At 42.7% G+C, this 115,343-nt stretch carries 107 protein-coding genes and 1 pseudogene (1 of these 108 running past the window's edge); 60 read left to right on the forward strand and 48 right to left on the reverse strand.

Annotation, left to right across the window (positions count from 1 at the left end; all coding sequences use genetic code 11):
- The first annotated feature begins 94 nt into the window (after window positions 1-94).
- Window positions 95-1,150 carry a dipeptidase gene (locus I3254_RS08715; RefSeq protein WP_238052564.1) on the forward strand — a complete coding sequence of 352 codons (1,056 nt, stop codon included), beginning with the start codon at window positions 95-97 and terminating at the stop codon, window positions 1,148-1,150.
- Window positions 1,151-1,282: 132 nt separating this feature from the next.
- Here I3254_RS08715 and I3254_RS08720 read toward each other — a convergent pair whose 3' ends face one another.
- Window positions 1,283-2,197, reverse strand: coding sequence for a LysR family transcriptional regulator (locus tag I3254_RS08720; protein WP_238052565.1), 915 nt, complete (start codon window positions 2,195-2,197; stop codon window positions 1,283-1,285).
- Window positions 2,198-2,359: 162 nt separating this feature from the next.
- On the opposite strand from I3254_RS08720, the gene I3254_RS08725 reads away from it, so the two are divergent.
- The 4 genes from I3254_RS08725 to I3254_RS08740 all read left to right on the forward strand — a co-directional run bounded on the left by I3254_RS08725 (window position 2,360) and on the right by I3254_RS08740 (window position 5,945).
- On the forward strand, window positions 2,360-2,641 hold the full coding sequence (locus I3254_RS08725) for a hypothetical protein (RefSeq protein ID WP_238052567.1): 282 nt from the start codon (window positions 2,360-2,362) through the stop codon (window positions 2,639-2,641).
- A gap of 160 nt (window positions 2,642-2,801) precedes the next feature.
- A complete protein-coding gene (locus I3254_RS08730; protein WP_238052569.1) occupies window positions 2,802-3,941 on the forward strand; it encodes a heparan-alpha-glucosaminide N-acetyltransferase domain-containing protein in 1,140 nt (379 codons plus the stop codon).
- A gap of 541 nt (window positions 3,942-4,482) precedes the next feature.
- Window positions 4,483-5,139: an oxygen-insensitive NAD(P)H nitroreductase gene (nfsB, locus tag I3254_RS08735; RefSeq protein ID WP_238052571.1), complete on the forward strand. Its 657-nt coding sequence runs from the start codon at window positions 4,483-4,485 to the stop codon at window positions 5,137-5,139.
- Between the two features lie 416 nt (window positions 5,140-5,555).
- On the forward strand, window positions 5,556-5,945 hold the full coding sequence (locus I3254_RS08740; protein WP_238052573.1) for an ester cyclase: 390 nt from the start codon (window positions 5,556-5,558) through the stop codon (window positions 5,943-5,945).
- Between the two features lie 181 nt (window positions 5,946-6,126).
- Here I3254_RS08740 and I3254_RS08745 read toward each other — a convergent pair whose 3' ends face one another.
- Together I3254_RS08745 and I3254_RS08750 are read right to left on the reverse strand one after the other, a co-directional pair.
- The gene (locus I3254_RS08745; RefSeq protein ID WP_238052577.1) at window positions 6,127-6,819 is read right to left on the reverse strand and encodes a substrate binding domain-containing protein; all 693 of its coding nucleotides are present in this window, start codon (window positions 6,817-6,819) and stop codon (window positions 6,127-6,129) included.
- 9 nt (window positions 6,820-6,828) lie between these two features.
- Window positions 6,829-7,020 carry a LysR family transcriptional regulator gene (locus tag I3254_RS08750; RefSeq protein WP_238052578.1) on the reverse strand — a complete coding sequence of 64 codons (192 nt, stop codon included), beginning with the start codon at window positions 7,018-7,020 and terminating at the stop codon, window positions 6,829-6,831.
- A gap of 147 nt (window positions 7,021-7,167) precedes the next feature.
- On the opposite strand from I3254_RS08750, the gene I3254_RS08755 reads away from it, so the two are divergent.
- The 3 genes from I3254_RS08755 (at window position 7,168) to I3254_RS08765 (ending at window position 8,790) form a co-directional block, all read left to right on the forward strand.
- Window positions 7,168-7,800: an MBL fold metallo-hydrolase gene (locus I3254_RS08755; RefSeq protein ID WP_238052579.1), complete on the forward strand. Its 633-nt coding sequence runs from the start codon at window positions 7,168-7,170 to the stop codon at window positions 7,798-7,800.
- A 15-nt stretch (window positions 7,801-7,815) separates the two neighbouring features.
- Window positions 7,816-8,043 carry a hypothetical protein gene (locus I3254_RS08760; protein WP_238052580.1) on the forward strand — a complete coding sequence of 76 codons (228 nt, stop codon included), beginning with the start codon at window positions 7,816-7,818 and terminating at the stop codon, window positions 8,041-8,043.
- A 132-nt stretch (window positions 8,044-8,175) separates the two neighbouring features.
- On the forward strand, window positions 8,176-8,790 hold the full coding sequence (locus I3254_RS08765) for a GNAT family N-acetyltransferase (protein ID WP_238052581.1): 615 nt from the start codon (window positions 8,176-8,178) through the stop codon (window positions 8,788-8,790).
- An 88-nt stretch (window positions 8,791-8,878) separates the two neighbouring features.
- Here the strand turns inward: I3254_RS08765 and dddP are convergent, their stop codons facing one another.
- Both dddP and I3254_RS08775 read right to left on the reverse strand, forming a co-directional pair.
- Complete coding sequence (dddP, locus tag I3254_RS08770) at window positions 8,879-10,228, reverse strand: dimethylsulfonioproprionate lyase DddP (RefSeq protein ID WP_238052582.1); 1,350 nt, start codon at window positions 10,226-10,228, stop codon at window positions 8,879-8,881.
- Between the two features lie 198 nt (window positions 10,229-10,426).
- Window positions 10,427-11,296: a DMT family transporter gene (locus I3254_RS08775; RefSeq protein ID WP_238052583.1), complete on the reverse strand. Its 870-nt coding sequence runs from the start codon at window positions 11,294-11,296 to the stop codon at window positions 10,427-10,429.
- Between the two features lie 131 nt (window positions 11,297-11,427).
- Between I3254_RS08775 and I3254_RS08780 the strand changes: the two genes are divergently transcribed.
- Window positions 11,428-12,318, forward strand: a complete 891-nt coding sequence (locus tag I3254_RS08780) for a LysR substrate-binding domain-containing protein (protein WP_238052584.1) — start codon at window positions 11,428-11,430, stop codon at window positions 12,316-12,318.
- A gap of 122 nt (window positions 12,319-12,440) precedes the next feature.
- Window positions 12,441-13,187, forward strand: coding sequence for a carbon-nitrogen hydrolase family protein (locus I3254_RS08785; protein ID WP_238052585.1), 747 nt, complete (start codon window positions 12,441-12,443; stop codon window positions 13,185-13,187).
- Window positions 13,188-13,357: 170 nt separating this feature from the next.
- Here I3254_RS08785 and I3254_RS08790 read toward each other — a convergent pair whose 3' ends face one another.
- A complete protein-coding gene (locus I3254_RS08790; protein ID WP_238052586.1) occupies window positions 13,358-13,945 on the reverse strand; it encodes a 2-hydroxychromene-2-carboxylate isomerase in 588 nt (195 codons plus the stop codon).
- A 64-nt stretch (window positions 13,946-14,009) separates the two neighbouring features.
- Complete coding sequence (locus I3254_RS08795) at window positions 14,010-14,738, reverse strand: SDR family oxidoreductase (RefSeq protein ID WP_238052587.1); 729 nt, start codon at window positions 14,736-14,738, stop codon at window positions 14,010-14,012.
- Between the two features lie 102 nt (window positions 14,739-14,840).
- Here I3254_RS08795 and I3254_RS08800 point away from each other — a divergent pair, with 102 nt between their 5' ends.
- Complete coding sequence (locus I3254_RS08800; protein ID WP_238052588.1) at window positions 14,841-15,314, forward strand: helix-turn-helix domain-containing protein; 474 nt, start codon at window positions 14,841-14,843, stop codon at window positions 15,312-15,314.
- A 413-nt stretch (window positions 15,315-15,727) separates the two neighbouring features.
- Here the strand turns inward: I3254_RS08800 and I3254_RS08805 are convergent, their stop codons facing one another.
- From I3254_RS08805 to I3254_RS08815, 3 genes are all read right to left on the reverse strand, one after another.
- Window positions 15,728-16,033, reverse strand: coding sequence for a putative quinol monooxygenase (locus I3254_RS08805; RefSeq protein ID WP_201569072.1), 306 nt, complete (start codon window positions 16,031-16,033; stop codon window positions 15,728-15,730).
- Between the two features lie 92 nt (window positions 16,034-16,125).
- Complete coding sequence (locus tag I3254_RS08810; protein ID WP_238052663.1) at window positions 16,126-17,175, reverse strand: zinc-binding alcohol dehydrogenase family protein; 1,050 nt, start codon at window positions 17,173-17,175, stop codon at window positions 16,126-16,128.
- 298 nt (window positions 17,176-17,473) lie between these two features.
- The gene (locus I3254_RS08815) at window positions 17,474-18,337 is read right to left on the reverse strand and encodes an SDR family NAD(P)-dependent oxidoreductase (RefSeq protein WP_238052589.1); all 864 of its coding nucleotides are present in this window, start codon (window positions 18,335-18,337) and stop codon (window positions 17,474-17,476) included.
- Window positions 18,338-18,563: 226 nt separating this feature from the next.
- Between I3254_RS08815 and I3254_RS08820 the strand changes: the two genes are divergently transcribed.
- The gene (locus I3254_RS08820; protein WP_238052590.1) at window positions 18,564-18,836 is read left to right on the forward strand and encodes a type II toxin-antitoxin system HicB family antitoxin; all 273 of its coding nucleotides are present in this window, start codon (window positions 18,564-18,566) and stop codon (window positions 18,834-18,836) included.
- Between the two features lie 132 nt (window positions 18,837-18,968).
- Here the strand turns inward: I3254_RS08820 and I3254_RS08825 are convergent, their stop codons facing one another.
- A complete protein-coding gene (locus tag I3254_RS08825) occupies window positions 18,969-20,150 on the reverse strand; it encodes an MFS transporter (RefSeq protein WP_238052591.1) in 1,182 nt (393 codons plus the stop codon).
- Window positions 20,151-20,414: 264 nt separating this feature from the next.
- On the opposite strand from I3254_RS08825, the gene I3254_RS08830 reads away from it, so the two are divergent.
- The 3 genes from I3254_RS08830 (at window position 20,415) to I3254_RS08840 (ending at window position 23,901) form a co-directional block, all read left to right on the forward strand.
- Complete coding sequence (locus I3254_RS08830) at window positions 20,415-21,794, forward strand: PLP-dependent aminotransferase family protein (RefSeq protein WP_238052592.1); 1,380 nt, start codon at window positions 20,415-20,417, stop codon at window positions 21,792-21,794.
- A gap of 150 nt (window positions 21,795-21,944) precedes the next feature.
- Window positions 21,945-22,907 carry an EamA family transporter gene (locus I3254_RS08835; protein WP_238052593.1) on the forward strand — a complete coding sequence of 321 codons (963 nt, stop codon included), beginning with the start codon at window positions 21,945-21,947 and terminating at the stop codon, window positions 22,905-22,907.
- A gap of 346 nt (window positions 22,908-23,253) precedes the next feature.
- The gene (locus I3254_RS08840) at window positions 23,254-23,901 is read left to right on the forward strand and encodes a hypothetical protein (protein ID WP_238052594.1); all 648 of its coding nucleotides are present in this window, start codon (window positions 23,254-23,256) and stop codon (window positions 23,899-23,901) included.
- A 161-nt stretch (window positions 23,902-24,062) separates the two neighbouring features.
- Here I3254_RS08840 and I3254_RS08845 read toward each other — a convergent pair whose 3' ends face one another.
- From I3254_RS08845 to I3254_RS08855, 3 genes are all read right to left on the reverse strand, one after another.
- Complete coding sequence (locus tag I3254_RS08845; protein ID WP_238052595.1) at window positions 24,063-25,190, reverse strand: M14-type cytosolic carboxypeptidase; 1,128 nt, start codon at window positions 25,188-25,190, stop codon at window positions 24,063-24,065.
- Window positions 25,191-25,448: 258 nt separating this feature from the next.
- A complete protein-coding gene (locus I3254_RS08850; protein ID WP_238052596.1) occupies window positions 25,449-26,996 on the reverse strand; it encodes an ATP-binding protein in 1,548 nt (515 codons plus the stop codon).
- A 1-nt stretch (window position 26,997) separates the two neighbouring features.
- Window positions 26,998-27,720: a heavy metal response regulator transcription factor gene (locus tag I3254_RS08855; protein ID WP_238052597.1), complete on the reverse strand. Its 723-nt coding sequence runs from the start codon at window positions 27,718-27,720 to the stop codon at window positions 26,998-27,000.
- Window positions 27,721-27,944: 224 nt separating this feature from the next.
- Between I3254_RS08855 and I3254_RS08860 the strand changes: the two genes are divergently transcribed.
- From I3254_RS08860 to I3254_RS08890, 7 genes are all read left to right on the forward strand, one after another.
- Window positions 27,945-28,229, forward strand: coding sequence for a hypothetical protein (locus I3254_RS08860; protein ID WP_238052598.1), 285 nt, complete (start codon window positions 27,945-27,947; stop codon window positions 28,227-28,229).
- 177 nt (window positions 28,230-28,406) lie between these two features.
- Entirely contained in the window at window positions 28,407-28,703 is a 297-nt protein-coding gene (locus I3254_RS08865; protein WP_238052599.1) for a hypothetical protein, read from the forward strand.
- Window positions 28,704-28,897: 194 nt separating this feature from the next.
- Window positions 28,898-29,491 carry a cytochrome c gene (locus I3254_RS08870; RefSeq protein ID WP_238052600.1) on the forward strand — a complete coding sequence of 198 codons (594 nt, stop codon included), beginning with the start codon at window positions 28,898-28,900 and terminating at the stop codon, window positions 29,489-29,491.
- Between the two features lie 140 nt (window positions 29,492-29,631).
- Complete coding sequence (locus I3254_RS08875) at window positions 29,632-30,282, forward strand: DUF411 domain-containing protein (protein WP_238052601.1); 651 nt, start codon at window positions 29,632-29,634, stop codon at window positions 30,280-30,282.
- A 117-nt stretch (window positions 30,283-30,399) separates the two neighbouring features.
- A complete protein-coding gene (locus I3254_RS08880; RefSeq protein WP_269117530.1) occupies window positions 30,400-32,100 on the forward strand; it encodes a copper resistance system multicopper oxidase in 1,701 nt (566 codons plus the stop codon).
- 25 nt (window positions 32,101-32,125) lie between these two features.
- Complete coding sequence (locus I3254_RS08885) at window positions 32,126-33,025, forward strand: copper resistance protein B (RefSeq protein WP_238052602.1); 900 nt, start codon at window positions 32,126-32,128, stop codon at window positions 33,023-33,025.
- A 43-nt stretch (window positions 33,026-33,068) separates the two neighbouring features.
- Window positions 33,069-33,536 (forward strand): DUF305 domain-containing protein, encoded by a 468-nt coding sequence (locus tag I3254_RS08890; RefSeq protein ID WP_238052603.1) that lies wholly within the window; start codon window positions 33,069-33,071, stop codon window positions 33,534-33,536.
- Window positions 33,537-33,571: 35 nt separating this feature from the next.
- On the opposite strand, the gene I3254_RS08895 is transcribed toward I3254_RS08890, so the two are convergent.
- Both I3254_RS08895 and I3254_RS08900 read right to left on the reverse strand, forming a co-directional pair.
- On the reverse strand, window positions 33,572-33,793 hold the full coding sequence (locus I3254_RS08895) for a hypothetical protein (protein WP_057760053.1): 222 nt from the start codon (window positions 33,791-33,793) through the stop codon (window positions 33,572-33,574).
- A 171-nt stretch (window positions 33,794-33,964) separates the two neighbouring features.
- Window positions 33,965-35,092 (reverse strand): alkene reductase, encoded by a 1,128-nt coding sequence (locus I3254_RS08900; protein WP_238052665.1) that lies wholly within the window; start codon window positions 35,090-35,092, stop codon window positions 33,965-33,967.
- 186 nt (window positions 35,093-35,278) lie between these two features.
- On the opposite strand from I3254_RS08900, the gene I3254_RS08905 reads away from it, so the two are divergent.
- Window positions 35,279-36,163, forward strand: coding sequence for a LysR family transcriptional regulator (locus I3254_RS08905; RefSeq protein WP_238052604.1), 885 nt, complete (start codon window positions 35,279-35,281; stop codon window positions 36,161-36,163).
- 232 nt (window positions 36,164-36,395) lie between these two features.
- On the opposite strand, the gene I3254_RS08910 is transcribed toward I3254_RS08905, so the two are convergent.
- Window positions 36,396-37,223: a class III extradiol ring-cleavage dioxygenase gene (locus I3254_RS08910; RefSeq protein ID WP_238052605.1), complete on the reverse strand. Its 828-nt coding sequence runs from the start codon at window positions 37,221-37,223 to the stop codon at window positions 36,396-36,398.
- A gap of 89 nt (window positions 37,224-37,312) precedes the next feature.
- Complete coding sequence (locus I3254_RS08915) at window positions 37,313-37,759, reverse strand: DoxX family protein (RefSeq protein ID WP_201572330.1); 447 nt, start codon at window positions 37,757-37,759, stop codon at window positions 37,313-37,315.
- 161 nt (window positions 37,760-37,920) lie between these two features.
- On the opposite strand from I3254_RS08915, the gene I3254_RS08920 reads away from it, so the two are divergent.
- Window positions 37,921-38,829 carry a LysR family transcriptional regulator gene (locus tag I3254_RS08920; RefSeq protein WP_238052606.1) on the forward strand — a complete coding sequence of 303 codons (909 nt, stop codon included), beginning with the start codon at window positions 37,921-37,923 and terminating at the stop codon, window positions 38,827-38,829.
- An 87-nt stretch (window positions 38,830-38,916) separates the two neighbouring features.
- Here I3254_RS08920 and I3254_RS08925 read toward each other — a convergent pair whose 3' ends face one another.
- Window positions 38,917-39,630: a hypothetical protein gene (locus I3254_RS08925; RefSeq protein ID WP_238052607.1), complete on the reverse strand. Its 714-nt coding sequence runs from the start codon at window positions 39,628-39,630 to the stop codon at window positions 38,917-38,919.
- Window positions 39,631-40,069: 439 nt separating this feature from the next.
- On the opposite strand from I3254_RS08925, the gene I3254_RS08930 reads away from it, so the two are divergent.
- Entirely contained in the window at window positions 40,070-42,547 is a 2,478-nt protein-coding gene (locus tag I3254_RS08930) for a heavy metal translocating P-type ATPase (RefSeq protein ID WP_238052608.1), read from the forward strand.
- A gap of 97 nt (window positions 42,548-42,644) precedes the next feature.
- The gene (gene cueR / locus I3254_RS08935) at window positions 42,645-43,037 is read left to right on the forward strand and encodes a Cu(I)-responsive transcriptional regulator (protein ID WP_110923448.1); all 393 of its coding nucleotides are present in this window, start codon (window positions 42,645-42,647) and stop codon (window positions 43,035-43,037) included.
- A gap of 159 nt (window positions 43,038-43,196) precedes the next feature.
- On the opposite strand, the gene I3254_RS08940 is transcribed toward cueR, so the two are convergent.
- The 10 genes from I3254_RS08940 to I3254_RS08985 form a co-directional block, all read right to left on the reverse strand.
- Window positions 43,197-44,006 carry a hypothetical protein gene (locus I3254_RS08940; RefSeq protein WP_238052609.1) on the reverse strand — a complete coding sequence of 270 codons (810 nt, stop codon included), beginning with the start codon at window positions 44,004-44,006 and terminating at the stop codon, window positions 43,197-43,199.
- Between the two features lie 126 nt (window positions 44,007-44,132).
- Window positions 44,133-44,615 (reverse strand): hypothetical protein, encoded by a 483-nt coding sequence (locus tag I3254_RS08945; RefSeq protein WP_238052610.1) that lies wholly within the window; start codon window positions 44,613-44,615, stop codon window positions 44,133-44,135.
- A gap of 221 nt (window positions 44,616-44,836) precedes the next feature.
- On the reverse strand, window positions 44,837-45,259 hold the full coding sequence (locus I3254_RS08950) for an acetyl-CoA carboxylase biotin carboxyl carrier protein subunit (protein WP_238052611.1): 423 nt from the start codon (window positions 45,257-45,259) through the stop codon (window positions 44,837-44,839).
- 23 nt (window positions 45,260-45,282) lie between these two features.
- A complete protein-coding gene (locus I3254_RS08955) occupies window positions 45,283-46,470 on the reverse strand; it encodes an NRAMP family divalent metal transporter (protein WP_238052612.1) in 1,188 nt (395 codons plus the stop codon).
- A 226-nt stretch (window positions 46,471-46,696) separates the two neighbouring features.
- Window positions 46,697-47,434, reverse strand: a complete 738-nt coding sequence (pxpA, locus tag I3254_RS08960) for a 5-oxoprolinase subunit PxpA (protein ID WP_238052613.1) — start codon at window positions 47,432-47,434, stop codon at window positions 46,697-46,699.
- The gene (locus tag I3254_RS08965) at window positions 47,424-48,347 is read right to left on the reverse strand and encodes a biotin-dependent carboxyltransferase family protein (protein WP_238052614.1); all 924 of its coding nucleotides are present in this window, start codon (window positions 48,345-48,347) and stop codon (window positions 47,424-47,426) included. The genes pxpA and I3254_RS08965 overlap by 11 nt, the downstream gene beginning before the upstream one ends.
- 52 nt (window positions 48,348-48,399) lie before the next feature.
- Window positions 48,400-49,053, reverse strand: a complete 654-nt coding sequence (gene pxpB / locus I3254_RS08970) for a 5-oxoprolinase subunit PxpB (protein ID WP_238052615.1) — start codon at window positions 49,051-49,053, stop codon at window positions 48,400-48,402.
- A gap of 81 nt (window positions 49,054-49,134) precedes the next feature.
- Window positions 49,135-50,481, reverse strand: coding sequence for an acetyl-CoA carboxylase biotin carboxylase subunit (gene accC, locus I3254_RS08975; RefSeq protein ID WP_201572346.1), 1,347 nt, complete (start codon window positions 50,479-50,481; stop codon window positions 49,135-49,137).
- Window positions 50,482-50,560: 79 nt separating this feature from the next.
- The gene (gene accB / locus I3254_RS08980) at window positions 50,561-51,073 is read right to left on the reverse strand and encodes an acetyl-CoA carboxylase biotin carboxyl carrier protein (protein ID WP_102090636.1); all 513 of its coding nucleotides are present in this window, start codon (window positions 51,071-51,073) and stop codon (window positions 50,561-50,563) included.
- A 182-nt stretch (window positions 51,074-51,255) separates the two neighbouring features.
- Entirely contained in the window at window positions 51,256-52,047 is a 792-nt protein-coding gene (locus I3254_RS08985) for a putative hydro-lyase (RefSeq protein WP_238052616.1), read from the reverse strand.
- Window positions 52,048-52,270: 223 nt separating this feature from the next.
- On the opposite strand from I3254_RS08985, the gene I3254_RS08990 reads away from it, so the two are divergent.
- Window positions 52,271-53,044, forward strand: a complete 774-nt coding sequence (locus I3254_RS08990; protein ID WP_238052617.1) for an IclR family transcriptional regulator — start codon at window positions 52,271-52,273, stop codon at window positions 53,042-53,044.
- 109 nt (window positions 53,045-53,153) lie between these two features.
- Here the strand turns inward: I3254_RS08990 and I3254_RS08995 are convergent, their stop codons facing one another.
- A complete protein-coding gene (locus tag I3254_RS08995; protein WP_238052618.1) occupies window positions 53,154-54,065 on the reverse strand; it encodes a LysR family transcriptional regulator in 912 nt (303 codons plus the stop codon).
- Window positions 54,066-54,529: 464 nt separating this feature from the next.
- On the opposite strand from I3254_RS08995, the gene I3254_RS09000 reads away from it, so the two are divergent.
- The 9 genes from I3254_RS09000 to I3254_RS09035 all read left to right on the forward strand — a co-directional run bounded on the left by I3254_RS09000 (window position 54,530) and on the right by I3254_RS09035 (window position 65,318).
- Window positions 54,530-55,207 carry a glutathione S-transferase family protein gene (locus I3254_RS09000; protein WP_179799421.1) on the forward strand — a complete coding sequence of 226 codons (678 nt, stop codon included), beginning with the start codon at window positions 54,530-54,532 and terminating at the stop codon, window positions 55,205-55,207.
- 127 nt (window positions 55,208-55,334) lie between these two features.
- Window positions 55,335-56,462: a zinc-binding dehydrogenase gene (locus tag I3254_RS09005; RefSeq protein ID WP_238052619.1), complete on the forward strand. Its 1,128-nt coding sequence runs from the start codon at window positions 55,335-55,337 to the stop codon at window positions 56,460-56,462.
- A gap of 422 nt (window positions 56,463-56,884) precedes the next feature.
- Entirely contained in the window at window positions 56,885-57,811 is a 927-nt protein-coding gene (locus I3254_RS09010; protein WP_238052666.1) for a homocysteine S-methyltransferase family protein, read from the forward strand.
- A gap of 10 nt (window positions 57,812-57,821) precedes the next feature.
- On the forward strand, window positions 57,822-59,156 hold the full coding sequence (locus I3254_RS09015; protein ID WP_102090631.1) for a basic amino acid/polyamine antiporter: 1,335 nt from the start codon (window positions 57,822-57,824) through the stop codon (window positions 59,154-59,156).
- A gap of 957 nt (window positions 59,157-60,113) precedes the next feature.
- Window positions 60,114-60,794, forward strand: coding sequence for a glycosyltransferase (locus I3254_RS14375; RefSeq protein WP_346015382.1), 681 nt, complete (start codon window positions 60,114-60,116; stop codon window positions 60,792-60,794).
- A complete protein-coding gene (locus I3254_RS14380; RefSeq protein WP_346015383.1) occupies window positions 60,722-61,624 on the forward strand; it encodes a glycosyltransferase in 903 nt (300 codons plus the stop codon). The genes I3254_RS14375 and I3254_RS14380 overlap by 73 nt, the downstream gene beginning before the upstream one ends.
- 190 nt (window positions 61,625-61,814) lie before the next feature.
- The gene (locus I3254_RS09025) at window positions 61,815-63,128 is read left to right on the forward strand and encodes a glycosyltransferase (protein ID WP_238052620.1); all 1,314 of its coding nucleotides are present in this window, start codon (window positions 61,815-61,817) and stop codon (window positions 63,126-63,128) included.
- Complete coding sequence (locus tag I3254_RS09030) at window positions 63,128-64,429, forward strand: hypothetical protein (protein WP_238052621.1); 1,302 nt, start codon at window positions 63,128-63,130, stop codon at window positions 64,427-64,429. Before I3254_RS09025 ends, I3254_RS09030 begins: the two co-directional genes overlap by 1 nt.
- A gap of 46 nt (window positions 64,430-64,475) precedes the next feature.
- On the forward strand, window positions 64,476-65,318 hold the full coding sequence (locus I3254_RS09035; RefSeq protein ID WP_238052622.1) for a glycosyltransferase family 2 protein: 843 nt from the start codon (window positions 64,476-64,478) through the stop codon (window positions 65,316-65,318).
- Between the two features lie 190 nt (window positions 65,319-65,508).
- Here the strand turns inward: I3254_RS09035 and I3254_RS09040 are convergent, their stop codons facing one another.
- A complete protein-coding gene (locus tag I3254_RS09040) occupies window positions 65,509-66,336 on the reverse strand; it encodes a hypothetical protein (RefSeq protein WP_238052623.1) in 828 nt (275 codons plus the stop codon).
- A gap of 132 nt (window positions 66,337-66,468) precedes the next feature.
- Window positions 66,469-67,386 carry a LysR family transcriptional regulator gene (locus tag I3254_RS09045; RefSeq protein ID WP_101204516.1) on the reverse strand — a complete coding sequence of 306 codons (918 nt, stop codon included), beginning with the start codon at window positions 67,384-67,386 and terminating at the stop codon, window positions 66,469-66,471.
- A gap of 244 nt (window positions 67,387-67,630) precedes the next feature.
- On the opposite strand from I3254_RS09045, the gene I3254_RS09050 reads away from it, so the two are divergent.
- The 13 genes from I3254_RS09050 to I3254_RS09110 all read left to right on the forward strand — a co-directional run bounded on the left by I3254_RS09050 (window position 67,631) and on the right by I3254_RS09110 (window position 80,900).
- Window positions 67,631-68,794 carry a muconate/chloromuconate family cycloisomerase gene (locus tag I3254_RS09050; RefSeq protein WP_238052624.1) on the forward strand — a complete coding sequence of 388 codons (1,164 nt, stop codon included), beginning with the start codon at window positions 67,631-67,633 and terminating at the stop codon, window positions 68,792-68,794.
- Window positions 68,795-68,862: 68 nt separating this feature from the next.
- Window positions 68,863-69,153, forward strand: coding sequence for a muconolactone Delta-isomerase (catC, locus tag I3254_RS09055; RefSeq protein WP_238052625.1), 291 nt, complete (start codon window positions 68,863-68,865; stop codon window positions 69,151-69,153).
- Between the two features lie 112 nt (window positions 69,154-69,265).
- The gene (gene catA / locus I3254_RS09060) at window positions 69,266-70,189 is read left to right on the forward strand and encodes a catechol 1,2-dioxygenase (RefSeq protein WP_238052626.1); all 924 of its coding nucleotides are present in this window, start codon (window positions 69,266-69,268) and stop codon (window positions 70,187-70,189) included.
- 128 nt (window positions 70,190-70,317) lie between these two features.
- A complete protein-coding gene (benA, locus tag I3254_RS09065; protein WP_238052627.1) occupies window positions 70,318-71,694 on the forward strand; it encodes a benzoate 1,2-dioxygenase large subunit in 1,377 nt (458 codons plus the stop codon).
- Between the two features lie 71 nt (window positions 71,695-71,765).
- A complete protein-coding gene (benB, locus tag I3254_RS09070; protein WP_238052628.1) occupies window positions 71,766-72,263 on the forward strand; it encodes a benzoate 1,2-dioxygenase small subunit in 498 nt (165 codons plus the stop codon).
- Window positions 72,264-72,328: 65 nt separating this feature from the next.
- Window positions 72,329-73,345, forward strand: a complete 1,017-nt coding sequence (gene benC, locus I3254_RS09075; protein WP_179799434.1) for a benzoate 1,2-dioxygenase electron transfer component BenC — start codon at window positions 72,329-72,331, stop codon at window positions 73,343-73,345.
- Between the two features lie 59 nt (window positions 73,346-73,404).
- The gene (locus I3254_RS09080) at window positions 73,405-74,184 is read left to right on the forward strand and encodes a 1,6-dihydroxycyclohexa-2,4-diene-1-carboxylate dehydrogenase (RefSeq protein WP_238052629.1); all 780 of its coding nucleotides are present in this window, start codon (window positions 73,405-73,407) and stop codon (window positions 74,182-74,184) included.
- 83 nt (window positions 74,185-74,267) lie between these two features.
- Window positions 74,268-75,497 carry a benzoate/H(+) symporter BenE gene (gene benE, locus I3254_RS09085; protein WP_238052630.1) on the forward strand — a complete coding sequence of 410 codons (1,230 nt, stop codon included), beginning with the start codon at window positions 74,268-74,270 and terminating at the stop codon, window positions 75,495-75,497.
- A 113-nt stretch (window positions 75,498-75,610) separates the two neighbouring features.
- A complete protein-coding gene (locus I3254_RS09090; protein WP_238052631.1) occupies window positions 75,611-76,300 on the forward strand; it encodes a 3-oxoacid CoA-transferase subunit A in 690 nt (229 codons plus the stop codon).
- Window positions 76,301-76,359: 59 nt separating this feature from the next.
- Window positions 76,360-77,025, forward strand: coding sequence for a 3-oxoacid CoA-transferase subunit B (locus tag I3254_RS09095; RefSeq protein WP_101204510.1), 666 nt, complete (start codon window positions 76,360-76,362; stop codon window positions 77,023-77,025).
- Window positions 77,026-77,045: 20 nt separating this feature from the next.
- Window positions 77,046-78,266: a 3-oxoadipyl-CoA thiolase gene (pcaF, locus tag I3254_RS09100; RefSeq protein WP_201579664.1), complete on the forward strand. Its 1,221-nt coding sequence runs from the start codon at window positions 77,046-77,048 to the stop codon at window positions 78,264-78,266.
- Between the two features lie 102 nt (window positions 78,267-78,368).
- On the forward strand, window positions 78,369-79,145 hold the full coding sequence (gene pcaD, locus I3254_RS09105; protein WP_238052632.1) for a 3-oxoadipate enol-lactonase: 777 nt from the start codon (window positions 78,369-78,371) through the stop codon (window positions 79,143-79,145).
- Between the two features lie 393 nt (window positions 79,146-79,538).
- Window positions 79,539-80,900, forward strand: coding sequence for an MFS transporter (locus I3254_RS09110; RefSeq protein ID WP_238052633.1), 1,362 nt, complete (start codon window positions 79,539-79,541; stop codon window positions 80,898-80,900).
- Window positions 80,901-81,160: 260 nt separating this feature from the next.
- Here the strand turns inward: I3254_RS09110 and I3254_RS09115 are convergent, their stop codons facing one another.
- The 6 genes from I3254_RS09115 to I3254_RS09140 all read right to left on the reverse strand — a co-directional run bounded on the left by I3254_RS09115 (window position 81,161) and on the right by I3254_RS09140 (window position 88,614).
- Window positions 81,161-82,156, reverse strand: coding sequence for a hypothetical protein (locus tag I3254_RS09115; protein ID WP_238052634.1), 996 nt, complete (start codon window positions 82,154-82,156; stop codon window positions 81,161-81,163).
- A gap of 204 nt (window positions 82,157-82,360) precedes the next feature.
- On the reverse strand, window positions 82,361-82,840 hold the full coding sequence (locus tag I3254_RS09120; protein ID WP_238052635.1) for a thioesterase family protein: 480 nt from the start codon (window positions 82,838-82,840) through the stop codon (window positions 82,361-82,363).
- Window positions 82,841-83,007: 167 nt separating this feature from the next.
- Complete coding sequence (locus I3254_RS09125; RefSeq protein WP_179799444.1) at window positions 83,008-84,696, reverse strand: fatty acid--CoA ligase; 1,689 nt, start codon at window positions 84,694-84,696, stop codon at window positions 83,008-83,010.
- 169 nt (window positions 84,697-84,865) lie between these two features.
- Window positions 84,866-86,068, reverse strand: a complete 1,203-nt coding sequence (locus I3254_RS09130) for a 3-oxoadipyl-CoA thiolase (protein ID WP_238052636.1) — start codon at window positions 86,066-86,068, stop codon at window positions 84,866-84,868.
- Window positions 86,069-86,140: 72 nt separating this feature from the next.
- A complete protein-coding gene (locus tag I3254_RS09135) occupies window positions 86,141-87,706 on the reverse strand; it encodes a 3-hydroxyacyl-CoA dehydrogenase (protein WP_238052637.1) in 1,566 nt (521 codons plus the stop codon).
- A gap of 131 nt (window positions 87,707-87,837) precedes the next feature.
- Window positions 87,838-88,614 carry an enoyl-CoA hydratase gene (locus I3254_RS09140; RefSeq protein WP_238052638.1) on the reverse strand — a complete coding sequence of 259 codons (777 nt, stop codon included), beginning with the start codon at window positions 88,612-88,614 and terminating at the stop codon, window positions 87,838-87,840.
- Window positions 88,615-88,943: 329 nt separating this feature from the next.
- On the opposite strand from I3254_RS09140, the gene I3254_RS09145 reads away from it, so the two are divergent.
- The 4 genes from I3254_RS09145 to I3254_RS09160 all read left to right on the forward strand — a co-directional run bounded on the left by I3254_RS09145 (window position 88,944) and on the right by I3254_RS09160 (window position 93,786).
- Window positions 88,944-90,098, forward strand: a complete 1,155-nt coding sequence (locus tag I3254_RS09145) for an acyl-CoA dehydrogenase family protein (RefSeq protein WP_238052639.1) — start codon at window positions 88,944-88,946, stop codon at window positions 90,096-90,098.
- A gap of 137 nt (window positions 90,099-90,235) precedes the next feature.
- Window positions 90,236-91,486, forward strand: a complete 1,251-nt coding sequence (locus I3254_RS09150) for an MFS transporter (protein WP_238052667.1) — start codon at window positions 90,236-90,238, stop codon at window positions 91,484-91,486.
- A gap of 226 nt (window positions 91,487-91,712) precedes the next feature.
- The gene (locus I3254_RS09155) at window positions 91,713-92,558 is read left to right on the forward strand and encodes an IclR family transcriptional regulator (RefSeq protein WP_238052640.1); all 846 of its coding nucleotides are present in this window, start codon (window positions 91,713-91,715) and stop codon (window positions 92,556-92,558) included.
- A gap of 133 nt (window positions 92,559-92,691) precedes the next feature.
- Window positions 92,692-93,786, forward strand: a complete 1,095-nt coding sequence (locus I3254_RS09160) for an NADH:flavin oxidoreductase/NADH oxidase (protein ID WP_238052641.1) — start codon at window positions 92,692-92,694, stop codon at window positions 93,784-93,786.
- 255 nt (window positions 93,787-94,041) lie between these two features.
- Here the strand turns inward: I3254_RS09160 and I3254_RS09165 are convergent, their stop codons facing one another.
- Together I3254_RS09165 and I3254_RS09170 are read right to left on the reverse strand one after the other, a co-directional pair.
- Entirely contained in the window at window positions 94,042-95,349 is a 1,308-nt protein-coding gene (locus I3254_RS09165; RefSeq protein ID WP_238052642.1) for a HEPN domain-containing protein, read from the reverse strand.
- Between the two features lie 121 nt (window positions 95,350-95,470).
- Complete coding sequence (locus tag I3254_RS09170) at window positions 95,471-95,938, reverse strand: OsmC family protein (RefSeq protein WP_179799451.1); 468 nt, start codon at window positions 95,936-95,938, stop codon at window positions 95,471-95,473.
- Window positions 95,939-96,172: 234 nt separating this feature from the next.
- Between I3254_RS09170 and I3254_RS09175 the strand changes: the two are divergent.
- Window positions 96,173-96,358: pseudogene (locus I3254_RS09175) on the forward strand (C4-dicarboxylate ABC transporter substrate-binding protein); the annotation flags it as partial.
- 538 nt (window positions 96,359-96,896) lie between these two features.
- Window positions 96,897-97,196: a hypothetical protein gene (locus tag I3254_RS09180; RefSeq protein WP_057759939.1), complete on the forward strand. Its 300-nt coding sequence runs from the start codon at window positions 96,897-96,899 to the stop codon at window positions 97,194-97,196.
- A gap of 47 nt (window positions 97,197-97,243) precedes the next feature.
- On the opposite strand, the gene I3254_RS09185 is transcribed toward I3254_RS09180, so the two are convergent.
- A complete protein-coding gene (locus I3254_RS09185; RefSeq protein ID WP_238052643.1) occupies window positions 97,244-97,891 on the reverse strand; it encodes a glutathione S-transferase in 648 nt (215 codons plus the stop codon).
- Between the two features lie 95 nt (window positions 97,892-97,986).
- A complete protein-coding gene (locus tag I3254_RS09190; RefSeq protein ID WP_238052644.1) occupies window positions 97,987-99,570 on the reverse strand; it encodes a phosphatase PAP2 family protein in 1,584 nt (527 codons plus the stop codon).
- A gap of 174 nt (window positions 99,571-99,744) precedes the next feature.
- Between I3254_RS09190 and I3254_RS09195 the strand changes: the two genes are divergently transcribed.
- Window positions 99,745-100,761, forward strand: coding sequence for a bile acid:sodium symporter family protein (locus I3254_RS09195; protein WP_238052645.1), 1,017 nt, complete (start codon window positions 99,745-99,747; stop codon window positions 100,759-100,761).
- A gap of 199 nt (window positions 100,762-100,960) precedes the next feature.
- On the opposite strand, the gene I3254_RS09200 is transcribed toward I3254_RS09195, so the two are convergent.
- The 4 genes from I3254_RS09200 to I3254_RS09215 form a co-directional block, all read right to left on the reverse strand.
- Window positions 100,961-101,764, reverse strand: a complete 804-nt coding sequence (locus I3254_RS09200) for an SDR family oxidoreductase (protein WP_238052646.1) — start codon at window positions 101,762-101,764, stop codon at window positions 100,961-100,963.
- A 14-nt stretch (window positions 101,765-101,778) separates the two neighbouring features.
- Window positions 101,779-102,699 carry an SDR family oxidoreductase gene (locus tag I3254_RS09205; protein ID WP_238052647.1) on the reverse strand — a complete coding sequence of 307 codons (921 nt, stop codon included), beginning with the start codon at window positions 102,697-102,699 and terminating at the stop codon, window positions 101,779-101,781.
- 78 nt (window positions 102,700-102,777) lie between these two features.
- Entirely contained in the window at window positions 102,778-103,578 is an 801-nt protein-coding gene (locus tag I3254_RS09210) for a bile acid:sodium symporter family protein (protein ID WP_238052648.1), read from the reverse strand.
- Entirely contained in the window at window positions 103,575-104,891 is a 1,317-nt protein-coding gene (locus I3254_RS09215) for an NAD(P)-binding domain-containing protein (RefSeq protein WP_238052649.1), read from the reverse strand. The genes I3254_RS09210 and I3254_RS09215 overlap by 4 nt, the downstream gene beginning before the upstream one ends.
- A gap of 396 nt (window positions 104,892-105,287) precedes the next feature.
- On the opposite strand from I3254_RS09215, the gene I3254_RS09220 reads away from it, so the two are divergent.
- Window positions 105,288-107,591: a TonB-dependent receptor gene (locus I3254_RS09220; protein WP_238052650.1), complete on the forward strand. Its 2,304-nt coding sequence runs from the start codon at window positions 105,288-105,290 to the stop codon at window positions 107,589-107,591.
- A gap of 96 nt (window positions 107,592-107,687) precedes the next feature.
- Window positions 107,688-109,478: a multidrug ABC transporter permease/ATP-binding protein gene (locus tag I3254_RS09225; protein ID WP_269117533.1), complete on the forward strand. Its 1,791-nt coding sequence runs from the start codon at window positions 107,688-107,690 to the stop codon at window positions 109,476-109,478.
- 169 nt (window positions 109,479-109,647) lie between these two features.
- On the opposite strand, the gene I3254_RS09230 is transcribed toward I3254_RS09225, so the two are convergent.
- Complete coding sequence (locus I3254_RS09230) at window positions 109,648-111,153, reverse strand: PepSY domain-containing protein (protein ID WP_238052651.1); 1,506 nt, start codon at window positions 111,151-111,153, stop codon at window positions 109,648-109,650.
- A gap of 433 nt (window positions 111,154-111,586) precedes the next feature.
- On the opposite strand from I3254_RS09230, the gene I3254_RS09235 reads away from it, so the two are divergent.
- Together I3254_RS09235 and I3254_RS09240 are read left to right on the forward strand one after the other, a co-directional pair.
- Window positions 111,587-113,761, forward strand: a complete 2,175-nt coding sequence (locus tag I3254_RS09235; protein ID WP_238052652.1) for a TonB-dependent siderophore receptor — start codon at window positions 111,587-111,589, stop codon at window positions 113,759-113,761.
- An 80-nt stretch (window positions 113,762-113,841) separates the two neighbouring features.
- On the forward strand, window positions 113,842-114,588 hold the full coding sequence (locus I3254_RS09240; RefSeq protein ID WP_238052653.1) for a siderophore-interacting protein: 747 nt from the start codon (window positions 113,842-113,844) through the stop codon (window positions 114,586-114,588).
- Between the two features lie 67 nt (window positions 114,589-114,655).
- Here I3254_RS09240 and I3254_RS09245 read toward each other — a convergent pair whose 3' ends face one another.
- Window positions 114,656-115,343: the 3' portion of a Na+/H+ antiporter NhaC family protein gene (locus I3254_RS09245; protein WP_238052654.1), read on the reverse strand. Its footprint extends 716 nt past the window's final position; 688 of the gene's 1,404 nt are visible here — the last part of the coding sequence; its start codon lies beyond the right edge, outside the window — the gene reads right to left on this strand; it ends in the stop codon at window positions 114,656-114,658.

The following is a 115,343-nucleotide window of genomic DNA, read 5'->3' on the forward strand; positions in this document are numbered from 1 at the left end:
CTACGACAAGGTTGGATGGAGAATAATCTACCTAAACTATTTCATAATATGGGTTGTACTTCTTTTATTTTGGATTGGCTATAACAGGTGAAATATGAATGCTAATACTAAGCCTGTGATATTTGATGGACATAATGATCTGTTGACTCGACTTTGGCTAAGTTCAACTGCCGATCCGGTACATGACTTTATTTATGGCACGCTACCAGGGCATTTGGACTTACAACGTTGCAAAGACGCGAACTGGATGGGCGGATTATTTTCTATATTTTTACCGCCCTATGCTTATGTGAAAAACAACCATCCTGAAAAACTATCTGACCCCTCAAATTCGGATTTTACTCCGCAAGAAATCGTCGATATCTGCTGCACACAATTGAAACTAGCCCAGCAACTAGAGGCAAGATCTGACGGTCAGATTCAGATTTGCACCTCATTAAAACAAATCCAAGCCTGTCAACAGAATAAGCAACTGGCCATTGTATTGCATTTGGAAGGTGCTGAGTTTTTAGCCATACAGCCTGACCTGCTTGATATGTTTTATGAGGCAGGCCTCAGAAGCATTGGCCCACTATGGAATAGAAAGAGTCTCTTCGGTGATGGCTTAAATGCGTCTTTTCCGCATTCTCCCGATACAGGATCTGGTTTGACCGCTCAGGGCAAAGCGCTTATTTTGGCATGTCGTGATAAGCAGATGTTGATCGATGTGTCGCATATGAATGAACGCGCTTTTTGGGATACGCTAGAAATTGCCTGCCAGCCTATTGTTGCTACACATTCCAATTCACACGCTCTCTGTCAGCAAGCACGGAACTTGACTGATCAGCAGCTGGCTGCTATTAAACAAAGCGATGGTTTGGTTGGAGTGAATTTCGATGTGGCGTTTCTTCGTACAGATGGGCAACGTAATACGCAAACCTCGCTTGATGTGATTGTCGATCATCTTGATTATCTGATCGACCATCTAGGCGAAGATCATGTTGGGTTTGGCTCTGATTTCGATGGTTGCCTACTGCCTGATGAGTTATCTGATATCAGTCAAATCTCCATGCTGATTGAGCGAATGCAGCAACGCCATTTCTCTGATCAATTGATTGAAAAGATAACGTCAAAAAACTGGTTTACGGTGCTTGATAAGGTATGGCAATAATTATAATAGCTATCCAGCAATTACTGTCTAGGGATTGCTGGATAGCTCGTCTGATTAAACATACCTCATGTAAAGAATTTAAATGTTAACTATCTTAAAACTGATCAAACAGGGTAATCATTGGTTCTCGTTTTACCTTAATACCTGCTCTACCCGTTCAATCAAGTATTCTTTGACCGCATTAAACAATGGATCGATTAAGCGCCGTTCTGGACAAATCAAATATAGTGGATAGTTGGCCACTTGCCAGCCGTCCAACTCCACTTCAACAAGTCTCCCTGCCTTTAAATCGCCGGCTATATCTAACTGAGACTTTAGTGCAATGCCTTTACTCGCCACTGCCCAGCGGCGTACAACGTCACCGTCTTTACTTCTACGATTACCATCCACTGCCACACGTTTAGTCTTGCCCGCTTTCTCAAAAGTCCACTCGCTCAAATCTTTTTCATCATGACCCAAACGTAAGCAATGATGCTGCGACAAATCTTCCGGCATTTTTGGGATACCGATATCCTTATCAATTTTGCTCAAATATTCCTTTGATGCACACAGTATAGGGCGATTATTCAATACAATAGGTAATGCGACCAGTGACGAATCTTTGGGTGCGCCGTAACGTAGTGCCAAATCAATCTGCTGACCGTACAAGTCCACATAGCTGTCTGACATATGTAGCTGCACCGTCACTTTTGGGTGAATGTCTATAAAATCGTCCAACCACGGCAAAATTAAGTTTCGTCCCAAATCTGATGATGCCGACAGTCGAATGGTACCCGTCAGTTCAGCATCATTGTCATGTAGTCCTGCATAAGCATTGTCTAAAATAGCCACCGCATCTTGGCAATGCTTTAAATATTGCTCACCCTTGCTAGTTAGACGCAGCCTACGAGTAGAGCGAACAAATAATACCGTCTCAATTTCGGCTTCTAATCGCTTGACCGCTGCACTCACAACGGCAGGCGACAGATCTAAGTGCCGAGCACAGGCAGATAGGCTACCCAAGCGAGCGGTCTCAATAAAAATACGTAAATCCTGCAAATTTTTCATCGTCATGCCTTCGTTCAATTAGCCTCTAACTTAGCAACCAGCATCGTTTGCTGCTGCTAGCCTCATCATTATATAAAAATTATTGAAACTGTTTCTCTAAACCTGCTGATTATCAAAATCATTAATTATAGTAGCATGCACCTATAAGGCTTACTCACACGTTTGGAGATACACGATGGATACTATAATACGGCCTATGAGCACACAGGATACTTAGGGCAAACCAAACGTGCCATTTTTAGACCTGGCATGGCGATTATTCATAGAGGCTCGGTGCCGCACGCCGCACATCCAATCACTAGTGGCAAACGTACCAATATGGTGCTTTGGCTATATGGCGATAATATGCAAGTACCACGAGGAGTTGGGCTTAATAGTCATATTGATGCCAATCAACGTTGGACTGATACGCACAGTCAGCCTGATAATTTCGCGCCGTTTTAACAGCGGTACGCTATCGTTAGGTCAGACACAGCATAAAAAGTTAAGACAAGCATAAACATCCAAATCAGTGAGCACCTCTGCGAAAATGCGTACTTAAATCAGTAGTAGCTAATAATTGATACGTTATAATGTTTCGTTTTAACTATACAAAGGCTATTGTATGGCGACACCTTTTCAACGGTTGCAAGCGATCGACGCACTTCGAGGGCTTTTGATGCTCATCATGATGGTGGATCATGTTCGAGAGACCTTTTACTTACACCATCAAGTTCCTGATCCAATGCTGATACCAGGAACGGATGAACCACTATTTTTCAGCCGAATGATTGCCCATTTATGTGCGCCTGTCTTTGTGTTACTGACGGGACTGTCTGCTTATTTGTACCAACACAAACACAATAGTATTCAAATGACCCGCGAATTTTTAATCAAACGCGGGCTTTTTTTGGAGCTGATTGTAATTAACTTTGCTTGGACAACACAATTTCCACCTGATGTAGTTTACCTCCAAGTGATATGGGCGATTGGATTCAGTATGATTGCGCTCTCAGCAGTTATTGGCCTACCTAAGAAGTGGCTGTGGCTACTCAGCTTGGTGATTATATTTGGTCACAATTTATTAGATACCGTCTCCTTTACCGACATTCCTATCGTCCATCAATTGTGGCTGATACTTCATGAGCGCGGTTGGATTGAGTTTGGTGAGGTGATTCGTTTCAGAACCTCTTATCCTGTACTGCCTTGGATTGGCGTTATCATACTGGGCTATTGTATCGGTACATCTGTGTTTGATAACGCTACGTCTGTGCAAAAGAGAAACCGTACGTTACTTACATTTGGTATGGTGAGTATCGCGTTATTTGTGGTACTGCGACTGGCCAATGTATACGGCGATCAAGCATGGCTGATGATGCCGACTCTGAGCGAAACCTTCATGAGCTTTATGAATCTCACTAAATATCCGCCATCGTTACTCTTTATATTGTGGAATGTGGGCATAGGACTGGTTTTATTGGTAATGCTTCAAAAGATTGAAACCAAATCATGGACAAAACCCCTTATTGTCATCGGTTTTGTACCCATGTTTTTCTATATCGTACATCTCTATGTATTGAAGCTGCTGTATGTATTTGCTGTTCAACAGTTCGGTATGACGCATGGGGAATATTTTGGTGTAAATGACGTTAGTACACTTTGGTTCATTGCGATTGCACTGAGCATTTTACTGTATCCCTTAATGCGTGCTTTTGCCAAATTCAAACATAGTAATAAGCACATTACTATCCTCAAATATTTATAGCTATAGCTCCCAACGATATAGCGACTATATAAAAGACCAACAATACTATAAACATGTCTAGGCCTCCTATATTGGGTGTATCACGCCTGTTTATAAGCTGTTTAAATCAATCAGCTATGGTCATATAAATTATAACAATATCAACCATCTGCATTAGATGTTCGTAGGCAAGTAAAATACTTCCAAACAACTCAAAAAACACCTCCTACCCTAGCACAACCTACTTTTCCTAAAATGTATCGAAAACATTCTTCCATTACAAAATGTTTTGGTTAGGCTCAAGCTTATCACCGCTTTGAGTATAGCGATAAACAACCTTTTAATAGATTGAAAGTACGTTATCTTCAAAATAATATTGAAAGTGTTTTCTCTTGTAGCTAGTGGTTCTGATGTATGGACTTTACTATTATGAGTCATCGCTAGGACGGGCTAATCAGTTAGCTTAACTATAAACGATAAGGATTGAGTAGCACCGTTTGTTAAATCCATTTGCATAACCAACTGACTAAAAAACTGAAACTTACTCTATTTAAGGACAATCATGAAAACCATTAATGAAGCACTAAACTGGCGTTACAGCACCAAAGTATTTGATGCCAATAAAAAGATATCTGCTGAAGATTTTGAGCAGATCAAAGACATGCTACAAATGAGTCCATCAAGCACCAGTATTCAACCATGGAGCTTTGTGATTGCAGATGATGACGCAGGCAAAGCACGCATTGCCAAAAGCACGCAAGGTGCCTTTCATTTTAATACACCTAAAGTCCTAGATGCCTCACACGTGGTGGTTTTCTGTACTCGTATTCATGCCGACGATGAATACATGCAGGCGGTGTTAGAAAAAGAAGATCAAGATGGTCGCTATGCTCAGCCAGAATTCAAAGCGCAGATGTATCAAGGTCGCCAACTATTTTTAGACATTCATCGTTACGATGTGAAAGATGAGCCACATTGGCTGGCCAAACAGGTATATCTAAATATGGGCGGGGTACTATTGGGCAGCGCGCTTTTGGGTATTGATACCGTCCCTATGGAAGGCGTTGATTTACAGACGCTTGATACAGAGTTCGACTTACGTAGCAAAGGATATTCTGCTGTGGCAGTGGTATCGTTTGGCTACCGCAGTGATGATGATTTTAATGCCAAAATACCTAAATCACGCTTAAGTGAAGAGACTATTTTTATTAAGGCTTAAGCAATCATTAGGGTCTGTTTAACGTTCAAATGTGGTGCTGGCAGTCACTATTTTTTAGACAATATGCAGTGAAATTTTTGACGCCTAGTCATTCTAGGTTAGACAATTTCGCCATATATTGGCAGAAAATAGTACTGCCCTGAAAGGCTGATGCTAAAATCACCCCAAACGTTGTTGCCATCCTAGTTAAGGTCTCGACATTATCGTCGGCTTGCGCCTAATTTGGTGCAATTTTAGCAATCAGCAGCCCTAATATTTGAATGTTCAACAGACCCTAACCGAAGTCTAAACATTATCAAATGGTCAATAAGCATAATTTTAGCGTTGCTATTGGCCATTTGAGTTTCTGACGTTTTTTAATAATATTTCTTATTAGGATATGTTGAAGTAAATATAAATAATGACTGGAGCCGACGATGAATTTGGCAAACAATAAAAAGAATGCTGTCGCGTTCTATAAGACCGCTTACGAGGGTAATCCACAGAAAGCCGTCGCTGACTATGTGGGTGATGATTATATTCAACACAATCCCGTCGTCGCCAATGGTAAATCAGGATTTATTGAATACTTTGAACGGATGCAAGCACAGTATCCGAATAAGTCAATTGAGTTTGTACGTTGTATCGCTGAAGATGACTTAGTCTCATTGCATACCCATCAAGTCTGGCATAACGAAGATAAAACCATCGATGAGTTCGTGACGATGGATTTCTTTCGATTTGATGATAGTGGGAAAATTGTCGAGCATTGGGATTCTATCCAGCAAATACCTAAGGGTTCTGCTAATGATCAAACCATGTATTAGTTCATATATAGAGAGGTGACAACCCCTTTTATGCGTAATCAGACTGTGCATAATCTACGCCTTTAATCCTCAATCATAGTAGCAATAAATACCTATTGGCTAATGTTAACATTAGAGCCGTCGTAAGATATTTCCTATCTATTTTTCCTATCTATTAATATCCTAGTTTATGAGTTTCTTGCTACCAATAAGGCGAACGCTTTATTTCTTCGGCAAGAAAATCAATAAACTTTCTTTGTAGTGGTGTCACCTGCTTTCGATTGGCATAAACCACATAAACACCCAAAGTTTTGGGTTTCCATTCAGGCAATAACTCAATAAGTTGTCCAGATGCAATCAAAGATTTGACTGCGCCAGATGGTTGTAAGCTGATCCCGTGTCCACGTAGCGTGGCAGAGAGCAAGACTTCAGAGATATTGGCGCTGATGTTGCCAGAGATAGGAACAGACTCTGGACCATTTGGCCCATCAAACACCCATGCAGACCGTCCAAAATACGCAAACGATAGACAGTTGTGATGTACAAGCGACTGTACATCTGTAGGTCTGCCACGCCTTTGTAAATACTCAGGTGCCGCGCATACGATAGAGTGGCACTCACCGATACGTCTGGCAACGACATTTGGCTCCAAGTCATTGGTGATACGAATCGCCAAGTCAATACGGGCATCAACTAAATTGACCGAATCATCAGTGGTAAGAATATCAATCGCTGTTTGCGGCCAGTGAGAAACAAAACGACCAACCACATCCATCAAAAGGCTATTAATCAGCGAAAAGCTGGCCGTGATTCGCAGCTGACCTTTTAGCTCCAAAGTGTTTTGATTGCGTATCTGATCCAACGAGTCAGTCAATTCAAGTAACTGGTACGCCACCTCAAGAGTCTACTCACCAGGTACAGTGAGGCTCAGACTTCGAGTCGTGCGATGCAATAAGCGCATATCCATCCAGCTCTCAAGCTCTGTCAGATAGCGCGTTACCTTAGCTCTAGACATGTCTAGATTGTTCGCAGCACGGCTCAAGCTACCTTGCTCGACGATAGTAACAAACACCTGCAAAGCGGTCAGTCTATCCATTTATCTATCCTTATTTGCGCGAAATACGAAACAGTAATCGTCGAATTATAGGGTATTTAAACGAAATATAATCAAATAGAATAGCTATTAATAAAAAATAACGTAAATAACGTAGTCTATCTACTCAAACGAAAATAAAGGTGCATTATGAAAAAATTAATGACAGCTTCTATGGCGGCCAGTGTGCTACTGCTCGCAACCCAAGTAAACGCAGCCGACCTACAACTACAAGCATATAAACCTGATCAAAATGCTATTTTCCCAGTGGTTTCTGTGCTGGCAAGTGGCGAGAAAGATGCTATCTTGTTCGATGCACAGTTTAGTGTCAAAGATGGTGAAGCTTTGGTTGATATGATCAAAAAAAGCAATAAAGACCTAAAAATGATTTATATCACGGCAGGCGATCCAGATTACTATTTCGGTCTTCAGCCTTTAGTCAAAGCCTTCCCTAATGTGAAGGTTATGTCTAGCCCTTCGATTATTGAACACATTGAGGCGACTAAAGATGCAAAATTAAAGCATTGGGGTCCAATCCTTGGTAAACATGCGCCTACCAAGATCACAGTACCGCAAACACTTGATCAGTCTACACTGACCCTAGAAGGTCACAAAATTGAAATCAAGGAGATGGGAACCCATCAAGCATACATGTGGGTACCAGAGTCAAAAACCGTTTTCGGCGGTGTGTCGGTAACATCAGGTATGCATGTGTGGACTGCTGATACCCAAACTAAAGAAGCTCGTAGCGAGTGGATGCAATCATTGGAACACATGAAGTAATTAAAGCCAAACCTTGTGATACCAGGTCACTATTCAGGCAACCTACTCAAAAAAGACTATGCTGTTGATTTCACTCTCAGTTATCTAAAAACTTTTGAGCAAGCACTGGATGAGGCAAAAAAGCAAGACTCTAAACAGTCAGAAAAAGTGATTTCTACTATGGAAGCAGCTTATCCCGCGTTATCTGGGGATACTAATTTACAAATAGGCAGTAAAGTAAATACAGGTGAAATGAAGTGGTAAATACGGACTATTAGATAGAAATATCATTATTTGATAAGTCTGTTAGCAAAATACAGGTGTCAAAGTGCTGGCGTATGAATGCTTGGTCAATCAGCATACGCCAGTACTTTTAATGATAAATGAGAGCAACTTATGACAATACAGTATCGTCGTGCTACGCCTGAAGACTTTGCAGCCATTGTTGACCTTTTTGTCGTCAATATGAATTTGAGTGTATTTACTACTGCAACAGATAAGCAGGTTCTAAAGCAACTGGCTACCCTATTTCTAGCTAAAGACTGTCATCATGCTACTTTTATACAAGTTGCAGAATATGGTGACATTATTTGCGGTGTGGTGATAGGGATCACTAGACAAGATCCACATAAAGCTTTGTCATTCGATGATAAGCCTATTATTGTTCAGATAGAACAAAAGCTAGGTCTATCTGAACAAGGACAACAGGTATTAATTGATTTACAGAAAAAAGAAACGGCTGGTGCGAAACGAAAGACAGTCGATTTTGATAGCAAGCTACAGTTCTTCTGTGTAGATCCAGACTATCGTCGTCACCGTATTGGAGCGACGTTGATTCAAGCATTTGAGGCTTATCTCGTGGCACAGGGCGTAACCACGTATGCTCTACATACAGACACCCTGTGCACTTATCAATACTACGATAATAATGGCTATCAGCGTGTTGATGAGTATCCCAACCATCTAAACCCGCAGATAATGCACTTCACCTACATCAAACTCTTGTCTTAACACGTTTATAGAGACAATCATCCATGATGACCAAACGAGTATAATCTAAAAGTTCTAAGACAATATTCAGACAACCAATAAACTATCTTTAATTAGCCAATAAAGCAGCTTCGAATGGATAGTTAGTAAGGTTTTCAAACCCAGTGTCTGTAATAATGATTTGATCTTCAAGTTTGACACCATTTTTACCACCAACTCGACCTACATACGCTTCAACGCAGAGTGCCATACCCGGCTCCAGTACGCCACTATAGCCATGGCATTCAAGGTCTTCGGGGTAACGAATAGACGGGTATTCATCACAAAGACCAACGCCATGCATCATCACACCATATCTTTGCGCTCTATATTCTTCAGGAAGTAATAAACCAGATTTTGTCACCTCTTCAAATGTCATTCCTGATTTTAATATAGTCATGTTGTGTTGGATATGTTCATAAGCTACCTGATAGAGATGCTTTTGCTCTGCACTTGGCAAGCACTCCCCAATCATCCAAGTTCGAGACAAGTCTGCACACATTCCATAAGGGCCAATCAGATCTGTATCGAATGCAAGTAACTCACCCTCCTTCACAATTCGAGGGCCGCTTTCTTGAAACCAAGGATTGGTTCTAGGCCCTGAAGAAAGAATTCGACATTCTATCCACTCACCACCTCGACGAATAATTTCCGCATGAAGAATAGACCATATGTCATTCTCAGTGATACCGGGTACTGTTGCTTCTTGCATGCACTTCATCGCAACCTCTGTTGAGGCAATTGAACATCGCATGGCATTAATTTCATCTTCGTTCTTAATAGATCGAGCAAACTCCATCACTTCCTGACCATCAAAAACATCGATTCCTAACTGTTTTATCTTATTGAAACCAGCAATTTCAATTTTATCGATAGCCAATCTTTTATTGTCTCCAGCATGCTCCTGTAAAATAGATTGAATTTCTGAAGCAAACCTAGAGGCATGTTCGTCAGTTCTATCGCCGGTTTCAAAGTAGAAGAAAGAAGCGCCTCCTCTGACTTCTTTGATCAAAGGAAGGTGTGCTGATAAGTGCTCACAATTGTGAAAATCCCATAAAATAAGATGTCCTGATGCAGATACAAAACAGGCTCTAGAGTGATTATGGGTTACCCATACCTGCATATTTGTGGAGTCAGTCGCATAACGAATGTTAAGAGGATCAAACAATAAGATGCCGCCAAGATCTCTTTTCTGTAGTTCTTTTACGATTCTTTGGAGGCGGTATTCACGCATTCGTGTAAGGTTAGGAGGTGTCAACCCTAGCTCAGCCCACTCATTGAAAGCAATATCTGTGGGACCTATCTCGACACGGTCATTATCGTTCAGAGAGCCATCAGCTTTAAACGCGCCACCTCGACGCCGTGGAGGGTCGATTTTTCGATTTGAAGATGTGACTGAGAATGTGGTTATATTGCTCATTATTTGGCCTGCCTATAGTAATAACTTCAACAAACAAGAGCTCTCTTGAAGACTAGAGCCTTGCCTGAATGGTTGTATCTATAGTAATTTGCCACAAAAAATGAGTATAAAAAAAACGATTTAAACACACGAATTCATGACATAAATTCATGCGAATATTATTATAGATTCTTTCTCCGCTCTCTCTATTGTAAAACGCTATAGAGCTGTTCTTTTATATTTGACAGACTCTCGTATGGCTAGCCAAATGAGAGGGATAATAATCAATGCTGAACCTATCAATAAGCTGATATCTGGTATCTCATGGAACCACACGATGCCGATGAACACTGCTCCTAACAGACCCGTATATTCTGCACTAGATATTTTATGTGCTTCAACCGCTCGGTAGACCAGTACGCAGATACCCGCATAGATCAAAATAAACAAATTTGAGCCTGCTGCTATCCATAGTGCGTACCAACTCAAAGGGGCATTTTCCCAAATAGCCAAACCAAGCCCCAACGGTATTCCGACTAAATTGGTCAAAAACAGTGTCTGAGTAACGGTATGATTCGAAGGCAATTTACGAACCAATAGATTGTTTGTCGCCATGGTTAAGGCCACGATCAACGCAAATATAGCACCCATATTAATTTGTGTCGGTTTTACCACGACAAGAATACCTATGAAGCCTAGTATTGCCACAATGATGCTTGGTGCTGTAAGTCTGTCTTTATAAAACAGGAATCCTAACGGCAACATCAGTAAAGGTGCAGTATAAAAAATCGCATTCACCGTTGCCAGCGGTAACGCTTGGATAGACAACACCATGAATACCGCGCCAAACAACCAAATATGCCCACGTACAAAATGCCATTTTACGTTACTAAGTAGCTTGGCTTTTGGGTTGAATAAACAAAACGGTAGCAGCATCAAGACAGCTGTTAGCTGACGCAATAGCACAAACTGATAGACCGCTGCGCCATCTGGCAACTCTTTTATCAGCGCATCTGAAAGGACTGCAATCATGTTTCCTGCAACCAACAGTATCATTGCAAATCCAACACTCATCTTCGGCATTATCATGCTTATACCTATCTCAAAATACATAAAATTTTAAATTAAGCCATTTAATCTAATGGTCAGATAAATAGTATATTCGCGTATACTCATGACGTATAATGATATAAAAACGTTTAGTATTATTTGAACTCATAATGAAACTTCCTCCATTACGTGCCATACAATGCTTTGAATCTGTAGCAAGGCTTAATAGTTTTTCTAAGGCAGCAGAAAGCCTCAACGTGACGCAAAGTGCCGTGAGTCATCAGGTTCGAATGCTTGAAGAGTATCTTGGTGAAGCGCTATTTTATAGGCAGGGCCGAACCCTTTCTTTAACAGACATAGGTGCTCGCTATTTCACAGAAGTAAATCAATCGCTGACTACTCTATCCAATACCAGTCAGGCCATTCGCCATGATAAGCCTGGCCATATTCGCCTAGCGCTGTATAGTTCAGTGGCTGTCAATTGGTTGATTCCTCGGTTAGAAAACTTCCGCGAACAGCACCCAGAGATTGAGCTGACCTTAAATATGGTGACAGACCAAGACGACTATAATGAGCAGTGTTCGGATTGCTTTATTACCGTCAATCCACCGAAACGTAACGTAGTCAGCAAGCTTTTATTCGCTGAGAAGCTATTCCCTGTCTGTGGTCAAAAGCTTTGGGCAGAAATAAAGGATCAGCCATTGCCTGAGGCGTTATGGCAACACCCTATACTGTCCGTAAAGTATTCTGACAAAAGTGAAAGTACGGCTAATGATTGGCTAAAATGGTGTAAAGCAGGCGGGTTTGAGCTGCCAAGCGAGGTAAAGATTAATCAATTTAGCCATGTACTGCTTGCCGCACAGGCTGCACGTTATAACTTAGGTATTACGCTTACCGACAACTATATGATGCTAGAACAAACACATCAGCAAAATCTTGTCAAAATCCCAATGCATGAATTACTCACTGGCGACAGTTTCTATTTCTTTTATAATAACTTAAAGTCAAATCAACCAGACATCATTAAATTGAGTCGTTGGTTAGAGTCACAATGTCTTTAAAAGTGTTTTAAATAGCATTTTAAATAAGTGTTTCTAAAGACCGTCATTAACGAGTATTACCTATAATTGCGACCAATAAGCACTGTGAAAGTATCAACCCCCTACGATAAAGAGCAAGACCTATGCAAATAATCCTCAATCAAATGGATATTACCGATTATCAAGTATCAGTAAATGCTGCTGCGATATTAAAATCAATCCATGATCATCAAGTTTGTGATGGCTTTATGATTTTTCCAGAACTTGCTTTGACTGGCTTTCCGACGCTAGACAATATTGAAGCGTTGTATCATCAATCAACAGAGCACTTCCAAAGTATATTGGAAGCAAGCAAAACTACAGATTCAACCATCATTATTGGACATATTGACAAACAGGATCAACTTTTCTATAACGCATGTTCTTTTATAAAAAACGGCAAAATCATTCATAAACACCGAAAGTCAAAGCTTTGGCTTGATGATGTTGGGGTATTTACCAGCGGAGAAGACCTGTCAGTGGTTAGCATTAATGATGTGGTTTGCGGTGCTCAGATTTGTTTTGAGCTAGAGTTTCCAGAAGGCTCAAGAGCACTGGCAAAAAAAGGCGCACAGATCATATTTATGCCAAACGGCAATATGTCTCCCTATGCAAATACCCACTATGTATTGACTCAAGCTCGGGCTATAGAGAACCAATGTTTTGTGATTACCTGCAATGGTGTCGGCGTCGGTCATGGCGGTCAGTTTGTAGGAGAGAGCCTAATCGTCTCTCCTACAGGAAGCATTATAAAAAAACTTGGTTCGTCGCCAGATATAGTAATAGTAGATATAGATTTAGAGGAACTAGAGCAGTCTAAGCAAAACTATCACTATATAGACTTGTCTTAATGTAACCATAGAGCTTAATCATTAAACTGAGTGGCAAGGTTATTTTCTGGAGAAACCATAGTGAAGAAAAATCACGGTTACGTATCGCGGCTGATGCTGGCAGGTTGAGAACCAATGGGTCATCGTTGAGCTAGTATAGCGCAGTCTATATATCCTATGACTTACTATGCTCAGTCTCTCAAAGCATCTTCAACAAAGCTCAACCGGTCTTGACCAAAAAACATCTCACCATTTACGAAGAAACTTGGTGCCCCAAATACGCCTCGTGCTACTGCTTCTTCGGTACTAGATTTTAAACGCGCCTTGACCTCAGGCTCACTAATACGCGTCATAAAATCAGTCGCCTCAATGCCTGCTTTCGACAGAACTTCAGCCACGACTTCTGGTGATTCCATATTTAACTTTTCAGCCCATAGCCCATTAAAGACAGCGGATAAATAACTCTCAAATTTAGGTGTCCCCAAATAAGCGGTAACACCGCGCATAAGCTGCATCGTATTGACTGGGAAAAATGGATTGAAGCGAAAAGGCACGTCATAGATGGCTGAAAAACGCTTAAGGTCTTTGAGCATATAAGCGCCTTTAGCAGGTACGGCAGCTGGTGAGGTGTTACCAACGGCTTGAAACACTGCGCCAAGTAACATAGGTCGCCAAACAATCTCGGCATTGTGACGCTGCGCGATACTCGCTAACTGTGTCCATGCCAAATAACTGGCTGGGCTACCCACATCAAAGAAAAACTCTACTTGTTTACTCATCTTTGCATTCCTTGCAATATATTAAAAATCCATTAAAATTTTGACGGTTATTAACCAGATAAGATTAAAAATTTTCCATCCATGGGCGTAAATCCAGCTCATGCGTCCAGCTATCTCTTGGCTGACAGTGCAGCTGCCAATACTGCTCAGCGATATGTTCTGGATTTAAAATACCGTCTTGGTCTTTTAGCTCATAGCGCTCAGGAAAGTTGTCACGAATAAAATCAGTATCAATGGCACCGTCAATGATAGGATGTGCGACATGGATGCCTTTAGGTCCCAACTCGCGCGCCATGCTTTGTGCCAATGCCCGCAGAGCAAACTTAGCGCTAGCAAAAGCCGAAAACCCTTTACTACCGCGTAAAGACGCTGTTGCACCCGTAAAAATAATTGTCCCCCTCGCACGTGGAATCATGACTTTTGCCGCTTCTCTACCTGTCAAAAACCCCGCCAAAGCACCCATCTCCCATACTTTTCGATAGACCCTTTCTGTCGTATCTAAGATAGAGAAATGAACGTTTGCCCCGATGTTAAACACTACTACTTCAATCGGCCCAATGTCTTTTTCAATATGGGCAAACAGCTCAACCATTTCTTGTTCTACACGCGCATCACAACCAAATGGCTTGACTACTCCCCCAGCCGCTTCGATATCACTGACTAATGTCTCTAGCTTCTCAACAGTCCTTCTGGTCACGCACAAAGTAAAACCTTCTCGCGCAAAACGTCTGGCAACAGCGCTGCCAGTGGCATCGCCTGCGCCGATTACAACTGCTACGGGTGCTCTGTTCATGTCTATTTCCTTATAGGTTCCTTTTTAGAACTAACAAAAATATAGCTTTATTTTTGTACCCTGTCAAGCTAACCTATATCTTACAGATAAAGGAGATAACCTATGCGCTGGGATGAACTGAACCAACAGTCTTGCTCGGTGGCTCGCACTTTAGCAGTCATTGGTGATCGTTGGACGCTCATGATTTTACGTGATTGTTTTTTGGGAGTCAGACGATTCGACGTATTTGAGCAACGCTTAGGCATTACACGCCATGTCCTGTCCGACCGTCTTCGCAAATTGGTTGAATATAATGTTCTAAGAAAAGTCGCCTATCAGCAGCGGCCGCTACGTGAGGAATATAGACTGACAGAGTGCGGATTAGATTTGCACTCTATCGTACTGGCATTGGTCAGTTGGGGTGATAAATACATGACTGATGAACGCGGGGCACCGCTGTTGCATAGACACAAGGCATGTGGTCACATTATGCATCCGGTGACAGTATGCTCCAAGTGCGCTGAACCCGTTACTGCACGTGATATTGAAGTTGAGATAGGACCCAAATGGATCGGTAATGATGGAGTGAGTATTTAATATAGTAGCGGTTGATGAATAACTGGAGCTAGACATCAGAACACTTTATTTAAAAGACTTAACCTTTTACGGCTGTTCCGTACTACAGCCTGAAGTATTCCAAAACCTCGTTAACTGTATCGAACAACGTAAAATAAATCCAATCGTGGCGTGTACCTTTCCATTAAAACAGATACATATTGCTCAATCGGTTTTCTTAGAAAAGAAACATGTCGGTAAAATCGTTTTGAAAGTTGCTCAAGAATAATCATCGATCAATAGCAAGTAAATAGCGTATAAATGGTTTTGAATATTTTATTCAAAGCCATTTATATCTAAATCAATAAACGCTGTTTTGAAGCATAAAAGTCAACCTTATCAGTCATGACTGTCAACCATTCATTTTATTGTTAGCAGCAGAATATAGATTAAACCTATGAGATAACTGTCATTTCAGTAACGACAAATTCATCGACCATCCCATCTGTTACTTGTACATAGTTTTGGAAATGCGGGCTTTGTACATGTTGCTGAAGACACTCGTTGTTTTCCCAAATCTCATAAACCACGAAACCGTTACTATTTGCATTTTCTTGATGCAAGTCATATTGGATACAACCTTGATCATCTTGTGATGCTGCTGTCAGTTTAAGTAGCTCAGTTTTAACTTGTTCAACGTGCTCAGGTTTGGCTTTGATAGTGGCGACGATGGTAAGTGGTTTGTTTGCTTGCGTGCTCATCTATTTATCCTATGTTTATTATTATCATTGATTTAAATAGGTCCAATATGTTTGCTAAAAGCGTCACATTGGACCTATTAATCTAAATGGCGTTATGCAGACCAGCCTTCTAATACAATCTTGCCATGCGCTTGCTGTTTTTCTAGCATTTGGTGCGCACTACGTAGATGTTCAGCGGTGATAGCCCCAAGATTGTGAGCAACTGTGGTTTTGATCTCGCCTGCATCAATCAATTTTGCCACTGCATTTAATAAATGATGCTGTTCAATCATGTCTGGCGTACTGAACATTGAGCGTGCAAACATAAATTCCCAATGCAGGCTTAAGCTTTTGGTTTTAAGCGGGTTGGCATCTAATGATTTTGGATCATCAATCAGTCCAAGCTTACCCTGCGGCTTTAAGCATTTAATGATTTCTTCATAATGATCTTCAGTATTATTGAGACTCACCACGTAGTCTACTTCAGCAATACCTGTTTTTTGTAGTTCATTAGACAATGGGTTACGATGATTGATAACATGATCAGCACCCAAGTCTTTGAGCCATTGCACGCTCTCATCTCTTGAAGCCGTACCAATAATCGTGGCAGACGTTCTTGTCTTTAACAACTGCGTTAAGATAGATCCAACGCCGCCCGCTGCGCCAATGACCAATACTGAGACGTCATTAGCATTCTCGCTACTACCGCTGTCATTCGCTATGCTATCAGAGACAGGCACTTGCAAACGATCAAATAACATCTCCCAAGCTGTAATCGTTGTGAGTGGTAATGCCGCTGCCTCAGCGAAAGACAAAGAAGCTGGCATATGTCCAACGATACGCTCATCGACCAACTGATATTCAGCATTGCTGCCTGAACGGGTCAAGTCTCCAGCATAATAGACGTTGTCGCCTACTGAGAATAAACTAACGTCTTCACCGACAGACGTCACAGTACCAGCAGCATCCCAACCAATAACAGCATACTCACCCTCTGCGGCAGGTCGCCCTTCACGGATTTTATAATCTACTGGATTGACTGATATGGCTTTCACTTCTACAAGAATATCGCGGCCTGAAGCAATTGGCTTATCAAGGGTGATGTCTTGTAGCGATTGTTCATTATCAATAGGTAGATTGTTTTGATAACCAATGGCTTTGATAGTTTGCATAATATTGTGTCCTGTTTTTAATAAGAAAGTTTTTAATAATAAAATTTGAAAATGTAGTTAGGGCGTGTCTTCAATTCACTCGATAGTTATCTAAATGGGCTAAAAATAGCTAAATTTTGCCAAACATCGTCAAATCGCTGGTTAATATCCCGATATTATCGGCACTATTTTCCTCGTTTGACTGCAATTTATCTCATTTTTATCACCATTTTTGAAATGAAGACACGCCCTAGTAATGGTTCAATTGTTTGAAATTTATTGATGCTGCTAAATGCAAATTTTATGCATCTTATGCAAAAATTGACTGCAATACTGTCTGAGTCTGCTGCTCAAGCTCTGCAATGGCTGCTTGGTTTAAAGCATCAGCATGTGGTCGACCAAACGCCCCTCTTGCATCGCCATGTGCGCCATCTTTTATATCGTTATCAAAGTATTTACCAGTATCATCAGCGAACTCATCCGAGATGGCCAACTCCGTTAGGATATTTGCGCCCTTGTCTGCTGATGACCAATATTGACCATACGCCTCATCGACCATTTTTGTGTTCAGTAGCGAGCCTGGATTGACGGCGATGACATTGATATCGTTGCTAGCGACTGTGTCTGCTAATGCCATACTCCATATCGTGAGTGCTAGCTTACTTTGGGCATAAGCATCCTTATCATCGAGGCGGGTCTGGCCTGCAAATGCTTGATAAGATATTGACGCTTGCGCAGCTGAGCTTAAGTTCACGATACGCGCTTGATTAGACTGCTCTAGCAAAGGTAATAAAGCATTGGTCAGCTCATAAGGCGCTAGGTAATTGACTACGAAACGTACATCCAAACCGTCTTTAGTCATTGCTGATGCCGTGGTATAAATCCCTGCGTTATTTATGAGCACATCAAGCTTTGGCAGTTTTTCATTGACATCTGCTGCCATCTTTAGCACATCCGTTAAATCAGAAAAATCAGCCACAAACCCATCAATATTATCTACTGCTGCGCCTGTCGCGACTGCTTGAACTTCTGCAATGACGCTGGCAAGCTTGTCAGCATCGCGGCCATGTAAATATACTTGGTGCCCAGCTTCTGCCAGTTTTAGCGCTGCCAATTTGCCAATGCCATCTGTGCTGCCAGTGATCAAAATTGTTTTAGTGGTATTCAGAGTCATAAAACGCCCTTATTGTTTGAATTATTTTTCAGTTTTGGATACCTGTTCTATTTTATCCATCGTGATAGCACCCATTGTAATGAAAGTGTTGTGCTTCAAACAGTAGCCATCACCTAAAACACTTTCAATATAATTTTGAAAGTGAGTTATATTTAAGGGGTTATTTAGACTGTTATCTAAGCGGTTGCTAGTTATACTTAGGTTCAAAATTCATGAGGAATGTTAAATGCAGTATCCCATAGCAATTACACCAAGTAATGAAACAACAGCTTATGGCATATTTATCCCAGACATAGTGGGTTGCTATTCAGCCAGCGATGAACGTGCAGATATCTTTAATAATGCTAAAGAAGCAATTATGCTCCATCTAAAAGGATTGATAGAAGACGGTGAAGCCATTCCTCTACCTACCGATAGTACCAAACATAAAGATAATCTAGATTTTGAAGGAATGGATTGGGCAGTAGTAGATATTCAGATACATGAGCTATATGAATGACATCAAAGAACCACTCATGCCTGTCAGATATAATAAATGAACTAAAACAATTCACGTAATAAAATGGACAAGTAACCTAACCATGAAAAATTAAAAAGATAATGAATAGAAAACTGCATTATCAATCTTATTCTAAGTTACGCTATGCAAATTGGCGTTCGAATGACGTCCAGTTCTCAATATAGGCTGGCTAGCAAATAAGACAATCACACCAACTAATGAAAACACACCAAAGGCGTAGAACGCAGTAGCAGCCCCATACCGATCCACAACCAAACCAGTAAAGATGACGGGTACACTAAGCCCTATATATGCCATCAGAAAATAGCCTGCACTTGCACGTGCCTGCTCATTTCCAGCAGATTTTGCGACTCCTAACATACCGCCTAAATAGACAAAACCATAGCAACTAGTACTGGCCAAAAATGCCGCCAAAAGAATCACTGGTAGATTGGCATTCAACGTCCCCCAAGCCAATAAAGCATAAGCTGGTAGTAAAATCAGAAGACCAAGCTTGCTTGAAACCTGAGGATCAAGTTTTCGGGCGATTGGCTGAACGATCAATCCACAACTGATGGCTAACATAGAGGATATCCCTGCATACTTAGCGAGTCCATGCGTGGCCAGTACTGAGGGAATAACTGACAGTACCAAACCTGTCGTCGCCCAACAAATCAAAATACCGCTGCCATACCAGATGACCTCACGGTTAAAATAAGGTAGCCGTAGCATAGAGGTGGGCAAATTAGTGCGTTTAGGTGCTGTCTCTGGTAATTGATATAACAAAAACATAGCGAACAGCCCGCTCGCTAGCAGTAAGAAAAAACTGGCTGGCTGATTGGTTTCATAAAACATCAAAGAAACCGTCGTCAATACAGGGCCAAGACCAAAACCTATCGTTGTACTGGCCGTCACCCACGCTGTCGCACGCATCGTATCTGTTGAGCCGAGCAGCTCAATCATATAGGCCGTCGCCGTAGCAGCCATCAGAGCCGTTCCCACACCAAGTACGAATCGCGCTATTGCTAACGCGCGCGTATATGGATAAAACAACATAAGAGCCGTCGCTGCTACCGATAGGGCTAGAGAGATTAAAATCACCTTGCGCCGTCCGATGCGATCAGATAATCCGCCAAAAGCTAACAATACAGGTATGACACCCAATACATAAAAGGAAAACGCTATCGTAGTTGCTAGTACACCATAGCCATCATTGTGTGCATAGGCGGCATAAAGTGGGCCTTGGATATTGACGCTGGTCGTTATCACACATAAGGCAAAGGCCAGATATTTATTATATTTTTTAGTGGTCATATATCGCTGCTTTTTGAAGAATAATCGTTGAATTGACTGAGGTAAGTGCGTTTCACAATAGAAACACATCTACCTCTACATCGTTTACGTTCAATAATTAAAACAAAAGCACAGTAGGTTATCTATATACAATACAGTACAATTAGACAGAACTGTTTGGTCTATAGAACCCATACAGTTCGAATATCAAATCAATGTAGTTTCTCATCTATAATTTTGAGACGAGACCTCATAGAATCTGACCTACTAAAAACTGTAAAAAATATGAATAAAAAGTTAACACGCATCGAAATTGTCATGGCTGACGTAAAAGAGAAAATAGCGACCGTTATTTACATGCCAGAGTCGCGACTACCCTCCGTCCGTGCCGCTGCCAAAGATTATGGGTTCTCACCATCTACGGTGGTTGAAGCCTACGAGCGCCTGCAAACTGAGGGCTTTATTTACTCTCGGCCTGGTGCAGGGTTCTATGTGGCAGAGACGACAGCGCCGCTATCATTGACAGATATAGCACCAAAAATTGATCGAGTGGTAGATCCATTGTGGGTATCACGGCAGTCGCTGGAGCCATCCGATGGTGCGCTAAAGCCAGGCTGCGGTTGGTTACCAGCGGACTGGCTATTTGAAGCAGGTATGCGCCGTGGTCTGCGAAATGTAGCAAAAGCTGACGCGTCTATTATCAGTGAGTATGCAACGCCGCTAGGGCTGTTAGCATTGCGCCAATTACTCACGCGGCGTATGGCAGGATTGAGTCTCAATGCAGAACCGTCACAGGTGATATTGACGGATTCAGGTACTCAAGCGATAGATTTGATTTTTCGATTTTTACTGACACCAGGTGACACGGTAATCGTCGATGATCCTTGTTATTTTAACTTTCGAGCACAGTTGCTTGCCCATAGAGTCAAAGTGGTTGGTGTGCCTTATACGCCAAATGGGCCAGATATAGATGCCTTTGCAGCGATTTTAGATGAGCATAAGCCGCGCCTGTACATCACCAATGCTGCCATTCATAATCCTACGGGCGCAACGTTATCACCTGCTACGGCATACCGTGTATTACAATTGGCTCAGACTGCTGATTTGTACATTATCGAAGACGATATTTTTGCAGATTTTGAAGTCAAGCCTGCGGCGAGATTGGCGGCTTTGGATGGGTTATCACGAGTATTCTATATCGGCAGTTTTTCTAAAACGTTATCAGCATCCCTACGCTGTGGTTATATTGCAGCGCCTACAGAGTGGGTTGAGAGTTTGGTAGATTTAAAGATAGCGACTGGCTTTGGTGGCAGTCAGTTAGCAGCGGCGGTTGTGTTCTCAGCATTGACTGATAGCGGCTACCGTAAGCATATGAATGATATCCATACTCGGCTGGCAAGCGCGCGTACTCATACGCTACCACGATTGGCCAAATTAGGCATCGTACCGTGGCTGCTCCCACAATCAGGTATGTTCCTATGGTGCCGATTACCTGAGAATAATAATGCGACCGAATTGGCCAATCGCTGTTTATCCAAAGGTGTGGTATTGGCGCCGGGTAATGTTTTTAGTCAGTCGGACAATGCTGAGAACTTTATGCGGTTCAATGTGGCGCAGATGAGTCATTCAAAAATATTCGAGGTATTGGCTCAATCGTTAGACTGAACAATCAGAGACTTGTAATGCTAATACTGTTTTATTATATAGTGACCTTTCGACTATAACTCTAAGCCTAAATATCAGCCAAGTATAAGCCAAACACAATCAAATCTAATCACTTCCGACAACGGATAATAACTCTCTAGGATAGCTCATATGTCCCCTATATATACTGCATTGGCTGTACTGGTTACCTTTATCTGGGGCGTAAATTTTACCTTTATCGCGTGGGGTCTTGAGAGCTTTCCACCATTGATGCTTACCGCCCTGCGTTTTTTCTTTACTGCTGTACCACTGGTATTGTTTCTAAAGCCGCCTAAATTCAACCGTACTTTGTTTATTTATGCCATCGGTACATTTGTCATGCAGTACGCCTTTGTCTTTACAGCGATGCATCTGGGTTCATCCCCGGGGCTGACGGCACTACTGCTACAAGTTCAGATTTTTATCACGGTTTTGCTAGCGTACTTTATATTGGGCGAAGCAGTCAGCCGTATGCAAATCGTCGGTATGTTGGTTGGTGTACTAGGACTCAGCGTGATTGCGTTAAACCTTGGCGGTGATATGCCTTTGGCAGGGTTCATCTGTATTTTGATTGCGGCCATCGGTTGGAGCTTTGGTAACATTGCATCCAAGCAAGCATCAAAACAGGCTTCAGAAAAAGTGTTAGAAAAAGCATCAGAGCAAACGGCTCTAAAAGCGATGCAGCAAGGAACAAGGGTATCTGTTGCTACATCCAGCACTGAAAAAAATAAAGCCTCTGCTCTGTCTGCGCTAGCGCTGGTAGTCTGGGGCGGTCTCATTGCTTGCGTGATGTTGACGATATCTTCTCTTACATTTGAGACTGATGCATGGCAGCTAGCGACGTTTACTGAAGCTTCACTCAAGTCTTGGCTCTCACTTGGGTTTATCGTCTATATCTCAACCTTAATTGGCTTTGGCCTGTGGGCACACTTACTCAGTCAAAATACCGCGTCCAAGGTTATGCCGTTTGCACTATTGGTGCCCGTATTCGGTATGGTGACCTCAGTACTACTCACAGGAGAAGTGGTGACGTGGTGGAAGATGCTGGCCATGGTGTTGATCTTATCAGGGCTGCTATTAGCAAATGTGGTGTAATGGACATTTTTCATGCTGGCGTAAGGTCTAACGCTATATACTGTCTATATTTGCAAGGAATCAAAGCCATGAATCAAAAAACTGCCCTTTTTGTAGTGAAAAACACACCAAGAAGAACGGGATTAAGCTTGGCAAGCAGCAGTATCAATGTCTAGCTTACAAACGGCAGTTTTTAGGTGGCATAAGACTCAATAACCAAACCCTATGGAATGAATATACGCAAGGTAAACAGACCTACCAACAGCTAGCTGATAAGTATCACTGTAGTCTTAAAACCATACAAAGACGCTTAGATAAAGTTAATATTGAGTATCAAGTAAAACATCCTAAAACGGCTAACATCATCATGGACACCACTTACTTCGGTCGCAAGTTTGGTCTAATGGTTTTTATGGATAATACGACTAGAGCCGTTCTTTATTACGCGATAGTCAGCCATGAAACCAATAGTGCCTATAAGCAAGGGATTGATCATCTAGTGTCGTTAGGCGTTGATATACAAAGCATCACCTGCGATGGCAGACGAGGGCTTAGAACGTTATTTACTTGCACCCCTTGCCAGATGTGCCAGTTTCATCAGGTGCAAATAGTGACTCGTTACCTCACTCGTCGCCCTAAAAATATTGCTAGTATCGAGCTTAGACGGCTCACTTTAGACTTAACTAAGCTTGATAAAGCCACGTTCACAAAATGCTTAGATCAATGGTATTTAACCCATGAAGACTATCTGAGTGAGCGTAGCACCAATGAAGATACTGGTAGAACGTGGTATACGCATAAGCGTCTAAGAAGTGCTTATCGTAGTCTTAGAACCAATAGCGATTGGTTGTTTACTTATCAAGAATACCACCACTTAGATATACCAAATACCACCAATTCTCTTGAAGGGTTATTCAGTGAGCTTAAGCGACAATTACATAGTCATCACGGGCTAAATGATGGACGTAAGTTACGGTTTATAAAAGACTTTCTACTATCAAAGTCACTCAAATAGCATGAATTTTGTCCATTAGCGACTACCTTCTACTTTTTAGCATGAATTTTGTCCATTACACCGCAAATGTGAAGATGAAAATAAAAAAAGCTGCTAACGATGACCACTAAGACACTCGGCCATCATTAGCAGCTTTTTATTTTCTGCAGCTTTTTTTATCGTTATCTTAAATCATCCACGACAGCTAGCATTGCTACCAGTGATGCTTCGCCTAATTTGATAGAACGCTCGGGTGACCAACCCATCTCTTCATCGGGTAGATTATCATTGTCTTTAAATGGCATCTCTAACGTATTGGCGAGGCAATCAAAACGCTCTGCTACCCAATTGGTGGCAACGGTCATATTGGCAGCACCTCGTGCATCGATCTCATAGCCAATCTCAGACTGAAAATCAGCACTGGCTAACTTCAATACGTCTGAAAACTTATCACGTAGTCCAGCAAGACGGTCACTGTAGCTTGGCGTCCCTTGTGACCCAGCGAGGAATACATACGGCAATGCTTCATCGCCATGCACATCGTAAAATAGATCCACGCCGGTCGCTTCCATTTTATTAATCACATGAAATACTTCAGGGCTTTTGTCTAAGCTTGGGCTTTGCCATTCACGGTTTAAATTGGTTCCGACAGCGTTAGTACGCAGGTGTCCACGTACACTGCCATCAGGGTTCATATTAGGGACAATATAAAAGTTTGCCTTGTCCAATAACTGTTTGCCAGTCGCATTATCGCTATCTAACAAGCTATACAACAAACCCTCAATGAGCCATTCAGCCATCGTCTCACCTGGATGCTGACGAGCAGTAATCCATATATTGCGCTTGTGAGCAGCACCGTCACCTATTTTAACTAGGGTCAAGTCACGTTTATCAAGCGTTTCGCCTAGATGCTCTAACGTCACTAGCGGATGCACTTGCACAGCGGCCAATAAATCTTGATGACGCTCATAGCTATAAGGCGCAAAATAAGCAATTTGAATGGTTTCGCATTCTAACTCTGCCACGATGGTCAATTTGCCATCTTTGTAAGACGTTGGCAGACGGAACCAATGCTGACGATCATAAGAAGCCACCGCTTGGTAGTTCTCCCAACCTTCCAGATAAGAGGCCCCTCCTGCATTCATAATATTGAGAACATACTGCTCCCCTATTTGACCTGACAGACGAAAGTTAAACCACTGAAAAAACTCACCACCAACATCTGGACGAATCGCTAATTGAATGTCTTTTTTGTCATCTGTATTAATAATGTCAATGTTGCCTGCATCAAAATTAGCCGTGATATGCATAGTCATTCCCTAATTGATTTTTATGATTGTGTTTTAAGTATTATGTTCGTTATCGACTTACTCTTCTACCTATTGCCTTTTAATAATCTCTAGCTTTATATTGGGCACTAGACATACATTTACTTGGTCATTACCAGCTCGTTTTCAAGGCAACCATCTATCAAATTTATCTATTCAGATTGAATATCTATCGTTGACTAGGGCGTGTCCTCAATTCAATCGATAGTCATCTAAATGAGGACACGCCCTACTAAAAGATTAAACGTCCGCCAATAACTCGACACTCACTTGAAAGTAATCATCGTCTTTTATAGTAATAATGACGTTACCGTTATGCGCCCCAACGATAGACTGTACGATGGATAGACCCAAACCTGTTCCTGTATGGCGATCTACTGTTTTGTGATGTCGATAGAAGCGCTCAAACAACTTATCTGCCTCACTTTGTGTCAACGGCTCATCTAATTGGTTGGTGATGGTCATTCGTAGAATATCTTGTTTTGATTGCTGAAAACTGGTTATCGTTGTGCCCACTATCTTATCTGAGTTCATTCTATCTGCCCTAATGGTTATAACGCTATCTTGAGCAGCATAATAAATCGCATTTGATATCAGGTTAGCAAAGAGCCTTTGTAATAAACTTTTATCCCCTAAGACAGCGCTGAAATCACCTTTGGTTTCAATAGCGATACCTCGGTCTTCTGCAATCATTTCGTAGTAATCAACGAGCTTGGTGATTAAACTTTCCGTATCCACGTGACTGATTTGCGAGTCACTCAATCCTTTTTGGGTTTTTGCCAGCAGCAGCATATTATTTATCATGGCCGATAGCTGCTCTAAGGTGTCATGCTGATGGTGTAGCTGCTCAATGTATTCATCACTAGCTCTCGGTTTGTTTAACATGACTTGCGTTTGCGTGCTGAGTGTCGCTATTGGAGTGCGCAGCTCATGGGCGATATTGTCTGAAAACCGTGACAATGATTCAAAATTACTTTCAAGCTTGGCCATCATTGAGTTGTAAGATTCTGCTAGTGGTCGCAGCTCTAACGGCATATCGCTGACCGTGACTCTGTCGTCCAATCTGTCAGGATTCATTCTTTTCATTTTTTGGACGATGGTCGCCAAAGGGGCAAAACCCCAGTACACACCCAATGCCGCTACTGATATGAGCAACAAGGTAATCGCGAACAAAATCATACTAAGCTGACGATTGAACTGTAATAAATACTGATGATGCACATCTATAGGCAATGCGATAAGCGCGAGCATTTTGTCGTCTTCAATGACCATTGCTCGATAGTATCGGCTATTGATATTCATCACAAACTGTTGCTTATCATTATCTTGTTTCAGTGATGACAGATTAAACCCCTCTCCTAGCTCTTGAGCAAAGTTATTGGGGGTACTAGACAGTATCTGCCCTTCTTTATTAGCGATAATGGTTTTTAGATCGTAATCTAGCCAAGAAGAATGCTGATGATCAGCTTCATCTGATATCGCTGCGGTAGAAGTATTTCCATCAGGCATTACGTCAGGTGCCGCTCTTAGCGACTGTTGATTATTCAATAGATTTTGAGAGGTATGTAGGGTTTGGGAAGTTATAGGGCTACTAGGTTCTATCACTCGTTTACGTAGGTTAAAAGCCGCATGGGTCATAATCTCAGCGTCCATTTGCTCAAAATGGCCTTTAACAGAACGTTGTATCCATATATAAATAATAACCTGCGATATAACAACAAATATCGTGAGCAACAACACAGTACGCCATAATAGTGGCAAGCGCCGATTGTCCAACCTGTGTTTCATATTAGATATTGCCAGCTTCGTGAGACGGATTATTATCAAGCACTGTATCGACAGCCTCCAATCGGTACCCCATACCACGCACAGTATGAATCAGCTTTGCCTCATGCTCATCATCTATTTTTATGCGAAGACGCCTTATCGCCACATCAATCACATTGGTATCATTTTCAAAGTTCATATCCCACACTTGAGAGGCGATGACGGAGCGTGGTAGGACTTCACCTCGGCGCTCTAACAGAAATTGTAGTAAGGAAAACTCTTTCGCCGTGAGCTTAATAGGCTTATCTCCTCTATGCACAGTACGCTTTGCAATATCCATTTTGAGGTCTGATATCTGCATAATTGTACTTTGATAATCGGCTTGATTGGCACGTCGCAATAAGCTTTTTATTCTAACTATCAATTCTGCAAATGCAAAAGGTTTGGTCAAATAATCATCGCCACCAATCTCAATCCCTTTTATATTGTCACTTAAATCATCTTTTGCGGTTAGAAATAGCACAGGCGTATGCTTGCCTGCCGCTCGGTAATTACGCACCAGCTCAAAGCCACTAACGTCAGGCAGCATCACATCCATCAATATCACGCTAAATTCTTCCGTCATCAATGCATGATAGCCATCTAATCCTGTTAGCTGATGATCCACGATAAACCCAGCTTCGGTTAAGCCTTTTTTTATATACTCGCCAAGCTTCAATTCATCTTCTACCAGCAGCACTTTCATTGTAATTCCTCAATACGGTCATGATTGTGTAACGTTCTAACCTAACCAGCACAGGTGACAACATTGACTGGTAGCTGACAAAGATGTCATGTGCTCGTAATCAGACTGTCAGTTTTATTTTGCTAACCTACATAAACGATAAATAGCTGCTCGTTTCAATACTTAGCTACGATGAATTATTTTTATCGGTAATCAATGTAAACAACTTACAAAAGAGGTTTTATATGAAAATTCATGGTTCATTCAAAAAAGCAGTATTGCTATCAGTCTCTGCACTTATTGGTACTACCACTGCCAATGCGCATACGACTGATCTAAGCACTTCAATCATCAATAGCTGCGATGCTGTGACTGAGTTTGCAAAAAACTTGGATCATAACGATGCTCAGCTCTCAAATTCACAAATGAAAAGCTATATCGATGCGAGAGTGGCTTGTGAGATTGAACACAAAGATCAACATCTACAGTCTGAAAAATATTTCATCAACAAATATGGTAGCGATAAGTGATATCAGCTCTGATGTCATACTAAAGGATTACTGACAACATTAAAAACCATAAATATTAAGATGACAGAATTGTAATCTTACCGTCATCTCTCTGTCAGAATCACTAAAGTATGCTTTAAAGTAACTTAATATCTTAAAGTCTTTTCGACTACATACCAAATCAAATAAGGATTTACCATGTCACTATTCAAATCAATGCCACTGCTCAAATCAACGCCACTGTCTAAATCAATCATAGCAACTGCTATAGCCTTAGTTGTTTCAACCTCTGCTTTGGCACACGACCCAAAAATGCATGCTGACAAAGATCAAATGAACTGTGAGAAAATGCAAAAGCATATGCAGATGATGCAAAAAATGGATCATAGCAAAATGGATATGAATGATCCTGCTATGAAAGCTATGATGGCTAACATGAGCAAAATGAAAGCGATGTACCAAAAGCACTGTGTGAGCAGCGATAGCGACTCTTAAATATCAATTTATAAGTTCAACACTATAGTCAGTTCAATATAATTTCGATACAAGGAAACCGAGAGCAAGTTATACATTAGTATGCTTAGCGAGGATGACGCTGTAGCGGATTTATATAGACTTGACTATATTGTCAGAGAAGCTGATCAAGCAGTAATGGGATATTAAAGAAAATGGATTTTTAGGACAAACCTATGAAGTTCTTGTTAGGAATACTTTTTACTGTCTTTGTCGCTATTACAGGTATTTTTATTACGGTGACTAGCGGCATGATAAATATCGGTGCTGATCGAGCTCATAGTCCGCTGGTTTACGATTTTTTAGAAACTGCCCGCACACGCTCAATTGAACATGCCAGTAAGAATATTTTAGTTCCCAATTTAAAAAAGGCGGAGATGATCAGCTCGGGCGGCGCAGATTATAAAGATATGTGTGCTGGCTGTCATTTGTCTCCCGGCGTCAACAGCACAGATTTAAATAGCGGTATGTACCCAAAGCCTCCTAACTTTACTGAGGCAAATATCGTTAAGCGCTATCAAAATGAGGCTGGTGCCAGACAAAGCTTTTGGGCGATTAAACATGGCATTATGGCGTCTGGCATGCCCGCTTGGGGCGCTACTCACGATGATGACAGGATGTGGGCGATGGTCGCTTTTATTAGATCGCTACCTGACTTAAATGAAAACCAATATACCATGCTAACGACTCGGCTAGACGATAGTATGTTGGATATGTCGTTTGATGGTGAGATGGATATGTCAGGTGATGGATCCGAAATGCAACATTGATTTTTTGTAAAAAATGCAGTGCTCAATAGTGCTACTTTTTGCGATTTGAGTTTTAAGCTTTGCTAGCACTATTTTGTCCAGTGATGTGGCTCTAATTTTTATAATATTTAATCGTCAGACAGACGCTCGGGAGTAGTTTTATGAGACGCTATACCAATAGATTTATTAATGAACATCATCAGATATCTGGCCGTGTGCTCTCGGCGATCGTGGTATTGCCATTATCGTTAACGATTGCTGCGTGTAGTCAACCTAATTCCGCTGCTGACTCAACACCAGCGACTGAGCCAACTATTGCTACGCAAAACGTGCAAACTACGCAAACGGAGCAACCAACAGCTGAAATAATGCCAGTCAGCGCTCCTTCAGATACCCAATCAACTATCCTAAAAAACATCTCAGCCACCGTTTATAAAGATGCCAATTGTGGCTGCTGCAAAGAATGGGTCGGTTATGCCGAAGGTCATGGTCTAAACGCAACCGCACAGAATGTCGAAGACGTGTCCTTGTTTAAAGAGCGATACAGCGTACCGCAGCAAATGCGCTCTTGCCATACCACCGTCACTACTGATGGCTACGTTTTCGAAGGTCATGTTCCTGCTAAGTATATGGCGCAGTTCCTAAAAAACCCGCCAAGTGATGCGATCGGACTTGCTGTACCGAGCATGCCAGTCGGTAGCCCAGGTATGGAATACCAAGATAAATTTATGCCATATAAAGTGATGCAGCTTAACAAAGATGGCTCAACAGCTATTTATGCAACGATTGACACACCGCAGCAGCAACTCTAGCTTGGTTGTCATTTAGATAGATTATCCCGCTCTATTAATAAGCGGCCAAAGACATAGGCTTAGCTGATAAATATAGACTCAACTCTCACTTTATGGATATAAATCAGGTGAATTATTATGAACAAAACTATGCTTAATCGCAGGCGTTTTTTGACAGGATCTTCTACCTTGTTAGGGGCATCCATGCTGTCCACCCTCCCGTCTATTGCCAATAGTGCGCTCGGTAAAGGCCAGCAGAATGTAGCCGTCAACAGTGATAAAGCCGACCATATCGTACCTATCTTAACTGGGAATGAGTTTGATTTGTATGTCAGCAAGAAGCCTGTCACTGTCAATGGCAAGTCGAGTATGGCGACGCTGATTAATGACTCATTGCCAGCACCAACGCTAAAGATGCGTGAAGGCGATACCGTAACTATCCGTGTTCATAATCAGATGAATGAGTCAACCTCTATTCATTGGCATGGTCTGCTCGTCCCATTTGAGATGGATGGCGTACCAGGTATTAGCTTCGATGGTATTCCTGCGAACAGCACCTTTACCTATAAATTCAAACTTAAACAATCAGGCACCTATTGGTATCACTCACACAGTGGCTTTCAAGAGCAAACCGGTATGCTCGGTGCTATTGTCATTGAACCAAAAGGCCGTGAGCGTCATCCAGTCGCAGAAGACCATGTGATCGTGCTGAGTGATTGGACGCACCGCGATCCGCACAATCTCTTGAAGTTGCTCAAACAGCGCGCTGACTTTGATAATTATCATCTGCCAGATTTCAAAAAACTATTGTCTGATATTGCCGCAACAGATTTAGAAGCCGTTTATGACAAGCGCAAAATGTGGAATCAGATGCGCATGATGCCGACGGATTTTACTGATTTGTCTGGCGAAAAGACCTTTACCTATCTGATGAATGGTAAGACCACAGCAGCCAATTGGATGCAGGTAGTGAAAGCAGGACAGCCCGTTAAATTACGATTTATCAATGCTTCAGCGCAAACCATCTTTGATGTGCGTATACCGGGTCTCAAGATGACTGTAGTAGCAACAGATGGTATTGATGTCGCACCCGTTGCGATTGATGATTTCCGCATTGGCGTGGCTGAGACCTATGATGTCATCGTCACGCCTACTCAAGACGCACATACGATATTTGCCCAAAATATCGATCGTTCAGGCTATGTTGCGACCACGCTTGCGACCAAAAAAGGTGCGCGAGCTGCCATACCGGCTATGGACAAGATCGAATGGTTGACCATGGCCGATATGATGGGTGCGATGGGTGATAAAGGCTACAAAGCAAAGCATGCTAAGACCGAGTATGACTTTAAATCTGATATGCGTGTCGACAGTCCACGTATGAACCTAGATGATCCCGGTATTAACCTGCGTAATATCAATCGTGACGTGCTGAATTATAGTCAGCTGCACTCTGTCGATGAGGCCATATTTGCAGAGCAGCGTAAGCCTACCCGAGAGATCGAGCTACATTTAACGGGTAACATGGAGCGCTATATTTGGGCGTTAGATGGTGTCATGTTTAAGGATGCAACGCCTGTCAATATTAAGCCAAACGAACGCGTACGTATTACCTTAGTCAATGACACCATGATGAACCATCCGATGCACCTGCATGGTATGTGGAGCGACTTGCGCACGCCATCTGGAGACTTTCAGGTACGTAAACATACGATTGTGGTACAGCCTGCGCAAAAGATTAGCTTTGATGTGACAGGAGAGTTTGGACGATGGGCGTGGCATTGCCATCTGCTTTATCACATGGAAGCTGGCATGTTTAGAGAAGTTGCCGTCGTTTAACAAACCTTCGAATATGAGGCTTATTATGAAAATATCTAAGAAAAATCTGTCATTCATTGGTTTGTCATCGCTAGTCTTGCTCACATCATCGTTTGCAACGGCTGCTGATATGTCTGGTATGGATCATAGCGGCATGGATATGTCGGGTGATATGTCTGATATGGACCACAGTGGCATGGATATGTCTGGTATGGATATGTCGGGCATGCAAGGTGGGCAGCCACCAGCTGATGCTCGCAGTCCAGACTATTCAAATGGGGTTTCATACGGGCAGTATGGTAAGCCCATGATGATGGGCAGCATGCCATTATGGGGAGTCTCAGTAGACGATTTGGGTTATCAGTTTGATGAAGATCAAATCAACTTCGAGTCGACGGGTTGGTACGGTACTGATAGCAATCGTATAAGACTACGCACGGAAGGTAGTGCTCAGACTAAAGATGATAAAGAAATCGATAGCTTAAGCTCCCTTGCCTATTGGAAACCACTAAGTATTTTTTGGAATGGTGAAGCTGGTGTCGCTTACGATACTGAAAACGACAACGCTGCCGTAATGGCAGGTATTGTCGGTACCGCGCCTTATTTTATAGAAACGGATGCGAGAGCCTACTTATATACCGATGGTCAACTTCGTCTTGATCTGGGCGCAGAGTACGAATGGCGTTTGGATCAGCATTGGGTAGTCATACCGGAGGTTGGACTGACTGCCTTTAGTAAAGATGACCATGATAATGGTATTACCAAAGGCTTTAATGAGATGGAAACTGAGGTCAGGCTGACTTACGAGACATTCAGTCGCCAGCTAGCTCCTTATGTAGGTGTTAGTTATGAGACAGCGCTTGGCAAGGCTCGTGGCCAACGACGTCAAGAAAATGAATCAGTTGATAGCAATAGTTTGACTGCGGGGGTTAAATTCTGGTTTTAACTGTCTACCCATTTTAATTTAACAAAACAATGGAGGTCATATCATGGAAGCTGCTAAGCAAAAAAATATGAACCCTTATGTAAAATTTACCTTAATGATTCTGACATCGACTGTCATCATGTATATCATGATGTACTTCAATACCTACCAGTGGGATCACATTTACTTTAGTGAAACCCGAGCTTATATGGCGCTATACATGGGTGCCGGTATGGCAGTCGTCATGTTGGCATTTATGACCGATATGTATAAGAAGACCAAGGTCAATTTGATGATCTATGGTCTAAGTGTATTGATGTTTGCAGTTGGTATCTGGGGCGTTAGATCTCAAGCGACTGTCGATCAAGTCGATTGGATGCAGGCGATGATACCGCATCACTCGATTGCCATTCTCACCAGTAGCCGCGCTGATATTGAAGATCCGCGTGTGCAACAGCTTGCTGATGATATTATAAAAGCACAAAAACGTGAAATTGATGAAATGAAGCAGTTGATTGATGAGCTTGAATAAGAGAATGGTGTACCAGTGAACGCTGCGAAAAGCGATTACTTTTTTCTGCTCAGACGCTCAATGACCCAGCCTGCTAGTGGGAAAGACACCAACTGTGTCAGTGGAACAAGTATTATCGTTTCAATTAATACCACCACTGGCAGGCTTAATCCTTGGGTCACAGGCTTCAATAACGTCAATACGATTAGGAGCGTTGGATAAAGTCCGACATATCCTATCAATATGCGTATAAGTCTGTCTTTGGAATTCTGATTCATTGCCTACTACCTATTGATAAAACGATAAAAGAAAAACCTTTAAGCGACAAAAACAATAATTGTCGCTTAAAGATTGACTGTCTGTGAATATCCAACAAGTCACAAATTTATAAATGAAAATAAGGCCATTAGTATTAATGGCCTTATCTCAGTCACTGTTTATGTACTTTGCTATTCTTGATAGTAAGGATAATCACTGTAGCCCACATCAGTACCACCATACATCGTGGTAGGATCTACTTCATTCAATGGCCAGTTATTGGCAATACGCTCTGGCAGATCAGGATTGGCGATAAAAGGACGACCAAACGCGAATAAATCACCGTAGCCTTTTTCTAAAATGTTCACAGCTTTTTGTACCGTGTACTTGCCAGCATAAATAATACGGCCTGAAAACTCTTCTCTGACTGCTTGATAAAAAGTGTCTGGTAAATCAGGCGCATTATCCCAATCAGCTTCTGCAATGGACAAATAAGCAATACCCGCTTGCTCAAGCAATTTGACTGCTTCGACATAGGTATGATGGGGATCTGACTCTACCAAGCCTAAATACACGCGCGTCTCATCCGTACTCGCAAATAATGGCGCAAAGCGTACGCCTAAACGATCAGCACCCACCACATCACTGACAGCAGCGACGATTTCTTTTAAGAAGCGCAAACGATTGGTCAACGACCCACCATATTGATCATCACGGTGATTGGTGTGCTCAGAGATAAACTGATTGACCAAATAACCGTTAGCACAATGCAGCTCTACCCCATCAAAACCCGCCTCCAATGCATTGCGCGCAGCGGCCGCATACATCGTTACCAACTCACCAACTTCATCGGTACTGAGAGCGCGTGGCTCACTTGGATCAGCCAATGCACCTGCACCTGGACCTGTTTCAATAAATACTTTGACGTTATCAGCGGTAATATCAGACGGCCCTACCGGCTGAGCACCATTAGGCTGCAAGCTGGTGTGCGACACACGGCCTACATGCCAAAGCTGAGCAAAAATAATACCGCCTTTGTCATGTACTGCTTGCGTGACTTTTTTCCAACCTTCAACTTGGGCTGATGAATGGATACCTGGCGTCCAAGCATAACCTTGACCTCTTGGCTCAATCTGCGTACCTTCCGTCACCATAAAGCCTGCTGACGCACGCTGTGCATAATAGCTGGCCATTAAGTCATTAGGGATATTGTCAGGTTGCGTGCTACGAGAGCGTGTCAATGGCGGCATTACGATACGGTTGTTGAGCGTATAAGGCCCAAGTTCTACAGAGGAAAATAATGTCTTTGTATCTGGAATAGTTTGTGTCATAAGTATCTCTTTTAAAGCAGCTGATGGCTTATTATTGAATGTATTGAGCCTGTTTTAATGCTTAATAGCTCATTTAGTGGCTACTTAAGCAATGTTGGTCAGCATAGCGTTTTGCAGGTACAATTAGAAACAACCGTTTCTTGTTTAAGATACAATTATTAATGGTATGAAATTATGAATGGTATGAATCGGCTCGATATCAAGCAACTTAGAGTATTGCAGGCGCTACTTGATCTAAAAAACTTGTCGCAAGTCGCACGCAAAATGGGGCTGACCCAACAAGCCATCAGTGAGCAGTTACGCAAGTTACGTGAGGTATTTGATGATCGTTTGTTTATTCGTCAAGGCAATAGCATGGTGGCAACACCAAAAGCGCTATCGATGCAGCAACCTATTGACCATATATTAAAGCAGTTGGAAGATTTGTTAGAGCCAGAGATTTTTATGCCGCACACATACAAAGGCATATTTACGATTAGTGCGACTGACTATGCGACGCAGGCATTATTACCGCAATTGTTTAATATTACGCGACGCGACGCACCTGATCTGAAGCTGATCGTCCGTGATTTTGCCTCGGACAATATCAATCAGCTGATTGCAGCAGGCGAGCTTGATTTGTTGATTACCTTCCCTGAATTTATCCCTGATAACTTATCATATGTGACTTTATTTGAAGAGCAACATTTATGCGTGACGGGTTGTGAAAATACCTTTGCCACAGAGCCATTGACGCTGTCGCAAGTGGCTGCACACGCGCAGCTAGTCGTGTCACCCTCGCGTGCTAATTTACGCGGCTCTCATGATCAATGGTTTGCAGAAAAAGGTCTAAAACGAAATATTGTGATGTCGGTTCCTAGCTTTTCGGCTGTACCAGATATTTTGCACACGACTGACATGATTGCGTTTTATCCTTCGCGATTATTGCCGAGCAGTAAGGTCAAAGAACTTGAGGTGGAAGCATTGCCGCCTACTTTTAAGGTCATCGCAGCATGGCATCCACGTACTGCTGACAGTGGCATACATCGTTGGTTAATCGAGCAATTACGAAATCTATAATAATTGACTTAGCTATAGCCAACCTTGAAACGACATCGAAAGTCTTTAAATTTGAACTTGACGGAAATAATGTAATGGCAAAGTATGAATAATAAGCGACGTTATCTCTTATTTTGATAGGTTGTTAATAACTGCTCTATCAACCTAAAACAACCTTTGATTCTGAGATTCAAAGGTTGTTTTATTTTTGACAATTACGCTGAAACACTGTGATCTATGCTTTTTAGAATACTTACCCAAACTGAAAAGCAGACAACTGCGTTTTTAGCACTTGCTGGGAGTAAACCTTGTGCCCTTTGTCACGTCCTGCTGCACCCACCGCTATCATAAGCGGCAACAAATGCTCCTCTGCCCCTAACGGATGTGAGTCAAGCGCGTGAGGCGCATTTTTCCAATTGGCCAATGCCGCAAGTCGTTTATCCGAATCTGCTAATTCCACAGTATTCGTTAGCCATTCATCAAAACGCTCTGATGGTTCAGTAAAACTAGTATCACCATAACCACGCATATTATGAAAGCTCATGCCGCTACCGACGATTAGCACACCCTCTGTACGCAGTGATGCCAGTGCTTGACCAGCAGCTAAATGCGCCTTCGGGTCTAAATCATGACGCAAAGATAGCTGCACCACTGGAATATCTGCCTCAGGGAACATTAGCTTAAGCGGTATAAATACGCCATGATCAAAACCGCGCTCCGCATCTTGTTTATTACCTACCCTTGCCTTTGTCAGTAGACTACTGACTTGCTCTGCCAATGCTGGCGCGCCTGAGGCTGGATAAGTCAAACTATAAGTATGTTCAGGAAAGCCATAATAATCATAAATGAGATCAGGTTGCTTGCCAGCGGTGATACTAAATTCAGCCGTCTGCCAATGCGCACTAATGATTAAGATAGCCTTTGGTAGCTCAGGTAAACGAGTAGAAATGCCCTTTAAAAACGTTGCCATCTCATACCACGTATCCGCTGGTTGCCAATCCATAAAAAAACAAGGCCCTGCACCATGCGGTATAAACAGTACAGGCTGGCTGACTGGCTCATTAGATAAAAGTGTTGTCATGGCTTTCCCCTTGTTGCTTGTCTTAAATGGCTATTTTCAAATGGCTTTATTCACTAATAATTGAATAATCCCATTTACAATTATAAAACCTAGTCTAATTTTTCTGATAATACTTTATCCATACTGAGGGAGCCGCCACCTTGAATAGCTAGGGCAAGCGTAGCTACCATCAATGTTAGCGCGTATTCATAACCGCCATTATCAGCAAATAGCCCATTGCTAATATGGACAGAAAAAATAGCCACTAACATGGTAAAGGCTGCGGCTAAAGCAGCTGGTCTGGTTAACAAACCTAATACCAGAGCCAGACCACCGAAGAACTCAGCACCACCTGCTAGTATCGCCATTAAGTAGCCAGGTTCCATACCCATACTGCTTAACCATTGAGCCGTACCTGCCAATCCATTGCCACCAAACCAACCAAATAATTTTTGGGCGCCATGGGCTGCTAAAATCAGGCCAACGGGTACACGAAGAACTAAGGCCGCTGCTCCAGCTTTTGATGTCAAAATAGTATCTAATAGTGATGATTTCATTGATGCTTACTCCATAAGGTATGATTAAAATGAATAGTGTCGAAAATGATATAAGCACACTTTACTATCAACGCTATAAAAGAGTAAGCTCAGTTATATTGAATAATTATCAACATACTGTTTATAATGAATTTGATATCGAGAGAATTATAGGGACAGATATGGATAGAATCGATGCCATGCGTGCTTTTGTCGCGGTAGTGACAGAAGGCAGCTTTAGTAAAGCGGCTATTACGATGCAGCTCTCGCCGCAGCTAGTAAGCAAGTATGTAGCAAAGCTAGAGGAGGAACTACATACTCGCCTGCTCAACCGTACTACACGCAAAGTCAGCCTGACAGAAGCTGGCAGTCAATACTTTACGCACGCGCAGCAGATTTTATTGAGTATTGATGAGATGGCATCGCAGTTAGGCGGCTTACAGCAGCATCCCAAAGGCGTCCTGCGCATCAGTGCGCCCGTCTCCTTTGCCCTAAAGCATATGGCAAAACTCATCACTGATTTTCAGGAGCGCTATCCGTCAGTTACCGTTGATCTGCAGTTGAGTGATCGAAAAGTAGATATCGTTGAAGAAGGGTTTGATATTGCCCTGCGTATCGGACAGCTCCAAAGCTCATCGCTTATCGCCAAGCAGATTGCTCCGATTCGCGTGGTATTATGCGCCTCGCCCGAGTACCTCAAAAATCATGGCACCCCTAAGCAACTTGAGGATCTAGAGTCGCATCGCTATTTGCATTATAGCTATATGAATGTAGAAACTAAGGGTCAAATCTACAAATACCTAAAGACCAAACAATTCAAAGAACGTAGCGTTTTCCATAGTAATAATGGTGACGTACTCGTTGAAGCAGCTATTGCAGGCGGAGGATTGATATTACAGCCGACTTTCATTGCTAGCGAAGCATTAAGTACTGGTAAGTTGGTTGTAGTGTTGCCAGAATATGAACCTAGCCCTTTGGGGTTGTATGCAGTCTATGCCCATAGAAAACTACTACCTCACAAAGTCAGATGCTTTATCGACTTTATGACCAACTACTATGGCACGCCGCCGTATTGGGATGAGAATATATAGCTCTAAATATAGAGACATAAAAAAGCTACGACACATCATGTATCGTAGCTTTTAGTTTAAGCAAACTTAAGCGAGCTGATTTGACGATCAGATCCAACCTTCTTCTAACAGGTGCTCAGTATTGCTGATTTTAAAATTATTGCATAAGTCATAGAATGCCATTGGGTCTTCAACATTATCGAGCAACTCTCGTTTATGCAGTGCCACAAACAGCGCCAACGCATACGCTGCACTATGGATAGATTTTTTAGGATTAAAGGTAATATCAGTAAACCCTTGATATTGAATCACTTCTTCATGCAGCTGAGGGTTTTGCTTGAGCGCATTCACGTACAGCCAGTCATAAAATGTCGTTAACGGCTCTACGCCCCATTCCATACCAAAGTAGTTGTAGCCAATGAGCTCGCCCGAGGTCATCAATCGCTCATCTTTTCTGGCTTGTCTTGGCGCTACTGTTAGCAAATCTGTATAAGGACCACCATCTTCAAAAACCATACTGGCTTGAAAAGCATTTTCGACACTATATGGATTGCCATCATGCTCATCAGTAATCTTTAAACTAAACGGGCTTAGCGGAAAACTCAGCTTATTTCCAGACTTACTGGACAGCTCTAATACGTGCTTAAATCCATACTTTTTGCGAATGACTTGTTGTAGGTCATTGATGGATTTTTTCTTTTGTCTGGTCGCAAATCCCACATGCCGCTCAAACATAACCATATCCGTTTTTACCAAATTGTCACTGTTGACTTTGGGCATGAATACGGGTCTTTGTTCTATCGTATTTGGTACTTCTTCCATAGTGATGTGCCTTAATATCAATGGTCTTGTATAAATGTTTTATGTTAACGGTGCTGATATCACCTGCTGTTGACGACGTACTCTGTCATTGATAGCCGCGTTTATTATTATTTGTATTTTCTTCGCTAGCAGCCAAATACAGTGAATTGATCTAGAGCTATCGAGAGTTATCGAACCCTATCAGCGCTCGCTGGGCAGTTTATCTTATTATCAGCCATTTATCCTGCCCTATTTTAGAATTAATACAGCCACACCTTCAACAATAAACCATAATTGAGCTATTTTGTATTCAACGCCAAATATAAGACGCTATTATAAATGAGCTTAAAAGTATTTAAAGAAATACGCTTGGCGTGCTAGCGATGATGTCAACCTATATGCTGTCGCTATAGATTTGAAAATAAGATTAAAAATATAGTTAAAAACGACAGAGGTTGTTATGAAAACAAAAAATAATAAAGCCCCTACTTATCAAGAAGTGCTGAGCATTGAAGGCATGAGTTGCGCCTCGTGTGTCGGGCGTATCGAAAAGCAGTTAAAAAATATTGAGCACGTTGAAAAAGCTGAGGTAAATCTTGCCACTGAACAGGCAACTGTTTATTCATCGCAGCCTTTAGACGTTGCCCAGTTAAACAAAGCAGTAGAGCGCGCAGGCTATAAGGTGACTGAAACCAAGCCTATCGAGCTATCCATTGAAGGCATGAGCTGTGCCTCTTGCGTTGGGCGGGTAGAAAAATCTTTGGCCAAAGTCGCTGGCGTGCAACAAGCCACAGTAAACCTTGCGACTGAACGCGCTTGGATTAAAGGCGATGCGCAAATACAAACGAGTGAATTGATTGAGGCCGTTAAAAAAGCGGGCTACGAGGCCAAACTGGTAGAACAAGATCAAAGTGATCGACAAGATAAAAAAGCCTCAGAGCAAAATCAGCTTAAACGAGATTTAGGGCTTTCTGCGCTGTTGTCACTGCCCGTATTCATTCTAGCAATGGGCTCGCATATGATTCCCGCCTTTCATATGTGGGTGGTGAATAACCTCGGCACCCAGCAAAGTTGGTTGATACAGTTTGTCTTGACCACATTGGTATTACTCTTTCCAGGCCGACGCTTTTATCAAAAAGGCGTGCCAGCCTTATTGCGTTTTGCGCCAGATATGAATTCGCTAGTGGCGATTGGTACTGTCGCAGCGTATGGCTTTTCCCTCATAGCGACCTTTATCCCGCAAGCGTTACCTGAAGGCACGGTGCATGTCTATTACGAAGCCGCTGCCATGATTGTGAGCTTGATATTATTAGGTCGTTATTTTGAAGCAAAAGCCAAAGGTCGTACTTCTGGGGCCATTCAGCATTTAGTAGGCATGCAGGCAAAGACGGCCCGTATACAGCAAGATGGCAAAGTCAGTGAAGTCCCTGTAGAAGACGTCACTGCACAAATGATAGTTGAGATTCGTCCAGGCGAGCGTGTACCTATCGATGGCGAAGTCGTTGACGGCCATAGTTATATTGACGAATCTATGATTACTGGTGAACCTGTCCCTGTGAAAAAACAAGCCGGCGATCAAGTGGTCGGCGGTACTATCAATCAAAACGGTACCGTGAATATTCGAGCAACGGCCATTGGTAAAGATTCTGTATTAGCGCAAATCATTCGTATGGTAGAACAAGCCCAAGGCTCTAAATTACCGATTCAAGCATTGGTGGATAAAGTCACCCTGTGGTTTGTACCAGCGGTGATGTTTTTATCAGCATTAACCTTTATAGTTTGGTTGATTTTTGGCCCTGACCCTGCTTTAACCTTTGGTTTAATCAATGCGGTTGCCGTGCTCATTGTAGCCTGCCCTTGTGCAATGGGATTGGCCACTCCCACCTCTATTATGGTCGGTACGGGTCGTGGTGCAGAATTGGGTGTGCTATTCCGTAAAGGCGAAGCGCTACAAATGCTTCAGGATGTGAGCGTGGTTGCCGTTGATAAAACAGGCACATTGACTGAAGGCAAACCTACCTTAACAGATTTCCAAGTCCAACAAGGGTTTGAGAAAGAACAAGTCTTACGTGTGGTGGCATCGGTTGAAGCAAAGTCTGAGCATCCCATTGCCTTAGCCATTGTACAAGCAGCAGAACAACAGAGTATTCAACTGCTGCCTATCACTGACTTTGAGGCGATGACAGGTTTGGGTATTCAAGCAAACGTGGCAGGCCAAGTGATCCACATTGGCGCAGATCGTTATATGCAACAATTAGGGCTTGATGTTGCGCCTTTTGAACAAGATGCGCTACGTTTGGGGCAAGAAGGTAAAACCCCACTCTATGTATCGATTGACCAGCAGTTGGCCGCTATCATCGCCGTTGCCGATCCTATTAAAGAGACGACTCATGCCGCCATCGCCGCACTACATCAGTTAGGCTTAAAAGTGGCCATGATTACAGGTGATAATCGCCATACCGCCCAAGCGATTGCCGCAAAATTAAATATTGATCAGGTAGTAGCAGAAGTATTACCCGAAGGCAAGGTAGATGCAATACGCCAGTTGCAAGAACAATATGGCCGAGTGGCATTTGTTGGTGACGGTATCAATGATGCCCCTGCATTGGCTCAATCCGATGTTGGATTGGCCATTGGTACAGGCACAGACGTGGCGATTGAGGCGGCTGAAGTGGTGCTAATGTCAGGTAGTCTGCAAGGCGTGCCTACCGCGATTGCCTTGAGTAAAGCCACCATCAGTAATATCAGACAAAATCTGGCTTGGGCATTTATTTATAATGTTGCTTTGATCCCGATTGCTGCAGGTGTCTTGTATCCCGCCTTTGGTATCCTGCTCTCACCAATTTTTGCGGCAGCCGCCATGGCGCTATCTTCTGTTTTTGTCTTAGGTAATACGTTACGTCTCAAGTATTTCAAAGCAACTGTCATTACAGAGTGAATATAGAATCGTAAAGGATATCCATATAGGGTTTAAATACACAGGTTATTTAAACCCTTTTGTTATTTAAGTCCCTTTTTAAGTTAGGAGGATAAATATGAATATTGGTCAAGCATCAAAGCAATCAGGTATCTCTACCAAAATGATTCGCTACTATGAGCAGATTGGCTTGCTAGAAACAGTAAATCGCTCGAACTCAGGTTATCGCTTGTATTCTAAAGATGATATAGACGACTTATGCTTTTTGAGACATTCTCGTGACTTGGGATTCTCATCCAAGCAAATGAAAGAGTTACTGTATCTGCGCAAAAATGCCAATCGTCAGAGCGCGGATGTTAAGCAATTGACACAAGAGCATATCGAAACGCTGAATCAAAAAATTGCCCAATTGCAAGAGATGGTCAATTCGCTACAGAATTCTTTTGATCATTGCGCAGGCGATGATAATGCAGACTGCGCTATCTTAGAGGATCTTGGGCAAGCTAAATAGAGTTCTTAACGAGCATCTCCTAATTTAGAAGGCGTTAAAACGTCAGATCATGCTGTTTTGCACAACTAAAATAAAAGTAAATATTCATGATTTTCAAGTATTGATAGTCAGCTCAGTGCCAGTAGTGGACGGTGGCAACCTTAACCTCTTGTTGTGTAACTACTTCATTATTTCATTTATTTTCAGGTGTTTATTGATGTAGCTCAGAATATCATTAACACTTTGGTCTAAACTTTCACGCGAAGAATTATATTCGTTCCAAATCCAAGTTGGATCAAATTTAACGGTCTGATCGATTGTTGTATATTGAGTTGGCATTTTTTTCGCAGCTTCAGTAAGAACGTCACCTATAAGAGTTAAGTTACTTCTGTTTATCTCTATTATTTTATGGATTTTCTCTACTAGCTCCTTTGGAAGTAAAGGAGACGAAGCTAGATTAGAAAGCTCTTCTATGGCATCGTTATACTTTTTAGTATAATTTACCTCCACTTGCTCATATTCATGCCATTTTGCTAATTTCAAGGCAGGCTCTACTGGATTGCGATCACTTATGGGAGGTACTTCCTCCATTTCCTCACCAACAGATATATGCCTGAAATTTTTTAAAAAGTTCTCTTTACTAATGACTGTTCCATAAACAGCAGTTTCTAGTTCCTTACTAAACTCCTCTGATGGTTGAACTTGATCTTTAAAAAAGCAGTTGATGTAATTCAAGTGCATTTTACAAGCGTTTATATTAAATACTTCTTGAATACCTGTTTCCTTATCAAATTGTTTTTGATTCTTATAATTAAATGCCTCTAGGATTTTCTTAAACTCCTCTACTTGCAACTTGAATATCTCAGTTTTTATTGGAGAAAATAGTGTTTTCCGAGCTTGAAGATAAGACAATATACCAATTGTACCTACAACTAAAAAGAAGCCAATATTGAAAATATTTTTCCAGTCCTCTAATTCCAAATTTTCCATAATCCCTCTTTACCAGTATGAATTATCAATGGCGTATAACACCTTAATAAGTGATGAGTAATTGTTTTCTAAAATTCTTGACGTACGGAAAATAGTAAACTATTTTCTCCTGTATTAAATAGCTTCTTAGATTTTTGGATTAAAGAACGATGCAATATACTCAAAGTCGCCACCATATTTTTGAATACCAACAGGCCCCATTGACTTAATTTTAATGTTGCCATTATCATTTAAATCTACCCAGCTCGTTACAGGGTAAACAACTTGAGAGTATTCGTACAATTTTGGGTTGTCGTAATGATACTCAACAGACTCTGTCAACTTTGCAATCCCTCTAACGGACTCACCTTCACAGCAAATGACATAATCATCTTTAGAAAATTTTGTTAGGTTCAAAATTATTCGACTCGGATCTCGATTGTCTGTCCAGTCGTTATAAACATAACTAACAAAATTGGTAATAATTTCTCTAAATTTTTGCTCATTTTTAACAGGTAATAGAGGGGATAAGTCTCCTATAGCCGACCAACCTTGCCCCAGAACTTTCCTATACTTCAATTCTTCATAAGAAGAATATTCTCGATCGATTGCTAGTAGCCATACTGTCATTATCATTCCTTTAGAGTGTATATTCGAACAAAGCGCTAGATAGCGCGCTTAACATTCTATTAAACCACGATTTCCATAAAAAATTCAGTTTTCACAGAGTTAGCGATAAAACATTGCGCAAACGATGATAATACTCAGCACATAAAAAACCCTTTAAGCGACAGATGACGCTTAAAGGGTTTATATTTTGATTTGATCAAAACTACGTTAACTGTCTTTCTTTAACTACTAGCTAACTCAAAAATAGGCTGTCCGTATTCAACGTTCTGGCCACTTTCAACCAAGACAGCCGTGACCACACCTTCTTTATTACTAATCACGGGCTGCAAACGGGTCAACTCATTAATGAAGCAAACGGTTTGACCTTTTTGAATATGGTCGCCTTCTTTGACTAGATTGTCTGTTGCATCGTCTTCACTTAAGTATACCTGCCCTACATAGGTGGCACCTACTTGCAAGACATCACTACCAGTCTGTTCAGGCTCATGAGTAGACGTGGCCTCTATAGGACTAGCGCTAACATTATTCTGCGTACCTAGATTATTAACCACTCTAATAGATTGCCCGTTGTCTGCAATCGTAACTTCGTGCAGCTGACTGCTTTCAACCAGTTTGACCACACGTGTTATTTGCTCTATATCCATAATACATTCCTTATCTTAATTTTTTAACTCATGCCCAGATATTTAGCAATGGTCATGACACTTAGGATACTCATCACAATGGCGATTAACCAACCAAATGCCGCAATCCAAATCGGATGCTTATAATTGCCAACGATATTTTTTCTGTAGGCGGCAATCAGAATGATGACCATGGCGATAGGTAGCACTAAGCCATTTAACGTACCAACCAATACCAATACTTGAGCCGGTTTACCGATAGTGGCAAACACTAGCGTTGAGATCACGATGAAACCAATAATGAAGTAGCGTTTATAAGTCTCAATGAACGGATGAAAGTTGGTCATAAAAGACACAGAGGTATAAGCAGCACCAATCACCGAGGTCACAGAAGCCGCCCAAATCACCATACCAAAAATAACTTTACCCGCATTTCCTAGAATGTACTGAAACGGCGACATGGCTGGGTTGGCTGGGTCTAGTGCAAAGCCTTGAGATACCACGCCTAATACGGCAAGGAATAAAAATACGCGAATAACAGAGGCAATCAAAATACCTGAGACTGAGCTTCTGGTCACTGATTTTAAATTCTCTTCTCCGCTGACACCTGCTTCCAATAAGCGATGCGCACCTGAGAAAGTAATATAACCGCCAACCGTACCGCCGACTAGCGTCACGATAGCCACTGCATCAATTTTGTCAGGCATGATCGTTTTGCTGACGGCTTCTGCTAATGGTGGATCAGATTTGAAAACCACATAAATGACCAATACAATCAGGATAAAGCCCATTAACTGAGCGAACTTATCCATCATAGGCCCAGTTTCTCGGCCTAAAAATATGGCGACGGCAATCACACCACTGATCAGGGCGCCTGTGATGGGCGACATGTTGAACATGGACTGCATGCCAAGTCCGGCACCGCCAATATTACCAATATTAAAAGCCAGACCACCCGCAATGATTAAGAACGAGAGCAAGTAACCGACACCAGGAAACACCAAGTTGGCGATTTCCTGTGCACGTTTTTTGGAGACCGCGACTACTCGCCAAACGTTAAGCTGGACGCCGATGTCCATAACAATAGAGATTAAGATAACAAAACCAAAACTTGCCATTAGGCTTTCGGTAAATGTGGCCGTTTGGGTCAAAAACCCTGGCCCTACTGCTGATGTGGCCATCAGGAAGGCCGCGCCTAAAATGGCGGTATTATGTTTTTTTATGGTGCTCATAAACATCCTTGTTCTATATGGGATAATTTAATCAAATGATTAGGGCGTGTCCTCATTTTAAAAATGGTGGTAAAAATGAGATAAATTGCAGTCAAACAAGGAAAATAGCGCAGATAATATCGAGATATTAGTCAACTATTTGACGCTGTTTGGCAAGATTTAGCCATTTTTAACCCATTTAGATGACCATCGATTGAATTGAGGACATGCCCTAGCGTGCGGATATTTAGTGGGCAGATATAGTGATACCTTTGAGTTCCAGTTGTTTCTTTATTTCTTGCGCGAATAAAATAGCGTGTTCACCATCACCATGTAGGCAGATACTTTGCGCCTCTACGGGTACGGTCTGACCACAAACACTGGTGACGGTTCCTTCAGTGATCATCTGCAATACATGCTTAATCGCATCATCCGTATCGGTTATTAGCGCATTGTCTTTAGTGCGGGAGACCAATGAGCCGTCTTTTTCATAGTTCCTATCGGCAAACACTTCTGATATCGAGGCTAAACCCTGTTTTTTGGCTGATTTTACCAAATAGCCGCCGGACAAACCCATGACTTTTAGATTTGGATCAAATCGTTTGATTTCACTCGCCAAAATATCTGATAAATTTTCATCGATTGCAGCTTGGTTGTACAACGCACCATGCGGTTTTACATAGTCCAAAGTCACGCCGACCAAGTCACAGAGCGCTTTAGTCGCGCCCAATTGATATACCAATAACGCACGGTAATCGGCTTCACTTAACGGCTGATGAATACGGCCAAAATTCTCTCTATCGTTTAGACCAGGGTGCGCGCCTACGCTCACGTTGTTTGCTTTTGCCAATTGCAAGGTGGCTAGCATCTCGCCATAAGACCCAGCATGAAGACCGCAGCAGACATTCGCTGAGCTAACAATCGTCAATAACTTATCGTCTTGCCCGCAGCCTTCAGCCACATCAGCATTTAAATCAATTTTCATTGGCATACTCCTTTATTTGATCGATGTAATGTTGTCTGTTTTGCTGTTCCTTTAACGCCTGCTCTAACGACACAACGACGAACTGACAGGCTTTGCCAAATCTAATCTGTGCCATCAGACCTATGTCTGCTTGAATCACGGTTGCGATTTTAGGATAGCCACCCGTCGTTTGCCCGTCTGCCATTAGGACAATCGGTTGTCCTTGCGGTGGTACTTGGATCATGCCAATATCAACGCCATGTGAGCTCATTTCTACTGGCTTACTAAATTCAAGTGCTGTAGCTCCTTCTAAGCGGTAACCCATGCGGTTGCTACTGGTTTGTAGTTTCCAAGGTTGATTTTCAAAAGCTTGTTGAGACGACTCAGTGAAGCAGTCATACTCACTGCTTTTTATCACTCGAATAACCTCGGTTGGCGCAAGACGGGCCACCCCAATCACAGGTAGACTTGATTCAGTCTTTACTGCCAAGCTGTCATCGGCTTTTAGATATCTGCCTTCAAATCCGCCAAATCCTGCTTTGAGATTGGTGCTGACTGACTGCAACACTGGCTCGATATCAAAGCCACCGTGCACACATAAATAGGTATACATGCCTTGTAGCGGACGCAAAAGCTTGAGCGTCTGCCCAGCTGTCGCATTGATACGCCAATAACAAGGAATACGCTCGTCGTCCAAATACGCCTCGTATAAAGCCCCTGTTAAGCAAAAACTGACGCTTTCTTCAAACTGTATAGTTAGCTCACCGAGCGCTATTTCAATAGCGGGTTCGTTGGCTTCGTTTTTCATCAAAGCGTTACCAGCTTGTAGCGCCCAGCTGTCCATTACGCCATTTCTACCCACACCCATACTGCGGCAACCCAGTCGTCCCGAATCTTGAATACTTGCAAGGGCACTTGCGGTTAAAATTTTCATTGATACCACCTGTTTATTTGTCTTTTTGATTCATGCATCTTTTATTTATCGCTTATTGATGAATATCAATCGCTTTAAATGTCAAAGTATCACCTGCGTTAAGCAACGTCGGAGAGGTCTTGGTTAAATCAAATAAAGCAGTATCCGTCTGGCCTAGTAACTGCCAGCCGCCTGGAGACTCAAAAGGATAAACCCCTGTCTGCTCGCCGCCGATACCCACTGAGCCTGCCGGCACTTGGGTTCTAGGTACAGCATGCCTTGGGAAGTATAAGGACTCAGACAAGCCGCCAAGATAAGGAAACCCTGGCTGAAAACCGATAAAGTAAACGGTATAAGTGGCTTTGGTATGTAGATCGACAACGGCTTCAACTGAGAGATTTAGGTCATTCGCCATGGCCGCTAGATCGGGGCCATACTTACCGCCGTAATGCACTGGTATCTCGACGTGCTTACCTTGGATGGTTTTTGAAGGGATATCATTGAGCAGGTCTGAAAGCTTATCTTTGAAAGTATTCAGCTCAGCCCAAGTTAATGGCACGATGAATACACTGAGCGTATTCATGCCAATCACCACTTCGATGACTTCTGGCATATTCTGGATGCTGTCTGATAAAGCCCAGCATTTTTGTTGTTTTTCTAAGGTGGTTGGTTTAGGAAAAAACAACGCTAGATTGGTTTCACTGCATAGTTGCCATTGTAGTTCCATCAGCACGCACTCCATTATCTGTTATCTTAATTCTGACACTAATGCCAGATTTGGTTTTCACTTTTGCGGGCAAGAACTGATTTATATATTGTCTTGTATCCACTCTTCTAGATAATGAATGCTCATTTGACCTTCACAAAACACCTCATCTTCAAACAGTCGTTGATGCAGCCCAATATTGGTATCAATGCCCGTAATTTGCGCTTCCGATAAGGCCGCACGCATTTTTTCTATCGCTTTTTCTCTTGAACGGTCTTGTACACATATCTTGGCAATCAAACTGTCATAGGATGGTGGTACGGTGTAGTTCGACTCAGCATGACTATCCACTCTGATACCAAACCCTGCTGGCATGTGGCAGTAGTCTATGCGCCCCGCATTTGGCAAAAATGTCTGCGCGTTTTCGGCATTGATACGGCACTCAAAAGCGTGTCCGGTAATGGCGATATCACTTTGCTTGTATGCCAATGGAAGCCCTGCAGCTACTCTTATTTGCTCTTGTACAATATCGACGCCCGTCACCATCTCAGTGATGGTGTGCTCCACTTGCACACGGGTATTCATCTCGATAAAGAAGAACTCGCCGTTTTCATATAAAAACTCAAACGTGCCTGCGCCTCTATACTGCATTTGCTCACAAGCTGTGACACAGGCTTGACCGATTTTCTGACGCTGCTCTTCGGTGATACCGGGTGCTGGCGCTTCTTCAATGACTTTTTGATGACGACGCTGCATAGAGCAATCACGCTCGCCTAAATATATAGCATTGCCGTGAGTATCAGACATGACTTGCACTTCGATATGACGAGGTGCTTGTAAGTATTTTTCAAGATAAACAATAGCGCTACCAAAATTGGCTTTGGCTTCTGTTTGCGTCATAGAAATCGCAGAGAGTAAGTCAGCTTCTTTTTCGACCACGCGCATCCCACGACCACCACCACCACTTGCCGCCTTGATAATGACTGGATAACCGACCTCACTGGCAATCTTGATAACTTGCTCTGAATCAGCAGGCAATGCGCCATCAGAACCAGGCACACAGGGCACGCCAGCCATTGTCATTTGTTTTTTGGCTTCAACTTTGTCGCCCATGTTTCTGATATTGTCAGCCGTTGGACCAATAAACGTGAGACCTGAATCTTCAATCAAGGCCGCAAAGTCTGCGTTTTCAGACAAAAAGCCATAGCCTGGATGGATGGCTTGCGCGTTGGTAAGCTTTGCAGCAGACACAATCGCTCGTTGGTTAAGATAACTGTGCGTGGCATTGGCAGGCCCGATGCATACTGCTTCATCGGCTAGGCGCACGGGTAACGAGTCTTTGTCTGATTCAGAATGCGCAATGACGGACTTAATACCCAGCTGTTTGCAAGCTCGGATAATACGTAGAGCAATCTCGCCGCGATTGGCAATTAAGATTTTTGTGAACATGTTTATTCCCTTAAAAATATAGTGTCAAATACAGTGTTTGTGCAGCGTCTATACAATATTGAGCGGCTATTGAGTGGCTTTAACTGTTTGGCTCTATAACAAATAAGGGCTGGGCGTACTCTACAACATCACCTTCATCGACCAAAATCTCTTTAAGCGTACACGCAGTTTCTGCTTTGACCTCGTACATCATTTTCATGGCTTCAATGATGCATAGTGTCTGCCCTACTTGCACCTTATCTCCTACCTGAAAAAACACTTCTGCTGTCGGCTCAGAGCGAAGATAAAACGTACCTAGCATAGGCGCTATTACTTGGGATTTCTCCATCTCTGTAGTCACAGTTTCATCACTACGATCACTGCCTACATTGGTATTATTATCCGTACTGTTTTGAGTGGTTTCGGTTTGAGGCTCTGAATGAGAGGCCCTTGGGTTGGGAGTATGAGCGATATGATTGCCGCTACTTTGGTTGTCGTCAGATTGGCAAACGATAGAAATACGTGCATCACCGTCAGTGACTTCTAAAGATTTTATATCGGCGCATTCTGCAAGTTTGATCAGTTTTTCAAGATCCGTGAAATTGATATTCATATGATTGGCTATTCCGTTAGAGTGAAAGTGAATAATTATTTTTTATAAAAAATTCGTACCTAGTGATGTATGTAAAGTGTGATTGTTGAACGATATGTGACAATTTATTGATTGGCTTATTAAAATAATAGTTTGAAATTAATTATCTCTATGCGTATTAAAAGTGCTGTTGTCATCAGAAATTATAGAACTGCCAAGTCTTCATCTCTTGGGTCGCAGATAAACATATGTCCTGGTGAATGCGTTATCATCAGCGCAGGCTTACTAGTCATAGCGATACTTTGCGGCGTCACACCGCAAGCCCAAAATACAGGGACTTCGCCTTCTTTTATGATGGATGCATCACCAAAATCAGGCGCATGAATGTCGGTTATACCGATGACACTAGGGTCTCCGATATGAATAGGCGCGCCGTGGACTTGCGGAAATCGAGAGGTGGCTTGGACGGCTCTGGTGATTAATGGATAAGGTATTGGCCGCATGCTAACCACCATTTTCCCATGAAACTGTCCTGCAGGCTCAGTCTCTATGTTTGTGATATACATTGGCACATTGTGATTGTCTTCGATATGTCTAATAGGAATAGACGCATTTAGCATGGCAGACTCAAAGGAAAAACTGCATCCTAAAAGAAAGCAGACCAAATCCTCTCTCCAGTAGTCTTTTAGATCTGACACCTCAGCCACTAATTCGCCAAATTTGTATATCCGATACTTTGGGACATCAGACCTCAAGTCTGCGCCTTTTGCCATGAGACGTGGCTCTGCGCTACCGACATCTGTTACATCTAAAATAGGACAAGCCTTTGGATTTCTTTGCGCAAACAATAAAAAATCATAGGCCAAATTTTTGGGCACTATGACTAAGTTTGCTTGTATGTGACCTTTACACATGCCGGACGTCGGCTTGTTAAGTTCATTGTTACTGATTAACGCTCTGACTTCAGTCGGCGTCATATTTGCTAAATCTAACATTATTACAACCTCTTACGCTTTATTATTTTTAGCAAATAAAAGTTTATTATTTGTTTTATATTGGCATGGCTATTTATAATTTTATTTCATATATCGAGAACTATGATTATCGTTATGTAACTTATCAGAACACTTTCGATATGACAAGATATGAATACAGAAATATGTGATGAACATGATGAGTGATATTCTTGAACGCACAGTTAAGGATGCAAATTGAACTATGAACAATGTCAAAAAAAAGGGCTCAAGCGTCGAGCGAGTTTTGCAAATCGTAGAAGTATTGGCCAAATCTGCTAAACCTATGGGCGTTATTGATTTAGCAGAAACATTGGACATCCCTGTACCTAGTATGTACCGATTGTTAAATCAGCTACAACCGCTTCAATTTGTCCAATTGGATTTGCATGGAAAAGTAACCTGCGGAAAAAGAATGCATGACCTAGCTTTAGACCTGTGGAAAAACAGTCCTTTTAAAGCGGAAAGGTTGGCGGTATTACAACAGCTTTCTGCCAAAATTGGTGAGTCGGTAGGGATTGCGGTGTTGCAAGACTTAGAAGTGGTGTATATCGATCGTGTGATATCTGACTGGCCTGTCCAAATACAGTTACCTACCGGAACCAATATACCTATCTGGGCCTGTGCCAGTGGTAAATTACTATTGACGCAGTTGGCAGATAATAAGTGCGAGCCTATTGTAGAAAAACTATCGTTACAGGCGCTCACGACCCATACTCAGACTGACAAAAAACAACTCATGACGTCCATTGCTGAAGTACGTAAGACACAGGTAGGGACAGATAATGAAGAGTTTATTCCTGGTATGGTCGCCTGTGCTGTCCCGATTCCGAATGGTGAACAGCCCGCATTTGCTACGGTATTTACTCATAGTCCTACTGTCAGAAAATCTTTGGATGAGCTACTGAGCTATGTGCCTGTCATGCAAGAGGCAGCCAACGAGCTATCTGTTATTTTCAATCAGGAATATAATGAGTAGCCTGTCATAATATGCTATGACGATTGTATTTCAAGCCTCTTAGCTGTTGATACGAATATGAATGTATTGAGGTTATAGATGGGGTTGTAGATAGCACACTTCCCTTACATCAACGCTCATTTCCTACTTTTATCCTCTCAACCAAGAAATCGACGGCGGCTTTTACCTTAGGCACTAGATAGCGCTGCTTTTGATACAGCAGATATACGGCCATATCAGCGTGCTGCGTGATTGCTAATGGATGCTCAAATTTAATCTCTTGCAATGCGCCTGACTCAAGATATGAGGATAGTGCCCAGCGAGTGGACATCAAAATCCCTTCACCATCACAAGCTTTTTTGGCTAGCCATGGTCCATTGTTTGAGATCGCGACTGCTGGCCCTGAGACATCATGCCACTGATCGTCCACATAGCAGAGCCAAGGTGTTGGCCCGTTTGGCGCTTTAAAATACAGGCCTTTATGTTCCTTTAATTCCATCACATGACTAGGTGCGCCATGCATCTCTAAATAACTGAGCGACGCAACCGGTATAAACCCATTGTCCATTAGCCTAATGCCAAGCACTCGCTCATTTGGTGCATAACCCCCGCGAATCGCAATATCGACATCGTCACGTCCTAATGCTGATAGCTCATCACTGAGACTGACATCCAATACAATCTCTGGGTATAACTTACCAAACTCATCCAACAATGGTAGCAGTATTTTTTCACCAAAACCCACCATAGAGCTGATGCGCAACCGCCCCATTGGTGTCGTTTGATAACTGCGTACTGTTTCTTTGCTTTGCTCGAGCTGATCTAGTACTTGCTGCATATCGTCATAATAGACCTGCCCTACTTCGGTCAATTTAACGATTCGGGTCGAACGCTTTAACAGTGTCGCGCCCAAGCTCTTTTCTAAATCAGATACTCGTCTTGATAGTGAGGATGGCGGCACTTTGAATGCATTTGCCGCCTTAGTAAAGCTGCCTGTTTCTACGACTTTACTAAAGTACTTGATGGCACGTAATTGATCCAACTGACCTCTCCATTTAGATGAATATGTGAGCATTTTCGCTTTATTATTGTCTTAAAAGCAATAGTGATTCACGTTATTCCTTATATATAACCACATTGAAACCAGTAATAATGTGTTTAACTTAGGGCGTGCTTGATATTCGACCATGGCACTGACAGAGACTATTTTTTAGACAGTTCGACGTTAAAAATAGTAAGTTTAGTCATTCTAAGCGTCTATGTTTTAACAATGAAGTGGCAAAAAATAGTCCTGTCTCATTCTGTTTATATTGGAGCTGATGCTAAAACTGCCCCATACTGTGTTGTAAATCTAGTTAAGGCACGAGCATTACCGTCGTTTTACGCCTTGTCTGGAACAGTTTTAGCAATCAGCAGTGCCTATTTGTGAATATCAAACACGCCCTAAACGTTGCAATGAAAACACGATTAAAAATAACTTTTACGTCAACAATGGAAGAATGACTTATGATTACTTTGCACGGCTTTGCTGCAAGCAACTATTACAACATAGTAAAACACGCTCTTTTATATAAGGGTATCCCATTCCAAGAGGACCTTTTGTACGCTGGTAGTGATGATCTACTAACCGTTAGTCCAGTGGGTAAAGTACCTGCGATCACCATGCCTGACGGTTTTAATCTGTCGGAATCTAACGTGATTTGTGACTTCCTTGAAGAAACATATCCTGAAAAGCCGCTATATCCTACCGATGCAGCAGAACGCGCGACTGTACGTCAGATTATGAAAATAGCAGAGCTGTATTTTGAGCTACCAAGTCGTCGTCTGATTCCATATGTATTTTCTGGTACTCAAGCACCTAACGCAGTCAAAGAGGAAGTCCGTCAAGTATTGGGCCGCGGTATTATTGCTATGAATCGCTTATGTCAATTTTCGCCTTGGATTGCAGGCGAGCAATTCACCATGGCTGACATCTATGTGCATCACGTCAACACTATTGTCAACGCTTTTGGAGCGACTCAGCTTGAGTGGGATGTACTGGCAGAAGTGGACGGTATGAAAGAATGGAACAAAGCCATGAGTGAAACCGACATTGCAAAAAGCGTTCAGGCAGACAGTCAAGCAAACATGCCTGAGTTTATGCAACACGTTAAAGCTCTAATCCAAGCCGCAAACGCTAAATAACCTGTGGCAATGTGGTCACTAAAAATGAGCCACATTAAGAAAATTACTAAAATTCAATAACCTAAAGAACGACCAATGCCATAAAGGGATTGGTCTAAAAATCCAACTATTTGCAGGAGCAAATCTTATGACCGATAAAAATAAACAACTGGTTTCAACCATCAGTGATGACAACAAATTAACCCTGTCTTTAAAAGATATCGAGATGCCGCAACCCGGTGCTGACGAAGTTGTCGTTCGCATGGAAGCCATGCCATTGAACCCCTCTGATTTTGGTGTGATGTTCAGCGCCGCTGATATGTCAACCGCTGTACAATCAGGCACTGATGATAGCCCGATCATTACTGCTGATGTGCCTGCGAAATTCATGCCATCACTCAAAACGCGGGTAAATAAAGACACGCCAGTCGGTAACGAAGGCGCTGGTACAGTCGTCGCAGCAGGCTCATCAGAAGCCGCACAAGCACTCATGGGCAAAATGGTTGCGGTGATTGGTGGCGGTACATATCGTCAATACCACTGTGTCAATGTAAGAAGCTGCATAGAAATGCAAGACGGCACGACAGCTACCGAGGCCGCATCGTCTTTTGTAAACCCGCTCACCTCACTGGCAATGGTTGAAACCATGCGCGCTGAAGGCCACAAAGCCATCGTACATGCAGCAGCTGCTTCTAGCCTTGGTCAAATGCTAAACCGTATCTGTATGGCAGACGGTGTTGCTTTGGTAAATATCGTCCGTAAAGACTCGCAAGAAAAGCTATTGCGCGATATGGGCGCAAAATATGTGGTGAACTCAAGCAGCGAGACGTTCCTTGCTGATTTGACCGCCGCGATTACTGAAACAGGCGCTACGATTTCGTTTGACCCTATCGGTGGTGGTAAGCTCACCAGCGATATTCTAAACTGTATGGAGGCAGCTATTACTCGTGACGTAGAAGAATACAGCGTCTATGGCTCAAATACCTTTAAACAAGCTTATATTTATGGCGCCTTAGACCGTGGTCCGATCACCTTAAACCGTAACTTTGGTTTTGCGTGGGGTGTGAATGGTTTCTTATTATTCAATGCGCTGGGCAAACTTGGTAGTGAAACGGTTCAGTCCATGCGCAAACGCGTGGCAGAAGAAATCACCACCACCTTTGCGAGCAGCTATACGCATGAAGTGACCCTAGAAGAAGCACTACAGTTAAAATCAATCGCCGCTTATGGCAAACAGGCGACTGGTGAGAAATACTTGATCAAGCCTCAAGTCTAATTGCAAGTTAAAGAACAGTTAAAAAAAGCAGATATCTATGATGTCTGCTTTTTTATGTCTGACTAAAAGTCATCGCCACTTCGTATTTACTCACAATTTGCATAAACTTCATCAGAAAAACCATGCAATATCTATACTCAAACAAGGCAACCAGATGCCAAAAGTAATCAATTAACATTATTACTAAACTTTTGGTTGCATCTACTCCTTATTACGCCTAGTATTTCGTCCCTTTAAATAACTCTATTTCTCAAAATATAGCCGATTCAGTTTGAAAGAGAGACAAGGCAATCAAGCGCAGATGTAACTGTGATACTTCAAGTGAGGTTAACGCTGTCACTCTTTTATAGAGAATTGACTATAGAGTCTTAGTAGATGTACCTATTCACTATAAAGAGGGACTTATTATGTCAATTGATGCAATCACAATTATTGACGGCGGTTTAGGGCGCGAACTTGCTAAACGCGGCGCACCATTTCGTCAGCCTGAATGGTCGGCGCTGGCGATGATCGAAGCACCTGAGATCGTCCGTGACGTGCATCGCGCCTTTATCCAAAGCGGCGCAGCGGTCATTACCACTAACAGCTATGCGCTCGTACCCTTTCATATTGGCGAAGAGCGTTTCGCCAATCAAGCGCAAGCATTGGCTACCTCAGCAGGCGAGATGGCGCGCGCTGCGGTCGAGATGGAAGGCCGCAACACTAAAATTGCAGGTTCCATCCCGCCGCTATTTGGCTCATACCGTGCCGACTTGTTTGACGCCGATCATATGGAAGATATCGCCACACCACTTATCAAAGGCTTGAGCGAATATGTGGACTTTTGGCTCGCAGAAACCCAAAGCCTAATCGCTGAATCTGTCGCTGTTCGCGAGCTACTGGACACGCTCGATACTGACAATAAGCCGTTATGGGTTTCATTCACCCTAGAAGACAGCGAGCATCTCGATGTACCACGCCTACGCTCAGGTGAGACGGTAGAAGAAGCCGTTACTAAAATGGCAGATATCAATGTAGCAGCAATCTTGTTTAACTGCTGTCAGCCAGAAGTGATCGACCAAGCGCTTGATGTAGCGCAAAGCGTGTTGCAAGACAAAGATGCCGCGCACATCAAACTTGGTGCGTATGCCAACGCCTTTCCACCACAACCAAAAGACGCTACAGCGAACGATGGCCTCGACGAAGTGCGTGATGACCTAACGCCACCTGCCTATCTGGTCTGGGCAAAAAAATGGCAAATCCAAGGCGCATCACTGATTGGCGGTTGCTGCGGTATTGGCCCTAAACACATTCAGGCATTGAGCCAGCATTTCACAGGTACTTTGACGACAGGCACCTCAACAAAATAGAGATCGCACGATGCAAAATGGACAAAAAATTGGGCTAACCATGCTCACTGCCATCGTGTTTAGCTCGATGGTCGGTGCGGGTATTTTTAGCCTACCGCAAAACATGGCCGAAGTGGCAGGCGTGAACGCCATCATTACCGCATGGATCATCACCGGCGTGGGTATTTTGTTCCTCGCAGGCTGCTTTTTGCATTTATCACGCTTAAAGCCTGAGCTGGATGGCGGCATTTATACCTATGCCAAAACAGGGTTTGGCGATTTGGCAGGCTTCTTTTCAGCATGGGGTTACTGGCTATGTGCGACGATTGGTGTGGTTGGCTACTTGGTCGTGGCGTTTGCCGCGCTGGGTAGCTTTATTGATACACCAACAAGTATTGTTTTTGGTGAAGGCAACACGCTGTGGGCGCTAGTCGGTGAGTCTATCATTTTATGGCTGGTGCATTATTTGGTACTGCGCGGCGTTAAGCAAGCGGCCTTTATCAACTTGCTGGCGACCTTGGCAAAAAGTTTACCGCTCATTGCTTTTATTGTGTTTGCCTATTATGCCTTTGATATGCAGACCTTTAATGCTGACCGCGCGGGAACGACTTTGGACGTGCCCTTTATGGAGCAGGTCAAAGGAACGATGCTGATCACCCTATGGGTATTTACGGGTATCGAGGGCGCGATTGTCTTATCGCAACGTGCGAAGAGGCGCGCTGATATCGGCCGAGCCACTTACATCGGTGTATTGTTTGCGTTGGTACTATATGTTGCCATTACCCTGCTCTCTCTCGGGGTCATGAGCCGTGTGGATGTGGCAGCGCTTAGCAACCCATCAATGGCTGGCATTATGGCGCAAATGACGGGCGATGTGGGTAAATGGGTTATCAGTATTGGTCTTATCATCTCGGTATTAGCATCTTACCTGAGCTGGATTCTCTACTCGGCTGAAGTGCCGTTTACCGCGGCGAAGTACAATGCGTTTCCACGTATATTTACCAAGCAAAACGCACAAGGCACGCCAACGGCATCATTACTACTAACCAGTTTGACCGTGCAGCTGTGCTTACTGATGATCTTTTTGACCGGTAAAGGCTATAACACCTTGGTGATTATCTCCACCTCGATGATTTTGATTCCTTACTTTTTGGTCGGGGCGTATTTGGTCAAAGTATCATTTGCACAATCAGAACGCTGGAGCATCAAAGCCATCGGTCTGGGCGCGAGTGTCTATGGTATCTGGCTAATTTATGCTGCTGGCGTGGATAACTTGCTGTTGTCCTTGCTGCTGTATATACCTGGTTTAGCGATTTTTTATTACAGCCGCTATCAGTCAAGAGCACTGCCGAAACAGACATATTAATTATTGTTTTTACGTTGAGCAAAGGAGCGGATATAGTTTTTAGTATATTTTTAAAATAACTGTGATACATAAAAACAAGTCCAAAAAACAACGGCTTTTTGGACTTGTTTATTCAGTTGTAAGGCATATCAGGAGTTATCATTCAGGTAGTTGCATAAATCTCAAGCACTGAGTATTGAGTAGGGAAAGCCACTACATAGTCGTCTTTATGCCATAGCTAAAACTTAGTCAATAACGCTTCAAAATCCTATAAAAAGATATATCTTATTGCCGAGACTCTAATTCGATCATCTCAGGGTAATCATTGGCGTACTGGTAACCATCTAATCTATTGCAGACTTTGACCGCGACCGAATAGATAAAGTTGATTTATTATGCGAATCAACGCTAACGTTTGCTCCAGACTATTATCTCGTTCGCAAAAAGAACTCATCATCACCAACTGTCGACGCTGTCTGGAACTGGTGTGTCACTCATTTAGCACTGACTTGATTTAGTCAGGGCTAGCTAAGCATTAAGTTAAACGTCAATATAAATAATCTAATCTCAAACTTGTTAACGTTTTTAGCCTGTAAAGCTAACTACGATTTTAGTCGTGCTTTTCTATCTTACTAAAATCATGCTTCAACATAATGACGCAGACCTTCCTGCTTTTTTATCCTCGTTTTATCCTTTTACTACCCACTCTAACTCAAAAATAAAACACAGTTACCTACCCCCTTCTCAATCAAAAAACGCCCTATTTTTACGCGATTAAAATACTAAGTTTTTATGTCACATTACGTACAACTTACACAGTTAATTTATCACAAATAATTATCGGCTAAATCATTACTTAATTTTGTATTAGTATGCATTGGTATTCATTAAATGACTGAGGATACAAGTACTTACATTGTCTATAAGCCCATTCTTTTTATATAAATTTCACTTGTTGTATATGCTTAAGGACCAGACATGACTGCTAACACACAAGAAGCTTTGACTAGCGCAGCACTCAGTTTTCAATTGATGGCGCGAGCTGAGCCTCCAGAGTTGGTTATTGCCACGATAAAGTCGTTATTAGCAGTAAAGGAAGCGCGCGATGAGATATTGATTATCGATAATAATAATAAAGAGACATCGTTGTATGAGCCATTAGCAGCATTTTGCCAAAGCTTAGACGCTGAGCTGAATATCCATTTTCATCACATTGATCATGTCGAAGGTTTCAAAGCGGGCGCTTTGAACTTGGCACTTGGGTTAATGAGTCCAGACTGTAGTCACATTGTGGTGGTCGATAGTGATTACCAAGCATTACCACATGCTAGAGCCTCTATTACGCGGGCTATCGCTCAATATCCTGAGCATACCCTACTTCAGTTTCCGCAGTTTTATCGTAATGAAGGACAGATGGATGCCCATAGCGAGTTGAATCACTATTTTAATCATCATCTGTATCGCCCTTTTAATCGCAATCGTGCCTTATCAACGGGTACTTACGCAGTCATTCGACGCTCGGATCTTTTGAGTATAGGAGGTTGGTCAGGCGCTTCTATCACTGAAGATGCTAGATGGGCATGCTTATGCATCGACAAGGTTTTCGCAGTCAGTTTGTGCCAGAAGTCATTGCCACGGGTTTACTGCCTAACACATTAGATGACTTAATATGTCAACGTCGACGTTGGATTTACGGCAATATGCAAGTGCTCACGGATTACCTGTCAGTTCCGTACAACTCTCCAGTTCAGTATGTCTCGCAATCTAAAAGTATGAGTGAACGTCTAGCATATATACGCGCTCATCTGTCTCAATTAAGTGCTTGGATAAACTTTACAGGGTTCTTTATCCTTTTGCATATCTGCTCATTACTGGTGATGGTTGATATGCTCTTAGTAAGTAACGCTGACGTGTCGATGCTTGCACCTTTATATCTGATTTATGCAGTTTATGCGTTTTTTATCCTTAGACGTCTATGGGCATATTGCCGTGATCAATCGCCTCTCAATAAACAAATAGATGACGACCATCAGCCACGTTTTGGCAGAAAAATACGAGCATGGTTGATGCACTTAAACTTTTGGGAAATTGGTGCCTTGTCATGGCTTCCGGTGCTGTGGGGACGAGAGAAACCTTTTGTTTGTACGCCAAAACAAAACTATATCCAAAATCGTCGTTCATTATTCCTTAAGAATATAGCAGCGTTACCAAAACTGCTGTTGGTGCTAAATATCATTACAGTCCTAGTTGTAGCACCGTTTTCACCGCTCTATTCGCCAGCACTATTTATCTGTGCAGCGGCAGTTTGTATTCTCAAACTAAGCGCAGCCAAGGTCGCAATGGATAATTTCTCTGATGCTCGAGCAGATATGCCAAGTATAAGTAAGGTTCTTAAGCAGACTTTAAAAGTAGCCCATGAAAAGAAGACGACAATCACGACATCTTATGCGACGTCTTTGTTTAAAGATAAAAAAACCATCGATTCGTAAAAATCAGTACTTATAAAACTAGTGCTTATAAAGATAGCGATTCGTAAAAATTTGCGATTTATATAAGCCAATTTTGAACCAAGGTCATTCTATTGTCTTTTATCGTTTCTATACTAGGTTCCCTATACACCATTCTACTAACCAAAACGCTTATAGCCATGATGCTTATAACTATAAAGGTCTTAAAAACATGATTAGGTCTTCGAATTCACCGCTACGTATTGCCATTATCGCGCATTCACTTTATCCCATTGCCCAGCCATATGCGGGTGGTCTAGAAATGATTACCCAATTGATTTGTGATGAGCTAGTGGCGCAAGGTCATGAGGTATTGCTTTACGCTCATAAAGATAGCGAGACGAAAGCAACGTTGGTACCGTTATTGACTCGTCATGAGTTTAATAAGATGGTCTATGATAATGAGCATGAAACGGTCGCCATGGGCCGTGAAGAGATGTACCAATATCTCACCTATCAGATAGCCCTACGAGATATTATCGAACGTGATGAGCGTGGTGAAATTGATATCGTACATAACCACAGTCTGCATCATATTCCGATGATGACAGGCCAAGCATTTGGCGAAAGGTTTTTTACCACTTTTCATACGCCTATTTTTCCACAGTTACGTTTGGCGCTTTTAACACTGCGCGCTGGTACAACCACTCAGTTTACAGCGATTAGTAAGCACCAACAGCAGTTATTCGCTGAGTTTGTCCCTTCACAAGTGGTGTATAACGGCATCGATGTTGAATCCTTTACTGCCAATACAGAGTCGCTTGGCAGTATTGATGGTAGCGATGACGAGGTATATTTTTGGTATGGGCGTATCTGCCCTGAGAAAGGCACTCATTTAGCCATGCGGTACTGTATGGAAGCTGGGAAGAAACTTATCATAGCAGGACCCAAAAGCAATGAAGACTACTTCAATCAAAAAGTAGCTCCTTTATTATTTAAAGACAGTAAGAGTGGCGATGACAAACTATTCAGTTACGTAGGTCATGTCACCAAGGACGAGATTAACAATTACTTGTGCCAAGCAACTGCCATGCTATTTACTAGCACTTGGGACGAGCCATACGGATTGACCTTGGCTGAGAGTTTGGCGTGTGGCACACCAGTCATTGGTTTCGATGCTGGAGCCAGTGCCGAAATTATTACTCCAGAGACAGGAGTCATCGTACCTAAAAAAGACAAAGCAGCCTTCATCAATGGCTTTGCTACGATTAAAAATATATCACGCCAAGCTTGCCGTGACCGTGCTTTAAAATTTTGTTCAGTGTCAGCGATGGTAGACGGCTATATGGCACTGTATAGAGCAGCGTTAAAAAATAGAACTGCGTTAATAGAAGACAATTCAGAAAGCTACATCAACAGTATTAACAGTATCAACAGCTATGAGCTGTCTGATTTAACAAAAGACTCCCTGCAGTTTTTCAATCAGGCCATTCAAGCGCCAGTTGAAACTGATAATGATCTTGTTAGCTTTTCTGAGGGATCGTAATGATGCGTATCGGATATTATTCTCATCATCACGGCTCAGGACATTGCCGACAGGCAGACAAACTGGCTGCATTGCTACCTAATAACGCAAGAGCTCAATTAACGGTATTTACGAGTTTAGATATAGATAGTTATCGTTTTACCGCTATTGGTGAACAACAAATCGTGCGTTTAAATGCAGAAGATGAACGACCCGACGACATATTAGCAGGTCGTGCGGGAGAATATTGGCAACCAGCCAGCCTACACTACTCGCCCGTAGGCAATGGTGACATTCAAAAACGCAGTCACCAAATACTAGATACTATCTTTCGACGTAAGATTGATCTGATGATTATCGATGTCAGCGTTGAGGTGGCCATGCTCTGCCGTGCGGCAAGTATTCCTTACCTTTACGTTAGGCTTCCTGGTATTCGCGATGATGCGCCACATATAGGTGCTTTTGCTGGCGCGCTTGCCTTACTAGCACCTTATCCTAAAGCGTTAGAATCTGCACATACATCTAAGTGGGTCTGTGATAAGACGCTCTATCTTGACTTTATCTACTCTCAAAAATCTGAGTCATACACTTATGAGAGCTTTATAGATATCTTGGCAAAATTAAGCGTGGATAATGAAACTTCTGATCTTAAATCTACAAACCTACCAGCTATCGAAACTCAATTAACAGACAAGTCCGGAGCTACAATACCTATTATTACCGTTATCAAAGGCTATGGTGGACACAAAGCGATTGACGAAAAACTACCGGAGTTGCGCTCACTGCTACCCGATACATTAATTGTCTCTCTCGGGCCTATAGACGATGAAAAACGATGTTATGTCGATATCTCAGCTGAGGTAGATGATGTCACACCATTTATTTGTCATAGCGATTATCTGATGATGGCCTGTGGCCTAAATGCTGTCGCGCAAGCGTATCATTACGATACGCCGCTCATAGTAGTGCCTGATGACAGGCCACATAATGAACAGGCCGTCATGGCTGAAGCGTTAGTCGCTCAAAACAAAGCGCTAAATTGGCAGCAGTTTAAAACCTTAATGAGCGTCGATGATGGTCAACATGAATCTATTGCCCAAACAATTCATGGTCGAAGCAAACCACACCCTACTACCTCGGTTGATAGCATTGAAAAAAATAACTTTGAGGAAGATAGTGGTGAGGAAACCAATGCAGTTACGCCAACAGCTGCTCAAGCGTTTATGCATAGCACCACTGATTATCCTACTACTAAGCTTTGGTTTGAAAACTGGTTACTCCCTCGACTCAACTTAACACCTGAATCAACAATTAAAGACTGACTAATTAAAAATAACTGGCAACACGATAGCGAGGTAAAGACAAGCGATGACCATTCAGCCAACGAGTAACGCGAGCACGACTTCTGATACTGTACCGATGACCGTCATTACGACTTGCTATGGTCGTAATCGTCATCTCTATAACCTACTTAGTAGTCTAGAAAATAGTAGTGTGAAGCCAGCCGAAGTCACTATCGTCAACGATGACGCTGACCCCAATCAGTTAGCTGAATTTTCATTAAATATCGTGAAATTACCGACTACGGTTAAATCAGCTGTAAATGACGGTGATGATATTAAAACTACAGAGTTTGATATCGGACATAATCGCAATCTTGGAGCGTTGCAGGCAACTCACGATATGCTGATTTTTTTGGACGTTGATTGTATCGTAGCGCCTATGTTTATTGAGCAAATGTATAAGAAGCTTCTGCAATATCCTAATGCGCTTTTGATGGATCAACCACGCTATCTAACTCGACCATTATCAGTAGAAGAAAGTACGCAATTAAAAATCAACCATCTGCCTGTCTCTATTTTAGACGAGCTGTCTGTCTATAACCCTTATCGTTATAATTTTGATGAAGCTGACTCATATCCTACTGAAACAGAGCAAACCGCTATCAAACAGACTGATGATTACGGTGCATTCTGGAGTCTATGCTTCGCTCTCAATCGACAGACTTTTGATGAAATTGGCGGTTTTGACACCCAATGTACAGGTTATGGCGCAGAGGATACCGATTTTGCTTTTACAGCACGTCGATTAGATATCGATTTTTACCTTACTGCCGATATCGCTTATCAGCAGCAGCATAGTGTCTACCGGCCACCCCTCAATCATCTGGACAGTATCATTGTCAATGCCAATCGCTTCTATCAAAAATAGCACTGTTGGCCCATGGCAGGATGGCTGTCCCAATTTTCCGACATGAGGCTAATTGATTGGACAGAGGAACAGTCGTTACCGATAGCTATACTACGAAATCCTAGTGACAACGAGATAAAGCGCGCTCATTGTCCCGACGCTCCTTATGTTTAACTACTTTTAGCTAAACATAACTTAGTTAATCAATATTCTAGTACCGATGAATAGTCACTCCTATAAGTGGTCGACTCATTTCCTGACGTTCAAAATCCCAGTTATGCCCGTGCCAAAAGTGAGCAGTTTTATCATTGTCATTGAAACCAATCATTACTATCTCTAACGGTAGTTTCGTGTTTTGAATATGCTGTAAGTATGCTCGAGCTACCAGCATCAGCCGATACAATAGAAAACCTGATGAAGGTGCTGACGAATGAATATCGGTAAAGCATGGATAGTCAGCAACGACTTTGTGATGCTCTGATAGCACACTGTGATAGGTAGGGCTTGATAATAGTTTTTGCATGTTCGAAGGAATATCTAAGATGCGATGAGCAGTGATAGGATCGTCATTGGGGCTTGGGTCATCAGCCAATGTTGGAAACTGATAAGGCTGGTTGCTCGTCAATACCCCTAGCGGGGCGGTCTCTGCCATTTGCTCCACCACTGATATATGATTGCTTCTAGGCGGTAGGCCAAAATGCAGCTTACTGTCACCAATCTGCCGAAAAAACAGCAGCTTAGGCAGTAAACTAGCTAACTGATGGCTGGCAAAGAAATCATCATGAATAAAGTGATTAAATAACACCAAGACATCATCGGGCTGTAATAGCATCTCAAGCTGCGTCGTGGTTACAGCAGGATTATTTGCAATTAGAACGACTCGTTTAGCTTGATCCAAGGCAGTCTGTATAACGACTGGTAGTGTCAAGAAAGCAGACTTCGCTGTGCTTATATCATCAAATATGTATTCGCTCTTCTCTGATAGCGAGATACTCTGTTTAAGTATTGGTTTTTTTGTATTGGACTCTGTATTAGACATAGCAACCTTAGTTAATGTGAACTTTTGATTGCTACTTTAGCATTATTAGCAATTTTTATAGAAAAATTGACGATGTTAGTATGCCTATTGCTTTTGCCTTAAATAAGTAAAGCCCTTAAAACTTATACTTGATCAAATTTTTTCACGCTTATATATGAAGCCTTCTTCGTCATAAATTTGATAAGTAACATCTAATAACGTTTCCAGTAATCCAGACTTATCAAAATGTCTAACACTCATCACGATTGGCGAAGTTAATATCCCCTCTTCAAATGGGATATAGGTTATCTCTTGATGACGTAAATGCTCAAGTGTCTTTGGTACGATAGTCAACCCTTCTCCTGCTGCTACTAACCCTAGGGCAATATGCAATTCACGTACTTCCATGAAATAATTCGCCTTCAAATTACGATTTTCAAATAGTTCTAATACGTAATCAATGAAACTGGGCCTCGGTGCTGTTGGATAAAGTAAGAGGTTTTCATTTGTTAAATCGATCAAGCTTAAACTGTCGCGTTTTTCTTTTGATAATGGGTGTTCGATAGGAACAGCAACTACTAAATCTTCCTCTCTAAGCACCATTCGCCTAATAGAAGCATCTTCAAATAATAACCTGCCAAAACCTACATCTATCTTACCTTCTGTCAATGCTTGCATTTGTTGCCAAGAGTTTAGCTCATACAATTTAACTTCGATATTCGGATGAACTTCTCTGAAACGGGATATTACTCTCGGCAATATGCCATACAATATAGATGATACAAAGCCTATTGAGAGCGAATTATCAAAATTTCCCTTACGAATAGTCATAGTACGCAGATCGTCTGATTTTTTTAAAATTTGAATAGCATGATCATAAAAAAATTCGCCAGCCTCAGTGAGTTTCAAGGGACGATTCTCCCTATCGATAAGCGTAACGCCAATCTCTTCTTCCAACTGTTTTATCTGCCGGCTAAGTGGTGGCTGCGAGATGTATAAACGAGCAGCTGCTTTATTGAAGCTTTTTTCTTCTGCCACGGCTATGAAATAGCGTAAATGCCTGAGTTCCATTATTCTTCCTTGATTGACTTCCTATTGTTTCTATCCTAAGTCGTTCTAATTTCTTCCCTTTTATCTATCACCTACTTCATATACAAAATATCCATACCTAAAGAACATAACATACCACCTACCTTCCGACAAAATACCTAAAAAGTATTAAAACAAGACTAAATAGGTCTTAGACATGTCGATATTTAACACCTATAGTTCTTATTAAGCATAAGGAAGCCAAAATTTTATACTAAGGACAGATATGATTCGTTCAATTAATACTTTACTAGTACCAATACCTACTATTCGAGCGCATAAACTGGCTTGTACCGTAATGAATGAACAAGTATTGGTTCTGGTACATATCCAAACCGAAGATGGCTACGAAGGTTGGGGCGAAGCAACGACGATTGGCGGCTTAAGTTATGCTGAAGAAAGTCCTCACAGTATTAAGACTAATATCGATACCTACTTTACCCCCCTCCTATTAAAAGAGCAGCCATCGAGCACGGCAAAAGCCATGCAACTGCTCAGCCTGCACATTAGTGGCAACCGTTTTGCAAAATGTGCCATTGAAACTGCCCTACTCGACATTGAAGGCAAACGCCTAAACATACCTGTTAGCGAGCTAATCGGTGGACGCGTACGTGATCGTATTGAGGTGGCTTGGACGCTTGCTAGCGGAAATACTGATACCGATATCGCTGAAGCTCATCAGATGATTGAACAGAGAAAGCATCGGATTTTTAAATTAAAAATAGGTAGCAACCCTATCCTTGATGATGTCGCCCATGTGTTAGCTATTAAACAAGCTTTACCTGATTGCCGCATCACCGTTGATGTTAATCAAGCATGGACAGAGCTTGAAGCTATGAAAGGTATTAGTCTGTTGCAAAATGGCGGTGTTGATTTAATCGAACAGCCTGTTTCAATGCGTAATAAAGCCGCTCTAAAACGTTTAACTAATCGCTTTGATGTGGCGATTATGGCAGATGAAATTGTCCAAGACCCACAAAACGCTTTTCTTTTAGCAGCCGAGCACTGTGCTGATGTCTTCGCCGTAAAAATCAATCAAGCAGGTGGACTAAAAGCGGCTTGTCTCATCGGACAAATGGCACATCTAGCAGGTATCGAGCTTTATGGCGGGACGATGCTTGAAGGACCTATCGGTACGGCAGCATCCGCCCATGTGTTCTCGACATATCCAAGTCTCAACTTCGACACTGAACTCTTTGGTCCTTTGTTATTAACTGACGACGTTTTAGCACAGCCTCTTGATTATCGAGATTTTGGCTTAAATGTCCCGACTGGTGCAGGTCTTGGTATCGAAGTAGATAGCGATAAGGTTTATCACTACGCCAAACAAGCACTCACAGCATCACCTAAATCCTCATTTGTTAATGAGGTTCAAACTGAATCGCTTTAAGGTTAAGCCAAATGACTCGTTATTAGTCATAAGAAATATTCAGTCATCAAAAATATAAGGAAATGATTATGTTATATCACGTCAGAATGGATGTCTTAATACCAACAGATATGGATGCCGACAAGGTCAATGAGCTTAAAGCTACCGAAAAGGCGCTATCTCAAAAACTGCAAGAGCAAGGCAAATGGCGTCATATTTGGCGTTTGGCTGGCGAGTACTCTAACTTCAGTATTTTTGATGTTGAGAGTAATGAAGAGCTGCACGACATCATGATGTCACTCCCGCTTTATCCATATATGAAAGTTCAAGTAACGCCACTATTGCGCCATCCATCATCCGTACGCAGTGATGATAGTTAAAACAGCTCTATAAGACAATAAACCAAAACCAATCTTTAAATTTAAAACACTGAGTAAGGTTACTCGATTCAAAATCCTAAATTTTTAAACAGTCCTCAACAAGGAGAGAGACATGGAACGCAGCCAAATTGAAGCTTTAGCCACGCAGTTCATCAAAGGTAAAATCGATTACCCAGAGCAAGTTAATCCACGTGTGCAAGAAATCACCCTGCGCATTGTGACCGATTTGATGAAAACGATTAATGATCTAAATATCACTGCTGATGAATACTGGACTGGTGTGTCTTACATTGGCGATTTAGGCAAAGAAGCCGGCCTCTTATCACCAGGTTTAGGTTTTGATCATTTCATGGATTTAATGATTGAAGAACATATGAAAGCGGCTGGATTAGAAGGTGGCACAATACGTACCATTGAAGGGCCACTATATGTATCAGGTGCTCCTGAAGAAAAAGGCTTTGCGAGGCTTGATGATGGTACTGAAGATGAAGAAGGCACAGTGCTATTTATGCAAGGATATGTTTATGACGAAGATGGCAATCCTATCCCTAATGCTAAAGTAGAGGCATGGCATGCCAACACTTTAGGTAACTACTCTTTCTTCGATGAATCGCAACCTGACTTTAATCTACGTCGTACTATCATTACTGATGGTGACGGCAAGTATGCTTTTCGTAGTATTGTGCCACTGGGTTACTCAGTACCACCAGGTGGTATGACGGATCAAGTATTAAGTGCTTTAGGACGTCATGGTAATCGCCCTGCTCACATTCACTTCTTCGTTAGTGCTGAAGGTATGCGCAAAATAACCACGCAGATCAATATTGATGGTGATGAATACCTTTGGGATGACTTTGCTTTTGCCAGTCGTGAAGGCTTAGTACCGGAAGTCACCATGGTTGACAACGCTGATAAGCTTAAAGAAAAAGGTCTTGATAAGCCTTATGCTTCAATCGATTTCGACTTCCATCTGTTAAAAAATAGTAAAGCTGATGTACATGGTAGTGAGGTAGCACGTCGCCGTGCACAAGGTTAACGAGCACTCATATTAAATAGCACTAATTAATCACTACTAGCGACTTACGTTTGATATGCCCTCAGTTGCCGTATCAAACGTAAAATTCTAATCTCATTTAACACCGTTATTATACAAGGAAGGCAGCCATGAGCCAGCGTATCAATCTAGTACCTGAAGGATCAGACATCAGTATTGATGATTTTTTAGAAGAAAACAGCGAAAAAGGGATTTATCGTCTGCATCGTAGCGCCTTCACCAACGAAGAGCTATTTGAGCTTGAAATGAAATACATCTTTGAGAATAACTGGGTCTATTTGGCGCATGAGAATCAAGTGCCTAATAACAATGACTATTATACGTCATACATAGGCCGCCAGCCGGTGATTCTAGCTCGCAATAAAGAGGGTGAGCTGCATTGTATGATTAACTCTTGCTCCCACCGCGGTGCGCAATTATGCCGCCATAAAAAAGGCAGTAAAGCCACTTACACCTGTCCATTCCACGGTTGGACTTTTAATAACTCAGGTAAACTGCTTAAAGTTAAAGACCCAAGACACGCCGGCTACCCAGAATGTTTCAATAAAGAAGGTTCACACGACCTAAAACAAGTAAAACTGGCCAATTATAAAGGCTTTATATTTGCCAGCCTAAATGATGATGTTCAGCCAATCGAAGACTGGCTTGGTGGCTCAACCAAAATCCTTGACATGATTGTCAACCAATCCCCAGAAGGCTTAGAAATTCTACGTGGCACTTCTACTTATACTTTTGATGGCAACTGGAAACTACAAGCCGAAAACGGCGCTGATGGCTATCACGTTTCAGCCGTCCATTGGAACTACGCTGCCACTACCGCACGTCGTAAAGAAGAAGCGGCTAAAGAAGACAATATCAAAGCCATGAACGCGGGTAAATGGGGTCGTCAAGGCGGTGGTTTTTACTCTTTTGAAAACGGTCATATGATGCTCTGGACCCAGTGGGAAAATCCACAAGATCGTCCAAACTATGCCTATCGCGACGAATATATCGCAAATTACGGTGAAGCCATGGCAGACTGGATGATCGGACGCTCACGTAATTTATGCTTATATCCAAACGTCTACATCATGGATCAGTTCGGCTCGCAGATTCGTATGCTGCGCCCTATTGCGGTTGATAAAACCGAAGTCAGTATTTGGTGTATTGCACCCAAAGGCGAAAGCGATGAGGCACGTGCGCGCCGTATCCGTCAGTACGAAGACTTTTTCAACGTCACTGGCATGGCCACACCTGATGATCTAGAAGAGTTCCGCTCATGCCAAGAAGGCTATAACGGCATCAAAATGGAATGGAATGATATGTGCCGAGGTTCTGAACACTGGATACAAGGGGCAGATGAAGGGGCAGCGGCTATCGACCTCAAACCTTTAATGAGTGGCATGAAAACTGAAGATGAAGGTCTCTATACCGTTCAGCATCACTACTGGCATGAAGAGATGAAAAAAGCTTTAGCACAAGAGCAGCAGCTACATGGCGGATGCTAATAGCTATCGATATATTTATACCGTTGACCTGCCAGTTATTATGGAACTGACAAAATATAAGGATATTAATAATGAAAAATGCAACCGTTCATATTGAAGACATTCGACAGTTTTTATACCGTGAAGCACGACTCCTTGATGAAAAAAAATGGGAAGAATGGCTCACCTATTATGATGAAGACTGCCCCTTTTGGATGCCAAGTTGGGATGACGATGGTCAGCTCATCAGCGACCCACAACGAGAAATTTCGCTGATTTATTATCCGGACCGCCGTGGTCTTGAAGATCGCATCTTCCGTATTGAGACTGAGCGCTCATCAGCGACCATTCCTGATACGCGTACCACGCACAATTTATCGAATATTGAACTGCTAGAAGACAATGACGGTATCGTGACAGTGCGCTTTAACTGGATCAACAAGTCCTTTCGCTATCACGAAACCAATACTTATTGGGGCTACTCTCAGTACAAAATAGACATGACGCAAGACAGTCCAAAGATTCTAGATAAGTATGTGGTCTTAAAAGACGACTATGTGCATCAAATCATGGATGTCTATCACGTCTAATCATTATTCACTCATTACTTAATCACTAGCTTTTAATTAATACGTGTTGAAAAGGGATATTTCTCATGGAATATAATATTGCTCTACAGTTCGAAGACGGCGTCACGGGCTTCATCAAATGTGAAGCCGACGAAACAGTTGCCGAAGCAGCGTATCGTCAAAAATTTAATATCCCTGTGGACTGCCTAGATGGTGCTTGCGGTACTTGCCGTTGCCATTGTGAATCTGGCAGCTATGACATGCACCCTGATATGTATATCGAAGATGCACTCACAGAAGCTGAAGCTGAAGAAGGTTATGTACTCACCTGTCAGATGATTCCTGAAAGCGACTGCGTGATCAAAGTACCAACCTCCTCTGAAGCTTGCAAAGTTGGCAAGTCTGTATTCAAAGGCAAACTACAGCAGCTGAATGTACTGTCTGAGTCTACCATTCACTTTGGCGTCGAAGTCGATAATCCAGATGCGCTAGTATTTTTGCCAGGACAGTATGTCAATATCAGCATTCCTGATTCTAACGAGACACGCTCCTACTCGTTTAGTTCTATGCCTAGCACTAAAGAGGCAGAGTTTGTCGTACGTAATATCCCTAACGGTAAGATGAGCACATTCTTGTCAGACATTGCCCACATTGGTCAAGAGATTGACTTTGAAGGTCCATTCGGCAGCTTTTATTTGCGACCAGTCGTTCGTCCTACTTTGTTTTTGGCAGGCGGTACAGGTATCGCACCTTTCCTATCCATGCTAAAAAGCTTAGAAGTATCGGGCGCTCATCATCCTGTCAGGATGGTCTACGGCGTCACCAACGATTTTGATCTGGTAGAAGTCGAGAAACTAGAAGAAGTAAAACAAAACCACCCTTGGTTTGACTACCGCACCTGTGTCGCCACAGAAGATAGTAGTCATGAGCGTAAAGGTTATGTTACCGGTCATGTTGATAATGAGTGGCTGAACGATGGTGACGTCGATGTGTACTTGTGTGGTCCGTTAGGGATGGTGGATGCGGTGAGTAATTGGTTAGACAGCAGTAATCTAAAACCGTGCAATTTTTACTATGAAAAATTCACGCCCAGTGAACAATAACATAGCTTAGCCGTATTACTCTACTAGCAAAGCATGAGCAAGATTTTTAGGAGACTGTCATGAGTAAAAGATTTGATAATAAAGTATGTATCGTTACTGGTGCCGCCCAAGGCATCGGGCGCGGAGTCGCATTACGCTTAGCAAGTGAGGGCGGAAAAATCGTCATGGCAGACTTTTCTCCATTAGTAGAAGAGGTGCTGGCTGAAATCATTGCTAATGGTGGACAAGCCGTTACCATTCAAGCTGACCTTGAAACCCGTCAAGGTGCTAAAGAGGCTATTGATAAGGCACTTGATAGCTATGGGCGTATCGATATATTAGTCAACAATGTCGGCGGCGCAATATGGATGAAACCTTTTACCAGCTTCTCTGAAGCAGAAATCCAAAAGGAAATCAGTCGCTCATTATTTCCAACATTATGGTGTTGTCATGCGGTATTACCAACCATGGTCAAACAGCAGTCAGGCATTATTGTTAATGTGTCCTCTATCGCTACTCGCGGTATCAACCGCATACCCTATTCGACAGCGAAAGGCGGCGTGAACGCCATGACCGCATCGCTCGCTTTTGAGTATGCAAACGATGGTATCCGTGTGAATGCTGTAGCAACTGGCGGTACTGAAGCTCCAACTAGAAAAATTCCTCGTAACGCCAATCCTTTAACTGCTGATGAAAAACGTTGGATGGATGCCGTGGTTGACCAGACCATTGATCGCACCTTTATGAAACGCTACGGCACGATAGATGAGCAAGTCAATGCCATTGCATTTTTAGCGTCAGATGAATCGTCATATATCACTGGGAGTACCATTCCTGTGGGTGGTGGTGACGAAGGCTAACTACATCAACTAAGCTTTTAAGTTAGGCAATAAAGCGTTTAACTTACTACTATCTGACTAGTGCTGACTTGCAAGGAAGCAATATGGCCTCTGTAATCCAAACCTTGAAAAACGACTGGTCGCTCTCCGCATCGGTTGCAGGGTTCTTAGCGGTTCTTATTTCTTATGCGGGTCCTTTGATTATTTTTTTTCAGGCCGCACAAGCCGCACAAGTTTCAGATGCCATGATGGCGTCTTGGATTTGGGGTGTCTCCATCGGTGCTGCCATTCCTGGTATTTATTTATCTATTAAATATAAAACACCGGTTATTACAGCATGGTCCGCCCCTGGTACCGCTTTACTGGTGACCCTATTTCCACAGATGAGTATTAATGAAGCTGTTGCCGGTTATATCATCTCAGCGATTGTCATATTTATTGTTGGAGCGATAGGTTACTTCGACAAAATATTAAAATGGATTCCTAACGGTATTGCCGCTGGCATGATGGCAGGGATTCTATTTCAATTCGGCTTAGAATTATTTAAAGCCACTGATAGCATGCCATTTATCGTCTTTAGCATGCTCGGTTGCTATTTATTAGCCAAACGCTTTTCGCCGCGCTATACGATGATCTGGGTGTTGATATGCGGTGTTATCTTAAGCGTCTTACTTGGCAAAATGAACCCTGTCCATTTCGATTTAGCCGTTACCATACCTACTTTTATTGCACCTGAATGGTCGTGGAACTCAACGTTTAACCTCGCTATACCACTCATCCTTGTGAGCTTAACTGGTCAATTCTTACCCGGCATGGCTATTTTAAATCTAAGTGGCTATGACACGCCAGCCAAGCCTATTGTGAGTGTTACAAGCCTCGCCTCTTTAGCAGTTGCATGTGTCGGCGGTATTACTATCGTACTTGCCGCGATCACAGCCGCGCTTTGCACTGGTAAAGATGCGCATGAACTTAAGGAAAAGCGCTATATCGCAGGTGTTGCTAATGGCATCTTCTATTTATTTGGCGGTTTATTTGCTGGCAGTATCGTGATGGTATTTAGCTTGCTTCCAAAAGAGCTTGTCGCGGCACTGGCCGGTCTTGCATTAATCGGTGCCATTTCTGCCAATATCACCATTGCTATGAAAAATGATGAGCAAAGAGATGCAGCGTTAATTACCTTTTTGGCGACAGCATCGGGTATGAGCTTTTTGGGATTAAGCTCTGTGTTTTGGGGCATTCTTATCGGCATGATTGCTCACTATATTCTGACCAAAAAACGCTTACTACCAACATCATCTATCTCATTAACGACCTCTAATAATGAAGCCAATTAAGAGCAAGTCTCTTACGAAAAAAATTAAGTAGTGTCAGAGCAATGAGTCCAACCCATGTACCACTTATTAATTTTAAAGACACTACCTCATATGACTTTTTATAGGATATAAACATGATTAACAAAGCAGATAAAAATATCACTGACGTACTGAGTCAAATCAAAGATGGCGCCACCATCATGATTGGCGGCTTTGGCACAGCGGGTCAACCGGCTGAACTCATTGATGGACTTATTAATTTAGGCGTAAAGGATTTGGTCATCATTAATAATAATGCCGGTAATGGCGATCACGGCCTTGCCAAGCTCTTAAAAACGGGCGCTGTGCGTAAAATCATTTGTTCTTTCCCACGTCAATCGGATTCTTGGGTATTTGATGAGCTTTATCATGCTGGCAAAATTGAGCTGGAGCTAGTACCACAAGGGAATTTGGCGTGCCGTATTCAAGCAGCAGGTATGGGACTCGGTGCGGTATATACGCCCACAGGCTTTGGTACTTTACTCGCAGAAGGTAAAGAGACTCGAGAAATCGATGGTAAAAACTATGTCCTTGAATATCCGATCAAGGCTGATTTTGCTTTAATTAAAGCTTCTAGAGGCGATCGTTGGGGCAACTTGGTATACCGCAAGTCTGCACGTAACTTCGGCCCAATCATGGCAATGGCGGCTGATATTACTATCGCCCAAGTCTCCGAAACGGTTGAGCTTGGCGCGCTTGATCCTGAGCACGTTATTACGCCGGGTATCTTTGTGCAGCATGTGGTGCAAATTCAGCCTGCTAGCACTGAATATGCTAGCGCTTAACTTTCTAGCACAGCTACTACAGCCACCGCTTAATACTGCTAATTATAAGGATCATAATCATGAGCCATACTTCCTACACTGTTTTGACCCGCGATCAAATCGCTGAGCGCGCTGCACAAGATATTCCAGATGGTGCTTATGTCAATTTAGGCATCGGACTACCGACCAAAATTGCCCAATACCTACCGGATGATAAAGATGTATTTTTACATTCAGAAAATGGCTTACTAGCTTTTGGACCACCACCTGCTAAAGGTGAAGAGGATCCCGAGCTGATTAATGCCGGCAAAGAATACGTCACCATGCTCGATGGCGGTAGCTTCTTCCATCATGGCGACTCTTTTGCGATGATGCGTGGTGGTCATATCGACATTTGCGTATTGGGCGCGTTTCAAGTGGCAGCCAATGGCGACTTAGCCAACTGGAGTACCGGTGCAGAGGATGCAATACCTGCCGTTGGCGGCGCAATGGACTTAGCCGTCGGTGCCAAAAAAGTCTTTGTCATGACCAATCATACCACCAAGACGGGCGACCCTAAAATCGTCAGCGAGCTTACTTATCCTGTGACTGGCAAAAACTGCGTTGATCGCATTTATACTGATTTATGTGTCATTAATGTCACCGATAAAGGCTTAGTAGTCACCGAAATGGTCGATGGCATTAGCTTCGAAGACTTACAGGCCTTGACGGGTGCCACACTGACTGACGCTACTACAGTAAAATAATAAAAAGGATAATATCTACAATGGATAACTTAACAAACGCTTATATCATTGACGCCATTCGCACCCCTTTTGGACGCTACGGCGGCGGTCTAGCACCCGTACGTGCAGACGACCTAGGCGCTATCCCTATCAAGGCGTTAATAGAACGTAATGCTAATGTCGACTGGGTACAAGTAGATGACGTCATCTATGGCTGTGCCAACCAAAGCGGCGAAGACAATCGCAACGTCGGACGTATGTCGTCATTGCTAGCCGGCCTACCTTATCAAGTGCCTGCGACAACTGTTAACCGCTTGTGCGGCTCGTCGATGGATGCGTTAGCGATAGCGGCGCGTGCGATTAAAGCTGGTGAAGCCAATTTAATTATCGCAGGTGGTGTTGAGAGCATGAGCCGTGCGCCATTTGTGATGGGCAAATCAGGTCAGGCATTTGGTCGTAGTCAAAAGCTGGAAGATACTACTATGGGCTGGCGCTTTATCAATCCAAAGCTTGATGAGCTATATGGCACAGAGACTATGCCGCAAACCGCTGAAAATGTCGCAGAGCAATTCAATGTCAATCGAGCTGACCAAGATGCATTTGCGCTACGTAGCCAACAACGTACTGCAGCGGCGCAAAAGTCAGGATTTTTTAAAGATGAGATGACCCCTGTCGTCATTCCGCAGCGTAAAGGCGAGCCTGTCACCGTCGATACTGATGAGCATCCTCGTGCTGATACCACCCTTGAGAAGTTGACTAAACTGCGTCCTATCGTCACCGCAGATGGTACGGTGACTGCTGGTAATGCCTCTGGAATTAATGATGGTGCAGCAGCCTTCCTAGTAGCGTCAGAGCAAGCGGTTAGAGAATTTAATCTAAAGCCACGGGCACGTATTGTGGCCTCAACTACGGTAGGCGTTGAGCCACGTATTATGGGTTTCGCCCCAGCACCCGCAATGAAAAAACTGCTTAAGCAAACCGGACTGTCTCTCGATGAGATGGATGTCATTGAATTAAACGAAGCCTTTGCTGCACAAGCTCTAGCTTGCACACGTGACTTAGGGTTAGCTGATGATAGCGAGCGCGTCAATCCTAACGGCGGTGCGATTGCCCTTGGTCATCCACTCGGCGCCTCAGGTGCACGTTTGATCTTAACCGCCCTTAATCAACTGGAAAAAACAGGTAAGCGTTATGCTATCTGCTCAATGTGTATCGGAGTTGGACAAGGTATCGCGATGATTATTGAGCGTGTTGAGAGTTAAGCGTGTTGAGAATATATAGATAGCTCAAAAAATAGATGCACTCATTGATAGGCAAAAACCAATACCTTACTCACATGACAATCACAAACAAGGACGTTCATCATGCCTGAATTTGACAATAAAGATATAACGCTAAACTATGCCACTTTTGGTGATAGCAGTAACCCTGCTCTGATATTCTCTAACTCTTTAGGTACCAGCTATCATATGTGGCAGCCACAAATCGATGCTTTGCAAAACGATTATTTTATCATCTGCTATGACACTCGTGGCCATGGTAATTCTTCTGCACCAAGAGGTCCTTATAGTTTCGATCAGCTTGGACAAGACGTCATTGATTTGCTTGATTATCTGAACATAGATAAAGCATTTTTTTGTGGCATTTCTATGGGTGGTATGACTGGTCAATGGTTAGCTATTCATCATCCTGAGCGCTTTGATCATTTAATGCTATGCAATACCGCCGCGAAGATTGGCAATGAGGCAGCATGGGTAGATCGTGCGCACTTGGTACGTGAGCAAGGTCTAGATCCTATTGCCGCTACAGCCGCTCCGCGTTGGTTTACAGCAGATTTTATCGATCATTACCCAGATGTAGTCGCGGCATTGTCTAGCGCTCTCGCAGCTGGCAGTAGCGAGGGTTATGCCAGCTGCTGCGATGCACTATCTGTCGCTGATACTCGCGAGCAGTTACAAAATATTCGTGTACCAGTCACAGTAGTTGCAGGTATCGAGGATCCAGTGACAACGGTTGCCGATGGTCAATATATAGTCGATCATATTCCTAGTGCTAAGCTCGCCACTATCAATGCCTCGCATATCTCAAATATTGAACAACCTGAAGCACTTAATGAGTATATTAAATATTACCTGCAATAACGCCAATAAATGCTTTTAAAAAACACATTCATTAGCGTTGATTAATTAGGCTAATTTTATCTATTTATCTTATATTTTTAATCATCTATATATTTTTTTAGTATATGGATGATTTTCTGCGTATTCAGTATTTTCATAATAGAAATTAATGAAACTTCTTGGCGTTAGTTGTCTTACACACACTCACTGCAAGCATCATTCTTCGTATCTAATACTTTATAAGAGTACCGAATACTCTAATAAAGATAAAAGTCAACATTGTTTCAATAGAATGTTATATAGAAAACCATACCTTTTAGGTATAAATTTATACTTAGATGGTTTTTGACTTAGTACCAGTAAAACCCTAACTTGTAAAGCACGTATAAGGATATTACCCACGGAGAAAAACGAATGGAATCTAAACCCCTAAACATCAATAAAGTCATTGATGACGCCAAATTTTCCCCTTTTCATTGGAAAGTGTTGTTTTGGTGCTTACTGATTATTATCTTTGACGGCTACGACCTCATTATTTACGGCGTGGCCCTGCCATTACTTATGGAGGAGTGGTCATTGACTTCGGTACAAGCAGGTTTTCTTGCTAGCGCAGCACTATTCGGTATGATGTTTGGTGCCATGATTTTTGGCACTTTATCTGACAAAATCGGTCGTAAAAAAACAATTATGATTTGTGTCGCTCTATTCAGTAGCTTTACTTTTTTTGGTGCTTTCGCTAGCGGGCCTATGCAGTTTGCGGCTTTGCGCTTCATTGCAGGTCTAGGTATTGGCGGCGTGATGCCAATCTGCGTGGCACTAACATCTGAATACGCACCGAAACGTATGCGTAGTACTTTAGTCGCTATTATGTTCAGCGGTTATGCAATTGGTGGTATGACGTCAGCATTATTAGGATCTTTTTTGGTGCTAGATTTTGGCTGGGAAATTATGTTTTATATTGCGGGCATCCCTACTTTGCTATTGCCAATTATCTGGAAGATGCTACCTGAATCCTTGATGTATTTGGTCAAAGAAAAGCGAGAAGACGAAGCTAAAAATATCGTTCAAAAATTGGCTCCTCAAGAAAAAGTTACACCCTCTACTACGTTAGTACTAGACGAACCCACCAAAGGTGATGATGCCCCAATTAAAGCGTTATTTCTGAACAGACGTGGATTCACTACTATTATGTTTTGGGTAGCATTTTTTATGTGTTTGCTGATGGTTTACGCTTTAGCAAGCTGGTTACCAAAGCTAATGATTCAAGCCGGTTACTCATTAGGTGCTAGTATGTTATTTCTATTTGCACTTAATATTGGTGGGATGATTGGGGCTATTGGCGGTGGTGTCCTAGCTGATAAATTCCATTTAAAACCTGTACTAACTATTATGTTTGTCGCTGGGGCAATAGCATTAATTTTGCTTGGCTACAATAGTCCTCAGATTGTACTATATACGCTCATTGCGATTGCAGGTGCTACAACCATCGGCTCACAAATTCTGCTCTATACTTTTGTGGCTCAATATTATCCTACCGCTGTACGTACGACTGCTATGGGTTGGGCGTCAGGGATTGGACGTATTGGTGCTATCGTAGGTCCAATCCTAACTGGTGCGCTTCTCACCTTAGAGCTGACCCATCAGATGAACTTCTTATTTATCGCTATACCAGGTATTATCGCAGCCATCGCTATCTTCTTAGTAAATCTGAGCGCAGCGGTCGACAGCAAAGAAAGCAAACTGCAACCAACAAGATTAGATGCTTCAGCAGCGTAAAAGTAAGATTGTCTTTAAAAGTGTATTACTGTTACCGTAGCAAACACATAGCATACTATCTTTTCATAAGCTAATATAACTGGCGTTTCGACCCCGACAATTGCAACGTCAGTTATATTTATAAGAGAATTCCTAGCATATATTCTAATACCTGAATAACATGATAAGTATTGGTAAAAAATCATTAATCAAGATAATACTTCCCCACTATAACTATGAAGATGCGCCATCGTATCGCTTACTCCTCTCAACACTTCAACTCAAAAATCATATTTTGCCATTATTTCAATTTGCTGACCTGCTGGCATCCATGGGAATGTCGTCACATCCTGATTTCTCCACTCAATACCCAAATCTAAATCTGGTAAATACTCATAGATAAGGTTTGCGCTTTTTACATTGGCAGAAGTATCTGCCGCATCGTCTACATTTACCTCACCATAACGCAAGTTGCCGCGCAGCTTTTGGGTAAATTGATGCTTATATCCTACGCTATAGCCAGTTTGCGAGATAAGTTTCCCATCCTCAGCATCACAGTCTGCGCCGCCATTCATAATTAGCGGCCCGCCAACACAGATGGCAGAATAGGCACCCATGCCTTTACCATTGTATATACTGGCATGGAGTGAATCTTTACCCAATGTCAGCTTGCCAGCTAAAGAAACACCGATACCCACATCTGAACCATCTCCGTTCTCAGCATCACGAGCCGTGACAGCCACGTTATAGTCAAAGTTAGATATCTTATCTTTGTAGCTTACTACCATATCAGGTAAGCTCGCATTATCATAAACAGGGTCTTGCGCCGTAAAACGCAGCCCCTTATAAGTATAGTGCAACGTCAAATCTGGACGAATATAAGAGCCACCACCAGAAGCCGTACCCAAACCAGTACCCCAGAAGTCAAGCTGCTCCGTAGAAAGAGGTGCCACTGCCAAAAACTGACCGTTCCAAGTCTTACCAACTGTCAAATCATCAACCTGAACATAAGCATGACGCAAGCGCAGATTTGAGCCGCCCTTGGCGTAGTCACCATAAAAATCACCTTCAATGAACCCCGTAAGTTTTTTATCATCTACCGACTTGGTCGTTTTAACATTGATACGAGACTGGCGTAAATTGCCCTTAAATTCCGACTCGCCTTTATCAGGAGAGTTAAAAGCACCTTCTGCTTTGATGTAACCACCGATACTCAAAGTCGTGTCGCCTGTTGTCACAAGATCGATTGCTTGTGCAGATACGCATGTTACAACCATAGCAAAACCTACAGATAGCCTTTCTATATAAAGCATCATTCATCTATTCCCTGTTTTATGTTGATATCCTTATCAATCCCAATTGCTACTACGTTTTCTTTAATCCATAAAAATAAATAATCCCTTTATATGAAAATTAACTTCTTCTTAATAAGTACTTCCTAATTAAAAACCCCAATCATAATTTGACCGATATATTGGGTGTTACGCTTCTTGGTCAATATTCTCTAACGCAGCAATCGCGTCTTTTTGTGACTCATCGATAGGTTTTTTTTGTCCGCTCAATTTATCGAGATATACCAACACCGACTCACCGATTGCAACGACAGTTTTCTGCACCGTACTATAGTAGGTATATTCATGAATCAGACTTGAATTACCGATTTTTTTGACCTTGACGCCAATCCATAACTCATCAGGATAAGCAACCGATTTGAGGTATCGACATGACGAGGCTGCCATCACCGAAGATGTCTGTTCGTTAAATAAACCAAGCCGCCTGTTGTAGTAAATACGAGCGTTTTGAGCATATTCGTAATAGACAACGTTGTTAACGTGACCAAAAGTATCCATATCACCCCACTCCACTTGCTGAGGATAAATAACGGTAAAGTCATGCAATGGGTGATTGTCATCGCTTGTGACAATCTCTTGTATTTCTGGGAACGTAGGCGCAGCTTCCATAGTTTCTCTCTTTTTGTTAGACAGGTTTTGTTATAGAGATAATGAGTGTGACTCAGGGTACTCGTGACTCACACACCTTCCCCATTCCTAGCATTTAGTCAAAAGCTAGGGTTTATACAAGTTCTCACTTTTGTCAGAGTCGATTTGATGGTGACCGGATTGTTTGACTAGATGAGATTTTCTGAGTACATCGAACGCATACGTTTTTTATCGAGTTTACCGACGCTGGTTTTTGGCATGTCTGGCAAAAACCTCACTTCACTTGGCACACCGTATTTTGGCAGATGACCTCTCTCTACTGCTTGATGACCCAATGCCAAAATATCTTCCATTTTTGTGTCGACATGGTCTGGTTTTAGCACGATCAATGCCAAGGGACGTTCGCCCCAACGCTCATCTGGCACACCAATCACCGCGATATCAGCCACGCTGGGATGAAAGGACAAAATGGTTTCAACCTCAAGCGAAGATACCCATTCACCGCCAGATTTAATGACATCTTTGAGCCTGTCTGTGATGCTTAGCGTGCCATCAGCAGTCATGCAGGCGATGTCTTGAGTATGCATCCAGCCGCCTTTCCATAACTCGTTACCTGCATCAGGATTTTTGAAATAACTTTGTGTCAACCACGGCGCGCGTATCACAAGCTCGCCTGTCGATTTGCCATCCATGGGTTGTGGCTTACTGTTTTCATCCCAGATTTCCATCGAAACTAGCATAATGGGTGAACCTGATAGGCAACGATAATTGAGCTGTTCTTCTATGGACATTGCAGTTGTTTTATCATTGAATACTGCTCTAGCTAATACTGGACAAGATTCTGACATTCCAAAACCAGGCATAAACTCTACACCCATATCAATAGCATTCTTAGCCAAGCCTTTATTTATTTTAGAACCACCTACCATCAGCTTAAGACCATTAAATTTGCGTCCTCGGGCTGCCATCTCCTTGAGTAACATTTGTAAAATTGTTGGAACGCCATGTGATAATGTAACCTTATGATTTTCAATCAGGTCAACCAGTGCCCCTGGATTGTATCGCCCTGGATAAACTTGCTTGAGTCCTATCATGGTGGCACCATATGGCCAGCACCATGCATGAACATGGAATAACGGCGTCATTGGCATATAGACATCGTTATAGCGAACACCTTGACCTTCAGCATTGAGCGCTGTTGATAGCGTACTTGCCATCGTCTGTAGTACAATCTGTCGATGGGTAAAGAAAACGCCTTTTGGATCGCCTGTCGTCCCACTGGTATAGAATGTCGTAGCAATAGTGTTTTCGTCAAAGTCTGGGAAGTCAAACTCGTCACTAGCAGCTGCTAATAGCGCCTCATATTCGCCATCGACATAGTCAGGCAGCTCAGCTTCATTACCGCCTGCTTTATCATTCTCTACATCATCCGCCCAAATTACATGTTCGATAGAAGGCGTGTCGTCGCGGTAGTTTTTAATCATCGGCGCAAATTCAGCATTCAATAACAAGGCTTTTGGCGCAGCATGATTGACGGTGTATAGCACTTTTTCTTCAGACAGACGCACATTAACGGTTTGCAAAATCATGCCCGACATTGGTACTGCAAAGTATGCCTCAAGGTAACGATGACTGTCCCAATCCATGACCGCGACCACATCACCTGCCTGCAAACCCATGTTTTTTAAGACATTGGCCAAGCGATTAATACGCTTAAAAAACTCAGCATAGGTATAAGTGACTTTGTCCGCATAGCTAATGGTTTGGTTGGTGGAAGCAATCTTAGCGCGGTTTAGTAGCTGTTTGATAATTAACGGAAACTCATACGCTTCTTCGGCTTGATGGTAATTATCGTGTTCGTTGAGTATGGTTGTCATAGTATCTTCCTTGATAATAAATTTTTCTTGATATAGTCAATTTTCTATAAAAGAGTGACAGCGTTAACCTCACTTGAAGTATCACAGTTACATCTGCGCTCGGTTGCATTGTCTCTCTTTTAAACTGAATCAACTATAATCAATAATGGGGCGAGCGTGTTTTTGAGTCTTAGACGCGTTCTATCACCATGGCAAGCCCTTGCCCAATACCAATACATAAGCTGGCCACGGCATATTTGCCACCCGTACGCTGTAGCTCTCGAGCGGTACTCAAGGCGATTCTTGCACCTGATGCGCCAAGCGGATGGCCGACAGCGATGGCTCCACCATTGGGATTGACACGCTTATCATCAAAGTCAATATCCAACCCTTTTAGACAACCAAGCACTTGAGAAGCAAATGCTTCATTAATCTCAATAACAGACATGTCCTCGAGGCTCAAACCAGCACGCTTTAGTGCCAGCTTGATCGCTTCAACAGGACCCACGCCCATGATATTGGGTTCAACACCCATTGCACCTGATGATAGGATCTTGGCAATCGGTTTAAAGCCTAGCTTTTTCTCTGCTTGCTTTGAGCCGATAATGAGCGCAGCTGCACCATCATTGATGCCAGACGCATTACCTGCGGTGACGATTCCATCTTTGTTTAAAGGCTTGAGCTTTTGTAGTGCTTCAATATTAGAGCTGGCACGCGGATGCTCATCATCTATGACTACTTTTGCGGGCAATTTCTTACCTTGGGGTACGGTGATAGGTGTTATTTCATCGTTAAAAAAACCTGCTTGCTTGGCAGCTTGGTACTTGGCTTGCGATGCTGCTGCAAACTTATCGGCTTCCTCGCGCGTAATACCATACTTCTGCGCGACATTATCGCCCGTCTGCGGCATGGTATCACTGCCAAACTGCTCAATAATTTTTGGGTTGGGGAAACGGCTACCAATGGTTGTATCAAATACTTTGAAGTCACGGCTAAAAGGCTGTTCTGTCTTGGCAAATACAAACGGCGCACGCGTCATCGACTCGACCCCACCTGCTAAAATAATATCCCCTTCGTTGCACGTAATACTGCGAGCAGCATCGACAACAGTAGACAGACCTGATGCACATAGACGGTTTACTGTCTGACCTGGGGTAGTTACATCCAACCCTGCTAACAAAGCCGCGTTACGCGCGATGTTACGAGAGTCTTCACCTGCTTGGTTGGCACTGCCTAGCAACACTTCATCAAAGATATCAGCAGATAGTTGGTGCTTTTCGACCAACGCTTTCATCACGGTAGCAACCAAATCATCAGCACGTACGGTTGCTAATGCGCCAACATAGCGACCAAAAGGACTTCTTAATCCATCATAAATATAGGCATCTAACATAACGTTTCCTTGTCGTATTTTTAACTCTGAATAATAGTTTTATGGTTTGGCAATATTGCTGTGTCGTCAATATTAGTATTTGGTCTGCTGAGTAAACAATGACATATCAAGCTTGGCGCGGCGTTGCAGCCAAGGGCTTGGACGATAACGTGGGTCACCTGTCAGCCCGTAGATGCGCTCTAAAATAAGCAGCACACGCGAGGCCCCAAGATGATCGCCCCAAGAAATAGGACCATATGGATAACCTAACCCAAGCTTGACAGCATTATCGATGTCTTCAGGTGAAGCAATCCCTTGCATGGCAATGTCACAACCGAGATTAATCACCATAGCGACCACACGTTGTGCCACAAAGCCGATGCTTTCGGAAATCAGCGTGGCACCGACCATAGGCTGTGTGGTTGCTTCACTGTCATCCAAGCTTTTACCAAATAACGTATAGGCTTGTGCGATAAATGTCTCCTGCGTGACGAGACTTGGCATCAAAGTACGATGCTTTGCTAGTCCAGTGAGCATATCAATGGCAACGGCTTGCTTAGGATTAACTTGATAACGAATGGCAGCATTGGTCGTATCTTCGCCATAGGGTGCGAGCAGCACCAAACTATCAGGGTTTGGCTTGTCGTTGTCATCGATAGTGATACCCTGAGATTTTAGGTAATCGACCAACTGAGTTTTGTCTTCTACCAGATCAGCCCCAACCCAAACTGAGGTGATGACGGCATCAGATATGAGTGCTTCGGACGACTGATCTTGAGCAGTGGCCGTTGACAACTTCTGACCGTTTTCATAGTGATAGAACCCTGCACCAACCTTACGACCAAGCTTTTTACCTACTAGCATTTGACGGGTCAGTGGATGCGGGCGATAACGCGCTTCGTGATAGAACTGGTTGTAAATCGACTCCATCACGGGGTGCGATACATCGATACCAGTGAGGTCTAACAGCTCAAACGGCCCCATACGAAATCCTGCGCCTTCACGCAAAATTTGATCAATATTCTCAAACGTTGTTACCCCTTCACCTAGTATTTTTAACGCTTCTGTACCGTACGCTCTACCGCCATGATTGACGATAAACCCTGGTGTGTCTTTTGCTACCACACCTAGATGACCCATACGTTTGGCCAAATCGGAGAGAACGTCAACCACTGATTGCTGAGTAGACAGACCTGGAATGACCTCTACAATTTTCATTAAAGGGACTGGATTAAAGAAGTGAAATCCTGCCACGCGCTCTGGATAATCACAGTCAGCAGCAATGGCGGTCACTGATAAGGAAGAGGTATTGGTCGCCAAAATAGTATCGGCGGTGACCACACCTTCTAACTGGGCAAAAAGCTGTTTTTTGATGTCTAGATTTTCGATAATGGCTTCAACCACTATCTCAGCAGTCGCAATTTGGCTAAGCTCTTGTAGTACGGTCAAATTACTTAAAATATCCTGTAGCTGCTCATCGGTAAACTTGCCTTTAGCAGTAAGTTTTTCGAGGGTACTTTGCAAGGATTGTCGTCCTTGTTCAGCAGCGCCTGATTTGGCGTCATATAACAGTACTTGGATACCAGCTTGAGCAGCAATTTGAGCAATACCCATGCCCATAATACCAGTGCCTATAATGGCAATTGTGTTCACAGTCATAATAACTCTCTACATGATTTGCTATGAAATTTCGGTTCAAAGGTGATAACTTGCTTCAAAAGTGATCACAATGTGGCTCTGAATTCACATGCTTATGAATTAACGTGCTTATGAATTAACGCAGCTATGGATTAATACCCTTTGTACTCTGCAGGACGCTTTTCCAAGAAGGCTGTAGCGCCTTCTTTTTGGTCGTGAGTATTGAACAAAATCTGGAAAGCCTTACGCTCTAGAGCCAACGCACCTTCTAAAGGCATATCAATACCTAGATTTGCCACTTCTTTGATTTGCGCTAAGGCAATGGGAGAGTAATGTGATAGCTGCTCAGCAATCTCAATGGCGCGTGTGATAGTAGCCTCATCTTCAACGACTTCAGATACCAGCCCCATTGTGTCCGCCTCATCAGCGCTGATCATATCGCCCGTTAGTACCATTTTCATGGCCTTATGTTTGCCAATCGCGCGAAACAAACGCTGCGTTCCGCCAGCACCTGGCATGAGTCCTATCTTGATTTCGGGTTGACCAAATTTGGCAGACTTGCCTGCGATGATGATGTCAGCATGCATGGCCAACTCACAGCCACCGCCCAGAGCGTAACCATTGACGGCAGCAATAATAGGCTTTCGGCAGTTAGTGATGGCATTCCAATAGCGTTCACTATGACGCAAGTACATATCCACTGTGCTAGTAGTCAAAAAATCGTTGATATCCGCACCAGCGGCAAACACCTTGTCACCACCAGTAAGGACGATCGCTTTGGTTTGTGAGTCATCATTTAATTGAATGAACAGGTCTGCCATTTGTTGGCGTAGCTCACTGTTTAGTGCATTGCGCACTTTGGGGCGATTAAGTCTAACGACACTCACGCCCTCTCCTTTTTTCTCACAAATAATGAGCGGCTCTTCCATGATCGACTCCTTAAACATCATTTTTGTATAAAATACAAACACTCTAGCAAAGCATTTATTTTAAATATTAAATATCGCTATGCGGTATTTAATATCAATATATACTGTTTATTTTGGTTTGTGAAGTAGAAAAAATAGATAATTTAGAATAAAATCGGGATAAAAGGTTGTATTAAATTATATAAATACCGCAATGCGGTTTTTTAAACCAAAACTATTGTAATTTAATAATTCATCGATTATGCTGTTTATCCAAGGACGTCACATTATTTATTACAGTCACAGAGCCGATATTGATATCAGGCATCAATCAAACAAGGAAGATTCATATGATTAGAGATAAAGAGACCCTCGACCACATCACCCAAACCATTCGTAACTTCGTTAACGATCAACTTGTCCCTATGGAACATTGGGTTGCCGAAAATGACCGTCTTCCAGAAGAGATCATTGAGCAAATGCGAGAATTAGGGCTTTTTGGACTGACCATACCCGAAGAATACGGCGGACTTGGTGTCACTATGGAAGAAGAAGTCACACTGGCATTTGAGTTAGGACGTACCTCCCCTGCGTTTCGCTCATTAATAGGGACAAATAATGGTATTGGCTCATCTGGCCTAGTGATTGATGGCACTGAAGCACAAAAGCAGAAATATCTACCTCGGTTGGCCAGTGGTGAAATCATCGGTTCGTTCTGTTTGACCGAGCCGGAGTCAGGATCAGATGCCGCCTCGTTGAAAACGACCGCTATTAAGGATGGTGATACCTATATCATCAATGGCACCAAGCGCTATATCACAAACGCCCCGCAGGCTGGCGTATTCACTGTCATGGCACGCACCGATCCACAAAACAAACGCTCTGGCGGTATTTCAGCATTTATTGTTGAAAGCGACACGCCTGGTATTACTTTGGGCAAAATTGATAAAAAAATGGGTCAAAAAGGCGCGCATACCTGTGATGTGATCTTTGATAATTGCGTCGTACCGGCGGATGCACTCATTGGCGGTGTTGAGGGGGTTGGCTTTAAAACGGCCATGAAAGTTCTTGATAAAGGGCGCTTGCACATTGCAGCAGCCAGTACTGGAGCCGCCACTCGCATGCTGAATGATGCACTCAACTATGCCGTCGAGCGTAAGCAATTTGGTCAACCGATTGCTAGCTTTCAGCTTATTCAGGGCATGCTCGCTGATTCAAAAGCAGAAATCTATGCTGCCAAATCCATGGTGTTAGACGCTGCACGTCTGCGTGACGAAGGCAAAGACATCGTGACTGAATCCTCATGCGCCAAAATGTTTGCCACTGAGATGTGTGGTCGTGTTGCTGATAGAGCGGTACAGATCCATGGCGGTGCCGGTTATATCGCAGACTACGGTATTGAGCGTTTTTATCGTGATGTACGTCTATATCGTTTGTATGAAGGTACCACACAAATTCAGCAAGTCATCATTGCCCGCAATATGATTAAAGAGGCCAGCGAGTAATCCCTCCCACTTTTTTATCCTTCAAAATGCACGGCGGTATTTGCTAGGATGCTGATGCCTTCCATTTCCACCACTACGTATCAAATTAGTTTTCTATTCTCACAACGATAAGGATATAAATTGTGAAAAGTGTCGCTATAACTGCAGATCCAAGTATAAGCTCCACCCAAAAACAACCTTGGAAACTGGCTTTTGTTTTTTGTTTTTTGGTTTTATTATGTGATGGAGCCGATGTCGGTATCCTTGCATTTACTCTTTCTAGTTTAAAACTAGAGTTTGGATTGACTAATGTACAAGCTGGCGCTTTGGGTAGCTGGTCGTTAATTGGCATGGGAATTGGTGGTTTTTTCGGTGGTTGGGCCTGTGATCGCTTTGGACGGGTGCGTGTTATGGTGACTGCTACAGCCCTGTTTGCATTATTGTCTGGCTGTGTTGGATTTGCTCAAACTTACGAGCAGTTCATAATTCTACGAGTAGGCGCTTGCATAGGTCTTGGCAGCTTATATGTTGCTGCTAATACTTTAATGTCAGAAATGGTACCTACCCAGCATCGAACCACTGTGCTCGCAACAATAATGACAGGTTATACTTTAGGGTCTCTAGTTATCAGCAGTCTTTCAGCTTGGATCATTCCTGATTACGGTTGGCGTATGATTTATTTCATATCATTTATACCAATTATTTTATCAGTCTTAATGCATTTTACATTATCTGAACCACAGTCTTGGAAAGAGTCTCGTGCCCTAAAACTCAAAGGTTTGAATAGTACTATTGAAAAGCGTAAAAACTCTTATAGAGCTATATTTGAAAGTCCTAGACATCGCATAATGTTTATTTTGTGGACTATGAGCTCAACTCTTTTACTCTTTGGTTATTTTGGTGTCAGTAACTGGCTACCTACTTACTTAGAAACCGAATTAGGTATCAATTTTAAAGAAATGGCTATCTACATGGCAGGTACCTATTTGACTATGATGTTTGCAAAAGTAATAGCAGGTCTACTGGCTGATAAGATTGGACGTAAAATAGTATTTGCCTTTGGTACGATGGGCACAGCCCTATTTATTCCAGTATTAATCTATATGCACACTCCAGAAAATATTGGTTGGTTAATGATTGCTTTCGGTTTCTTATATGGTATCCCCTATGCCATTAACGCCACCTATCTAACCGAAAGTTTCCCTACAGCTATTCGAGGTACCGCAATGGGTGGATCATATAATATTGGACGTATAGGATCAGCTCTTGCCCCTCTTACGATCGGTTATATGGCCATGCATAACTCTATTGGCGCAGGTTTATTACTTATGGCAGGTGCATACTTCTTATGTGGTCTTATCCCTACTTTATTCATTAAAGAAAAGCAGTACGATCCACAAGAAGCCTAACCATACCTCTTATAACGACTATTGCTACCGTTCATACTGCATAGCGAAACAATATATCTTCGTTATGCTATGCTGAGAATGAGAATGTGAAAGTAAATTGATATAATATAATTAAAGAGACAGTAGGTAACTGTGAGCTGATATTAGCTCACAGAATGCTATGAATAATAAAGTTTTGTGATTTTATAACGCTTGTATGAATTTGATTGGGGATAATAGACGACATATGACTAATGATACCCTTACCGATGAAGACGCTAACAACGAGATGCATATTGAACTGTTAGAACCCATTGCAGAGATGAGAGATAAAAATGACCGACAGTTTGTCACAGCGTTGGCTCGAGGGTTAGAGCTGCTGCGTTGTTTTACCCCGCAGCGACCTTATCTAGGCAACCAAGACCTAAGTCAACTGACAGGCCTTCCTAAAGGCACCATTACTCGTCTGACCTATACGTTGGTCAAATTGGGATATTTAAAACAATCGACCAATAGTAGTAAGTACCAGCTTTCGACAGGGGTACTAAGCTTTGGTTATACCATGATGACTAATATCTCTATCAATAACCTTGCGACTCCTTATATGGAAGAGCTGGCAGACTATGCCAATAGCGCCGTTGCCATGGCTACTCGTGATCGACTGATGATGGTGTATCTCAACGTTGTGCAAGGCCAAGGGACCACGACCATGCAACGCAATGTCGGCTCTTATTTGCCTATTCATTTAAGTTCGATGGGGAGAGCCTGTTTGGCGAGTATGCCACCTGCTGAGCAAGAGTTTATCCTTAATGCCATTCGTAGTAAGTATAAAGATGATTGGCTAAAGATTAGACGAGGATTAGATAAAGCCTTTCAAGACTATCAAGACTACGGCTATTGCTTTTCAATTAGTGAATGGCAAAAGGATGTCAACGCGGTAGCCATTGCGCTGATGCACCCCACAGAAGGCTTGCTCACTTTTAACTGCGGCGCACCAAGTTTTATCCTTAGTCGTACCAAACTAGAAGAAGATATTGCCCCTCGCCTACTACATATGAAAAATATGATTGAGAGTAATCTATATATTAGCTAGCATCACTCAAATGTGCCCCATGAAAATAACGATTCATCTCCACCAACTATTCAAGCGATAGTCATATAAGTCATTCATATCGTTTTGGCATTTTATTTTCAGTGCCTTTAGCCGTGTTTTTTAAGGATTCACCATGAGCCAGCTTTTTTCGCCTTTGAAACTTGGGCAACTCACATTAGATAACCGTATTATCATCGCACCCATGTGTCAGTACTCTGCCAATGATGGCGCGGCAAGTAATTGGCATACGATCCATTTGGGCCAAATGAGTTTGAGCGGCGCAGGACTACTTATTTTAGAAGCAACAGCGGTCAATCCACAAGGACGTATCAGCTATGCTGATTTAGGTTTATGGGATGACAGGACGCAAGCGGCACTGGATAAAACGCTAACAGCAATCAGACAGTACAGTCCTATGCCAATAGGCGTACAACTTGCCCATGCTGGGCGTAAAGCGTCAACCGAAAAGCCATGGGACGGCGGCGGTTCGATTGCCCCTGATCAGTTAAATGGCTGGCAAACGATCGCACCGTCGGCGCTTGCCTATGACGAAAACTCTACTGTACCCACAGCAATGGAGCAAAATGACATTGATGCGCTAGTAAGTGATTTTGTGAATGCGGCAAAACGTGCAGATGCGTTGGGCCTTGATTTGATTGAACTTCATGGGGCGCACGGTTATCTATTACATCAGTTTTTATCGCCACTTTCTAATAACCGTGATGATCAATACGGCGGCAACCTTGAGAACAGAATGCGCTTGTTACTTGAGGTGTTTACAGCGGTTCGGACTGAGTTTTCAAACAATAAGCCAGTGGGTGTGCGTGTGTCTGCAACCGATTGGGCCCAAGGCGGCTGGGATCTCACCCAAACGATCGAGCTGGCTAAAGCATTGGAGGCGTTAGGCTGTGACTATATCCATGTGAGCACCGCAGGACTTAGCCCAGACCAGCAGATCCCTGTAGAGCCTAGCTTCCAAGTGCCTTTCGCAACCGCGATAAAAAAAGCGGTAGATATACCCGTCATCGCAGTGGGCTTAATCACCGAAGCCGAGCAAGCGCAAAGCATCATTGCTGAGCAGCAAGCGGATGCGGTTGCATTGGCACGCGGTATACTTTATGACCCGCACTGGCCTTGGCACGCTGCTGCCGAGCTTGGTGCAACCGTCAAAGCGCCCAAACAATATCTGCGCTCAAGTCCGCATGGTAGGCCCTCTCCGATAGAGTAACTGTGTAGGCAATACTGGCTCAATTGGTTGTGACCGATTGAGCTTTGATGTTATGAATAGGGTCGTTAGCGAGTACTTTTCAGCGTAGAAGTGGTTAAAACGCGAGGTTATGCTGTTTTGTAAGATTAAAAGAAAAGTAAAGATTCATACTATTTAAGTATTGACGGTTGGCTTAGTGCCAAAAGTAGGCTGTGGTAACGCCTTGCTAGGAGGAAAAATAATGATTGGCTAAAATTACAAGTCGATGGCCAACAGTTATTTTTCTTTATTGAGCAACTTGTTAGACTCTGTAAGTATTGACGGCATACTGGATAATGCCAAAAATGCAAGTTGCTCTATATCTAAAGCAGGCTCAGAGTTGAAGTGCTTGTAATATCGCATATAATCAGGCCACTCTTCAATAAACCGACTTCCTCCATGTACCAGCTCATTTCGCAAGTCGAATAGCCACGTAATTTTTTCTTTCCAACCATTATTTTGTGGGAGTTCTGATACACCATTCACAATAGATTTCTCAACAGATCCTCTGTTCCCATAAAGCGCATCAAGAGCTACAAAATATTGAATATATGACTCGATATCTTTTGAATTCATACCTTTGTTAATAAAATGTGCGCATTTATTAATTCGATCTCTCTGTCCTTTTGGTAACCTAGCTTCCAGCTCATACCATGCTTTAATTTTATTTATGTCCTCAGCGTTTAATACCTTTTCCTCTAAATAGTATGGTAAGAGTTTACCTATTTCAGAGGTTGTAAACATATTAATATTTGAGTCTTTATGCGGAATTTGCATTGAATGCGAGTAAGCTCTTGCCATTACTTTATGAAGTCTATTTTTAGTGGATACAGCGTAAATGACAGAAAATAACTTTCTGAGTTTTAATGATGATGAAAATCTACTACCACTTAGTGTGCCTCTTGACTCAGTTATAAATAAATACTCATAGCTTAAGCGACTAAATTGAGTTGTCTCTCTATCTTTATAATTGCCAGTTTCAGGGTTTATATCATTGGTTACATATCCAATATCAGATAGTCTACTCCAATAAATTTTATCAGATTTATGTATGACATGGATTCTTTCTGACTCAATGAAAAATGTGTCTCCCGATATTCTTGGTGCGGTGTATATAACACACCAATCTGTAATAGAGGATTTGACATTTTTTATTATTTTTTCTAATAAGTACTTTGCAAAGTATTCAGTATTAGAAACTGAACGACATTCAAATAGTGTTTTCTTTCTGCCAAAACAGACATCGTCACTATTAAAAACATGCTTATCCACACATATTTCACGTAAAGTACTTCGTACGCTAGTTTGAATAGATTTATGATCACAGTCAGAAAATGAAGGATATTCAGTGATAATCATAAAAGATATATTTTCTACAAGTTTATAGGCTGCTTCTGTATACCACCACTCAATACCAAACCCACCAAAACTAAATGGATCGGTTCTCCCTGCGGAAAACTGTTCCATACCAAGCTTTTTATCTTCAGGTTCATTTAGGAGAATGTTCTTGGTAAGGGCAATAACTTGACCAATTAATTTTTTCATTACGCGAATACCATTTTGGAATGAGAATAATCTAACGTCTCACTAAGAGGCGAAAAATGGTTGGCTAAAATTAACAAAAAAGGGAAAACCAACTGTTTTTTCGTCCTTATTTGACACTTTATTAAACCACAATCTCCTTAACAACTTCAGTTTTTACCGAGTTCGCGATAAAGCATTGCTCATGCGCTTGATGATGCATTTTTTCAAGCTGCTCCATGGTCGGCTGCTTATCACCCGAAAATGTAACCTGCGGTTTTAATATCACTTTAGTCATTGAGATTTTACCATCGCTGTCTTTTTCCATAGTGCCTACCGCATTGTCTATGTATGAATCAATCACATATTTTCTTTTTGCGGCAATAGATAAAAAGAATAGCATATGACAGCTTGAAAGAGAGGCAACAAAAGCTTCTTCAGGATCTACATTTTCCTCAACAGAATAAGGCACCGGAACAACGTGAGGAGAAGACGAGGCTTGCACGACGACACCCCCATCAAAAACCCATTCGTGCTCTCGGCTATATTTATTATCAATATAGCTTTCTTGGCTGTCTCTCATCCAGTTGATTTTGGCAAAATACTCTGACATTTGAACTCCGTGTTGCAAATAGCCTAAATTTTTAGTGTTTATGCGACACACAGTTTTTGTTACATCACCGCTTATTGGGCTAAAGCGCTATCTGCTCGATGTATCAAGACTACAACCATATTCTTTAGGAACTAAGTTATCTTGGCGCTCATCTGTCTGTTCAGGCCAAGGACCTTTAAGGTCGAAGCAGAGTCTGGCGGTCGCCTCGTGTTCGATGCTGAAAATGCAAAACTCATAGCAGCAGCCAAAGCAAAAGGCGACACTATGATAGACATTCCTAATCCATTAAATGACCCACAGTGGAAAGGCCCATTAGAAGCGGGTACTAAAAAGTACCTAAACGATGTCGCAGCATTGGGTTTAGACCCTCAAGCTGTCTATGAAAAAACCAAAGAAGCTAGTGCGGCTTATAAGGTTTAAACGACATTACTCATTTATTAATCATTTAGGAGAGTAAATCGTGAAAGCCGCTATGAAATGGGGAGTGCTGTTTGCTTTAGCCAATGATCTTGATGAATACTGAGTTGATAATAGTCTGGTTTATTGAAAAATAATTAAACTTTTTTAATCACTAATGCATCTAATATACCTACATAAAAAGGGGCGACTTATCTTAAGTCGCCCCTTTTTATGTCTCATCACTTTTAGTCGCTTAAACCCTTTCAAGTCCACGCAAAAACTACCATACCTCTCGTATCATAGCTATGACTTCAGATGAAGTTGAGTAAGTATCATCTCTAAAGTGTTGCTAGCCTGCCGACCCTTAGCAAAAAGCTCCTAAGATTGTATTAATGGTTCAGTATCTGCTAGAAAAAGTCACCTTTCTTTAACTTTCATAAAAGTACGTAACGCTATAACTCGCTATTATCGATTTATTCAATCAAGCGACGTTCAATTCAGATATCTTTAACCATTCAATAAACACGCTTACTTATAATCCGCCTAAAAGGACCTTACTATGAAAAACTTCAACATGAAAAAAATCGCGATCAGCTCATTATTGGCCGTATCTACTTGCTTTGCTATGATTGGTCCAGCAAATGCGGCCCAACAAGTTGTCGTGGTCAAAGACAAGCATCAGACAAAACAAGCGGTCGTCGTTAAAGCAAAGCCCAAAGCGAAACAAGTGGTCGTGGTTAAAGCTAAACCTAAGGCCAAGCAAGTTGTCGTAGCGAAAGCAAAACCTAAAGCCAAAAAAGTAATCGTTGTTAAAGACAAACATCCAGCACAAAAGGTAGTCGTTGTGAAATCAAGATAGACCAAGCAAGACCGAAACCGTATACAGCTTATATAGAACCCACTATATTAAGAAGGGAACACCACTACCTCATCGTCTTCCTGCCATGGCTGAAACTTAGTCATGGCTTGTACAAATAACGGGTGTTCCAACCAATGTTGTAGCCACAGCTGTAGCTTGGGATAAGGCAATTCATAAAAGACATCACGATCTACATGGGCAAACTGGCGAACAAACGGCATGATACCAATATCAGCAACCGTCACGTTATTACCTAGTAGATAGGTATTCTTAGTCAATAGCGCTTCTAAATCCTGCAGAAAAATCTCACCCTGTTGCCGGTACTCTGTCTGAGTCATTTCAGGGTGACGATCAGCATACTTGTAGCGATCGAGCCACTGCTTAAACTCATTGTCGTTTTTTGCTATCAGTGCATTAGCCTCAGATAAAACCTTTTCATCTAGCAGTCCTTGAGGATCGTTTTTCTCAAGCGCCCACATCATGATCTCTGCACTCTCTTCAATGACGGATCCATCTGAAAGCTGTAAAACTGGCACCGTGCCTTTTGGACTAATCGCTAGCATCTGATCTGGCTTATTCTTTAACGTGATTTCTCGTAGCTCTACTGGTAACTCGGCGAATATTAGACCGAGACGAGCGCGCATAGCATAAGGACAGCGACGAAAAGAATATAAGCGAGGCAATAAGGTGTTCATAGATTCCTCCATAGTTGAATAGGACTTAAGCAAGAGGTAAAAAGAAAAATTAGCAGACGCAAACCTACTGACATTAATAGTTATTAAGGCGCTGTTTAATAGGTGACAGACTTATAATTGGCCATAGTTTCTACTAATGATTTTGGTAGATAAGCATCTTTCAGGTGCGCGTTCGGATAATGCTGCTCAATCCACGATTGATAGTTATAGACAGTTAGCGTACCACAATATAATAAATATAAAACCTGCACGCCGATACTACGCGACAGCCCCATTACGCAATGGAAATTGATAAGCGTGATAAAGCTACCATCTACTTTATCTTTATTATTGGTGACAAATGCCTGTGTCTCAGCTGATCGTATTAAAGCGTCAATTTGTTTGAATAGATTAATATAGTCTTGGAGCAATACATCATTTAATGGCTGCAAATCTAACAAAGGCAAATACAAGTAATGAACTGTTGTACTCACGCTGCTATTAGCAGCTATTCTAAGATTATGAGCGTGGCTAGATATCTCAGCAGCCAAATCAACAACAATTATCTGATGGCAAACTGCAGGCCGATTGCTTTCTAACGAACTTCGCAACTCTAATGAACTAGAACCAAACAACCAATACGTTAAATGACTACTTAGATCCGTCTGCATCAATCGAGGTGAAGCAACAACTTTGACCTTGTCATTAATAGCATATGGCGTGAGTGGATACTTTTGACTTTTGGAGAAAACTTTAAAATACCACTGTCCCAAAAATGACATGCCATTGTAAATAATAATGATTGGCACAAACTTCATCCAAGTATATACCGTGAGTCGACCGCTACTGGATTTTTGAAACCAGCGTGTATCTCGTATTGGCTTTTCCTGTTGATAGGCACAAGCCAACATCGTAAAACTAATCAACCAATATGAAGCGATAATAATGGCCAAATCTTCTACAACTTCAGACGCTATCATACTCATATTAGCAAAGTAAAACCCTGCTATCGCTATCAATAAGAACCCTATTACTCCTAGTATCAGATGCTTGATTACCAGTGCATTACGAATTCGATTTGAGAGTATCAGCACCAACACTGCCAATACTACCCCGCCGAACATATCTAGCAAATGATGTTGATACGTCAACACTGTCGACAGGGCAATCAATGTACATATGCCAGTCAGCAACAATCGATAAGCCGCTGAAATCCATCTCTTTTTAGACGCTACAACATCCCATAAGGATACGCCAAGCAACATGGCATAGCTGACATGCAATGATGGCAACTGATTAAATGGCTTGTCCACCAACTGCAAAAACTGGTAACCAAACTGCGTCCAATCATCAGGAATCGAACGACTAAATGAGAAACGAGCAGGATAAAAATAGAAGATTAAACAGGCAAAGATGGTCGCTAAGATTAGCCGATAGGTCAATAAGGATAATTGCGTAGACGTCCGTACTAAGAAAAAACTAGCCATAAATAAAATCAACGACCAGCTATAAGGAACAATCATAGCGGGAATGAAAGGAATCATACTGTCAAATGGCGTGGCAAGATTATGAATTTGCGATGGGTAGAGTGTATATAAAGATACGCTATAAACAGTCGTCAAATTATAAAGCAAATAAAATATCGATAACGCAAGACCTAGCTGCTTGAATCGATTTAAATTTGATGGAGTTTGCAACACCTAGTACCTCATTTGACTATTGAATAAATATTTCAAAAACTTTGGCAATATAATCATAGTTAAAGTTGTCATAATAGCAACTTATTGTTGGCTAAAAACTGCCCAAACCCATTGGAAATACAGTGGTTTTGAACTTATACTTGACTATTTTCCAGACTTAGAAGGATTTGAGAAATGCAGTTTTTGAGGGTGATAAGTCAGCAGTTGAGTCGATTTACGGCATTGGTTATTATTTTAGCGGCCGCAGTGACATTTATAGAGCCTGCGACTTTTTCTTGGGTGACAGGTGATACCCAAGTCATCGTTCTGGGTGTCATTATGCTCGCAATGGGTATGACGCTAGGTAAAGAAGACTATAAAGTGTTGGCCCAGCGCCCGCTTGATATTTTTATCGGTTCAATTATCCAATATACCATTATGCCGATTTTAGCGATTAGCGTGGCCAGATTGTTTGATTTATCGCCTGGGTTAACACTGGGTCTAGTATTGGTTGGTACTTGTCCTGGTGGTGTGTCTTCAAACATTATGAGCTACCTCGCCAAAGGTGATGTGGCGTTTTCGGTAGGTATGACCACCGTATCGACCATCATTGCACCGTTAGTGACGCCACTTTGGCTCAATTATTTGGTTGGTCAATCTGTAGAGATGGATGGCTGGGGTATGTTCCGCTTTATGCTATTAGTGACATTGTTGCCAGTCGCTATCGGCTCTATGTTAAACATACTATTTCAAAACAAGCACTGGTTTAATGATGTACGTGCGGTAATGCCAGGCGTGGCTGTATTAGCTTTCGCCGCTATCGTCGGTGGCGTTGCCGCTGTATTTGGTGATCAGTTCTTGCAGTCAGGGCTAGTCGTTATCTTGGCCATTGCGGTACACAATATCGTCGGCTATGTATTGGGCTACTACTCAGGTGCCTTATTTGGTATGAACAAACCCAAAAAACGCACCATATCTATCGAGGTTGGCGTACAAAACGCAGGGTTGGCCACGGGCTTAAGCACGAAGTTTTTCCCTGGCAATGCAGAGTCCGCTATCGCTGCCGCCGTCGCTTGTATTTGGCACTCTGTTTCTGGCTCTATATTGGCCAATATCTTCGCTTGGTGGGATAAGCGTCAGGAAGCGAAAAATCCTACCGTCATCGAGACTGAAGAGACCATGGAGCTTGGTAAACCAATAAGAAATCATTAGTACTAATAAAGATAATACTGAACTAGGTGATATTGAACCAGTTAGTAAAGTTAAAAAGCTATGCTAGATTATTATTTCTAGCATAGTGTTTTCTAATAAAGTACCTTCAAATATAGCGCTCTCCAGCATAGTATTTTTAGCATAACACTACTGATAATTTGCATGAACTGCTAGCCTCTCTTCTAGGTTCTTACGCAGTCTACCGTAACTCATTTCCAAAACGCTTACGCACCTGACGCAAGTATAAAGCTGGCGCAATACGCCACAGTAAACTGCCAAAGCGCGAGAGAGGGTCCGGCAATATCCAGCGTTTGCGCCGCTGCAAACCTTGATCGATCTGTTCGGCCATCCACTCAGCACTACGCATATTACCGATCATTGAGCGTGGATGCTTTGCGATACTGCCATCACGGCCGAGCGCGTGGTTCTCGATAGGTGTATCAAGAAAGCTGGGATAGACCATAAGTATATGTATACCCTCAGACTCTAGTTCCAAGCGCAGTACTTCAAAGAACTGGGTTAGCGCCCCTTTTGCCGCACAATATGCTGCCCGTCCAGGAACGGGCATCCAGCCAGCCATTGAGCCGATACAGATAATTTGACCTTTAGATTCTCTTAGCATCGGTAACGCAGCCATAGTCAGCTCCACTGCTCCTTGCCAATCTACCGCCATGACTTTGCGAAACACCGCAGGATCAGTCTGATGTGCTGGTGATCGATGGGTAATCCCAGCATTATTCACCAATAGATCAAGACGGCCAAAGCGTTCGCTAACTTGCTTAATGAGGCTAGCAATATCATCAATTTGAGTGATATCAGTGACGACTGTCATAACTCTAACTGAGTCCTCTAACTCACGAGCGCGGGCGATCAGCGCTTGCTCATCTATATCAGCGAGTACTAAGTGATGTCCAGCAGCATACCAGTGCTGTGCCATTGCCCAACCAAGTCCTGATGCAGCACCAGTGATTAAAGTAACATTTATTGATGACATTGGTGGCATTGATAATTCTCTCCCTATTTGGGTTTACGCAATCCATGACATTCGATGAAGTACTCGAAGGTTTCGGCAGACGTTTTTGCCAAAGAGTAACCAAACTCTTCTTTGAGTCGCCTGTTACTCAGTACTGGGCGATAATGCAAAAAATTAACCTGTTCTGGTCCCGTTGGTTTGCCACCCCATTTTGCCACTTGTAGGCCAGCTTTAACCAAACCCACTGGCAGGATCAATAGCGGTTTATTAAGTCGGTTTGCGATATCCCTCATCGTCAGTGCGCCATCGCCTGCCATATTGTAGATGCCAGATTTATCCTCGCGAATCCCCATCTCCATAGCGCTGATCACGTCTTGATCCCAAATAAACACAAAAGGCGACTCACTGCCTTTAAGCGCAAGCACACGCGGTGCCATAAACAGACTGGTAATTTGGTTGCGTGTATCAGCGCCTAGTATGGTGCCAGGTCGAAAGATCAGCTGCTGTAATTGTGGATGCTGCTCGCGAAAATCTGTAAGCATTTCCTCGACTTGTCTTTTGTGATCCGAGTAAGCAAACTCAGGGTTACCGCGTAGTCCATCCTGCTCATCAATCCATTCAGGATTGTCAGCGTGATATCCGTAAGCAGCACCCGAGCTGGTGAGCGTTATATGTGCGACACCTGCTTTGATGCAGCAATTAAGTACGTTACGCGTGCCATTAACATCGATATCATAGTCACGAGCACGATCTTTTGACGCTTGTAAGATAGAGGCGAGATGCACGACATGAGTGATACCCTCTTCTTTTAGTAACGTTGCCAAACCCTCGTCACGCACATCTAATATGTGAACATGATAATGAGCAGCCAGACGATTGCCCAGTTGATGGCCGATGTAACCTGCGGCACCAGTGATTAATATACGCTTGTTCACTATGCTTTCATTCGTTACGTTTTTATTCATAGGGTATCCGTGCCCAAACTTGTGAAAGTGTCAGTCCTGACACCAAATGCCATACGCCCCAGAACGCCGTGATCAGCATCATGCCACCTGCCTCTGGGAAAAAGTAAATAAAATAACCAGTCCTAGCCCTGAGTTTTGTATGCCTACTTCTAAAGTCACTGCGCGCCGATCCGCGACTGGCAACTTGAGCATCAGCCCCATGCCATAACCTAACGAAAGTGCCAATAAGTTATGACCAACGACCAGCCAAAAAAAGCTATGGAAACGCTCTAAAAATAGCGCGAAATTGCTAGAAAAAGCGATTGCGACAAAAGTCATTAGTACAAGTAGCGAGAAAATACGTAGCGGTTTTTGGATACGCACGACCAGACCTGGCAAGCGTCGCCCCGTTACCATCCCTAGCACTAAAGGTAACGCTAGCACTAATAGAACCAGTATCAGAATACTGCTAGGCTCAATCGTTATCTTTGTCAGATACTCACGTGTGTATGGGTTAAGCCAACCATAAAAGGCAAAATTGACTGGTGTTAATATAGCCGCAGCGAGACTTGATACTGCAGTCATACTGACTGACACCGCGACATTACCGCGTGCCAGCCAAGTCATAATGTTGGAAAAACTACCACCTGGGCAAGACGCTACCAAAATCATTCCTAGCGCCAACTCGGGATCGATATTCAACGCCCACGTAAACAGACACGTGGCTAGGGGCAATAGAAAGAATTGAGCAAACAGACCCGCTATTGGCGCAATGGGAGACAAAACGACACGCTTAAAATCTTCGAGACGTAAACTCAATGACACGCCAAACATCATCAGCGCCAAGATGAGATTGAGTAGAATCAAGCTCCGTGGCTCAAACGCCACTGCCGCTATCATACCTCTGATGCCAATACAGGCTGTTCTGTTTCAAGCTCGGCAATATGCTTGGACAGCGTTTCTAAGTATTCATCTTTATTTACATAATATGCCATACGTGCAAGCTTAATATAATCATAGCCACCATCGAGCGTTTTGCCTGCTCGCTGACGTTTCACTTTATTGAACTGTTTAACGGCTGCTGTATTTTTCTGACGCTGCTGAATATATAATGCGACAAGCCGTGCTTGTTGATTTCGACCCTCCCAGCCCAGCCCTGCTGCCTCAACCATACCCATCATAAATAAATTATCATGCTTAGGATGAAAGACATTCATATAAAGCTGCGGCGCGTCATGATTGGCAGGCCAATTGAGCTGCGCGCGCTCAATAAATGGATAATCAAGCAAGTATCCCGTCGCCATAAGAATCAAATCATAATCCTGACTTTCACCATCATTAAAGCTCACCGTATGCCCATCGATGCGGCGAATATCACGGCGCGCTTTAATATCACCATGACCCAAATGATGTAATACCAATGAATTGACCACAGGATGTGATTCATACATGCGATAGTTTGGGTTTGGCAGTCCATAATCAGAAGGTTTTCCGATGACCATACGAATCATCGCCGCATCCATGCGCTGCTTAACTGGACGCGGTAACTTTAGTTTTCCGCCTAGTGTGTCAATGGGCTGACCTTTGATAAATTTGGGCAGAAAGTAGTAGCCACGGCGCAGACTGATATCTACCGACTTGGCATGATGCACCGCATCAACAGCGATATCAGCACCCGAGTTACCACAGCCAACAATTAATACACGTTTGTCATTAAATACTGACGGGCTACGATATTCAGAAGAATGCATCAACGTGCCTGCAAACGTACCTGGCAAGCTTGGTATATTAGGGGTATGTAAAGTACCATTTGCCATGAGTACGCCATCAAACAGTCGCGATTGCTTTTGACCATTGCACTCGCTAACTAAGCGCCAACCATCCCCTTCAGGCACCATGCTGATCACGCGCGTGGAGAATTCATAGTGTGATTTTAGATTGAACGTATCTGAAAAGTCGCGGAAGTACTGACAGAGCTGGGTATGATGAGGATACGCTGCGACTGAGTCATTCATAGGAAACTCTTTGAACTCCGTCATACGCTTGGACGAAATCAAGTGGGCACTTTCATACATGGTACTGTGCGGATTATCGATATCCCATAGGCCCCCTACATCTGTGTATAGTTCAAAGCCGACAAAAGGAATATTGAGTTTTTGCAAATTTCTGGCTGCAGCGAGCCCCATTGGACCTGCTCCAATTACTGCGTACATAAGCGCCACCTTAAAAATCCATTTCAATTATATAAATCAGTCAATTCCGTTTGACTGCATCTCTGGTGGACGATACCAGCGTACTCCCTGCCCGTGATAAAACAATAGCATACATTGATACATGAACTGGCTCAAATGAATAAATTGTCCATATAGACTACTTATAATAGGTAAACCCATCCTCTGCTTTATACTTCTTTTTTACTTATCCTAAAAAACCTACTCTTCACCAGATGTAAAAGCACTGCCCTATTTATAGAGGATGCTATTAGCACCTTATCAAGCAACAGCCCTACTTTACTCAAACCTAGTATATTTAAAATTGACTCAGTAATTCATTGTAATAGAAATGATTATCATTATAATAACGATTTAAATTACATGCTGGAAATATTCATGCAACTGTCTCACTTATCTGCTGCTTTGTTTCGTCTTAACTCTCTGAATGTGTCTGGCGCTTCTCTACGATTAGCGTCCATACCCTCACGCTTGCTATCGACGAAATCGCTACCTCTAAAAACACTATGTTCAGTCATCATACTAACCACAAGTCACTCGGCATGGGCGCTAGTAGATGATGCAGATGCTCAAACCACCCCTAATGTGGTACTTGATACTATCGTCGTCACCAGTAGTGCTGATGCGTCAGCAGATGGGTTACCTAGCGCATATGAAGGTGGTCAGGTGGCGACAGGCAGCCGCGTCGGACTCTTGGGCAACCAAGACATCATGGACACGCCGTTCTCTACCACCTCATACACCAATGAATATATCACCAATCAGCAAGCCCAAAGTGTAGGCGATCTACTCAAAAAAGACCCAACCGTCCGCGTGGCAAGGGGTTTTGGTAACTTTCAAGAAGCCTACTTTATGCGCGGTTTCATCACCACATCAGATGATACGATGTTTAATGGCTTATACGGTATTTTGCCCCGACAGTATATCGCCACCGAATTATTTGAGCGTGTTGAAGTCCAACGCGGCGCTTCTGCCATGCTAAATGGTGCCGCACCTAGTGGCGGCAATGCTGGTGGTACGATTAACCTATTACCAAAACGTGCTAGTAATGACCCGCTACGTGAAGTGACGCTTGGTTATGGTCAAGGTGACCAAGGTAAGGTCGCGGTAGATGTCAGTGATCGCTTTGGTAGCGATGATGCTATTGGTGTTCGTTTTAATGCTGCTTATCAAGATGGTGACAGTGCTATCGATGATGAGTCGTCGACCTTGGGTCTGGCTGCCCTTGGTTTGGACTATAGAGGGGATCAGTATCGCCTATCAGCAGATTTAGGTTGGCAGGACAATAAACTTGAAGAAACCCGCCCTAGTGTCACTCTTGCAGGCGCTTCTAGAGTACCAAGTGCACCCAAAGGCTCAAAAAACTGGGTACAACCTTGGACGTATTCAAACGAAAAAGATGTATTCGGTACCATTAGAGGCGAATATGATTTTAATGACAGTATCACCGCTTATGGCGCTTACGGCATGCGACGTGGTGATGAAGACAATTCATTATCAGACCTTACTGTAACCAATACTAATGGTGCTGGCACTACCGCCCGTTTTGACAATATTCGTGAAGATAAAGTACAAAGTGCCGAGCTTGGTCTGCGTGGGCAATGGCAAACGGGGAAGATTGATCATGATTGGGTGATTGCAGCCGATCTTTATGATCAAGAAGAAAAAGGTGCGTATGCTTTTGAGGGTGCTCGTCCCAATAATTTATATCGCCCCATTAAATATCGTGATAACAGCTGGTCAGATACTGCTGTTTTCGTCGGTAACGCGAATAACCCAACACTCACTAACGAGAAAAAATTGCAAAGCTTTGCCCTAGCAGATACTTTTTCTCTATTTAATGACAAATTAAAAACCACATTAGGCGTGCGTCATCAGAACATAGAAACGACTAGCTATAACCCTGATACTCAAGCGCAAACAGGCAATTATGATGAAAGCAAATGGACACCTAGTGTCGGTATTGTTTATCAACCAACTATGGACTGGTCTGTCTATGGTAACTACATTGAAAGCCTAGCACCAGGAAAGAAAGCACCTCTAGATAATGGCGGCAACCCTGTTACCAATGCAGGACAAGACTTAGCCCCTTATGTTAGTGAGCAAACGGAAGTGGGCGTCAAATATGACAATGGTACAATTGGCAGTAGCTTAGCGATATTCCGTATAGATGCTGCACGTGCTTATATTGATGACACCAATACTTTTACAGCAAATGGTGAAAACCGTCATCAAGGTGCCGAGTTATCAATATTCGGTAGTCCAAGCGAAAACATGCGCTTGATCGCAGGTGTCAGTTATTTGAGTGCTAAGCAAAAAGATACGGGTGATGTAACATTGGACGGCAATCGAGTGATTGGTCTGCCCAAACTCCAAAGTAACGTTAACCTAGAGTATGATTTAGCCGCCGTTGAAGGACTGACATTGACGGGTGATATTATCCACACAGGCTCTCGTTATTCGGATAATGCCAATACCTTAAAGGTTGATGGTTATACTACCTTAGATTTGGGTGCACGCTATCGCACTATGCTAGCAGGACAAGACGTTACTCTAAAAGGTATGGTAACCAATGTCACAGGTGAAGATTATTGGCAGTCAGTGGGCGGTTATGCAGATTCAGGCTATCTAAATGCAGGTGAACCAACGGCCTTAAAAGTATCAGCAACGTTCGATTTTTAAGCTTTATTAGTAGGCTTTCTTAGGTTCTATAAAAGGGATTAGGCGCGACCTACTCCCTTTTCTGCTATCAAAAATTTATTTTATTACTGAGTTACTATGTCTTCTCGTACCACAGCGTCTTCTCATACCACAGCGTCCTCTCGTACGACCGCTTCTTTATATCATATGATTTGGGCGAATTATCGTCTGCCTTTTCTCAAAGTCATTCTGCTAAATTTGGTCAATGCCGCTGTCAGCGTGGGTATTATTGCCTATATCAATCATACCTTTATCAGTCAGCCAGTATTCGATACCTTATCTTGGTTAAGTTTGGCGCAGTTTTCACTGCTGGTGTTGTTACTGCTAGTAACGACATTTTTGTCGCAATATGCATTGACGCGATTGGGACATCGATTTGTCTATGAGCTTAGAACCAAATTGGTCAAACAAATCATCGATACCGCCGTGCCTCAGATAGACCATTTGGGTAGTGCACGCTTACTTGCCAGCTTATCCTCAGACATTCAATCGATTACCGTTGCTTTTGTCCGTATGCCAGAGCTGGTACAGGGTATTATTTTGTCTGTTGGCGTTGGGCTATATTTGGGCTGGTTATCGTTGCCATTATTGTTTATTGTCATGTTTTGGATTGTGATGACGATTTGGATCAGTACCATATTGGTCAAGCATGTCTATACGCATTTGACCGAGTTGAGAGAGATTAATGACGCATTATATCAGGACTATCAATCTATAATAGAAGGTCGTAAAGAGCTGGCACTTAACCAACACCGAGCAGAAAAACTGTATACAGATGATTTTTTGGCTCATGCCAAATCGTACGAGAAGACCGTGACTAAGTCTGATACTTTTCATTTATCAGCGGTGAACTGGTCCAATATTATGATGTTCGCATCGATTGGTATCGTGTTTGCAGTGGCCAATTATCTTGATATACCGATGGGAGTTGCCACTACTTTTTCTTTGACGATTTTGTTTATGCAGTCGCCGCTCCTACATGCGGTTGGCGCTTACCCAACATTGCAGACTGCTCAAGTTGCACTAGAAAAGATACAGTCTTTAGAATTGGCCGAGCATCAGCCGAGTTTTGCGACAGACACGGTTGCACAGGACTGGAAATCTATAACTCTGAATAATATCAATTATCGCTATGTAGGCAGTAGTAGTCATAATAGTAATGCACCAGACACAGGGGTTAATGATAATGCTCAAAATAGCGACAATAGTGATAGCAATCAAAACCCTACCAATAATATCTTAAAGTCCGTCAATTTAACCTTGCAACGAGGTGACGTGGTTTTCTTAATCGGTGCGAATGGTAGCGGTAAATCTACCCTTGCCAAAATCATTACTGGTATCTTTACTCCTACTACAGGAACGGTACAAGTCGATGGACAAAGCGTTAATTCAGAGAACAACGCCGATTTTAGACAGCTATTTTCCGCGATTTTTAGCGACCAACATCTATTTAAGCAACTGATTGGATATGAGGGCAATGAGCCTGATGCTGACCTAGTGTCTGACTGGCTGCATAAGCTCAATCTACAAGAAAAAGTAAGTGTGTCTGACCATAAACTCTCTACAGATAAGTTGTCGCAAGGTCAGAGAAAACGCTTGGCTATGCTAATCGCCGTCGCTGAACAAAAGGACATATTACTGCTCGATGAGTGGGCAGCCGACCAAGACCCTGCTTTTCGTCGCGTGTTTTACCAAACGCTCATCCCTGAGCTAAAAGCCATGGGTAAGACACTGTTTATCATCAGTCACGATGACGGTTATTTTGAACATGCTGATCGATTATTACTAATGAAAGAAGGCCGTCTCATTGAGCTAAATGCCGAAGAGCGACAGCGTGCCAGCAAAGATGCCATTGCTATGCTCAAGTAAGCAATGCTTTAACTACTAGCATGAACCGAGCTATTTCAAGCCCATAAAACGTTTGATCAACTTTAAGCTAAGTAGCAGTTAATCTAAGCATTTTTTAAGCGAAAAAAGGAGCGCCTTACTATAAGGCGCTCCTTTGCTATATCAAGAACAACGATATCTCACCGTTCGCTTATTTTAACCATTTCTGTAAAAACCCAACTCGAGAAATCACCAAAAAGTCTAATAGCGCGATAGCTATAATCGCGATAATAGCAGTCGGGAATATGATGGCCACAATTAATAAAGGAATAGCAAGCGGCCACCAGACGGAAACATTTAAGCCGCGAGCTGGTGGGTTTAATCCCGCGCTATCACTCGCCTGACGAGGGCGACGCTGCCACCACATGATATAGCCACTGACACAAATAGTGATTACTGCTAGGCAAAATAGTACATTAGCCAGTACGCTCCACCATCCGAGCGTGCCCATATGCAGCGCGATACCAGCCGCCATAAACTTACCAAACGCATTATAATCGTCAAAATGAATATCAGCTAAGACATTACCCGAATAACGGTCGATATGTACCGTACGATCTGCTATCGGACTTTTCATATCATAGCTCATTGAATCTTGGCTAATGGTCCAGACGCCTGTACTACCTTGTGGTAGGTTCAATTGATAACGCCCTACAAAACCGATTTCACGAGCGTAGCGATCCACTGTATCAATCATAATCGGGATATTAGCAGCGATACCATCTTTACCCATGGTCGTGCCTGACACAGGCATCGGCGTCAGCTCAAGCACCCAAGGAACTTCTTTGGTGTCGCTTGAGTTTAGAGCACTGCCATGCGTGGGTGCTTCAGTATGCGCTTCAGACGCTGCCGCACCATGTACATGCGGCGCTGGTGTAGACTCTTGCATAGCAGCGTGTTGACTGTGATCAATCGATACAGGAACAGGTGCAACGCCCCACTTACCCGCAGGAAACTGGCTCCATGCTTGCACCACTCTTTCGCCCCATACACCTGCCCATGCCATACCTGATATACAGAAAAACAGTAGCAGCACAGATATCCAACTACCCAATGTCGCATGAATCGTACGGATAAAAGAGCGCTTTTTCTTATTGGTTACCCTTTCACTAGGTATCAACATCGCTTTGACTGATTTACGTTTTTGCCACCACAGATACCAACCAGACAAAATCATTAAAATGGTTAATGATGCCGCCGTTTCTAACAAATAATCACCGACTTTGCCAATCAGCAAATCACTGTGAATATCGTTAAACGTATTATAAAGGCCGCTACTGGTAGGCACACTTTGAACGATATCGGCCGTATAAGGATTGACTGCCACCATATTGCTTTGGTCGTCTGATTTTATCTGAAACAAAGCCACCGTATCGGTATCACGAGGAGCGATATATTTAACCAGTGTGCTATCAGACAAGGTGCTCAGCGCGTTCTTTGCTTGAGTAGAGACAGGTGCTTGAACCGTAGACTCTGGCACGACAACCGTTAAGCGGTCGTTATCACGTCCTACTGTGTTGGACATAAACAGCATACCGAGCGCCGTTATCGCTAAGACAATTAAAAAGGGAGCAACAAAAATGCCTGCATAAAAATGCCAACGCCACACTGTGAAATAGCGTTGGTTATTGGTGGATTGGTTGGAGGGTGTGTCCATAAATGTGACCTTAAACAATCTTTGGTTGCTCAATAAACAACGTAAATCTATCGATAATAGTGATGTATCTGCTTGCAAGACCACTCTTAAAAGGTCTCGCAAAGAACTAGGATGACGCCGTATGATGACTGCAATACAGCGATGTAAAAATCCTACTGTAAATAATTGTATTCAGAATGCTGCTGCATAATACGAGAAAAATCTGACAAAAACCATCGTTTAAAATACATCGCTCCAAATAGTAAATCTGCATGGCTCTATTCGCAATACTCTGTCTTTAGCCCCTTATTAACAGTGCAAATACTTCTCAAAACTGTCTCGTTGTAATTTTTTAATGATAATAATTATCATTAGTGTTATTATTAGCATCCTTATAAATTTGCTTTAACTGTTACAAATAATATTTAATCATTTTAGTCCAAGAGGAAATCTGATGCGGTCTCATCTAACCACTAACGTCATTCGCAAAAAATATCTCACCACAGCAGTACAAATTGGCCTGATCATGGGTATGAGTCACGCCGCTTACGCTGTAGAGACGACAAACAATACTGAAAACGATGAGGCTGCTACACCATCAGCTACCTTAGATGCTATTACCGTCTACTCAGATGGCTATCGTAGTACTGGCACCAAAACTGCATTGGATCCAAACGATGCGCCAATGAGTTATACTAGAATCGATCAAGACCTGTTGCAAAAGCGTCAGGCAGATAGTGTCAATGCTGCATTACGTTATGAGCCAGGCGTAAGCTCTGAGAGCCGCGGTACGGTATCTGTTTTTGATGAGTACAATATCCGCGGATTTAAAACCTATTCAAACTTTTATGACGGACTAAGACTGCCCTACGATGGCGCTTGGAACCTAATGCCACAAGTCGATGTCTATGCGACTGAAGCGGTCGAAGTCGTGAAAGGACCCGCCTCTTCCCTTTATGGCTATGCAGCACCCGGCGGTATGGTGAACCAAATAGCCAAAGCCCCTAAAAGCGCTCAGGAAAACGAAGTACAGCTACGACTTGGCAATCAAAACCTAAAAGAAGTGGCCGTCGATAGCACGGGGCCTATCACGGACACATTGAACTATCGCTTAGTCGCGCTAAAACGTCAAAAAGATGGACAAATGCAAACCACAGAAGAAGAGCGATTGCTGATTAATCCATCGCTTAAATGGCAAGCGACGGATGATGTCTCAGTACTTGCTAATCTATTTTATCAAGATGATCCAGAGATGGTACCATCTACCCCATTGCCTGCTGTCGGCACTGTCTACAAGGCAAGCTATGGCAAGCTCGGCAGTGATGCCTATGCAGGCGATGAATGGAATAAATTTAGTAAAGAAGTATTTATGCCAAGTGTTACTGTGAACTGGGATATCAATGACCAGTTAACTTTTAAACATATTACGCGCTATACCGATGCCGAGGCGCAGCAACGCAATATGTATAACCGTGGGTTTCTTGATGGTAGTGATAAGGTTTTGAAGCGTAGCGCCTACACTACTGATGAAAGTATGAACAACTGGACCACAGATAACCAATTGGCTTACCAATTCGATACTGCTAACACCTCACACAATCTACTGTTCGGTGTTGAGTATCAAGAGACAGACAGCACGGTGAGTTATCGAGATACGCTAGACAGCAAAGATTTACCTATTGATCTATCTAAACCTAGCTTTTCTCAAATTAGTACTGACATGCTACCACTGGATACCTATTATCAGAAAGATGATATTGAACAAAGCCAGCTTGGACTCTATGTGCAGGATGAAATGAGGTGGCAAGACTGGACAGTGGTGGCAGGCCTACGCCATGACGATTTTAAAAGTACCAATGAGCAAAGATCAAGCTATCTAGGTACACCTGGCGAAAAAACTATTATTAACGATGCCAAGGAAACTAGTGGTCGTTTTGCTGCTATCTATGACTTTGGTAATGGTCTATCACCGTTTGCTAGTTACTCAGAGTCTTTTCAGCCCGTTGTTGGTAGCAACTTTATTACTAATGAACCTTTTGAACCAAGCACTGCTGATCAGCTCGAAGCTGGCTTCAAATATCTGTCTCCAGACCGTGCAACTCAAGGAACACTTTCCATATTTGATATCACACAGAAAAATGTCATAGTAACCAACCCCGCTAATTCTCAACAAAAAGTTCAAACTGGTGAAATTGAATCAAAAGGCTTTGAGATATCAGGCAGTCGCATGCTCAATGACTGGGTAGATCTCGCGGCAAGCTACAGCTATACCGATGCTGAGATCACAGAAGATGAGTTCAACCCTGATGTAGTCGGTAATACCCCTGCCCAAACTGCCAAACACAAAGCCACGCTATGGGCAGACTATTATGCCACAGACAAACTCACTCTAAATGCTGGCATTCGCTACGAAGATGGTATGCAGATTGATAAACAAAACTCAGATGAACTGCCAAGTGTGACGCTGGTAGATGTCGGTGGCAGTTATCAAATCAATCCTATGCTAACTGTGGGTGCGAGTATCAACAATCTGTTTGACAAAACCTATGTCGGTGCGTGTTATGACATAAATAACTGCTGGATGGGCCCTGAACGTCAAATGTCAGTCAGCCTAAAAGCCAATTTTTAATCAAATTTACAAGCAGCGGGTTGGTGCTATTAGTAAGCCAACCCCTAACCCCTAAGCCGCTGTTAGAAGGAAAGCACAATATGGCAAAACCTACTCCAAGAATACTAGAAGTTATTGGCACTAGATACATTACGCCAAATATGTGCCGCGTTACACTTGGCGGTGCTGGTATCGTTGACTTTCCAACTGATCAAGAAAGTGCTTATATCAAACTGATATTCCCTCAAGATGTAGATAGTCGCCCACTGATGCGTACTTATACGGTGAGCGTGCAACGTGAAGACGAAATAGATGTTGATTTTGCTTTACATGAGACGGAAGGACCTGCATCGGCATGGGCACGAAATGCGCAAGTCGGCGATCAAATTCTGATAGGTGGTCCAGGGCCAAAGAAGCTCATTAACGATGAAGCAGATTGGTTTTTATTAGTCGGTGATATGACCGCGCTACCAGCGATTACGGTCAACTTAGCACAGTTACCTACTGATGCTCGTGGTTACGCAGTACTTGAAGTGACGACTGAGGCAGATCGTCAGACGCTCAAAAAACCAGAGAACGTCGAGATACATTGGGTGATTAATGCCCATCCAAATGCAGACGATAGCCCTTTACTGAGCTGTGTTAAATCATTGAACTGGCTCGATGGTCAACCTGCTGTTTGGGCTGCGTGTGAATTTCATAGCATGCGTGCACTGCGCCAGTACTTCAAAGTTGAGCGCGCGATACCAAAGACGCATTTATATGTTTCTAGCTACTGGAAAGTCGATAGCACAGAGGATCAGCATAAAATCGTCAAAAGTCAGGATGCGCAAACGGAAGATCAGTAAATACGTATTTCGAAACAAAAAAGGAGGGGCTAATATTAGCTCCACCTTTTTTATCAATCATTATCTATCATGCTTCGACGACCTTCCCCTCTTTCACTCTACTAATCGTCAGCCCCGTAAACCCGAATAGCAGCGTCAGCAGCAGTGACAAATAACAGAAGAACGCATAAGGCAAGTAGTCTAATACCGGCACCCCTAACGCCTGACTGATAAACACCCCGCACACACTCCAAGGCACTAATGGATTAATCACCGTTCCCGCATCTTCAATCGTCCGCGACAGATTCTTAGGATGTAAATGTAGACGCTCAAACGTCGAGCGAAAGGCCGTACCCGACAGTAGAATACTCAAATACTGCTCACCAATCAGCACGTTAATGCTCAATGCCGACATCGCTGCCGCAAATATCGCTCGTCCTGATGTCGTCAATGTATCCTTAATACCAGATAGCAGTGCTGGCAGAATACCCAGCGCCGTCAATAGACCACCTAAGCTTAATGCCAGTATCACAATCGCCTGAGTAAAGAACATACTCTGTACACCCCCGCGCGACAGCATACCACCTACCTCACCCAGCTCTAATGACTCAGCAGGGGCATAGCCTGCAAACAGATAACCACCCAACTGTCCAAAACTTGGTGAACTATGCACATAAGTAATAATCAATGCCGCGGCAATGGTACAGATAATCGTATAAATCGCATTGACCCGAAACAGTGCCAATCCGACTAATACCACAAAGGGTAATACCGAA

The sequence above is a fragment of the Psychrobacter sp. Ps2 genome, assembly GCF_022129405.1.
Taxonomy (GTDB): Bacteria; Pseudomonadota; Gammaproteobacteria; order Pseudomonadales; family Moraxellaceae; genus Psychrobacter.

Excerpts from the sequence above, each read along its gene's own strand:
- I3254_RS09040 (WP_238052623.1), bottom strand. The coding sequence starts at position 66,336 with ATGTCTAATACAGAGTCCAATACAAAAAAACCAATACTTAAACAGAGT.
- I3254_RS08850 (WP_238052596.1), bottom strand. The coding sequence starts at position 26,996 with ATGAAACACAGGTTGGACAATCGGCGCTTGCCACTATTATGGCGTACT.
- I3254_RS08795 (WP_238052587.1), bottom strand. The coding sequence starts at position 14,738 with ATGAACAGAGCACCCGTAGCAGTTGTAATCGGCGCAGGCGATGCCACT.
- I3254_RS08715 (WP_238052564.1), top strand. The coding sequence starts at position 95 with ATGAATGCTAATACTAAGCCTGTGATATTTGATGGACATAATGATCTG.
- benA (WP_238052627.1), top strand. The coding sequence starts at position 70,318 with ATGAGCCAGCGTATCAATCTAGTACCTGAAGGATCAGACATCAGTATT.
- I3254_RS09185 (WP_238052643.1), bottom strand. The coding sequence starts at position 97,891 with ATGAACACCTTATTGCCTCGCTTATATTCTTTTCGTCGCTGTCCTTAT.
- I3254_RS09110 (WP_238052633.1), top strand. The coding sequence starts at position 79,539 with ATGGAATCTAAACCCCTAAACATCAATAAAGTCATTGATGACGCCAAA.
- I3254_RS09230 (WP_238052651.1), bottom strand. The coding sequence starts at position 111,153 with ATGGACACACCCTCCAACCAATCCACCAATAACCAACGCTATTTCACA.
- I3254_RS08870 (WP_238052600.1), top strand. The coding sequence starts at position 28,898 with ATGAAGTTCTTGTTAGGAATACTTTTTACTGTCTTTGTCGCTATTACA.
- I3254_RS08860 (WP_238052598.1), top strand. The coding sequence starts at position 27,945 with ATGAAAATTCATGGTTCATTCAAAAAAGCAGTATTGCTATCAGTCTCT.
- accB (WP_102090636.1), bottom strand. The coding sequence starts at position 51,073 with ATGAATATCAATTTCACGGATCTTGAAAAACTGATCAAACTTGCAGAA.
- I3254_RS09160 (WP_238052641.1), top strand. The coding sequence starts at position 92,692 with ATGAGCCAGCTTTTTTCGCCTTTGAAACTTGGGCAACTCACATTAGAT.
- benB (WP_238052628.1), top strand. The coding sequence starts at position 71,766 with ATGAAAAATGCAACCGTTCATATTGAAGACATTCGACAGTTTTTATAC.
- I3254_RS08895 (WP_057760053.1), bottom strand. The coding sequence starts at position 33,793 with ATGAATCAGAATTCCAAAGACAGACTTATACGCATATTGATAGGATAT.
- pcaF (WP_201579664.1), top strand. The coding sequence starts at position 77,046 with ATGGATAACTTAACAAACGCTTATATCATTGACGCCATTCGCACCCCT.
- benE (WP_238052630.1), top strand. The coding sequence starts at position 74,268 with ATGGCCTCTGTAATCCAAACCTTGAAAAACGACTGGTCGCTCTCCGCA.
- I3254_RS09220 (WP_238052650.1), top strand. The coding sequence starts at position 105,288 with ATGCAACTGTCTCACTTATCTGCTGCTTTGTTTCGTCTTAACTCTCTG.
- I3254_RS08820 (WP_238052590.1), top strand. The coding sequence starts at position 18,564 with ATGCAGTATCCCATAGCAATTACACCAAGTAATGAAACAACAGCTTAT.
- cueR (WP_110923448.1), top strand. The coding sequence starts at position 42,645 with ATGAATATTGGTCAAGCATCAAAGCAATCAGGTATCTCTACCAAAATG.
- I3254_RS08930 (WP_238052608.1), top strand. The coding sequence starts at position 40,070 with ATGAAAACAAAAAATAATAAAGCCCCTACTTATCAAGAAGTGCTGAGC.
- I3254_RS08785 (WP_238052585.1), top strand. The coding sequence starts at position 12,441 with ATGCAAATAATCCTCAATCAAATGGATATTACCGATTATCAAGTATCA.
- I3254_RS08765 (WP_238052581.1), top strand. The coding sequence starts at position 8,176 with ATGACAATACAGTATCGTCGTGCTACGCCTGAAGACTTTGCAGCCATT.
- I3254_RS09170 (WP_179799451.1), bottom strand. The coding sequence starts at position 95,938 with ATGTCAGAGTATTTTGCCAAAATCAACTGGATGAGAGACAGCCAAGAA.
- I3254_RS09140 (WP_238052638.1), bottom strand. The coding sequence starts at position 88,614 with ATGGAAGAGCCGCTCATTATTTGTGAGAAAAAAGGAGAGGGCGTGAGT.
- I3254_RS09090 (WP_238052631.1), top strand. The coding sequence starts at position 75,611 with ATGATTAACAAAGCAGATAAAAATATCACTGACGTACTGAGTCAAATC.
- I3254_RS09005 (WP_238052619.1), top strand. The coding sequence starts at position 55,335 with ATGACCGATAAAAATAAACAACTGGTTTCAACCATCAGTGATGACAAC.
- I3254_RS09155 (WP_238052640.1), top strand. The coding sequence starts at position 91,713 with ATGACTAATGATACCCTTACCGATGAAGACGCTAACAACGAGATGCAT.
- I3254_RS09025 (WP_238052620.1), top strand. The coding sequence starts at position 61,815 with ATGATTAGGTCTTCGAATTCACCGCTACGTATTGCCATTATCGCGCAT.
- accC (WP_201572346.1), bottom strand. The coding sequence starts at position 50,481 with ATGTTCACAAAAATCTTAATTGCCAATCGCGGCGAGATTGCTCTACGT.
- I3254_RS08945 (WP_238052610.1), bottom strand. The coding sequence starts at position 44,615 with ATGACAGTATGGCTACTAGCAATCGATCGAGAATATTCTTCTTATGAA.
- I3254_RS08755 (WP_238052579.1), top strand. The coding sequence starts at position 7,168 with ATGAAAAAATTAATGACAGCTTCTATGGCGGCCAGTGTGCTACTGCTC.
- I3254_RS09050 (WP_238052624.1), top strand. The coding sequence starts at position 67,631 with ATGATTCGTTCAATTAATACTTTACTAGTACCAATACCTACTATTCGA.
- I3254_RS08730 (WP_238052569.1), top strand. The coding sequence starts at position 2,802 with ATGGCGACACCTTTTCAACGGTTGCAAGCGATCGACGCACTTCGAGGG.
- I3254_RS09225 (WP_269117533.1), top strand. The coding sequence starts at position 107,688 with ATGTCTTCTCGTACCACAGCGTCTTCTCATACCACAGCGTCCTCTCGT.
- pcaD (WP_238052632.1), top strand. The coding sequence starts at position 78,369 with ATGCCTGAATTTGACAATAAAGATATAACGCTAAACTATGCCACTTTT.
- I3254_RS08845 (WP_238052595.1), bottom strand. The coding sequence starts at position 25,190 with ATGCATATCACGGCTAATTTTGATGCAGGCAACATTGACATTATTAAT.
- pxpB (WP_238052615.1), bottom strand. The coding sequence starts at position 49,053 with ATGGAACTACAATGGCAACTATGCAGTGAAACCAATCTAGCGTTGTTT.
- I3254_RS09030 (WP_238052621.1), top strand. The coding sequence starts at position 63,128 with ATGATGCGTATCGGATATTATTCTCATCATCACGGCTCAGGACATTGC.
- I3254_RS08740 (WP_238052573.1), top strand. The coding sequence starts at position 5,556 with ATGAATTTGGCAAACAATAAAAAGAATGCTGTCGCGTTCTATAAGACC.
- I3254_RS08940 (WP_238052609.1), bottom strand. The coding sequence starts at position 44,006 with ATGGAAAATTTGGAATTAGAGGACTGGAAAAATATTTTCAATATTGGC.
- benC (WP_179799434.1), top strand. The coding sequence starts at position 72,329 with ATGGAATATAATATTGCTCTACAGTTCGAAGACGGCGTCACGGGCTTC.
- I3254_RS08855 (WP_238052597.1), bottom strand. The coding sequence starts at position 27,720 with ATGAAAGTGCTGCTGGTAGAAGATGAATTGAAGCTTGGCGAGTATATA.
- I3254_RS14375 (WP_346015382.1), top strand. The coding sequence starts at position 60,114 with ATGACTGCTAACACACAAGAAGCTTTGACTAGCGCAGCACTCAGTTTT.
- I3254_RS09195 (WP_238052645.1), top strand. The coding sequence starts at position 99,745 with ATGCAGTTTTTGAGGGTGATAAGTCAGCAGTTGAGTCGATTTACGGCA.
- I3254_RS09095 (WP_101204510.1), top strand. The coding sequence starts at position 76,360 with ATGAGCCATACTTCCTACACTGTTTTGACCCGCGATCAAATCGCTGAG.
- I3254_RS08835 (WP_238052593.1), top strand. The coding sequence starts at position 21,945 with ATGTCCCCTATATATACTGCATTGGCTGTACTGGTTACCTTTATCTGG.
- I3254_RS08880 (WP_269117530.1), top strand. The coding sequence starts at position 30,400 with ATGAACAAAACTATGCTTAATCGCAGGCGTTTTTTGACAGGATCTTCT.
- I3254_RS08990 (WP_238052617.1), top strand. The coding sequence starts at position 52,271 with ATGAACAATGTCAAAAAAAAGGGCTCAAGCGTCGAGCGAGTTTTGCAA.
- I3254_RS08830 (WP_238052592.1), top strand. The coding sequence starts at position 20,415 with ATGAATAAAAAGTTAACACGCATCGAAATTGTCATGGCTGACGTAAAA.
- I3254_RS08840 (WP_238052594.1), top strand. The coding sequence starts at position 23,254 with ATGGACACCACTTACTTCGGTCGCAAGTTTGGTCTAATGGTTTTTATG.
- I3254_RS08920 (WP_238052606.1), top strand. The coding sequence starts at position 37,921 with ATGGATAGAATCGATGCCATGCGTGCTTTTGTCGCGGTAGTGACAGAA.
- pxpA (WP_238052613.1), bottom strand. The coding sequence starts at position 47,434 with ATGAAAATTGATTTAAATGCTGATGTGGCTGAAGGCTGCGGGCAAGAC.
- I3254_RS09205 (WP_238052647.1), bottom strand. The coding sequence starts at position 102,699 with ATGAATAAAAACGTAACGAATGAAAGCATAGTGAACAAGCGTATATTA.
- I3254_RS08815 (WP_238052589.1), bottom strand. The coding sequence starts at position 18,337 with ATGACTCTGAATACCACTAAAACAATTTTGATCACTGGCAGCACAGAT.
- I3254_RS09130 (WP_238052636.1), bottom strand. The coding sequence starts at position 86,068 with ATGTTAGATGCCTATATTTATGATGGATTAAGAAGTCCTTTTGGTCGC.
- I3254_RS09000 (WP_179799421.1), top strand. The coding sequence starts at position 54,530 with ATGATTACTTTGCACGGCTTTGCTGCAAGCAACTATTACAACATAGTA.
- I3254_RS08965 (WP_238052614.1), bottom strand. The coding sequence starts at position 48,347 with ATGAAAATTTTAACCGCAAGTGCCCTTGCAAGTATTCAAGATTCGGGA.
- catA (WP_238052626.1), top strand. The coding sequence starts at position 69,266 with ATGGAACGCAGCCAAATTGAAGCTTTAGCCACGCAGTTCATCAAAGGT.
- nfsB (WP_238052571.1), top strand. The coding sequence starts at position 4,483 with ATGAAAACCATTAATGAAGCACTAAACTGGCGTTACAGCACCAAAGTA.
- I3254_RS08885 (WP_238052602.1), top strand. The coding sequence starts at position 32,126 with ATGAAAATATCTAAGAAAAATCTGTCATTCATTGGTTTGTCATCGCTA.
- I3254_RS09015 (WP_102090631.1), top strand. The coding sequence starts at position 57,822 with ATGCAAAATGGACAAAAAATTGGGCTAACCATGCTCACTGCCATCGTG.
- catC (WP_238052625.1), top strand. The coding sequence starts at position 68,863 with ATGTTATATCACGTCAGAATGGATGTCTTAATACCAACAGATATGGAT.
- I3254_RS09125 (WP_179799444.1), bottom strand. The coding sequence starts at position 84,696 with ATGACAACCATACTCAACGAACACGATAATTACCATCAAGCCGAAGAA.
- I3254_RS08800 (WP_238052588.1), top strand. The coding sequence starts at position 14,841 with ATGCGCTGGGATGAACTGAACCAACAGTCTTGCTCGGTGGCTCGCACT.
- I3254_RS08875 (WP_238052601.1), top strand. The coding sequence starts at position 29,632 with ATGAGACGCTATACCAATAGATTTATTAATGAACATCATCAGATATCT.
- I3254_RS08950 (WP_238052611.1), bottom strand. The coding sequence starts at position 45,259 with ATGGATATAGAGCAAATAACACGTGTGGTCAAACTGGTTGAAAGCAGT.
- I3254_RS09235 (WP_238052652.1), top strand. The coding sequence starts at position 111,587 with ATGCGGTCTCATCTAACCACTAACGTCATTCGCAAAAAATATCTCACC.
- I3254_RS08780 (WP_238052584.1), top strand. The coding sequence starts at position 11,428 with ATGAAACTTCCTCCATTACGTGCCATACAATGCTTTGAATCTGTAGCA.
- I3254_RS08915 (WP_201572330.1), bottom strand. The coding sequence starts at position 37,759 with ATGAAATCATCACTATTAGATACTATTTTGACATCAAAAGCTGGAGCA.
- I3254_RS09200 (WP_238052646.1), bottom strand. The coding sequence starts at position 101,764 with ATGCCACCAATGTCATCAATAAATGTTACTTTAATCACTGGTGCTGCA.
- I3254_RS08905 (WP_238052604.1), top strand. The coding sequence starts at position 35,279 with ATGAATGGTATGAATCGGCTCGATATCAAGCAACTTAGAGTATTGCAG.
- I3254_RS08775 (WP_238052583.1), bottom strand. The coding sequence starts at position 11,296 with ATGATAATGCCGAAGATGAGTGTTGGATTTGCAATGATACTGTTGGTT.
- I3254_RS09045 (WP_101204516.1), bottom strand. The coding sequence starts at position 67,386 with ATGGAACTCAGGCATTTACGCTATTTCATAGCCGTGGCAGAAGAAAAA.
- I3254_RS09215 (WP_238052649.1), bottom strand. The coding sequence starts at position 104,891 with ATGTACGCAGTAATTGGAGCAGGTCCAATGGGGCTCGCTGCAGCCAGA.
- I3254_RS09115 (WP_238052634.1), bottom strand. The coding sequence starts at position 82,156 with ATGGTTGTAACATGCGTATCTGCACAAGCAATCGATCTTGTGACAACA.
- I3254_RS08750 (WP_238052578.1), bottom strand. The coding sequence starts at position 7,020 with ATGGATAGACTGACCGCTTTGCAGGTGTTTGTTACTATCGTCGAGCAA.
- I3254_RS09180 (WP_057759939.1), top strand. The coding sequence starts at position 96,897 with ATGAAAAACTTCAACATGAAAAAAATCGCGATCAGCTCATTATTGGCC.
- I3254_RS08890 (WP_238052603.1), top strand. The coding sequence starts at position 33,069 with ATGGAAGCTGCTAAGCAAAAAAATATGAACCCTTATGTAAAATTTACC.
- I3254_RS09240 (WP_238052653.1), top strand. The coding sequence starts at position 113,842 with ATGGCAAAACCTACTCCAAGAATACTAGAAGTTATTGGCACTAGATAC.
- I3254_RS08790 (WP_238052586.1), bottom strand. The coding sequence starts at position 13,945 with ATGAGTAAACAAGTAGAGTTTTTCTTTGATGTGGGTAGCCCAGCCAGT.
- I3254_RS09035 (WP_238052622.1), top strand. The coding sequence starts at position 64,476 with ATGACCATTCAGCCAACGAGTAACGCGAGCACGACTTCTGATACTGTA.
- I3254_RS08825 (WP_238052591.1), bottom strand. The coding sequence starts at position 20,150 with ATGACCACTAAAAAATATAATAAATATCTGGCCTTTGCCTTATGTGTG.
- I3254_RS08925 (WP_238052607.1), bottom strand. The coding sequence starts at position 39,630 with ATGGAAGAAGTACCAAATACGATAGAACAAAGACCCGTATTCATGCCC.
- I3254_RS09135 (WP_238052637.1), bottom strand. The coding sequence starts at position 87,706 with ATGACTGTGAACACAATTGCCATTATAGGCACTGGTATTATGGGCATG.
- I3254_RS09210 (WP_238052648.1), bottom strand. The coding sequence starts at position 103,578 with ATGATAGCGGCAGTGGCGTTTGAGCCACGGAGCTTGATTCTACTCAAT.
- I3254_RS09080 (WP_238052629.1), top strand. The coding sequence starts at position 73,405 with ATGAGTAAAAGATTTGATAATAAAGTATGTATCGTTACTGGTGCCGCC.
- I3254_RS08865 (WP_238052599.1), top strand. The coding sequence starts at position 28,407 with ATGTCACTATTCAAATCAATGCCACTGCTCAAATCAACGCCACTGTCT.
- I3254_RS14380 (WP_346015383.1), top strand. The coding sequence starts at position 60,722 with ATGCATCGACAAGGTTTTCGCAGTCAGTTTGTGCCAGAAGTCATTGCC.
- I3254_RS08955 (WP_238052612.1), bottom strand. The coding sequence starts at position 46,470 with ATGAGCACCATAAAAAAACATAATACCGCCATTTTAGGCGCGGCCTTC.
- I3254_RS08720 (WP_238052565.1), bottom strand. The coding sequence starts at position 2,197 with ATGAAAAATTTGCAGGATTTACGTATTTTTATTGAGACCGCTCGCTTG.
- I3254_RS09120 (WP_238052635.1), bottom strand. The coding sequence starts at position 82,840 with ATGGAAGCTGCGCCTACGTTCCCAGAAATACAAGAGATTGTCACAAGC.
- I3254_RS08910 (WP_238052605.1), bottom strand. The coding sequence starts at position 37,223 with ATGACAACACTTTTATCTAATGAGCCAGTCAGCCAGCCTGTACTGTTT.
- dddP (WP_238052582.1), bottom strand. The coding sequence starts at position 10,228 with ATGAGCAATATAACCACATTCTCAGTCACATCTTCAAATCGAAAAATC.
- I3254_RS09145 (WP_238052639.1), top strand. The coding sequence starts at position 88,944 with ATGATTAGAGATAAAGAGACCCTCGACCACATCACCCAAACCATTCGT.
- I3254_RS08805 (WP_201569072.1), bottom strand. The coding sequence starts at position 16,033 with ATGAGCACGCAAGCAAACAAACCACTTACCATCGTCGCCACTATCAAA.
- I3254_RS09165 (WP_238052642.1), bottom strand. The coding sequence starts at position 95,349 with ATGAAAAAATTAATTGGTCAAGTTATTGCCCTTACCAAGAACATTCTC.
- I3254_RS08985 (WP_238052616.1), bottom strand. The coding sequence starts at position 52,047 with ATGTTAGATTTAGCAAATATGACGCCGACTGAAGTCAGAGCGTTAATC.